113 protein-coding genes, 3 tRNA genes, 1 rRNA gene and 1 pseudogene (2 of these 118 only partly in view) are annotated in these 113,405 nt (G+C 75.0%); 26 read left to right on the plus strand and 92 right to left on the minus strand.

The genetic code is table 11. The features are described from left to right. The 8 genes from FHX36_RS20550 to FHX36_RS20585 all read right to left on the minus strand — a co-directional run. Positions 1-1,251, minus strand: a 16S ribosomal RNA gene (locus FHX36_RS20550) (it extends 270 nt beyond the left edge of the window). A 476-nt stretch (positions 1,252-1,727) separates the two neighbouring features. Next, positions 1,728-2,543 carry a 4-hydroxy-tetrahydrodipicolinate reductase gene (dapB, locus tag FHX36_RS20555; protein WP_220035977.1) on the minus strand — a complete coding sequence of 272 codons (816 nt, stop codon included), beginning with the start codon at positions 2,541-2,543 and terminating at the stop codon, positions 1,728-1,730. Positions 2,544-2,601: 58 nt separating this feature from the next. Further along, positions 2,602-2,970, minus strand: a complete 369-nt coding sequence (locus FHX36_RS20560; RefSeq protein WP_110552752.1) for a VanZ family protein — start codon at positions 2,968-2,970, stop codon at positions 2,602-2,604. A gap of 3 nt (positions 2,971-2,973) precedes the next feature. Further along, positions 2,974-4,350 (minus strand): M16 family metallopeptidase, encoded by a 1,377-nt coding sequence (locus tag FHX36_RS20565; protein WP_181428814.1) that lies wholly within the window; start codon positions 4,348-4,350, stop codon positions 2,974-2,976. Next, positions 4,347-6,608: a polyribonucleotide nucleotidyltransferase gene (locus tag FHX36_RS20570; RefSeq protein WP_110552751.1), complete on the minus strand. Its 2,262-nt coding sequence runs from the start codon at positions 6,606-6,608 to the stop codon at positions 4,347-4,349. Before FHX36_RS20570 ends, FHX36_RS20565 begins: the two co-directional genes overlap by 4 nt. 259 nt (positions 6,609-6,867) lie before the next feature. Beyond that, entirely contained in the window at positions 6,868-7,137 is a 270-nt protein-coding gene (gene rpsO, locus FHX36_RS20575) for a 30S ribosomal protein S15 (protein ID WP_110552750.1), read from the minus strand. A gap of 125 nt (positions 7,138-7,262) precedes the next feature. Beyond that, positions 7,263-8,252: a bifunctional riboflavin kinase/FAD synthetase gene (locus FHX36_RS20580; protein WP_110552749.1), complete on the minus strand. Its 990-nt coding sequence runs from the start codon at positions 8,250-8,252 to the stop codon at positions 7,263-7,265. A 32-nt stretch (positions 8,253-8,284) separates the two neighbouring features. Beyond that, a complete protein-coding gene (locus tag FHX36_RS20585) occupies positions 8,285-9,433 on the minus strand; it encodes a branched-chain amino acid aminotransferase (RefSeq protein ID WP_181428813.1) in 1,149 nt (382 codons plus the stop codon). 185 nt (positions 9,434-9,618) lie between these two features. Between FHX36_RS20585 and FHX36_RS20590 the strand changes: the two genes are divergently transcribed. After that, positions 9,619-10,623 carry an alpha/beta fold hydrolase gene (locus FHX36_RS20590; protein ID WP_110552748.1) on the plus strand — a complete coding sequence of 335 codons (1,005 nt, stop codon included), beginning with the start codon at positions 9,619-9,621 and terminating at the stop codon, positions 10,621-10,623. On the opposite strand, the gene FHX36_RS20595 is transcribed toward FHX36_RS20590, so the two are convergent. Then, the gene (locus FHX36_RS20595) at positions 10,584-10,910 is read right to left on the minus strand and encodes an antibiotic biosynthesis monooxygenase family protein (protein ID WP_110552747.1); all 327 of its coding nucleotides are present in this window, start codon (positions 10,908-10,910) and stop codon (positions 10,584-10,586) included. The genes FHX36_RS20590 and FHX36_RS20595 overlap by 40 nt on opposite strands. A gap of 59 nt (positions 10,911-10,969) precedes the next feature. On the opposite strand from FHX36_RS20595, the gene larB reads away from it, so the two are divergent. Then, on the plus strand, positions 10,970-11,647 hold the full coding sequence (gene larB / locus FHX36_RS20600; RefSeq protein ID WP_110552746.1) for a nickel pincer cofactor biosynthesis protein LarB: 678 nt from the start codon (positions 10,970-10,972) through the stop codon (positions 11,645-11,647). Here larB and larE read toward each other — a convergent pair. From larE to rimP, 12 genes and pseudogenes are all read right to left on the minus strand, one after another. Then, positions 11,638-12,471, minus strand: coding sequence for an ATP-dependent sacrificial sulfur transferase LarE (larE, locus tag FHX36_RS20605; protein ID WP_183514290.1), 834 nt, complete (start codon positions 12,469-12,471; stop codon positions 11,638-11,640). The two genes, larB and larE, sit on opposite strands and share 10 nt — an antisense overlap. Positions 12,472-12,493: 22 nt before the next feature. Beyond that, positions 12,494-13,414, minus strand: coding sequence for a tRNA pseudouridine(55) synthase TruB (truB, locus tag FHX36_RS20610; protein WP_110554409.1), 921 nt, complete (start codon positions 13,412-13,414; stop codon positions 12,494-12,496). After that, positions 13,411-14,712 carry an MATE family efflux transporter gene (locus tag FHX36_RS20615; RefSeq protein ID WP_183514292.1) on the minus strand — a complete coding sequence of 434 codons (1,302 nt, stop codon included), beginning with the start codon at positions 14,710-14,712 and terminating at the stop codon, positions 13,411-13,413. Before FHX36_RS20615 ends, truB begins: the two co-directional genes overlap by 4 nt. Position 14,713: 1 nt before the next feature. Next, entirely contained in the window at positions 14,714-15,703 is a 990-nt protein-coding gene (locus FHX36_RS20620) for a DHH family phosphoesterase (protein ID WP_110553886.1), read from the minus strand. A 4-nt stretch (positions 15,704-15,707) separates the two neighbouring features. Beyond that, positions 15,708-15,959, minus strand: a complete 252-nt coding sequence (locus FHX36_RS20625; RefSeq protein ID WP_110553887.1) for a hypothetical protein — start codon at positions 15,957-15,959, stop codon at positions 15,708-15,710. Next, positions 15,956-16,516, minus strand: a complete 561-nt coding sequence (rbfA, locus tag FHX36_RS20630) for a 30S ribosome-binding factor RbfA (protein ID WP_110553888.1) — start codon at positions 16,514-16,516, stop codon at positions 15,956-15,958. The genes FHX36_RS20625 and rbfA overlap by 4 nt, the downstream gene beginning before the upstream one ends. A gap of 101 nt (positions 16,517-16,617) precedes the next feature. After that, positions 16,618-16,911 carry a DUF503 domain-containing protein gene (locus FHX36_RS20635; protein WP_110553889.1) on the minus strand — a complete coding sequence of 98 codons (294 nt, stop codon included), beginning with the start codon at positions 16,909-16,911 and terminating at the stop codon, positions 16,618-16,620. A gap of 42 nt (positions 16,912-16,953) precedes the next feature. Next, positions 16,954-18,792 (minus strand): translation initiation factor IF-2, encoded by a 1,839-nt coding sequence (gene infB, locus FHX36_RS23205; RefSeq protein ID WP_110553890.1) that lies wholly within the window; start codon positions 18,790-18,792, stop codon positions 16,954-16,956. A gap of 1,035 nt (positions 18,793-19,827) precedes the next feature. Further along, a pseudogene (locus FHX36_RS23675) lies at positions 19,828-19,971 on the minus strand (translation initiation factor IF-2 N-terminal domain-containing protein); the annotation flags it as partial. A gap of 61 nt (positions 19,972-20,032) precedes the next feature. Beyond that, positions 20,033-20,425 carry a YlxR family protein gene (locus tag FHX36_RS20645; protein ID WP_110554178.1) on the minus strand — a complete coding sequence of 131 codons (393 nt, stop codon included), beginning with the start codon at positions 20,423-20,425 and terminating at the stop codon, positions 20,033-20,035. Positions 20,426-20,433: 8 nt separating this feature from the next. Next, a complete protein-coding gene (nusA, locus tag FHX36_RS20650; protein WP_110554179.1) occupies positions 20,434-21,555 on the minus strand; it encodes a transcription termination factor NusA in 1,122 nt (373 codons plus the stop codon). Further along, complete coding sequence (gene rimP / locus FHX36_RS20655; RefSeq protein ID WP_258373049.1) at positions 21,552-22,334, minus strand: ribosome maturation factor RimP; 783 nt, start codon at positions 22,332-22,334, stop codon at positions 21,552-21,554. The genes nusA and rimP overlap by 4 nt, the downstream gene beginning before the upstream one ends. Positions 22,335-22,547: 213 nt before the next feature. On the opposite strand from rimP, the gene FHX36_RS20660 reads away from it, so the two are divergent. Both FHX36_RS20660 and FHX36_RS20665 read left to right on the plus strand, forming a co-directional pair. Further along, positions 22,548-23,066 carry a hypothetical protein gene (locus FHX36_RS20660; protein WP_110554180.1) on the plus strand — a complete coding sequence of 173 codons (519 nt, stop codon included), beginning with the start codon at positions 22,548-22,550 and terminating at the stop codon, positions 23,064-23,066. A 30-nt stretch (positions 23,067-23,096) separates the two neighbouring features. After that, positions 23,097-23,576, plus strand: a complete 480-nt coding sequence (locus FHX36_RS20665; RefSeq protein ID WP_183514296.1) for a DUF4439 domain-containing protein — start codon at positions 23,097-23,099, stop codon at positions 23,574-23,576. A 36-nt stretch (positions 23,577-23,612) separates the two neighbouring features. On the opposite strand, the gene FHX36_RS20670 is transcribed toward FHX36_RS20665, so the two are convergent. The 5 genes from FHX36_RS20670 to dxr form a co-directional block, all read right to left on the minus strand. Beyond that, entirely contained in the window at positions 23,613-25,544 is a 1,932-nt protein-coding gene (locus tag FHX36_RS20670) for a penicillin-binding transpeptidase domain-containing protein (protein ID WP_309147313.1), read from the minus strand. Between the two features lie 70 nt (positions 25,545-25,614). After that, entirely contained in the window at positions 25,615-26,466 is an 852-nt protein-coding gene (locus FHX36_RS20675; RefSeq protein ID WP_110552924.1) for a GNAT family N-acetyltransferase, read from the minus strand. Between the two features lie 27 nt (positions 26,467-26,493). After that, on the minus strand, positions 26,494-27,630 hold the full coding sequence (ispG, locus tag FHX36_RS20680; protein WP_110552925.1) for a flavodoxin-dependent (E)-4-hydroxy-3-methylbut-2-enyl-diphosphate synthase: 1,137 nt from the start codon (positions 27,628-27,630) through the stop codon (positions 26,494-26,496). Positions 27,631-27,665: 35 nt separating this feature from the next. Next, positions 27,666-28,979, minus strand: a complete 1,314-nt coding sequence (locus FHX36_RS20685) for a M50 family metallopeptidase (protein ID WP_110552926.1) — start codon at positions 28,977-28,979, stop codon at positions 27,666-27,668. 1 nt (position 28,980) lies between these two features. Then, a complete protein-coding gene (gene dxr / locus FHX36_RS20690; protein ID WP_110552927.1) occupies positions 28,981-30,177 on the minus strand; it encodes a 1-deoxy-D-xylulose-5-phosphate reductoisomerase in 1,197 nt (398 codons plus the stop codon). A gap of 104 nt (positions 30,178-30,281) precedes the next feature. Here dxr and FHX36_RS23680 point away from each other — a divergent pair, with 104 nt between their 5' ends. The 3 genes from FHX36_RS23680 to FHX36_RS20705 all read left to right on the plus strand — a co-directional run bounded on the left by FHX36_RS23680 (position 30,282) and on the right by FHX36_RS20705 (position 32,762). Next, positions 30,282-30,602 (plus strand): DUF2631 domain-containing protein, encoded by a 321-nt coding sequence (locus tag FHX36_RS23680; protein ID WP_110552928.1) that lies wholly within the window; start codon positions 30,282-30,284, stop codon positions 30,600-30,602. Positions 30,603-30,927: 325 nt separating this feature from the next. Next, positions 30,928-31,797, plus strand: a complete 870-nt coding sequence (locus tag FHX36_RS20700; RefSeq protein ID WP_110552929.1) for a hypothetical protein — start codon at positions 30,928-30,930, stop codon at positions 31,795-31,797. A gap of 77 nt (positions 31,798-31,874) precedes the next feature. Beyond that, positions 31,875-32,762: an LCP family protein gene (locus tag FHX36_RS20705; RefSeq protein WP_343056690.1), complete on the plus strand. Its 888-nt coding sequence runs from the start codon at positions 31,875-31,877 to the stop codon at positions 32,760-32,762. 4 nt (positions 32,763-32,766) lie between these two features. On the opposite strand, the gene FHX36_RS20710 is transcribed toward FHX36_RS20705, so the two are convergent. The 4 genes from FHX36_RS20710 to FHX36_RS20725 all read right to left on the minus strand — a co-directional run bounded on the left by FHX36_RS20710 (position 32,767) and on the right by FHX36_RS20725 (position 37,071). Beyond that, complete coding sequence (locus tag FHX36_RS20710; protein ID WP_110554270.1) at positions 32,767-33,492, minus strand: VIT1/CCC1 transporter family protein; 726 nt, start codon at positions 33,490-33,492, stop codon at positions 32,767-32,769. Then, a complete protein-coding gene (gene rlmN, locus FHX36_RS20715) occupies positions 33,489-34,679 on the minus strand; it encodes a dual-specificity RNA methyltransferase RlmN (RefSeq protein WP_110554271.1) in 1,191 nt (396 codons plus the stop codon). The genes FHX36_RS20710 and rlmN overlap by 4 nt, the downstream gene beginning before the upstream one ends. Before the next feature lie 95 nt (positions 34,680-34,774). Next, entirely contained in the window at positions 34,775-36,229 is a 1,455-nt protein-coding gene (locus FHX36_RS20720) for a hypothetical protein (RefSeq protein WP_183514298.1), read from the minus strand. 161 nt (positions 36,230-36,390) lie between these two features. Beyond that, positions 36,391-37,071 carry a TrmH family RNA methyltransferase gene (locus FHX36_RS20725; protein ID WP_110554429.1) on the minus strand — a complete coding sequence of 227 codons (681 nt, stop codon included), beginning with the start codon at positions 37,069-37,071 and terminating at the stop codon, positions 36,391-36,393. Between the two features lie 45 nt (positions 37,072-37,116). Between FHX36_RS20725 and FHX36_RS20730 the strand changes: the two genes are divergently transcribed. Beyond that, positions 37,117-38,265, plus strand: a complete 1,149-nt coding sequence (locus FHX36_RS20730; RefSeq protein ID WP_183514299.1) for a GNAT family N-acetyltransferase — start codon at positions 37,117-37,119, stop codon at positions 38,263-38,265. Here FHX36_RS20730 and FHX36_RS20735 read toward each other — a convergent pair. From FHX36_RS20735 to rpsB, 5 genes are all read right to left on the minus strand, one after another. Further along, a complete protein-coding gene (locus tag FHX36_RS20735; RefSeq protein WP_183514302.1) occupies positions 38,232-39,401 on the minus strand; it encodes a phosphatidate cytidylyltransferase in 1,170 nt (389 codons plus the stop codon). The genes FHX36_RS20730 and FHX36_RS20735 overlap by 34 nt on opposite strands. A gap of 22 nt (positions 39,402-39,423) precedes the next feature. Continuing rightward, complete coding sequence (gene frr, locus FHX36_RS20740; protein ID WP_110552296.1) at positions 39,424-39,981, minus strand: ribosome recycling factor; 558 nt, start codon at positions 39,979-39,981, stop codon at positions 39,424-39,426. Between the two features lie 107 nt (positions 39,982-40,088). Then, complete coding sequence (gene pyrH / locus FHX36_RS20745; protein ID WP_258372729.1) at positions 40,089-40,877, minus strand: UMP kinase; 789 nt, start codon at positions 40,875-40,877, stop codon at positions 40,089-40,091. Between the two features lie 184 nt (positions 40,878-41,061). Next, positions 41,062-41,877 (minus strand): translation elongation factor Ts, encoded by an 816-nt coding sequence (tsf, locus tag FHX36_RS20750; protein ID WP_110552295.1) that lies wholly within the window; start codon positions 41,875-41,877, stop codon positions 41,062-41,064. A 95-nt stretch (positions 41,878-41,972) separates the two neighbouring features. Beyond that, complete coding sequence (gene rpsB, locus FHX36_RS20755) at positions 41,973-42,932, minus strand: 30S ribosomal protein S2 (protein ID WP_110552294.1); 960 nt, start codon at positions 42,930-42,932, stop codon at positions 41,973-41,975. Between the two features lie 320 nt (positions 42,933-43,252). Between rpsB and FHX36_RS20760 the strand changes: the two genes are divergently transcribed. Both FHX36_RS20760 and FHX36_RS20765 read left to right on the plus strand, forming a co-directional pair. Beyond that, on the plus strand, positions 43,253-43,798 hold the full coding sequence (locus FHX36_RS20760) for a M23 family metallopeptidase (RefSeq protein ID WP_110552293.1): 546 nt from the start codon (positions 43,253-43,255) through the stop codon (positions 43,796-43,798). 53 nt (positions 43,799-43,851) lie between these two features. After that, on the plus strand, positions 43,852-44,328 hold the full coding sequence (locus tag FHX36_RS20765) for a DUF4262 domain-containing protein (RefSeq protein WP_110552292.1): 477 nt from the start codon (positions 43,852-43,854) through the stop codon (positions 44,326-44,328). Positions 44,329-44,371: 43 nt separating this feature from the next. On the opposite strand, the gene whiG is transcribed toward FHX36_RS20765, so the two are convergent. Both whiG and FHX36_RS20775 read right to left on the minus strand, forming a co-directional pair. Further along, a complete protein-coding gene (whiG, locus tag FHX36_RS20770; protein ID WP_110552291.1) occupies positions 44,372-45,166 on the minus strand; it encodes an RNA polymerase sigma factor WhiG in 795 nt (264 codons plus the stop codon). Positions 45,167-45,217: 51 nt separating this feature from the next. Further along, positions 45,218-46,177 (minus strand): tyrosine recombinase XerC, encoded by a 960-nt coding sequence (locus FHX36_RS20775; RefSeq protein WP_110552290.1) that lies wholly within the window; start codon positions 46,175-46,177, stop codon positions 45,218-45,220. Positions 46,178-46,326: 149 nt separating this feature from the next. On the opposite strand from FHX36_RS20775, the gene FHX36_RS20780 reads away from it, so the two are divergent. Then, complete coding sequence (locus tag FHX36_RS20780) at positions 46,327-46,734, plus strand: RidA family protein (RefSeq protein WP_110552289.1); 408 nt, start codon at positions 46,327-46,329, stop codon at positions 46,732-46,734. Between the two features lie 9 nt (positions 46,735-46,743). Here FHX36_RS20780 and dprA read toward each other — a convergent pair whose 3' ends face one another. The 21 genes from dprA to FHX36_RS20885 form a co-directional block, all read right to left on the minus strand. After that, the gene (gene dprA / locus FHX36_RS20785; protein WP_110552288.1) at positions 46,744-47,949 is read right to left on the minus strand and encodes a DNA-processing protein DprA; all 1,206 of its coding nucleotides are present in this window, start codon (positions 47,947-47,949) and stop codon (positions 46,744-46,746) included. Then, positions 47,946-49,466 (minus strand): YifB family Mg chelatase-like AAA ATPase, encoded by a 1,521-nt coding sequence (locus FHX36_RS20790; RefSeq protein WP_183514304.1) that lies wholly within the window; start codon positions 49,464-49,466, stop codon positions 47,946-47,948. The genes dprA and FHX36_RS20790 overlap by 4 nt, the downstream gene beginning before the upstream one ends. Beyond that, entirely contained in the window at positions 49,466-49,846 is a 381-nt protein-coding gene (locus FHX36_RS20795; protein ID WP_110552287.1) for a YraN family protein, read from the minus strand. Before FHX36_RS20795 ends, FHX36_RS20790 begins: the two co-directional genes overlap by 1 nt. 131 nt (positions 49,847-49,977) lie before the next feature. After that, positions 49,978-50,298: a DUF2469 domain-containing protein gene (locus FHX36_RS20800; RefSeq protein WP_110552286.1), complete on the minus strand. Its 321-nt coding sequence runs from the start codon at positions 50,296-50,298 to the stop codon at positions 49,978-49,980. Between the two features lie 28 nt (positions 50,299-50,326). After that, positions 50,327-51,133: a ribonuclease HII gene (locus FHX36_RS20805; protein ID WP_110552285.1), complete on the minus strand. Its 807-nt coding sequence runs from the start codon at positions 51,131-51,133 to the stop codon at positions 50,327-50,329. Between the two features lie 227 nt (positions 51,134-51,360). Further along, a complete protein-coding gene (locus FHX36_RS20810; protein WP_183514306.1) occupies positions 51,361-52,074 on the minus strand; it encodes a LuxR C-terminal-related transcriptional regulator in 714 nt (237 codons plus the stop codon). Positions 52,075-52,208: 134 nt separating this feature from the next. Then, entirely contained in the window at positions 52,209-53,291 is a 1,083-nt protein-coding gene (gene lepB / locus FHX36_RS20815; protein ID WP_183514308.1) for a signal peptidase I, read from the minus strand. A gap of 142 nt (positions 53,292-53,433) precedes the next feature. Next, complete coding sequence (gene rplS, locus FHX36_RS20820; protein WP_110554439.1) at positions 53,434-53,790, minus strand: 50S ribosomal protein L19; 357 nt, start codon at positions 53,788-53,790, stop codon at positions 53,434-53,436. Positions 53,791-53,963: 173 nt separating this feature from the next. After that, positions 53,964-54,473 (minus strand): NUDIX domain-containing protein, encoded by a 510-nt coding sequence (locus tag FHX36_RS20825; RefSeq protein ID WP_183514310.1) that lies wholly within the window; start codon positions 54,471-54,473, stop codon positions 53,964-53,966. Further along, complete coding sequence (gene trmD, locus FHX36_RS20830; RefSeq protein ID WP_183514312.1) at positions 54,470-55,219, minus strand: tRNA (guanosine(37)-N1)-methyltransferase TrmD; 750 nt, start codon at positions 55,217-55,219, stop codon at positions 54,470-54,472. Before trmD ends, FHX36_RS20825 begins: the two co-directional genes overlap by 4 nt. After that, positions 55,216-55,731 carry a ribosome maturation factor RimM gene (gene rimM / locus FHX36_RS20835; RefSeq protein WP_110552908.1) on the minus strand — a complete coding sequence of 172 codons (516 nt, stop codon included), beginning with the start codon at positions 55,729-55,731 and terminating at the stop codon, positions 55,216-55,218. Before rimM ends, trmD begins: the two co-directional genes overlap by 4 nt. A 44-nt stretch (positions 55,732-55,775) precedes the next feature. Next, a complete protein-coding gene (locus tag FHX36_RS20840) occupies positions 55,776-56,012 on the minus strand; it encodes an RNA-binding protein (protein WP_014742367.1) in 237 nt (78 codons plus the stop codon). Positions 56,013-56,015: 3 nt separating this feature from the next. After that, complete coding sequence (gene rpsP, locus FHX36_RS20845; RefSeq protein ID WP_110552907.1) at positions 56,016-56,495, minus strand: 30S ribosomal protein S16; 480 nt, start codon at positions 56,493-56,495, stop codon at positions 56,016-56,018. 196 nt (positions 56,496-56,691) lie between these two features. Next, positions 56,692-57,057, minus strand: coding sequence for a ribonuclease E inhibitor RraB (locus FHX36_RS20850; RefSeq protein ID WP_110552906.1), 366 nt, complete (start codon positions 57,055-57,057; stop codon positions 56,692-56,694). Next, positions 57,050-58,786: a proline--tRNA ligase gene (locus FHX36_RS20855; RefSeq protein WP_221204026.1), complete on the minus strand. Its 1,737-nt coding sequence runs from the start codon at positions 58,784-58,786 to the stop codon at positions 57,050-57,052. The genes FHX36_RS20850 and FHX36_RS20855 overlap by 8 nt, the downstream gene beginning before the upstream one ends. 181 nt (positions 58,787-58,967) lie before the next feature. Next, positions 58,968-60,155, minus strand: coding sequence for an amidohydrolase family protein (locus FHX36_RS20860; protein WP_258372835.1), 1,188 nt, complete (start codon positions 60,153-60,155; stop codon positions 58,968-58,970). Between the two features lie 4 nt (positions 60,156-60,159). Beyond that, positions 60,160-61,725, minus strand: coding sequence for a signal recognition particle protein (ffh, locus tag FHX36_RS20865; RefSeq protein ID WP_110552904.1), 1,566 nt, complete (start codon positions 61,723-61,725; stop codon positions 60,160-60,162). 139 nt (positions 61,726-61,864) lie between these two features. Continuing rightward, positions 61,865-62,056 (minus strand): hypothetical protein, encoded by a 192-nt coding sequence (locus tag FHX36_RS20870; RefSeq protein ID WP_110552903.1) that lies wholly within the window; start codon positions 62,054-62,056, stop codon positions 61,865-61,867. Positions 62,057-62,181: 125 nt separating this feature from the next. Then, on the minus strand, positions 62,182-64,533 hold the full coding sequence (locus FHX36_RS20875) for a [protein-PII] uridylyltransferase (protein ID WP_343056693.1): 2,352 nt from the start codon (positions 64,531-64,533) through the stop codon (positions 62,182-62,184). A gap of 100 nt (positions 64,534-64,633) precedes the next feature. Further along, positions 64,634-64,972 (minus strand): P-II family nitrogen regulator, encoded by a 339-nt coding sequence (locus FHX36_RS20880; protein WP_110552495.1) that lies wholly within the window; start codon positions 64,970-64,972, stop codon positions 64,634-64,636. After that, the gene (locus FHX36_RS20885; protein ID WP_110552494.1) at positions 64,969-66,300 is read right to left on the minus strand and encodes an ammonium transporter; all 1,332 of its coding nucleotides are present in this window, start codon (positions 66,298-66,300) and stop codon (positions 64,969-64,971) included. The genes FHX36_RS20880 and FHX36_RS20885 overlap by 4 nt, the downstream gene beginning before the upstream one ends. 343 nt (positions 66,301-66,643) lie before the next feature. Between FHX36_RS20885 and FHX36_RS20890 the strand changes: the two genes are divergently transcribed. From FHX36_RS20890 to FHX36_RS24080, 5 genes are all read left to right on the plus strand, one after another. Then, positions 66,644-67,366 carry an energy-coupling factor ABC transporter permease gene (locus FHX36_RS20890; protein WP_220035958.1) on the plus strand — a complete coding sequence of 241 codons (723 nt, stop codon included), beginning with the start codon at positions 66,644-66,646 and terminating at the stop codon, positions 67,364-67,366. Beyond that, the gene (locus FHX36_RS22485; protein ID WP_220035957.1) at positions 67,363-67,692 is read left to right on the plus strand and encodes a PDGLE domain-containing protein; all 330 of its coding nucleotides are present in this window, start codon (positions 67,363-67,365) and stop codon (positions 67,690-67,692) included. Before FHX36_RS20890 ends, FHX36_RS22485 begins: the two co-directional genes overlap by 4 nt. A gap of 43 nt (positions 67,693-67,735) precedes the next feature. After that, the gene (gene cbiQ / locus FHX36_RS20895; RefSeq protein WP_110552497.1) at positions 67,736-68,485 is read left to right on the plus strand and encodes a cobalt ECF transporter T component CbiQ; all 750 of its coding nucleotides are present in this window, start codon (positions 67,736-67,738) and stop codon (positions 68,483-68,485) included. Beyond that, positions 68,482-69,231, plus strand: a complete 750-nt coding sequence (locus FHX36_RS20900; RefSeq protein ID WP_110552493.1) for an energy-coupling factor ABC transporter ATP-binding protein — start codon at positions 68,482-68,484, stop codon at positions 69,229-69,231. The genes cbiQ and FHX36_RS20900 overlap by 4 nt, the downstream gene beginning before the upstream one ends. Before the next feature lie 232 nt (positions 69,232-69,463). Beyond that, a complete protein-coding gene (locus FHX36_RS24080; RefSeq protein ID WP_220035955.1) occupies positions 69,464-71,236 on the plus strand; it encodes a SpoIIE family protein phosphatase in 1,773 nt (590 codons plus the stop codon). Between the two features lie 2 nt (positions 71,237-71,238). Here FHX36_RS24080 and ftsY read toward each other — a convergent pair whose 3' ends face one another. Beyond that, positions 71,239-72,441, minus strand: coding sequence for a signal recognition particle-docking protein FtsY (gene ftsY, locus FHX36_RS20910; protein WP_110552491.1), 1,203 nt, complete (start codon positions 72,439-72,441; stop codon positions 71,239-71,241). Positions 72,442-72,513: 72 nt separating this feature from the next. On the opposite strand from ftsY, the gene FHX36_RS20915 reads away from it, so the two are divergent. Beyond that, positions 72,514-74,169 (plus strand): alkaline phosphatase D family protein, encoded by a 1,656-nt coding sequence (locus FHX36_RS20915; protein WP_110552490.1) that lies wholly within the window; start codon positions 72,514-72,516, stop codon positions 74,167-74,169. Continuing rightward, positions 74,166-74,975, plus strand: a complete 810-nt coding sequence (locus FHX36_RS20920; protein ID WP_258372764.1) for an endonuclease/exonuclease/phosphatase family protein — start codon at positions 74,166-74,168, stop codon at positions 74,973-74,975. The genes FHX36_RS20915 and FHX36_RS20920 overlap by 4 nt, the downstream gene beginning before the upstream one ends. Here the strand turns inward: FHX36_RS20920 and smc are convergent. The 12 genes from smc to FHX36_RS20980 form a co-directional block, all read right to left on the minus strand. Further along, on the minus strand, positions 74,941-78,507 hold the full coding sequence (gene smc / locus FHX36_RS20925; protein WP_183514314.1) for a chromosome segregation protein SMC: 3,567 nt from the start codon (positions 78,505-78,507) through the stop codon (positions 74,941-74,943). The two genes, FHX36_RS20920 and smc, sit on opposite strands and share 35 nt — an antisense overlap. A gap of 107 nt (positions 78,508-78,614) precedes the next feature. Then, complete coding sequence (locus tag FHX36_RS20930) at positions 78,615-78,806, minus strand: hypothetical protein (RefSeq protein ID WP_110553348.1); 192 nt, start codon at positions 78,804-78,806, stop codon at positions 78,615-78,617. 147 nt (positions 78,807-78,953) lie between these two features. Next, positions 78,954-79,226: an acylphosphatase gene (locus FHX36_RS20935; protein ID WP_110553356.1), complete on the minus strand. Its 273-nt coding sequence runs from the start codon at positions 79,224-79,226 to the stop codon at positions 78,954-78,956. After that, entirely contained in the window at positions 79,223-80,098 is an 876-nt protein-coding gene (gene mutM, locus FHX36_RS20940; RefSeq protein WP_110553349.1) for a bifunctional DNA-formamidopyrimidine glycosylase/DNA-(apurinic or apyrimidinic site) lyase, read from the minus strand. The genes FHX36_RS20935 and mutM overlap by 4 nt, the downstream gene beginning before the upstream one ends. A gap of 1 nt (position 80,099) precedes the next feature. Further along, on the minus strand, positions 80,100-80,921 hold the full coding sequence (rnc, locus tag FHX36_RS20945) for a ribonuclease III (RefSeq protein WP_246407236.1): 822 nt from the start codon (positions 80,919-80,921) through the stop codon (positions 80,100-80,102). Between the two features lie 17 nt (positions 80,922-80,938). Continuing rightward, positions 80,939-81,118 (minus strand): 50S ribosomal protein L32, encoded by a 180-nt coding sequence (rpmF, locus tag FHX36_RS20950; protein WP_110553350.1) that lies wholly within the window; start codon positions 81,116-81,118, stop codon positions 80,939-80,941. Between the two features lie 2 nt (positions 81,119-81,120). Next, a complete protein-coding gene (locus FHX36_RS20955) occupies positions 81,121-81,804 on the minus strand; it encodes a YceD family protein (RefSeq protein WP_110553351.1) in 684 nt (227 codons plus the stop codon). Positions 81,805-81,930: 126 nt separating this feature from the next. After that, on the minus strand, positions 81,931-82,620 hold the full coding sequence (locus FHX36_RS20960) for a hypothetical protein (RefSeq protein WP_110553352.1): 690 nt from the start codon (positions 82,618-82,620) through the stop codon (positions 81,931-81,933). Further along, positions 82,617-83,114 carry a pantetheine-phosphate adenylyltransferase gene (coaD, locus tag FHX36_RS20965; protein ID WP_110553353.1) on the minus strand — a complete coding sequence of 166 codons (498 nt, stop codon included), beginning with the start codon at positions 83,112-83,114 and terminating at the stop codon, positions 82,617-82,619. Before coaD ends, FHX36_RS20960 begins: the two co-directional genes overlap by 4 nt. Beyond that, positions 83,111-83,665, minus strand: a complete 555-nt coding sequence (gene rsmD, locus FHX36_RS20970) for a 16S rRNA (guanine(966)-N(2))-methyltransferase RsmD (RefSeq protein ID WP_110553354.1) — start codon at positions 83,663-83,665, stop codon at positions 83,111-83,113. The genes coaD and rsmD overlap by 4 nt, the downstream gene beginning before the upstream one ends. Positions 83,666-83,744: 79 nt before the next feature. Further along, on the minus strand, positions 83,745-85,946 hold the full coding sequence (gene recG, locus FHX36_RS20975; protein WP_343056694.1) for an ATP-dependent DNA helicase RecG: 2,202 nt from the start codon (positions 85,944-85,946) through the stop codon (positions 83,745-83,747). A gap of 3 nt (positions 85,947-85,949) precedes the next feature. Continuing rightward, on the minus strand, positions 85,950-87,578 hold the full coding sequence (locus FHX36_RS20980; RefSeq protein ID WP_183514317.1) for a DAK2 domain-containing protein: 1,629 nt from the start codon (positions 87,576-87,578) through the stop codon (positions 85,950-85,952). 221 nt (positions 87,579-87,799) lie between these two features. On the opposite strand from FHX36_RS20980, the gene rpmB reads away from it, so the two are divergent. Further along, entirely contained in the window at positions 87,800-87,982 is a 183-nt protein-coding gene (gene rpmB / locus FHX36_RS20985; protein WP_425487829.1) for a 50S ribosomal protein L28, read from the plus strand. Positions 87,983-88,045: 63 nt separating this feature from the next. Here the strand turns inward: rpmB and FHX36_RS20990 are convergent, their stop codons facing one another. The 3 genes from FHX36_RS20990 to FHX36_RS21000 are packed head-to-tail and all read right to left on the minus strand — an operon-like array spanning position 88,046 to position 90,232. Beyond that, on the minus strand, positions 88,046-88,672 hold the full coding sequence (locus FHX36_RS20990) for a cytidylate kinase-like family protein (protein WP_110552957.1): 627 nt from the start codon (positions 88,670-88,672) through the stop codon (positions 88,046-88,048). Then, entirely contained in the window at positions 88,660-89,214 is a 555-nt protein-coding gene (locus FHX36_RS20995; protein ID WP_110552958.1) for a GNAT family N-acetyltransferase, read from the minus strand. The genes FHX36_RS20990 and FHX36_RS20995 overlap by 13 nt, the downstream gene beginning before the upstream one ends. Beyond that, on the minus strand, positions 89,195-90,232 hold the full coding sequence (locus FHX36_RS21000) for a thiamine-phosphate kinase (protein WP_258372847.1): 1,038 nt from the start codon (positions 90,230-90,232) through the stop codon (positions 89,195-89,197). The genes FHX36_RS20995 and FHX36_RS21000 overlap by 20 nt, the downstream gene beginning before the upstream one ends. Before the next feature lie 122 nt (positions 90,233-90,354). Here FHX36_RS21000 and FHX36_RS21005 point away from each other — a divergent pair, with 122 nt between their 5' ends. Together FHX36_RS21005 and FHX36_RS21010 are read left to right on the plus strand one after the other, a co-directional pair. Then, positions 90,355-90,588 carry an Lrp/AsnC ligand binding domain-containing protein gene (locus FHX36_RS21005; protein ID WP_110552959.1) on the plus strand — a complete coding sequence of 78 codons (234 nt, stop codon included), beginning with the start codon at positions 90,355-90,357 and terminating at the stop codon, positions 90,586-90,588. A 67-nt stretch (positions 90,589-90,655) separates the two neighbouring features. Continuing rightward, positions 90,656-91,192, plus strand: coding sequence for a DUF3515 domain-containing protein (locus FHX36_RS21010; protein WP_258372848.1), 537 nt, complete (start codon positions 90,656-90,658; stop codon positions 91,190-91,192). 4 nt (positions 91,193-91,196) lie between these two features. Here FHX36_RS21010 and FHX36_RS21015 read toward each other — a convergent pair whose 3' ends face one another. The 7 genes from FHX36_RS21015 to FHX36_RS21045 form a co-directional block, all read right to left on the minus strand. Further along, complete coding sequence (locus FHX36_RS21015; protein WP_110552961.1) at positions 91,197-91,847, minus strand: hypothetical protein; 651 nt, start codon at positions 91,845-91,847, stop codon at positions 91,197-91,199. Beyond that, positions 91,844-92,977, minus strand: a complete 1,134-nt coding sequence (locus tag FHX36_RS21020; RefSeq protein ID WP_110552962.1) for a D-alanine--D-alanine ligase family protein — start codon at positions 92,975-92,977, stop codon at positions 91,844-91,846. Before FHX36_RS21020 ends, FHX36_RS21015 begins: the two co-directional genes overlap by 4 nt. Positions 92,978-92,988: 11 nt before the next feature. Further along, complete coding sequence (locus FHX36_RS21025) at positions 92,989-94,149, minus strand: cystathionine gamma-lyase (RefSeq protein WP_110552963.1); 1,161 nt, start codon at positions 94,147-94,149, stop codon at positions 92,989-92,991. A gap of 30 nt (positions 94,150-94,179) precedes the next feature. Continuing rightward, positions 94,180-95,175 (minus strand): NAD(P)H-dependent glycerol-3-phosphate dehydrogenase, encoded by a 996-nt coding sequence (locus FHX36_RS21030; protein WP_110552964.1) that lies wholly within the window; start codon positions 95,173-95,175, stop codon positions 94,180-94,182. Positions 95,176-95,248: 73 nt separating this feature from the next. Then, positions 95,249-96,070, minus strand: a complete 822-nt coding sequence (locus FHX36_RS21035) for a lysophospholipid acyltransferase family protein (RefSeq protein WP_258372849.1) — start codon at positions 96,068-96,070, stop codon at positions 95,249-95,251. Positions 96,071-96,199: 129 nt separating this feature from the next. Then, complete coding sequence (locus FHX36_RS21040; protein ID WP_183514319.1) at positions 96,200-97,720, minus strand: amidohydrolase family protein; 1,521 nt, start codon at positions 97,718-97,720, stop codon at positions 96,200-96,202. Beyond that, positions 97,717-99,126 (minus strand): serine hydrolase domain-containing protein, encoded by a 1,410-nt coding sequence (locus tag FHX36_RS21045; protein WP_110554260.1) that lies wholly within the window; start codon positions 99,124-99,126, stop codon positions 97,717-97,719. The genes FHX36_RS21040 and FHX36_RS21045 overlap by 4 nt, the downstream gene beginning before the upstream one ends. 83 nt (positions 99,127-99,209) lie before the next feature. Between FHX36_RS21045 and cofC the strand changes: the two genes are divergently transcribed. Genes cofC through FHX36_RS21060 form a run of 3 tightly spaced genes read left to right on the plus strand, consistent with a single transcriptional unit; the run spans position 99,210 to position 102,887 of the window. Next, complete coding sequence (gene cofC / locus FHX36_RS21050) at positions 99,210-99,860, plus strand: 2-phospho-L-lactate guanylyltransferase (protein WP_183514321.1); 651 nt, start codon at positions 99,210-99,212, stop codon at positions 99,858-99,860. Positions 99,861-99,874: 14 nt separating this feature from the next. Continuing rightward, positions 99,875-101,935, plus strand: coding sequence for an RNA degradosome polyphosphate kinase (locus tag FHX36_RS21055; RefSeq protein ID WP_110553747.1), 2,061 nt, complete (start codon positions 99,875-99,877; stop codon positions 101,933-101,935). After that, positions 101,919-102,887 (plus strand): NUDIX hydrolase, encoded by a 969-nt coding sequence (locus FHX36_RS21060; protein WP_110553745.1) that lies wholly within the window; start codon positions 101,919-101,921, stop codon positions 102,885-102,887. Before FHX36_RS21055 ends, FHX36_RS21060 begins: the two co-directional genes overlap by 17 nt. Here FHX36_RS21060 and leuD read toward each other — a convergent pair. Both leuD and leuC read right to left on the minus strand, forming a co-directional pair. Continuing rightward, complete coding sequence (leuD, locus tag FHX36_RS21065; protein ID WP_110553748.1) at positions 102,884-103,495, minus strand: 3-isopropylmalate dehydratase small subunit; 612 nt, start codon at positions 103,493-103,495, stop codon at positions 102,884-102,886. The two genes, FHX36_RS21060 and leuD, sit on opposite strands and share 4 nt — an antisense overlap. A 5-nt stretch (positions 103,496-103,500) precedes the next feature. After that, positions 103,501-104,925, minus strand: a complete 1,425-nt coding sequence (gene leuC / locus FHX36_RS21070) for a 3-isopropylmalate dehydratase large subunit (RefSeq protein ID WP_110553744.1) — start codon at positions 104,923-104,925, stop codon at positions 103,501-103,503. 63 nt (positions 104,926-104,988) lie between these two features. On the opposite strand from leuC, the gene FHX36_RS21075 reads away from it, so the two are divergent. Then, on the plus strand, positions 104,989-105,690 hold the full coding sequence (locus FHX36_RS21075; protein ID WP_183514330.1) for an IclR family transcriptional regulator domain-containing protein: 702 nt from the start codon (positions 104,989-104,991) through the stop codon (positions 105,688-105,690). A gap of 55 nt (positions 105,691-105,745) precedes the next feature. On the opposite strand, the gene FHX36_RS21080 is transcribed toward FHX36_RS21075, so the two are convergent. The 8 genes from FHX36_RS21080 to FHX36_RS21115 form a co-directional block, all read right to left on the minus strand. Then, on the minus strand, positions 105,746-106,084 hold the full coding sequence (locus FHX36_RS21080) for a hypothetical protein (RefSeq protein ID WP_181428992.1): 339 nt from the start codon (positions 106,082-106,084) through the stop codon (positions 105,746-105,748). 29 nt (positions 106,085-106,113) lie between these two features. Next, positions 106,114-107,811: a sodium:solute symporter family protein gene (locus tag FHX36_RS21085; RefSeq protein WP_110550320.1), complete on the minus strand. Its 1,698-nt coding sequence runs from the start codon at positions 107,809-107,811 to the stop codon at positions 106,114-106,116. Between the two features lie 224 nt (positions 107,812-108,035). After that, a tRNA-Glu gene (locus FHX36_RS21090) sits at positions 108,036-108,108 on the minus strand. 116 nt (positions 108,109-108,224) lie between these two features. After that, positions 108,225-108,297, minus strand: a tRNA-Glu gene (locus FHX36_RS21095). Between the two features lie 55 nt (positions 108,298-108,352). Beyond that, positions 108,353-108,424: transfer RNA gene (locus tag FHX36_RS21100), tRNA-Gln, on the minus strand. Between the two features lie 86 nt (positions 108,425-108,510). After that, positions 108,511-109,815: a CPBP family intramembrane glutamic endopeptidase gene (locus tag FHX36_RS21105; RefSeq protein WP_146251486.1), complete on the minus strand. Its 1,305-nt coding sequence runs from the start codon at positions 109,813-109,815 to the stop codon at positions 108,511-108,513. Beyond that, on the minus strand, positions 109,812-111,299 hold the full coding sequence (gene gltX, locus FHX36_RS21110) for a glutamate--tRNA ligase (protein WP_110550324.1): 1,488 nt from the start codon (positions 111,297-111,299) through the stop codon (positions 109,812-109,814). The genes FHX36_RS21105 and gltX overlap by 4 nt, the downstream gene beginning before the upstream one ends. Further along, positions 111,296-112,108: a fumarylacetoacetate hydrolase family protein gene (locus FHX36_RS21115; RefSeq protein WP_110550326.1), complete on the minus strand. Its 813-nt coding sequence runs from the start codon at positions 112,106-112,108 to the stop codon at positions 111,296-111,298. Before FHX36_RS21115 ends, gltX begins: the two co-directional genes overlap by 4 nt. A gap of 81 nt (positions 112,109-112,189) precedes the next feature. Between FHX36_RS21115 and FHX36_RS21120 the strand changes: the two genes are divergently transcribed. Then, complete coding sequence (locus FHX36_RS21120) at positions 112,190-112,588, plus strand: VOC family protein (protein WP_110550328.1); 399 nt, start codon at positions 112,190-112,192, stop codon at positions 112,586-112,588. 10 nt (positions 112,589-112,598) lie between these two features. On the opposite strand, the gene cimA is transcribed toward FHX36_RS21120, so the two are convergent. Then, on the minus strand, positions 112,599-113,405 hold the 3' portion of the coding sequence (cimA, locus tag FHX36_RS21125; RefSeq protein ID WP_110550330.1) for a citramalate synthase. 774 nt of this gene lie beyond the right edge of the window; only the last 807 of its 1,581 coding nucleotides appear in the window; its start codon lies off the right edge, out of view; it ends in the stop codon at positions 112,599-112,601.

Here is a 113,405-nt window from a genome sequence, read left to right on the forward strand (position 1 = left end):
CCACCTCGCGGTATCGCAGCCCTTTGTACCGGCCATTGTAGCATGTTTGCAGCCCTAGACATAAGGGGCATGATGATTTGACGTCATCCCCACCTTCCTCCGAGTTGACCCCGGCAGTCTCCTATGAGTCCCCACCATAACGTGCTGGCAACATAGGACGAGGGTTGCGCTCGTTGCGGGACTTAACCCAACATCTCACGACACGAGCTGACGACAACCATGCACCACCTGTGCACGACCCGATAAAGGACCTGCCATCTCTGACAGATTTCCGTGCATGTCAAGCCTAGGTAAGGTTCTTCGCGTTGCATCGAATTAAGCAACATGCTCCGCCGCTTGTGCGGGCCCCCGTCAATTCCTTTGAGTTTTAGCCTTGCGGCCGTACTCCCCAGGCGGGGCGCTTAATGCGTTAGCTGCGGCACGGAGACCGTGGAATGGCCCCCACACCTAGCGCCCAACGTTTACGGCGTGGACTACCAGGGTATCTAATCCTGTTCGCTCCCCACGCTTTCGCTCCTCAGCGTCAGTTACTGCCCAGAGACCCGCCTTCGCCACCGGTGTTCCTCCTGATATCTGCGCATTTCACCGCTACACCAGGAATTCCAGTCTCCCCTGCAGTACTCTAGTTTGCCCGTATCGACTGCAGGCCCGAGGTTGAGCCTCGGGTTTTCACAGCCGACGTGACAGACCGCCTACGAGCTCTTTACGCCCAATAATTCCGGACAACGCTTGCACCCTACGTATTACCGCGGCTGCTGGCACGTAGTTGGCCGGTGCTTCTTCTGTAGGTACCGTCACTTTCGCTTCGTCCCTACTGAAAGAGGTTTACAACCCGAAGGCCGTCATCCCTCACGCGGCGTCGCTGCGTCAGGCTTTCGCCCATTGCGCAATATTCCCCACTGCTGCCTCCCGTAGGAGTCTGGGCCGTGTCTCAGTCCCAGTGTGGCCGGTCACCCTCTCAGGCCGGCTACCCGTCGTCGCCTTGGTGGGCCGTGACCCCACCAACAAGCTGATAGGCCGCGGGCCCATCCTCAGCCGATGAATCTTTCCACCACCAGACCATGCGGTCAGCGGTCACATCCGGTATTAGCACCAATTTCTTGGAGTTATCCCAGAGCTGAGGGCAGGTTGCCCACGTGTTACTCACCCGTTCGCCGCTAGGGCACCCCCCGAAGGAGGGCCTCGCTCGACTTGCATGTGTTAAGCACGCCGCCAGCGTTCGTCCTGAGCCAGGATCAAACTCTCCGTAGATGATTTGATCACAGGCTGAGACCGAGAGTTGGCACTCTCGTTCAATCAACCAAAGGAACCCAACGACATCCGAAGACGCCGAATGGGGATTTGTTACTTGGCACTGACTTTCGGCACGCTGTTGAGTTCTCAAGGAGCGGACGCGCAGAGAACCAGACCCTCTCGGGCCTTCGTCCCTGGCGGCTTGTACTACGTTACGCCGTGCACGGCTCGCTGTCACACCCGGGGGTCTGACCTCGCGGCTCCCCGGCCCTTGCGGGCCCGGTCTCGCTCGGCGCAAAGAAGAAGTTACGCGGCCCTCCGCGGCTCGTCAAACCCGGGGGGTGCCTGCCGCCCTCGATCAAGGGCCTGGAGGCGGCTCGAGGGCGAGAAACCGCAGGTCGCGCACCGCCGCGGCCTTCGGATCTGCGAGCCAGGTCACGTGTCCGGGAAGCGACGAGGCGTCCCGCGAGCCCCACGAGTCACACCCGCACCGCTCAGAGCCCCAGCAGCGACTCGATCCCCACGGTCAACCCCGGCCGGGCCCCGATCTCGCGGACGGCGAGCAGGACCCCGGGCATGAAGGACGCGCGGTCGTAGGAGTCGTGCCGCACCGTCAACGTCTCCCCCGCTGCGCCCATCAGGACCTCCTGGTGGGCGACCAGCCCGGACAGCCGGACGGCGTGCACCGGGATGCCCTCCACGTCGGCCCCTCGGGCTCCGGGCAGCGAGTCCGCCTCCCGGGTGGCGTCGGGGGCCGCGGGCACGCCGGCCGCCCGGCGCGCGGCCGCCACCAGACGCGCGGTGCGGGCGGCCGTCCCCGACGGGGCGTCCACCTTGCCCGGGTGGTGCAGCTCGACGATCTCCACCGAGGGGAAGAACCGGGCCGCCTCCTGGGCGAACCGCATGAGCAGCACGGCGCCGATCCCGAAGTTCGGCGCGATGAGCACGCCGACGTCCGGCTTGGGGCGCAGCCACTCGGCGATGGTCGCCAGCCGCTGCTCGTCGAAGCCCGTCGTCCCCACGACGCAGTGGATGTTCTGGTCGATGCAGAACCGGATGTTCTCCATGACCGAGTCGGGCCGGGTGAAGTCGACGACGACCTGCGCGCCGGCGTCGGCGACGTTGAACAGCCAGTCGCGCTCGTCGACCATCGCGACGAGCTCCATGTCCTCGGCCTCGTCGACGGCCCGGCACACCTCGGTGCCCATCCGACCGCGGGCGCCGAGCACCCCGACCGAGATCAGCGGGGCCTCACCCGGGGTGGCGGGGGTGGGAGCGGCGGGGGCGTCGGTGTCCGGCGGAGTCGTCACCCCGCGATGCTCACCAACCGGAGGGCGCGACGCAAGGCGGCCACCCCGTGAGCGCGGCTCAGCCGCGGAGCCGACCGGCCCGCGCGGCGAGCGACCGCCAGACCAGCAGGCCGACCACCACCCCCGCGGAGTCGGCGACCAGGTCACCGACCGAGGCGTCCCGGTCGACCAGGTCGGTGCCCTGCAGCAGCTCGCTGCCGGCGGCGTAGAGGACGAGCAGGCCGGAGAGCACACCCGCGCGGACCCCCGCCCACCGACCGGTGACCGCCAGGACGGCGAACAGCGCGAAGTGGACCACCTTGTCGATCCCCGCCGGCCCGGACGGCACGTCGGAGGGCGGGGCGAACAGCACCGCCAGCGACACGAGCACGGCGACGGCGAAGGCCCCGCGGGCCAGTGCGCCGTGCTCCCGGAGCGTCGAGCCCACGGCTCAGGCGAGCAGCTTGTCGAGGTCGCGGTCCCGGTAGGGCCCGACCACGGCCAGGCACATCCGGCGGCTGAGCAGGTCGGCGGCGACCGCCCGCACCTGGCCCTCGTCGACGGCGTCCAGCCGCGCCAGCACCTCGCGCACCGGCAGGTACTCCCCGTAGGAGAGCTCGCTCTTGCCCAGCCGGCTCATCCGGGAACCGGTGTCCTCGAGCCCCAGCACCAGACCGCCCTTGAGCTGGCCGCGCCCACGCGCGACCTCCTCGGCGGTCAGGCCGTCGGCCGCGACGGCGGCGAGCTCGTCGCGCACCAGCCGGAGGACCTCGGGCACCCGCTTGGGCGAGCACCCGGCGTAGACCGAGAAGCTGCCGGTGCCGGCGTAGTGGGTCAGCGACGACCCGACGCTGTAGACCAGGCCGCGCTTCTCCCGGACCTCCTGGAACAACCGCGAGCTCATCCCCCCGCCGACCGCGGCGTCCAGCACCGCGGCGGCGTAGCGGCGCTCGTCGAGCCGCCCCATCCCCAGGCTGCCGAGCAGCAGGTGGGTCTGCTCGGTGCGCCGGTGGATCAGCCCGGTGGGCCGGGCCGGCTCGGTGAGGACGACGTCCTCGCCCAGCCGCAGCGGGTCCGGGCGCGCGCTGCCGGACAGCCGGTCGCCGAAGGCCGCCGTCACCAGCTCGAGCACCTGCTGGTGGTCGACCCGGCCGGCGGCCGAGACGACGATGGAGGGAACGGCGTAGCGCTCGCGGTACCAGCCGTCGACGTCGTCCCGGGTGAGGGCCTCGATCGACTCCACCGTGCCGAGCACCGAGCGGCCGAGCGGGGTGTCCCCGAACAGCGTCTCGGCGTAGAGGTCGTGCACCGCGTCGGAGGGCTCGTCGTCGCGCATGGCGATCTCCTCGAGCACCACCGTGCGCTCGGACTCCAGGTCCGGGGCGGTGTTGAGCGCGTCGGTGACCAGGTCACCGAGGAGCGTCACCGCCAGCGGGAGGTCGCTGGCGAGCACGTTCGCGTAGTAGCAGGTGTGCTCCTTGGCGGTGAAGGCGTTCATCTCACCGCCGACGGCGTCCATCGCCGTGGCGATCTCCAGCGCCGTGCGGCTCCGCGTCCCCTTGAACAGCAGGTGCTCGAGGAAGTGCGAGGAGCCGCCGACCGCCGGACTCTCGTCCCGGGAGCCGACGCCGACCCAGATGCCCAGGGTCGCCGAGAGCACCCCGGGCATCGTCTCGGTGAGCACCCGCAGACCGCCGGGCAGCTCGGTGCGCTCGACCCGGCCGCCGAACTCGTCGACGTCGAGCACCTCGGTGGTACCGACCGGGGCCGGGACGGACGCCGCAGCGCCCGCCCCGGCCCCGGTCAGGTGGTCGGCAGCCGTGGTCACGCCTCCGCGGGAGCGTCGGCCTCGGCGGGGGCCGAGTCACCGGCAGCGGCGGCGTCGCCCTCGGCGACCGGCACCAGGCTGATCTTGCCGCGGGCGTCGATGTCGGTGATCTCCACCTGCAGCTTGTCACCGACGTTGGCGACGTCCTCGACCTTGGCGATCCGCTTCCCGCCACCGAGCTTGCTGATGTGCACCAGGCCGTCGCGACCCGGCAGCAGCGAGACGAACGCACCGAAGGCGGTCGTCTTCACCACGGTGCCGAGGAACCGCTCGCCGACCTTGGGCAGCGTCGGGTTGGCGATCGCGTTGATCCGGTCCACGGCGGCCTGCGCCGAGGGGCCGTCGGAGGCGCCGACGTAGATCGTGCCGTCGTCCTCGATGGTGATGTCGGCGCCGGTCTCGTCCTGGATGGCGTTGATCATCTGGCCCTTGGGGCCGATGACCGCGCCGATCTTGTCGACCGGGATGCGCACCGTGGTCACCCGCGGGGCGAACGGGCTCATCTCGTCGGGGCCGTCGATCGCCTCGAGCATGACGTCGAGGATGTGCAGCCGGGCCGCGCGGGCCTGGGTCAGCGCACCGGCGAGGACGTCGGAGGGGATGCCGTCGAGCTTCGTGTCCAGCTGGAGGGCCGTGACGAAGTCCTTGGTGCCGGCGACCTTGAAGTCCATGTCACCGAAGGCGTCCTCGGCACCGAGGATGTCGGTCAGCGCGACGTACTCGGTCTTGCCGTCGACCTCGTCGGAGACCAGGCCCATGGCGATGCCGGCGACCGGCGCCTTCAGCGGCACACCGGCGTTGAGCAGGGCCAGCGTCGAGGCGCAGACCGAGCCCATCGAGGTGGAGCCGTTGGAGCCGAGGGCCTCGGAGACCTGGCGGATCGCGTAGGGGAACTCCTCGCGGTCCGGCAGCACCGGCAGCAGCGCGCGCTCGGCGAGCGCGCCGTGGCCGATCTCGCGGCGCTTGGGCGAGCCCACGCGACCGGTCTCACCCGTGGAGTACGGCGGGAAGTTGTAGTTGTGCATGTAGCGCTTGCGGGTGATCGGGTTCAGCGTGTCCAGCTGCTGCTCCATGCGGAGCATGTTCAGCGTGGTGACGCCCATGATCTGGGTCTCGCCGCGCTCGAACAGCGCCGAGCCGTGCACCCGCGGGAGCACCTCGACCTCGGCCGACAGCGGCCGGATGTCGGTGAGGCCGCGGCCGTCGATGCGGATCTTGTCGCGCAGGATCCGCTGCCGGACGACCTTCTTGGTGACGGCGCGGAAGGCCCCGGAGATCTCCTTCTCGCGGCCCTCGAACTGGCCGGCCAGCGCGGCCTTGACCTCGTCCTTGAGCGCGTCGGTGGCCTCCTCGCGCTCCTGCTTGCCGGCGATGGCCTGGGCCACGGCGAGCTTGTCGGCGGCCTGGGCCTCGACGGCGGCGTAGACGTCGTCCTGGTAGTCCAGGAAGCGGGGGAAGTGCGCCTCGGGCTTGGCGGCCTTGCCGGCCAGCTCGCTCTGCGCCTGGCACAGCGCCTTGATGAAGGGCTTGGCGGCCTCGAGGCCCTGGGCCACGACCTCCTCGGTCGGGGCGGTGGCCCCACCGGCGATCAGCTCGATGGTCTTCTCGGTGGCCTCGGCCTCGACCATCATGATCGCGACGTCGCCGTCGGGCAGGACCCGGCCGGCCACGACCATGTCGAAGACGGCGTCCTCGAGCTCGGCGTGGGTCGGGAAGCCGACCCACTGGCCGTTGATCAGCGCCACCCGGGTGCCGCCGACCGGGCCGGAGAACGGCAGGCCGGAGAGCTGGGTGGAGGCCGACGCGGCGTTGATCGCGAGCACGTCGTAGACGTGGTCGGGGTCCAGGGACAGGACCGTGATGACGACCTGGACCTCGTTGCGCAGGCCCTTGGCGAAGGTCGGGCGCAGCGGGCGGTCGATCAGCCGGCAGGTGAGGATCGCGTCCTCGGACGGGCGGCCCTCGCGGCGGAAGAACGAGCCGGGGATCTTGCCGATCGCGTACATGCGCTCTTCGACGTCGACCGTCAGCGGGAAGAAGTCGAACTGGTCCTTGGGCTGGCGGCCGGCGGTGGTGGCCGACAGCAGCGTGGTGTCGCCCATCGTGGCGACGACCGAGCCGGCGGCCTGCTTGGCGAGGCGGCCGGTCTCGAAGGTGACGGTGCGGGTGCCGAGGGCCCCGTTGTCGATCACCGCGGTGGCGGTGTGGACGCCGTCCTCGGCGTCGAAGTCGGTGGTGTCTGTGGTGGGTGCGGACATCGTGTCCTCTTCCTACGTCGCATACGGCGACGTCCTCTTCGCGGCGCTGGGCCGGCGGTGTCCGGGGCGACCGGTCTTCGATCGAAGCCCTCGGGGTGTGGCGGGTGCCTGCGGGCAGGTCAGCTGCGTCCCGGGGGCCACTACCGAGGACCGGCCCTTCGCGGGTGTCCGTCGGGCAGTGCGCCGGTGGGCCCGTGCGGCGGGTGCCGCACGAGAGAGGGGACCGTCTCCGGCGTGCCGGAGCGGTCCCCTCGTGGTGCTAGCGGCGCAGGCCGAGCCGCTCGATGAGCGAGCGGTACCGGGTGATGTCGGTCTTGGCCAGGTAGTTCAGCAGCCGCCGGCGGCGGCCGACCAGCAGGAGCAGGCCCCGCCGGCTGTGGTGGTCGTGCTTGTGCATCTTGAGGTGCTCGGTCAGGTCGCTGATCCGTCGGGTCAGCATCGCGACCTGCACCTCGGGGGAACCGGTGTCGTTCTCGACCGTCGCGTACTCGGTCATGATCTGCTTCTTCGTCGCGCTCTCGAGCGCCATGGTGCCTCCAGGGCAGGTCACGTGTGGCCCCCGGTCTGTGTCACGGGGGCAGCATGCACACACGTCGGTCGCCCGACGTACGGCTCCAGGTTACACACGGGGTCCACCGGCTCCCCCGGCTGCACCTAGGAGGACGGCTGGGCCAGGCCCAGGACGGCGCGGGTCCGGGTGACGTCGTCGGCCATCGCGACCAGCAGCTCGGGGACCCCGGAGAAGGTGAGCATCGGGCGCAGCCGCTCGACGAACTCCACCCCGACGTGCTCGCCGTAGAGGTCGCCGTCGAAGTCGAGCAGGAACGCCTCGACGGTGCGCCGGGCCCCGGAGAACGTGGGGTTGCTGCCCACCGAGATCGCCGCGGGGTGGCTGCTGCGGGTGCCGCCGCCGCGGGGGTCGCGGAGCACCAGCCGGCCGGCGTAGACGCCGTCGGCCGGGACGGCGGTGTGCGCCGGGCTCTCCACGTTCGCCGTCGGGTAGCCCAGCTCGCGGCCGCGCTGGTCGCCGCGCACCACGACGCCGTCGACCCGGTGTGGGCGGCCCAGCGCGAGCGCCGCCGAGGCCATGTCACCGGCGGCGACGCAGGCCCGGATGTAGGTGGAGGAGATGGTGACCTCGCCGTCGCCGGACAGGTCGGGGGCCGAGCCGACGCTGGTCAGGTCGACGCCCTCCACGCCGAAGCCGAACCGGCGCCCCTCGGTGGTCAGGGTGTCGACGTTGCCGGCGGCCTTGTGCCCGTAGGTGAAGTTCCGGCCCACCACCACCTGCGCGGCGTAGAGGTGCTCGACCAGCACCGTGTGCGCGAACTCCCCCGGCGAGAGCCGGCTGAACTCCGGGGTGAAGGGGAGCACGCACATCGCGTCGACGCCGAGCTCGGCCACCAGCTCGGCCTTGCGGTCGGCGGCGGTGAGGATCGCCGGGTGCGAGCCGGGTCGCACGACCTCCGACGGGTGCGGGTCGAAGGTGAGCAGCAGCGCGGGCCGGCCCAGGGCGCGGGCCCGGGCGACCGCGGTGGAGATCAGGTGCTGGTGCCCGCGGTGGACGCCGTCGTACATGCCGATCGTGACCACCGTGCGGCCGAGGTCCGGCGGGGTCGCCCCCAGTCCACGCCAGCGCAGCACGCCGCCCCTCCCCCGGTGCCCTGGTCGCCGGGTCAGGCGGCGGGCGCGACGCGGTGCAGCCAGCCGTGGCTGTCGGCGACGCGGCCGTGCTGGACGTCGAGCAGGTGCTCCCGCAGCTGCATGGTCAGCGGGCCGGGGACGCCCTCGCCGACGGTGAAGTCGCCGGTGCGGGCCTTCACCGACCCGACGGGGGTGATGACGGCGGCCGTGCCGCAGGCGAAGGTCTCGGTGATCGAGCCGTCGGCCACGCCGGAGCGCCACTCGTCGACGGTGATCTTCCGCTCGGTGACCCGGTGGCCCAGCTCGCGGGCGACGGTGATCAGCGACTCGCGGGTGATGCCGGGCAGCAGCGTGCCGGTGAGCTCGGGGGTGACCAGCTCGGCGTCGGCTCCGGAGCCGAGGACGAAGAACAAGTTCATCCCGCCCATCTCCTCGACGTACCGCTTCTCCGTGGCGTCCAGCCAGACGACCTGGTCGCAGCCGGCGGCGATGGCCTGCTCCTGGGCGAGCAGGCTGGCGGCGTAGTTGCCGGCGCACTTCACGTCGCCGGTGCCGCCCGGGGCGGCCCGGATGTAGTCCTCGGAGAGGTACACCGAGACCGGCTGCACGCCGCGCGGGAAGTAGGCACCGGCGGGGCTGGCGATGACGATGAACAGGTACTCGTGCGCCGGCCGGACGCCGAGGAACGGCTCGACGGCGAGCTGGTAGGGCCGGATGTACAGCGTCTGGTCCGGGCCGGTGGGCACCCAGTCGCGGTCGGCGTCGACCAGGGCGTCGACGGCGGTGAGGAACGCCTCCGCCGGCACCGCGGGCATGGCCAGCCGGGCGGCGCTGCGGGCGAACCGGGCGGCGTTGGACTCGGGCCGGAAGGTGGCCACGCTGCCGTCGGGCTGGGCGTAGGCCTTGAGGCCCTCGAAGATCGACTGCGCGTAGTGCAGCGCCGCGGCGCTGGGGTCCATCTGCAGCGGGGCGTAGGGGGTCAGCCGGGCGTCGACCCAGCCCTCGCCGGTTCGGTAGCGGGCCACGAACATCGAGTCGGTGAAGTACCGGCCGAAGCCCGGGTCCTCCAGCAGCTTCGCGCGCTCGGCGGCGGAGCGGCGCGGCACGTCCTCCACGACCAGCGGCACGCCCTCGGTGAAGAACCGGGAGGAGGTACGGCTGTCGGCGAGCGTGTCGGTCATGGCTCCCACCTGCTGGTGCTCGTGCTGGAGCGGCCCCGGCGGTTGCCCGGCCCGCACCGTCACCCTAGACCGGCGGTGGGACGGGGCGCGGCGGGAGGACCGGGCGCTCACCCGGGCGGATGCGCCCCGGCGACCGGCCGGGCGGCACAGCCGGTCGGCACAGCCCGGCGGCCTAGCCTGCGGGCATGCAGCCCGACGAGAGCGAGCCGGCCGGCCCGGGCACGGAGTGGGCGCCGGTGCGCTGGACCGGGCACGAGGTGCGCACCGAGGTCGTGGTCCTGCACGGGCACCGGGTCTCGGTGCGGATCGGCGGGACGTCGGGGCCGGTGCTCCTGCTGCTGCACGGGCTGCTCGGCTCGGGCGCGAGCTTCGGGCCCGCGCTGGACGAGCTGGCCCGCACCCACCGGGTGCTCGCGCCCGACCTGCTCGGCCACGGGGAGTCCGCCAAGCCCAGCGGCGACTACAGCCTCGGCTCGCTGGCCACCCTGGTCCGGGACCTGCTGGTGGTCCTGGGCGTGGAGTCGGCGACGGTCGTCGGGCACAGCCTGGGCGGCGGGGTGGCGATGCAGCTGGCCTACCAGTTCCCCGCCACCGTCGAGCGCCTCGTGCTCGTCGACTCCGGCGGCCTGGGCCGCACCCTCAGCCCGGCGCTGCGGGCGGTGGCCCTGCCCGGAGCGGAGTGGGTGCTGCCGGCGGTGTTCAACCCCTACGCCGCCCGGGCCGCGGGCCGGTTGCTGCGCCCGCTGCAGCGGATCACCCCGCCGGCGCTGGCCCAGATCGTCGCCGGGTTGGGCACCCTCGCCGACGGCGAGGCGCGGGCGGCGTTCGTGCAGACCGCCCGCTCGGTCATCGACGTCCGGGGGCAGCGGGTCAGCGCCACCGACCGGCTCTACCTGGCCGCCGCGCTGCCGCTGCTGCTGGTCTGGGGCGGCCGGGACCCGGTCATCCCGGTCGCCCACGCCGACGCGCTGCACGAGCAGCTGCCGGGCAGCCGGCTGGTGGTCTTCGAGCGGGCCGGGCACTTCCCCCAGGTCGAGGAGCCCGGCCGGTTCGCCGGCGTCGTCGCCGAGTTCGTGGCGACGACGACGGCGCCGGCCGACCGCGACGCCGCCTGGGCGACCGCGCTGCGGGCCGGGTCGGTGCCCGCGGGTCAGCTGCCCTTGGGCGAGGCGGACTCCACGACCTCGTAGCTCCACAGGTGGTTCTGCGACCGCTCGGCGGCGGGCGCGAGGGTGTCACCGCCGCCCTCGTGGGCCCGGTCGAAGTCCTGACCGGACTGCCAGGCCTGGTAGGCCTCCTCGCTCTCCCAGCGGGTGTACACGAGGTAGGAGTCGGTGCCCTCGACCGGCCGGAGCAGCTCGAACCACTCGAACCCCGGGGTGCTCTCCACCGCCCCGGCGCGACCCTTGAACCGCTCCTCGAAGCGGGCCCACTTGTCCTCCGGCATGGTCACGACGTTGATCTTCACGACGCTCATGCCCGGCATCCTGCCCAACTCGGCGCCGGCCGACACGGCGGGTGGGTGAGACTGGGGCCGTGACCGACCTGCCCCGCACCGCCGACCTGGGCTTCGCCAAGCTCGACGTCGACCGGGCCGCCCGCACCGGCACCCCCGAGGTCGTCTTCGCCGGCGGCAAGACCCCGCCCGAGACCGTGGGGTGCCTGGCCGGGCTGGTCGACGCCGGGGCGCCGCTGGCCTGGGCCACCCGGGTCGACGAGCCGACCGCCGCCGCCGTCCGGCAGCGGTGGCCCGACGCCCACGTCGACCCGGTCGCCCGGGTGGCCTGGGTGGGCACTCCCCCACCGCCGGTCGGCGAGGTGCTGGTGCTCACCGCCGGGACGTCGGACGGCGCGGTGGCCGCCGAGGTGGCCGCGACCCTGGCCGCCAGCGGGGTGGGCTGCCGCCGGGTGGACGACGTCGGCGTCGCCGGGGTGCACCGGGTGCTGGCGGTCGCGCCGGACCTGGCCGCCGCCGACGCGGTCGTCGTCGTGGCCGGGATGGACGGCGCCCTGCCCAGCGTGGTCGCCGGTCTGACCGACCGGCTGGTCGTCGCCGTCCCCACCTCGGTGGGCTACGGGGCCGCCTTCGAGGGGCTCGCCGCGCTGCTGACCATGCTCACCGCCTGCGCGCCGGGCGTGCTGGTGGTCAACATCGACAACGGGTTCGGCGCCGGCGTCGCCGCGGCCCGGATCGTGCGCTCGGCTCAGCGGTAGCGGACCGGGTCGGGCAGCAGCTCGTTCATCGCCCCGGACCGGAAGCCCCGCGGGTCCAGCTCGACCCGCGCGAAGCCGGGGACGGCGGCCAGCAGCTCCGGGCCGACCTGCGGCACGAGCGCGGCGTCGACCTCGACCCGGGCGACGTCGTCGCCGAGGTCGCGCACCCGCAGGTCCCGCGCGGCCAGCCCGGCCCCGGCCAGCGCCGCCCGCAGCGCCGTCTCCGCGGCCTCCACCCGGGCCAGCCCGGCCGTCGACACCGGCACCCCGTAGGCGATCCGGCTGGCCAGGCAGGCAGCGGCGGGCTTGTCGGCCAGCGGCAGCTCCCACCGCCGGGCGGCGGCCCGGACGTCGTCCTTGGTCATCCCGGCGCGGGCCAGCGGCGCCCAGGCGCCCCGCTCGGCGGCGGCCCGGATGCCCGGCCGGAACCCGGCCCGCAGGTCGTCGGCGTTGGTGCCGGTGACGACGTCGGCGATGCCCAGCTCGGCGGCCAGCGGGGTGAGCACGTCGACGAGCTCGGCCTTGCAGAACGCGCACCGGTCGCCGGCGTTGGCCACGTAACCCGCCCGGGAGAGCTCGTCGGTGCGTGGCTGCTCGTGCCGGACGCCGAGCCCGACGGCGAACTCGTGCGCGGCGCGCTGCTCGGCGGCCGGCAGGCTCGGCGAGACCGCGGTGGCCGCGACCACCCGGCCGGCGCCCAGCGCCCGCACCGCGGCGGCCAGCACGACGCCGGAGTCGACCCCACCGGAGAAGGCGACCAGCACGCCGGGCACCGCGCCCAGCTCCGCGTCCAGCAGGGCCAGCCGGTCGTCGAGTGTGCTCACCGGGCCGAGGGTGCCACCCGGCTCAGCGGGGCGGGAAGCCGACCGCGACCCGGGCCACCTGACCGGCGTCCTCGACCAGCGCGACCAGCCGGCCGTCGGGGGCGACCGCGGCGTGCAGGCCGGGTGCGCCGGTGGCCGGCACCCGCTGGCCGTGGCCGAGGGCGACCGCCTCCTCGGCGGTCAGCTCCCGGGCCGGGAAGACCGCGCGGGCCGCGTCGGTGAGGCCCACGACGCCGTCGCCCGCGCCGGCCGAGGCGAGCGCCCCGGCGGCGTCCTCGACCGGGCGCGCCTGCCCGGTGTCGAAGGGCCCCGAGGAGGTGCGGCGCAGCGCGGTGAGGTGCCCGCCGACGCCGAGGGCCGCCCCGACGTCGCGGGCGATCGCCCGGACGTAGGTGCCGGTGCTGCAGGAGACGGTGACGTCGACGTCGACCAGGTCGGGGGTCGGGCGCCCGATGCGGTGGACGTCGATGCGGTGCACGGTGACCGACCGGGCGGCCAGCTCGAACTCCTCCCCGGCGCGCACCCGGTCGTAGGAGCGCCTGCCGTCGACCTTCACCGCGCTCACCGAGGACGGCACCTGCTGGAGCGGGCCGACCTGGGTGGCCAGGGCGGCGCGGACGGCGTCGTCGGTGAGGCCCGCCGCCGACGTGGTCGTGGTGACCTCGCCCTCGCGGTCGTCGGTGACGGTCGACTGGCCGAGCCGGATGGTGGCGTCGTAGGTCTTGTCCGAGCCGGACAGGTACCCGAGCAGCCGGGTGGCCGCACCGACGCCGAGCACCAGCAGGCCGGTGGCCATCGGGTCGAGCGTGCCGGCGTGCCCGACCTTGCGCACCGACAGCACCCGCCGGGCGCGGGCGACGACGTCGTGGGAGGTCATGCCGCCGGGCTTGTCGACGACCAGCAGGGACGGCGGGACGTCGGCGTCGGGCTTCTTGGGGCTCACGTCCTCACCGTCTCACCCAGCCAGGCGCTGCCCCGCACCCGCCGGCCGACGGCCACCAGCCGCAGCACGATGAACAGCGTCAGCCCGGTCCACACCCCGGGCAGGCCCCAGTCCAGCCAGCCGGACAGCAGCGACAGCGGCACGAAGCCCAGCGCGGCGGACGCGAGGGTGACCGTGCGCAGGAACGCCGCGTCGCCGGCGCCCATCAGCACGCCGTCCAGGGCGAAGACCACCCCGGCCAGCGGCTGCATCAGCGCGAGGAACCACCAGACGACGTCGGCCTGGGCGAGCACCGCCGGGTCGTCGGTGAACAGCGGTGGCACGACCGGCCGCAGCACCAGCAGCAGGACGGCGATGACCACCCCGGTGCCCAGCCCCCAGCGGACCACCCGGGCGGCGGTGTGCCGGGCGTCGTCCGGGCGGCGCGCCCCCAGCGCCGAGCCGACCAGCGTCTGCGCGGCGATCGCGTACGCGTCCAGCACCAGGGCGAGGAACAGCCACAGCTGCAGGGCGACCTGGTGGGCACCGAGCTCCGCCGTCCCGGACCGGGCGACCACACCGGCCGCGGCGGCGAAGGCCAGCTGCAGCACCGCCGCCCGCACCAGCAGGTCGCGGCCCAGCACCAGCTGCGCCTTCAGCGCGGGCAGCCGCGGGCGCCAGGAGACCCCCGAGCCGGCCAGCTCGCGGGCCAGCGCCCGGGCGAACAGCGCCGCCGCGACGGCCTGCCCGGCGACGTTGGACAGCGCCGAGCCGACCAGGCCGAGCCCGGCCGGGTGCACCAGCAGCGGGCAGAGCAGCACCCCCAGGCCGTTGCCGGCGAGCACGTAGCCCATCGGCCGGCGCAGCTCCTGCACCCCGCGCAGCCAGCCGTTGCCGGCCAGCGCGACCAGCAGCAGCGGGAGCCCGGGGCTGGCCACCCGCAGCCACTCCTCGGCGGCGTCGGGGACCGGGCCGGCGCCCCCGGCGAGCAGCCGGGTGAGGGGGCCGGCGGCCAGCTGGAAGACCGCGACGAGCCCGACGCCGAGCGCCAGCGCGAGCCAGGTGGCCTGCACGCCCTCGGCGACCGCGCCGGCCCGGTCGCCGGCGCCGGTGCGGCGGGCGGCCCGGGCGGTGGTGCCGTAGGCGAGGAAGTTCAGCAGCGCGGCCACGTAGGCCAGCAGCCCGCCACCGACCGCCAGCCCGGCCAGGCTGGTGCCGTCCAGGTGCCCGACCACGGCGGTGTCGACGAGCAGGTACAGCGGTTCGGCGGCCAGCACCACGAGGGCCGGCGCCGCCAGCGCCGGGATGGACCGGGTCACCTCAGGCGAGCGTGGCCCGCAGCCGGGCGATCGTGGCGTCGAGGTCGAGGTCGGAGCTGTAGCCGGCGGCAGCCCGGTGCCCGCCACCGCCCAGCGACATCGCCACCCGGGTCAGGTCGGTGGCGCCCCGGGAGCGCATCGAGACGACCCAGGTGCCGTCGTCCTGGCCCTTGAGCACGCAGGCGACGTCGGCCTCGGCGGTCGCCCGGACGACGTCGACCAGCGCCTCGAGCTGGTCGGGCGCCAGCCCGTGCTCACGCGCCTCGGCGGCCGTCGACCAGGTCCAGACGAAGCCGGCGCCCACCTCGGGTTCCAGCACCGCCCGCCCGGTGACGGCGGACAGCAGCCCGAGCCAGCCGAACGGCGCGGTGTCGAACAGCCGCTGGCTGATCGCCGAGTGGTCGATGCCGGTGCGCAGCAGCCGGGCGGCCAGCTCGTGGGTGCCGGGGGCGGTGTTGCCGAACCGGAAGGAGCCGGTGTCGGCGGACAGCCCGGCGTACAGGCAGGTGGCCAGCCGCTGGTCGAGCTCGACGCCCAGGCCCTCCAGGAGCCCGGCGACGAGCACCACGGTGGCCGCGGCGTGCGGGTCGACGAGCCGGAGCTCGCCGAAGCCCGGGTTGCTCGCGTGGTGGTCGACGACCAGCGAGCGGCCGGCGGTGTCCAGCAGTGCGGCGAGCGCGCCCAGCCGCCCGGTCGACGCGGCGTCGAGGCTGACGAAGACGTCGACCTCGGCCGGCAGCTCGGAGGGCGGCACGAGCTGGTCGGCGCCGGGCAGCCAGCCCAGCGACGCCGGGAGCGTGAACGGTTCGGGGAACGTGGCGACCACCCGGGCACCGCAGCGGCGGAGGCCCTCGGCGAGGGCGAGCGTGCTGCCCAGGGCATCGGCGTCGGGCTGCACGTGCCCGGAGAGGACGACCGTCGACCCGGCGGCCGCGGCCCCGGCCAGCAGCTCGACCGCGGCGGCCGACTGGCTGGCGACGGTGGCGGTCATCGGGTCACGGGGTCCCGTCGGGCCCGGGGTCGGCCACCGGCGAGGCGTTGGGCTCCTCCTCCACCCGGCCACCGCCGACCGCGTAGCTCGAGCCGTCGTCGGGCTCGTCGGCGGCGATGCTGTCGGTGGTGCCGATGTCGCCGCGCTTGCCGCCGGCGGTGGGGTCGCCCGAGCCGGGCTCCTCGCGGCCACCCAGCGTGGTGCCCGCAGGCTCACCGGCCGGGTCGAAGGGGTCCGGGTCGACGGCCTCGGTCACGACGCGCTCCGCTGGGCGGCGGAGGGCCGGCCGTCCGCGTAGTCGTCGGTGCGCCCGGCCGAGGGGTCGTCGGCGAGGACGTCACCGGCGTCGGCGGCGAGGTCGTCGTCCAGCTCGTCCTCGTCGTCGTCCTCGTCGACCGCGGGCTTGCGGTACGGGTCGGCGTCACCGGCGTACTGGGCGCCCTCGCGGGCGCGGGCCAGCTCGGCGTCGGCGTGCCGGACCCGCTCCAGCGCCTCCTCCAGCTCCCGGGCGGTGTCCGGGACGATGTCGGCGATGAAGGTCAGCGTCGGCACGAACTTGATGCCGGTCTGCTTGCCCACCGTCGAGCGGAGCACGCCCGTGGCGCTGGCCAGCGCGCGGGCGGAGTCCTCGACCTGCGTGGCGTCGCCGTACACGGTGTAGAACACCGTCGCCTCGCGCAGGTCGCTGGTGACCCGCGCGTCGGTGATGGTGACCATCCCGAGCCGGGGGTCCTTGATCTGCATCTCGATCGTGGCGCTGACGATCTGGCGGATGCGCACCGCCAGACGCCGTGCCCGGGCCGGGTCGGCCATCGTTGCTCCTCGGAACGGCCAGGAGGATCCTGGGTGGGTCTGGAAGGCCCCTTCGCAGGGTCCCGGTGCGAGCGAGCGAGCGTCGGGGGGCGAAGGGGTCCTTAATCCGTGTCGCTGAACAGCTGACGATGCGTCGACAGCAGCGTCACCTCTGGCCGTTCGGCCAGCAACCGCTCGCAGGCGTCGAGCACGTCGGTCACCTGGGCGGCCTGACCCGCCACGGTGGCGACCCCGACCTGCGCACGGCGGTGCAGGTCGGGGTCGCCCACCTCGGCGGCGGCCACGGTGAAGCGGCGCCGCAGCTCGGCCACGATGGGCTTGACCACGGCGCGCTTCTCCTTGAGCGAGTGCACGTCGCCCAGCAGCAGGTCGGCGGTCAGCGACCCGGTGAACACCGGACCACCTCCCGCCGTCCCGCTGCCGGCGACGGTCCGCTGTTACGCGCGCGGCTTCTCACGCAGCTCGAAGGTCTGGATCACGTCATCGGTCTTGATGTCGTTGAACGACCCCAGGCCGATGCCGCACTCGTAACCCTCCCGGACCTCGGTCGCGTCGTCCTTGAAGCGACGCAGCGACTCGACGGTCAGGTTGTCCGCGACCACGGCGCCGTCGCGGATGAGGCGGGCCTTGGAGTTGCGGACGATCGTGCCGCTGCGCACCAGCGAACCGGCGACGTTGCCGATCTTCGGGACGCGGAAGACCTCGCGGACCTCCGCGGTGCCCAGCTGCACCTCTTCGTACTCGGGCTTGAGCATGCCCTTGAGCGCGGACTCGATCTCCTCGATGGCCTGGTAGATGACCGTGTAGTACCGGACGTCCACCCCCTCGCGGGCAGCCAGCTCGGTTGCCTGGCCCTCGGCCCGGACGTTGAAGCCCAGGACGATGACGTCGTCGGCCAGCGCCAGGTCGATGTCGCTCTTGGTGATCCCGCCGACGCCGCGGTGGATGACCCGCAGCGAGATGTCGTCGCTCACCTCGATCTTCATCAGCGCCTCTTCGAGCGCCTCGACGGTGCCCGAGTTGTCGCCCTTGATGATCAGGTTGAGCTGACGGGTCTCCTTGAGCGCCGCGTCCAGGTCCTCCAGGCTGATCCGCTTGCGCATGGAGGCGTTCTGCGCGTTGCGGATCCGGGCCTGGCGGCGGTCGGCGATCTGCCGGGCGATCCGGTCCTCCTCGACGACGAGGAAGGTGTCACCGGCGCGCGGCACGGAGGTCAGGCCGACGACCTGGACCGGACGGGCCGGCAGGGCCTCCTTGAGCTTGTTGCCGTGCTCGTCGAGCAGCGACCGGACGCGACCGTAGGCGTCGCCGGCCACGATCGAGTCGCCCTGGCGCAGCGTGCCGCGCTGGACCAGCACCGTGGCGACGGGGCCCCGGCCCTTGTCCAGCTTGCCCTCGATGACGACACCCTGCGGGTCCTGGCCCACGTTGGCGCGCAGGTCCAGCGAGGCGTCGGCGGTCAGCAGGATCGCCGCGAGCAGGTCGTCGAGACCCTGGCGGGTGGTCGCGGAGACGTCGACGAACATCGTGTCGCCGCCGTACTCCTCGGCCACCAGCCCGTACTCGGTGAGCTGCTGGCGGATCTTGGCGGGGTTGGCCCCCTCCTTGTCGATCTTGTTGACCGCGACCACGATCGGCACCTCGGCGGCCTGGGCGTGGTTGAGCGCCTCGACCGTCTGCGGCATGACGCCGTCGTCGGCGGCCACGACCAGGACGACGATGTCGGTGACCTTCGCGCCACGGGCACGCATCGCGGTGAACGACTCGTGACCCGGGGTGTCGATGAAGGTGACCGGGCGCTCGTTGCCCTCGAGCTCGGTGACGATCTGGTAGGCGCCGATGTGCTGGGTGATCCCACCGGCCTCCTTGCCCGCCACGTTGGCGTGCCGGAGCGCGTCCAGGAGCTTGGTCTTCCCGTGGTCGACGTGACCCATGACGGTGACGACCGGCGGACGGATGTCCCAGTCGTCCTCGTCGTCGCTCTCGGCGTCGCCGAAGGTCAGGTCGAAGGTGTCGAGGAGCTCGCGGTCCTCGTCCTCCGGGCTGACGACCTGGATGACCCAGCCGATCTCGGCACCGAGCAGCTGCAGCGTCTCGTCGTTGACCGACTGCGTCGCGGTGATCATCTCGCCCAGGTGGAACAGGGCGGTGACCAGCGCGGCCGGCTCGGCGTTGATGCGCTCGGCCAGGTCGGTCAGCGAGGCGCCACGGGGCAGCCGGACGGTCTGCCCGTTGCCACGGGGCAGGCTGACGCCGCCCATGGACGGGGCCGCCATGGAGTCGAACTCCTGACGCCGCTGCTTCTTGCTCTTGCGCCCGCGGACCGGACCGCGACCACCCGGACGCCCGAAGGCACCCGCGGTGCCCGCACCCGAGCCACCACGGCCACGGCCACGACCGCCGCCGCCACCACCGGGGCGGAAGCCACCGGCCGGAGCACCGCCGCCGCCACCGGGACCACCGGGACCGCCGCCACCGGGACGGAAGCCACCGCCGCCGCCACCGCCGCCGGGACCACCCGGACGGCCACGGCCGCCGGCACCACCGGGACCACCCGGACCGCCACCGGGACGACCGGCCGGCCGCGGCGGCATCATGCCGGGGCTGGGACGCTGCGGCATCATGCCCGGGTTGGGACGGGGCCCACCCGGACCCGCGGCGGGACGGGGCCCACCGGGGCCGGACGCCGGGCGAGGACCGCCGGGACCGGACGCCGGGCGAGGACCGCCGGCGCCGGGAGCCGGACGCGGACCACCGGGGCCGGGACGCGGTCCACCGGGACCGGCCTGCTGACCCGGGGCGCCGCCACCCGGACGCGGACCGGCGGCAGCCGGGCGCGGGGCGCTGCTGAAGGGGTTGTTGCCCGGCCGCGGGGCCGGACGGGGACCCGGGCGCGGGCCCGGGGCAGCCGGACGGGCACCCGCGGGCGCACCGCCCTGACCCGGGGCACCACCGGGGGTACCGGTCGGACGCGGGCCGGGGGCAGCCGGGCGCGGAGCCGGGGCCGCCGGGGGCTGCTGGGTCGGGGCGCTCGCCGCGGGCTGCTGGGGAGCAGGCCGGGGGCCGGGGCGCGGGCCGGCCGGAGCCGGTGCGGCCGGGGCGGGAGCCGGGGCAGGAGCCGAGGCCGCGGGGGCCTGCGGGGTCACCGGAGCGGGAGCCACCGGCGCGGCCGGGGCGGGAGCCGCCGCGGCCGGGGCGGACGCCTGTGGGGCGACCGGACGGGGGGCGGCCGGGGCCGGGCGGGGGCCCGGGCCGGGGCGGGCGCCGGAGGCGCCGTTGCCGGCGCTGGACGCGCCGTCGCCGTAGGCCTCGCGCAGCCGTCGGGCCACGGGGGCCTCCACGGTGGACGAGGCGGACTTCACGAACTCGCCCTGCTCCTTGAGCTTGGCGAGCACTGTCTTGCTGTCGATACCGAGCTCTTTCGCGAGCTCGTGTACGCGGGCCTTGCCTGGCACGGGTCTCCTCTTGGTGAGGCCGGCGGCTGGCCCGCTCGACCCCTAGGTCAGTGGTACATGGTCATCGTGACGACTTCACAGGTGGCTCATCCGAGGACGTCCTGCTCTCGACGTGCGAACCGGCCGGGTGCCGGTCCGTCGGTGTTCCTGCTGTGGTCCGCCCGCCGGGGACCAGCGGGGCACCAGGTCCGTGGACCTGCTGCGCGAGGTGGTCGTCCAGCGGACCGGTCTCCAGCGGCGTGCTGCTGCGCAGCGCGCGCGGGAGGGCCCGACGCCGGGCTGCTGCCTGGAGGCACTCCGCGGTGGGGTGCAGGGACGCACCCCGGCCGGGGAGCCGCCGCCGCGGATCGGGGGTCAGCCCCCCGTCGCGGACGACGACACGCAACAGCTCGGTGACCGGAGCGCGTCGCCGGCATCCCACACAGGTGCGGACCGGCACCGACGCAGCGGCCATCGTCGAGTCTAGCGCGCCGCCGGCCCGGGGTGTTCCGCGCGCCGCACGGGAGGCCGGGAGCCGCCCTGCGGTGCGCGGCCGCCGGGCCGCTCGGTCTGGTGGGGCCGCAACGGGGCGCGGCCCACGCCCGGCGAGACGGGGCTGTCGCCGTCGGTGGGCTGGGCGTCGCTGCGGATGTCGATCCGGCAGCCGGTGAGCCGGGCGGCCAGCCGGGCGTTCTGGCCCTCCTTGCCGATGGCCAGCGACAGCTGGTAGTCGGGCACGACCACCTGCACGGCGCGGGCCGCGGCGTCCACCACCCGGGCGCTGGTGACCCGGGCCGGGGAGAGCGCCGAGGCGACGAACGTGGCGTCGTCGTCCGACCAGTCGACGATGTCGATCTTCTCGCCGTGCAGCTCGCTCATCACGTTGCGCACCCGCTGGCCCATCGGGCCGATGCAGGAGCCCTTGGCGTTGAGCCCGGGCACCGAGGTGCGGACGGCGATCTTGGACCGGTGGCCGGCCTCGCGGGCCACCGAGACGATCTCGACGCTGCCGTCGGCGACCTCGGGGGCCTCCAGCGCGAACAGCTTGCGGACCAGGTTGGGGTGCGTGCGGGACAGGGTGACCTGCGGGCCGCGGAACGAGCGGGTGACCGCGACGACGTAGGCCTTCAGCCGGCTGCCGTGCCGGTAGTCCTCACCGGGCACCTGCTCGGCCGAGGGCAGGGTCGCCTCGATCTTGCCGATGTCGACCAGCACCATGCCCTGGGTGTTGCGGCGGTCGTGCGCCTGCACGATGCCGCTGACGATGTCGCCCTCCTTGCCGGCGTACTCCCCGAAGGTCTGCTCGTTCTCCGCGTCCCGCAGCCGCTGCACGATGACCTGCTTGGCGGTGCTGGCCGCGATCCGGCCGAAGTCGGTGGGGGTGTCGTCCCACTCGTGCACGACCTCGCCGTCGGGTCCCAGCTCCTGGGCCAGGACGGCGACCTCACCGCTCTTGCGGTCCACGTGCACGCGGACGTGCTTCGCGGCCCCCTCCGCGTGCCGGTAGGCGGTGACCAGTGCGGTCTCGATCGCCTGCAGGACCGTGTCCGCCGGGATGCCCTTCTCCCGCTCGACCGCCTTGAGCGCGGTCACGTCGATGTTCACTTCCTGCCTCCTCGTCGCGGCCGGGAGTCCTGCGGCGCGCGGCGCGGGGCCGGTCGCCCGGTCCTCCCGCTCGCGTCGGCCACGTCGGACCCGGCCGGGTGGTGCTCGTCGTGCATGTCCTCGGGGTCGAGCCCACTGCCGAGCTCGTCGATGTCGTCCTCGTCGCTGTCGTCGTCTGTCTCGTCGGTGTCGTCGTCGGTCTCGTCGTCGGTCTCGTCCGGCTCGTGGACCAGCGCCGCGTCGCGGTGCCCGGCCGGGCGGGTGAACTCGACCTGCACGCGGGCCTCGCCCAGCTCGGCCCAGCGCACGGTGCGCTCGCCGACGGCGCGGCGCACCTGGCCCTTCTTGGTGCCGCCCTTCTCCACGCCCAGCACCACGCCGTCGTCCTCCACCCGGAGCACCCGGGCGGTCAGCTGCTCGGCGCTGCCCTGCGGCCCGACCGCGACGCTGACCAGCCGGCCGACGTTGCGGCGCCAGTGCCGCGGGGCGGTCAGCGGCCGGTCGACGCCGGGGCTGGTGACCTCCAGGACGTAGGGCGAGCGGCCGAGCGCCTCGTCCTCGGCGTCGAGCAGCTCGGACAGCGCGCGGCTGAGCTCGGCGACGTCGTCCAGGCTGACCCCGGCGTCGCGGTCGACCACCACCCGCACCACGGAGCGCTGACCGGCCGGGCGGACGACGAGCTCCTCGAGGTCGTACCCGGCGGCGGCCACGACCGGCTCGACCCACCCGGTCAGCCGGGCGGTCACCGGGTCGGCGGCCTGCGCACCTCGCGTGGACACGGCTGCCTCCTGTTGTGGTCGTCGCCAGCACCGGTCCCGGTGCGCACCGGGGGTGGGTCCGGTGGTCGGCCGGTCCGGCCCGAGGCCGCCGGCGTGCTGCGCGTGGGCCTCAGGCTACCGCCCGCCCCGGGAGTCCCACCCGCCCCGCGGACCGCCTCGGGCACCGGTGCGCCCGACGGGCGCGTCGGCGGCGGGCTGCCAGGATGGACGGCGATGTCCGATCCCTCGTCCGCGTCGCTCGCCGAGCTCGCGTCCAGCCGCCCGTTCACCCGGCGGAGCCTGCTGGTGGCCGCCCTCGCCGGCACCGCGCTCACCGCCGTCGGGTGCACGCAGGACGACGGTGGTGACGCCGCCGACGCCGTGACGCCGGCGCAGGTCGACCAGCTCGCGGCGCAGGTGCGGGTGCAGGAGTCGCTGGTCGCCGCCTACGCGACGGCGTTCGCCGCCGCCCCCGAGCTCGCCGCCACCGCGACCACCCTCGCCGACCAGGCCCGCGCGCAGCTGGACCGGCTGCGCGCCGCCGCGCCGGGGAGCGCCGCACCGAGCAGCACGGGCGCCTCGGCCCCGGCTGCCGTGGTCGACGCCGCCGGGGCGCGGGGCTGGTTGCGCAGCCAGGTGTCCGCCGCCGCCGACGCCCATGCCACCGCGTGCCCGGACTTCACCGGTGGCCGCGCCGCGCTGCTGGGCAGCATCGCCGCGGGGCTCCGCGGCCAGGACGGGCAGCTGGCGTGACCGGCCGGGCGCACGGGAGGCGGTACGGGGATGGCTGACGGGCAGGGCAGCGCGGCACCGAGCGGGACCGCCTCCCCCACGGCCGCGGAGGACGCGGCGCTGCAGGACGCGCTGGCCGCCGCGCACGCGGCCGTCTGGGGCTACGGCGTCGTCGGGGCGGCGCTGCCGGTCGCCTCGCGCGGACCGGTGACCCCGGCCGAGCAGGCCCACCGGGACACCCGCGACGAGCTGACCCGCCTGCTCGTCTCCCGGCAGGTCGAGCCGGTGGCCGCCGAGGGCGCCTACGCGCTGCCGTTCCCGGTGCTCTCCCCGGTCGACGCCGCCTCGCTCGCCGTGACCCTCGAGGACGGCGCCGCGCGGGCCTGGACCTGGGTGCTGGACCAGGCCACCGAGCGCAGCACCCGCGAGCTGGGCGTGGCCGTGCTGGCCGCCACCGAGGTCCGCGCGGTGGCCTGGCGGGCCGCCGCCGCCAAGACGCCCGTCACGAACCCCTTCCCCGGTCTTCCCTGACGGAGCACGCCCGGCCCCGGTGAGGCCGGGTCGCCGCTACAGGGCGCCGAGGAAGGCGTCGGCGACGCCGACCGCCGTGCTGCTGGACTGCCCGGCCTCGACCAGGACGGCGAAGGCGATGTCGCCCTGCGGCCCGCCGAGCTGGTAGCCGACGAACCAGCCGTGCGACTCCGGCGGCGTGGCGTCGCCGAACTCGGCGGTGCCGGTCTTGCCGTAGACCTCGCCGCGGTCGGCCAGCGCCGTGGCGGTGCCGCTGAGCACCACCTGCCGCATCAGCGGCCGCAGCTGGTCCAGCACGGTCGCGGGCGGCCCGGCGGGCGCGGTGCCGGCCGGTGCGGCGCCGACGACCTCGACCGGAGCGGCCGGGGTGCCGCTGGCGATGCCGGCGGCGACCAGGGCCATCTGCGCCGGGCTCATCAGCACCTGCCCCTGGCCGATCTGGTCGGCGGCCTTCGTGGTGCCGGTCGCGTCCGCCGGCACCTCGCCGCTGAAGACCCCGACCGGCAGCTGCCAGTCGCTGCCCACGCCGTAGGAGGTGGCGGCCGCGGCGAGCGCGTCGTCGGGCAGGGTCAGCCCCTGCTGGATGAAGGTGGTGTTGCAGGACTGGGCGAAGGCCTCGGTGAACGGCACCGTGCCCAGGTCGAACTGGTCCTGGTTCTCGAACTCCCGGCCCTCGACCGTGATCGTGCCCGGGCAGGGCACCGCGGTCTCCGGGGTCACCGTGCCGGCGGCGAGCAGCGCGGTGGCGGTGATCGCCTTCATGCTCGAGCCGGGCGGGAACTGCCCGGACAGCGCGTTGGCCGGGTTGGCCGCCTCGTTCGAGCTGACCGCGAGCAGCTCGCCGGTGCCCGGTCGCACGACGACGACGTGGGTGGCCAGCGACTGCCCGGCCACCGCGGCGTCCGCGGCGTTCTGCAGCGCCGGCACCAGCGGGGTCTGCACCGGGGTGCCGGGCACCGGGTCGACGGTGTCGATGACCTGGCCGGCGTCCTCGAGGCTCTCGTCGGTGCTCGCCACGCTGACGGTGAACCCGGGGGTGCCCGCCAGCTGCGCCTGGAACGCGCGCTGCAGGCCGGACAGCCCCAGGGTGTCGCCCGCGGCGTAGACCGGCTGCTCGTCCTCGCCGACGGTCTCGTCGATGACCTCCTGGGTGGCGTCGCCCACCCGGCCGAGCAGGGCGAGCCCGAAGCGGGAGCTGGGCGCCAGCAGCCGGGTGCTGGTCGGGAAGACGGCGCCGGGCAGGTCGAACACCTGCGCGCGGATCGCCTCGAAGTCCGGCCGGCGCAGCGTGATGACCGGGACGAACTGCCCGGCCGGGGCGGCCTGGACGTCGGCGGTGATCTCCTCGGCGGAGATGTCGGTGGCCGCGGAGAGGGCGGCGGCGAGCGCCGGGAGGTCGGTGACCTGCGCGGTGTCCACGCCCACGTTGACCACCTCGGTCTCGGTGAACAGCGGGGCACCGGTGGCGTCGGTGACCGGAGCCCGCTCGGCCAGCGAGCGGGCCAGCTCCAGGTGCTGCCCCTCCCCCAGCTCGGGGTGCACGATCGTCGGGGCCGCGACGACCTGCCAGGCCTCCTCGCCCTCGGTGAGCGACAGCGTCGCCGGGTAGCTCCAGTCGGGGGCCGCCGCCAGGTCCCACGTCGCCTGCCAGTCGACGGTGGCCGCGCCGTCGTCGTCGACCTGCACGTCGCCGAGCTCGGCGGTGAGCGTCGCCTCGGGGAGGTCCTCGGCGGTCTGGGTCAGCAGGGCGGTGGTCGCGGGGGCGTCCGTCGTCCGGTCGGCGGCGGCATCGGTCTCGCCGGCCGCCCAGTCGTCGAGGAAGGCCTGGGCGGCGGCGCGGACGTCGTCGGTCGGGTCCGACGAGCACCCGGTCAGCAGGGGCGCGAGCACCAGCACGGCCACCCCGCCCGCCGTCGTCACCCGGCGGGTCGCCCCGCGCCTGCCCCTGGACCCCGTTGCGCTGCGCACCAGGCCACCTTTGCAGAAGTCCGAGCCGGATCCGGAACTGCACGCCGCACGCGCCCCAGCACTCACAGGTTCAGAAGAGGATGGAGGCGTACGTGCCCACCGGGCGGAAGCCGACCCGCTCGTAGGCGGCCCGGGCGGCGCGGTTGTAGTCGTTGACGTAGAGGCTCACCACGGGGGCGATGGCGGTGCGCGCGTACTCGACGACGGCCGCCGTGCCGCGCTGGCCGATGCCCTGGCCGCGGAACTGCGGCGCCACCCACACGCCCTGCACCTGGCAGGCAGCCCGGGAGACGGCGCCGACATCGGCCTTGAACAGCACCTGGCCGTCCTCGATCCAGGCCAGCGACTGCCCGGCGCGCACCAGCTCGGCGACCCGGGCGCGGTAGGCCTGGCCGCCGTCCACGCGCATCGGGCTGACCCCGACCTCCTCGGTGAACATGGCGACCGCGGCGGGCAGCAGCGTCTCCAGCTCGGCCACCTGCACCGGGCGCACCCGCGGCTCGGCCGGCACGGCCGGCGGCCCCTCGATCGCCAGCAGCGGCTGGCGGGCGCGCACCTCGCGGGCCGGGCCCCACGCGGGGGCCAGCAGCTCCCACAGCGGGAGGACCGACCCCGCCGGTCCCACGATGGTCGAGCACCGCCGCCCGGCCCGGCGGGCCCGCTCGGCGAAGGCGGTCGCCGCCTCGCGCTCGGCGCCCGGGCGGGCGAACGGGATCAGGTTCGCACCGGCCAGGCACACCGCGTCCAGCCGGCGGCCGCTGTGCAGCCCCCACAGCGGCGCACCGAGGGAGGCGGTGGCGGTGCCGTGGGTCTCGACCCGCCCGGCGAGCATGCAGGTGCCCACCGGGTCGGTGGCCAGCAGGTCACGGACGGCGGCCTCGTCGTCGGCGTCGAGGACGCGGGCGTGTACCGAACGCAGCACGCGGACCGTCCAGCTCGGGTGCGCAGGTCAGGAGACGGTGACGACGGGCGCGCCCGACGGCGTGCCGTCGGCGACCTGCTCGGCCGCGATCCGCATGGCCTCCTCGATCAGCGTCTCGACGATCATCGACTCCGGGACGGTCTTGACGACCTCGCCCTTGACGAAGATCTGCCCCTTGCCGTTGCCGGAGGCGACGCCGAGGTCGGCCTCCCGGGCCTCGCCGGGGCCGTTGACGACGCAGCCCATGACGGCCACCCGCAGCGGCACCTCCATGCCCTCCAGGCCGGCGGTCACCTCGTTGGCGAGCTTGTAGACGTCGACCTGGGCGCGGCCGCAGGAGGGGCAGCTGACGATCTCCAGGCCGCGCTGGCGCAGGTTCAGCGACTCCAGGATCTGGTTGCCGACCTTCACCTCCTCCGCCGGCGGGGCGGAGAGGGAGACCCGGATGGTGTCGCCGATGCCCTGGGACAGCAGCGCCCCGAAGGCGACGGCGGACTTGATCGTGCCCTGGAAGGCCGGACCGGCCTCGGTGACGCCCAGGTGCAGCGGGTAGTCGCACTGCTGGGCGAGCAGCTCGTAGGCGCGCACCATGATCACCGGGTCGTTGTGCTTCACCGAGATCTTGATGTCGCGGAAGTCGTGCTCCTCGAACAGCGAGCACTCCCACAGCGCCGACTCGACCAGCGCCTCCGGCGTCGCCTTGCCGTACTTGGCCAGCAGCCGGCGGTCCAGCGAGCCGGCGTTGACCCCGATCCGGATCGGCGTGCCGGCGTACTTCGCGGCCCGGGCGATCTCGCCGACCTTGTCGTCGAACTTCTTGATGTTGCCCGGGTTGACCCGCACCGCGGCGCAGCCGGCGTCGATCGCGGCGAAGACGTAGCGCGGCTGGAAGTGGATGTCGGCGATCACCGGGATCTGCGACTTCTTCGCGATGATCGGCAGCGCCTCGGCGTCGTCGGTGTCGGGCACCGCGACCCGGACGATCTGGCAGCCCGAGGCGGTCAGCTCGGCGATCTGCTGCAGCGTCGCGTTGATGTCGGCGGTCTTGGTGGTGCACATCGACTGCACGCTCACCGGCGAGTCGCTGCCCACCCCGACCCCGCCGACGTCGAGCTGCCGGGTCTTGCGGCGGGGGGCGAGGACGGGCGGCGGAGACGCGGGCATACCGAGGGCAACGGTCACAACTGTTCAGTCTCCCACTACTGCAGGGTGATGGGGTTGACGATGTCGGCGATGAAGAGCAGGCCGCTGAGCACGAGGAACAACCCGGCGACGACGTAGGCCACCGGCATCAGCCGGGCGATGTCGAACGGGCCGGGGTCGGGGCGGCCGCGGAGCCGGGCCACGACGGCGCGGGCCTTCTCGTACAGCGCCCCGGCCACGTGCCCGCCGTCCAGCGGGTAGATCGGCAGCAGGTTGAACAGGAACAGCACCATGTTCACGCTGGCCAGCAGGCTCAGGAAGAAGCTGAGCTTCTCCAGCGCGCTGAACTGGGTCAGCGAGAAGTACTCACCGGAGATGCGCCCCACCCCGACCACGCCGATCGGGCCGTTGGGGTCGCGGTCCTCGCCGAGGAACGCGGCGCGGAACAGCTGCGGCACCCGCTCGGGGATCTGCACCAGCTTCTGCACCGACTGGCTCACGACCATCCCGAAGTAGCTCGGCACGTCGCTGATCGACTGGCGGGCGAAGCCGTAGGCGGGGGCGATGCCCACGTAGCCCGCGGTCGTCGTCTCCTCGGCGGTGGCGTCGGTGTAGACGGTGTTCGCGATCGGGGTGACGGTGAGGTCGCGCCGCTCGCCGTCCCGCTCGACGGTCAGCGCCACCGGCTCGTCCGGCGAGCTGCGGATCGCCTCCTGGACGACGCTCCAGCTGTCGTGGGCGGTGGGGTCGACCTCCCGGCCCGCGATGGCCACGATCGTGTCGCCGGGCCGCAGGCCGGCGGCCGCCGCGGGGCTCGCCGGGGCGCCGTCGCAGGCGTCCTCGTCGCCGGCGTCGGCGGAGCCCGCGGGCAGCACGCACGCGGGCACCGAGTCGATCTGGGTGGTGACCACGTTGGTGCCCAGCCCGACCAGGACGACGGTGAAGAAGACGACCGCGAGCACCAGGTTGTGGAAGGGGCCGGCGAACATCACGATCACCCGCTGCCACCAGGGCTTCTTGTAGAAGACCCGGTCGCCGTCGCTGGGCAGGACGTCGTTGAGCGCCTGGCCGCGGACCTCGGCGATGAAGCTGCGCATCCGGGTGGCGCGCTTGCTCTCGCCCTCCTCGGCCGGCGGGATCATGCCGACGATCCGGATGTAGCCGCCCAGCGGCACGCCCTTGATGCCGAACTCGGTCTCCCCGTAGCGCCGGGAGAAGACCGTGGGCCCGAAACCGACGAAGAACTGCGGGACCCGCATCCCGAACTTCCGGGCCCAGTAGAAGTGCCCGAACTCGTGGAAGCCGATGCTGAACAGCAGCCCGACGGCGAAACAAACGATCCCGAGGACCGTCAGGAGGAACCCGCTCAGCTCAGCCTCCGGCGATGGCGACGCGGGCGTGCTCGCGGGCCCACTTCTCGGCGGCCAGCACGTCCTCGACGCAGGTGGGTGCGCCGAGGTCCGGCGCGGCGTCGAGGGTACGCGTGATGACCTGCACGATCGCTGGGAACGACAGGTGTCCGGCGGCGAACGCGGCGACCGCCTCCTCGTTGGCGGCGTTGTACATCGCCGGGACGACGCCGCCCGCCTCCCCGGCGTGGCGGGCCAGCCGCACCGCAGGGAACACCTCGTCGTCCAGCGGCATGAACTCCCAGGTGCTGGCCTGCGTCCAGTCCAGCGACGGCTGGACGTCGGGCAGCCGCTCCGGCCAGGCCAGCGCGAGGGCGATCGGCAACCGCATGTCCGGCGGGCTTGCCTGCGCGATCGTCGCGCCGTCCCGGAAGGTCACCATCGAGTGCACGATCGACTGCGGGTGCACGACCACGTCGATGTCGGCGTAGGGGACGTCGAAGAGCAGGTGCGCCTCGATCAGCTCGAGCCCCTTGTTGACCAGGGTCGCGGAGTTGATGGTCACCACCGGGCCCATGTCCCAGGTCGGGTGCGCCAGCGCCTGCTCCCGGGTCACGCCGCGCAGCTCGGCGGCGCTGCGGCCGCGGAAGGGGCCACCGCTGGCGGTGAGCACCAGCCGGGCCACCTCGCGCCGGTCTCCCCCGCGCAGGCACTGGGCCAGCGCCGAGTGCTCGGAGTCGACGGGCACGAGCTGCCCGGGGGCGGCGGCGGCGCGCACCAGGTCACCACCGGCGACCAGGGACTCCTTGTTCGCCAGCGCCACGGTGCGCCCGGCCCGCAGCGCCGACAGCGTCGGGCCGAGGCCGATCGAGCCGGTGATGCCGTTGAGGACGACGTCGGCCGGCCGCGCGGCGAGCTCCTCGGCGGCGCGCGGGCCGGCCAGGATCTCCGGCAGCGTGTAGTTGCCCTGCGCCCAGCCGCGCTGCTGCGCGGCGGCGTAGAAGGCCAGCTGCAGGTCCTGCGCGGCGGTGGCGCGGGCCACCGCGACGGTGCGCACCCCCAGCGACAGCGCCTGCTCGGCCAGCAGCGCGACGTCACCGCCGCCGGCGGCCAGGCCGGTGACCTGCAGCCGGCCCGGGTTCTGCCGGGCCACCGCGATCGCCTGCCGACCGATCGACCCGGTCGACCCCAGCACGGTGACCTCGCGTGGCTCGCTCACGGCACCCATCCTGTCTGACCCGGCGCCGACGCCGGTGGCCCGGTGAGCGCGACCCGCCCGCCGGCCGGCAGGTGTGCGGCGGGCAGGCCTGTCATCATGGGTCCGTGAGCGACGCGACCGGCCGGGGACAGGGCCACCAGACCAGCGCCCGTGTGATCGAGCAGTCCACCCGCGAGGAGGGCATCGTCCGCGCGGGCGAGACCCCGATCACCCACGAGCGCCCCGAGGACTGGGGCTGGCACGGCGAGGCGGGGAAGACCGGCCGGATCGCCGGCTACGTGATGATCTTCTTCCTGCTGACCCTGCTGGTCGGCAACCACGAGGGCCGGGTCGAGGACCTGTACATCCTCGGCGCCGTGCTCACCATCGCCGTCTCGCTCATCTGGGACTCCCGCCGCCGGAAGAACGCCTGGCGCGCCCGCTGACCCACCGGCCGCCCAGCAGCGGCCCGCGCACCTCGACGAAGGCCGTCTCCCCCACCCGGGAGGCGGCCTTCGTCGTGCACGTCGCTGGTCGGCCGCACCCGTCCTCGACCAGTGATCGGAGCGAGGTGTCGACGATCGGGCAGATCGTCGTCAAGGTCCGCCCGTCGCGACCATGATCGATGTGGACGAACTGAGTGTTGGTTGTGCGGATCTGGTCCGGACCGCCGCGTGTCGCACAGAGATGTGCCAAGCAGGGCTTCTCCGTCCACTAGGAAGTGGGCAACAGGTCCGGGTTGCCGGGCCGAACACCACCACGGAGGACCTGATGAGCGCCCTGTCCCGTACCCGCGTCGCCGTTGCGACCGGACTGACCCTGGGCACGGCCACCGCCGGCCTCCTGCTCGCCCCGGCCGCCCTCGCCGCCCCCGCGGCGCCGTCGGTCTCGCCGTCCAGCACGCTCGCCCCCGGTGCGGCCTACACGATCTCCGGCACGGGCTGCGCCCAGGCCACGGACACGACCGAGGCGCCCTTCGTCTCCCTCACCCCGGACGTCGACGACCCGCAGATGGGCGACGGCACCGACACGAACGCGGACGGCTCCTGGAGCTTCGAACTGACGGCGCCGACCGAGCTGGGCACCTACGCCTACCGGCTGACCTGCGACCAGTACACCAGCGAGTTCCGCTACCCGAGCGTGGTCATCACGGTCACCGCGGACGGCAAGCCGGTCCCGACCGCCACCCCCTCGACCGCAGCGCCGGCGTTCGTGCCCGGCGCGAAGCCCAACACCCCCGGCATCGCCCCGGCCAGCAGCACCGGCGCCACCAACGTCGCCGCCCCGGGCCAGCAGATCACCCGCGTCCTCAAGGGCTTCAAGCCCAACGAGGTCGTCACCCTGGTCCTGCACTCCACCCCGGTCACCCTGGGCACCTACACCGCCGACGCCAACGGCGTCGTGACCGCCACCTTCACCCTGCCCGCCGGCACCGTGCTGGGCACCCACACCCTCGCCTACGACGGCAACCTGGGCAGCCACTACGAGTCCACCATCACCCTCACCGCCGACGGCAAGGCCCTGGCCTACACCGGCGCCAGCGTCACCCTCCCCCTGGTCGGCGGCACCGTGCTCGTCGCCGCCGGCGCCGGCGCGCTGCTCCTCGGCCGCCGCCGCACCACCGGGGCGGTCCAGGCCTGAGCACCACCCCCAGCACCACGACGGACGCCGGCCAGGGAACCCCTGGCCGGCGTCCGGCGCGTTCCCGGGCCCTGCGGGTGTCGCTCGTCCTCGCGGTGCTCGTGGTGCTGCTCGTGGGCGTCGACCTCGCCGTCCTCAGCGGCCGCGTCGACCGGGTGGTGGTGAGCACCAGTGCCGGACCCGGCACGACCTGGGTGCTGGTCGGCGTCGACTCCCGCGCCGACCTCCCGGCCGGCACCACGGCGGCGCAGTTCGGCACCACCACCGACGTCCCCGGCGCGCGGGCGGACGTCGTCCTGGTGGTGCACTCCAACGGCGAGGAGTCCACCGTCCTCTCCGTCCCGCGCGACGTCGTGCTCAGCGACGGCGAGACGTCGGGTCGACTGGCGCTCAGCTGGCTGGACGGCCCGCAGTCGACCGTCGACGCCCTGTGCAACCTGGGCATCCCCACCGACCACCTGGTGAGCGTCGACCTCGCCGGGTTCGCGTCGGTGGTCGACGCGGCCGGCGGGCTGGACGTCGACGTCCCGGCCCCGGTGCGCGACCGCGCCGCGGGGCTCGAGCTGGCCGAGGGCGGCCGCCAGCACGTCGACGGCCGCACCGCCCTGGCGCTGGTGCGCTCCCGGCACCCGGAGCAGCTGATGGACGGCCAGTGGGTGCCGGCGCAGGTCGACCCCGACGGCCGGGCGTCCGCCGCCGGTCAGGTGATGGACGCCCTGGTCGACCAGGTGCAGGGGTCGGTGACGCGTCCGTGGCGGCTGCAGCGGGTGGCCTGGGCGGTGACCGGCGCCCTCACCGTGGACGACGGCACCTCGGCCGCGGAGCTCGCCTCGCTCGCCACGCTGGACGTCGGCCCGGTGTCGGTCCTGCCGGTCGGCGCACCGGTGGACGGCACGCTGCTCCGCTTCCCCTCGCCGGAGACACGGGCGGCGCTCACGGCCGCCGGGATGACCTGCGGCGGCTGACCGGTCAGCCGGTGCCGACGCCGATCGCCGCCCCGATGAGGTAGGTCGCCCCGGCGGCCACCGCGCCGAAGAGCAGCTGCCGCAGCCCGGCCGACCACCACGGCCGCGGGGTGAACCGGGCCGAGATCGCGCCGGCCGCGACCAGCCCGGCACCGCCGCACAGCAGCGCGAGCCAGAGCACCGGCGCGCCCAGCAGGTAGGGCAGCAGCGGCACCAGCGCGCCGACGGCGAAGCACAGGAACGAGGAGACGGCGGCGGTCACCGGGGACGGCTTGTCCTCGGGGTCCAGGCCCAGCTCGTTGAGCGCGTGCACCCGCAGCGCCTGCTCGGGGTCGCGGGACAGCTGCTCGGCGACGGCGTGGGCCAGCTCGGGCTCCAGGCCCCGGTCCTCCCACAGCTGTGCCAGCTCGGCCTGCTCCCCCACGGGGTTGAGCGCCAGCTCGCGGCGCTCCTTGGCGACCTCGAGGTCCAGCTGCTCGTTCTGCGTGCTCACCGACGTGTACTCGCCGAGCGCCATGGAGATCGCGCCGGCGGCGAGCCCGGCGACCCCGGAGAGGACGACGGCGTGCGAGCCAGCCCCTGCGCCGCCGACGCCGGCGACCAGCGCGGTGTTGGTGACCAGGCCGTCCATCGCGCCGAAGACGGCGGCCCGCAGCCACCCGCCCGCGACGTCGGCGTGGGTGTGCGGGTGGGCCTCGGCCTGCTCCAGCTGGTGCCCCGGCCCGGTCATCCCTGGTCCGACTCGGCCCCGAGGGCCACGCCCTCCTCGATGCCCGGCACCGGGACGGCGATGCTCGGGATGCCCTCGACGACGTCCTCGATGCCGTCGGCGGCGGCCAGCTGGCCGCAGGCGCCGTCGATGTCCGAGCCGCGGGTGTCGCGGACGGTCGTCGGCACCCCGGCCGCGCGCAGCCGGGCGACGAACTCACGCTGCGCGGGCAGCGGGCTGGCGTCCCAGGGACTGCCCGGCGTCGGGTTCAGCGGGATGAGGTTGACGTGCGCCAGCCGCTTGGCCAAGAGCTCGCCGAGCAGGTCGGCGCGCAACGGCTGGTCGTTCACGTCGCGGATCAGCGCGTACTCGACCGAGTAGCGGCGGCCGGTGCGGCGGGCGTAGTCGTCGGCGGCCTCGAGCACCTCGCCGACCTTCCAGCGGGTGTTGATCGGCACCAGGGTGTCGCGCAGCTCGTCGTCGGGGGCGTGCAGGCTCACGGCGAGGGTCACGTTGAGACCCTCGTCGGTCAGCCGGCGGATCGCCGGGACGACGCCGACGGTGGACACCGTGACCGAGCGCTGGGCCAGCCCCAGCCCGTGCGGCGCCGGGGTCAGCAGCGCGTCGAGGGTCTTGCGGACCCGGTTGTAGTTCGCCAGCGGCTCGCCCATGCCCATGAAGACGACGTTGGACAGCCGGCCCGGGCCACCGGGGATCTCGCCCGCCGCCATCGCCGCGGCGGCCGCGACCGCCTGGCCGATGATCTCGGCGGCGGACAGGTTGCGGGTCAGCCCGCTCTGGCCGGTGGCGCAGAACGGGCAGGCCATCCCGCAGCCGGCCTGGCTGGAGATGCAGACGGTGGCGCGCTCGGGGTAGCGCATCAGCACGCTCTCCACCAGGGCACCGTCGTGCAGCCGCCAGAGCGTCTTGCGGGTGCGCCCGCCGTCGGCCGACTGGTGCCGCACCGGCGTGAGCAGCCCCGGCAGCAGGGCGCTGGTCAGCTCCTCGCGGACCGCGGCGGGCAGGTCGGTCATCTGCGCCGGGTCGGTGACGCCGGCGTAGAAGTGCCGGGCCAGCTGGTCGGCGCGGAACGCCGGCTGACCGAGCTCGGTGACCGCCGCGCGGGCCTCCTCACGGGTGAGGTCGGCCAGGTGGCGGGGTGGCTTGGTGCGGCGGGGGGCGTCGAAGACCAGGGGCAGGGCAGTCATGGCGTCGTCCATGGTCCCACTCCCTGGGCCCCGCGGGTGGGTCGAGACGGGTGATCTGGCTCCCCAGAGGGTCCCGGCCGGTCGACGCCGGGGGTTCAGCCCCGGCCCGCCGCGACCGACGGCGTGGTCGTGGTGGCCGTGGCGGTCGTCGTCGTGGCGGTGACGGTGGCGGTCGGGGCCGGGGTCACCGTCGGGTCGGGCGTGGGGGTCGGCTCGGGGGCGTCGGTCGGCGTCGGCGGCGTGGTGTCCGGCGGGACGACCGGCACGCAGGGGCCGCCGGCGTCCACCTGGGCCGCGGCACCGGCCGGCGCCGAGCAGTCGGGACCTGGGGGCACCTGGCCACCAGGGTCGCCGAGCGGGGCGTCCTTCTCGTCCCCGCTGCTGGGGTCGACGGCGACCGGGACCTCGACCGGGACCACGACGACCGGCGGGGTCTGCGGCGTCGGCGCCGGTGGCACCGCAGGCGGCGGGACCGTTGCGCTCGGGGCGGGCAGGGTGCGCACCGACCGGGGTGCCTCGGCGGCGGGGGTGCTGGGGACGTCGACCGGCGGCAGCACCGGCGCGGTGGTCGGCGCGGTCGTCGGCGCGGTTGCCGGCGCCGTCGGCTGGACCACCCGCGGAGCGGGGGTCCGCGGAGCCGGGGCGGTGGACGACGGGGTGGCCTCGAGCCGGGACGCCGCCACCTCCGGCCGGTCGGTGCCCGAGGCGCCGGGGAGGGTGAAGCCGGCGATCACCGCGGCGAGCGCCAGCACCGCGAGCGGCAGCAGCACCCGGAGCCGACGGCGACCGGAGGTCGGCGGGGTGCGGACGGCGGGAACCTCGACCGGCTCGTCGGGCTCCTCCGACGTCGCGGCTGCGGACGCTGCGGATGCGGACGGTCCGACTCCGGACGGCGCCGGGTCGGACGGCGTGCTGCCGGACGGTGCGGGGGCGGGGGTCGCCGCGGCACGGGCCGCCAGCTCCTCGCCGGCGCGGATGGCCTCCTCCCAGGCCGCCAGCTGGGCGGCCGCCTGCGCCTCGGCAGCGCGCTCGGCGGCGAGCTGCTCCGCGCGCAGCTCGGCCAGCGCCACCTCGATCCGGGGCGGCAGCGGCCGGCGTGCCGGCGCGGCGGGGTCGCTGTCGGCAATTCCGCCGTCCGCGGCGGCGCTGTCCGCGGCGGCGCTGTCCGCGGCGGTGCTGTCCGCGGCGGTGCTGTCCGCGGCGGTGCTGTCCGCGGCGGTGCTGTCCGCGGCGGTGCTGTCCGCGGCGGTGCTGTCCGCGGGCGCCGAGCGGTCGACGGCGGCGCCGTCGCCGGCGTCCGGCTCGGCCGTGGCCACGGCAGCAACCGGCTCAGCGGGCTCGTTCGTCGGCCCGTCGTCCGCGGGGTCGTCGGCGGGCTCGTCGTGCGCCGTCACCTCGACCGGGGATGCGTCGGCGGCCACCCACGCGGGCAGCCAGGCCTCGTCCCACGGCTCGTCGGCCACCGGCTCCGCGCTCGGTGGCGCGGCGGCCACCGCCTCGTCGACGGGCGTCTCCTGGGGGCCCTCGGGGCCCTGCGGTCCCACCGGCACAGCCCCTCCTCCGGGTCGTCAGCCTCCCGACCACCGGACGTGGTCGGCTGCGGGCACCGCTCCCCCCGGCCGCGATGCTGCCCGGTCGACGACTCCCCACTCGGAAGGCGCTCCGTGATGGCTCGGTGACGCAGAGCACGGACGCTCCGCCTCAGGCATCGTCAGGCCGGGTCTGCCCCCGGTGTCATCGGCAGTCCGGTGTGCTGTCGGACCCATGCGTGCATGGCGATCCCGGCGGCGACCCCCGCGTTGAGCGACCGGGTCGAGCCGAACTGCGCGATCGAGACGGTGAGCGCGGCGCCGGCCCGGGCGGCCGGGGTCAGCCCGGGGCCCTCCTGGCCGAACAGCAACAGCGAGCGGCGGGGCAGCTGCACGGTCTCCAGCGGGACGGCGTCCGGCCCGTTGTCGACGGCGACCACCGCGAGCTCCTGCTCGGCGGCGAACGCCAGCACCCCGGCGACGTCGGGGTGGTGCCGCAGGTGCTGGTAGCGGTCGGTCACCATCGCGCCCCGGCGGTTCCACCGGCGTCGGCCCACCACGTGCACCTCGGCGGCGAGGAAGGCGTTCGCCGTGCGCACCACGGTGCCGATGTTGAGGTCGTGCTCGAAGTTCTCGATCGCGACGTGGAAGGGGTGCCGGCGGGTGTCCAGGTCGGCCACGATCGCCTCGAGCGACCAGTACCGGTAGCGGTCGACGACGTTGCGCCGGTCGCCCTCGGCCAGCAGCTGGGGGTCGTAGCGCGGGTCCTCGGGCCACGGACCGCGCCAGGGCCCGACGCCGACCGAGCCGCCCCACTCGGTGGGGCCGGGTCCGTCGTCCGCCGGGGTCGCTCCGCTCGTCATCGCCGGGGATGCTGCCACGCCCGTCGGACCGGGTAGGCCGGGACGGTGAGCGACCCCGGCGTGCTGCTGCACCTGACGACACCGGCCGAGTGGCGCGCCGCGCTGGACGCCGGCGCGGTCACGCCGCCGTCCCTGGCCGAGGTCGGCTTCGTGCACCTGTCGAGCCCCGAGCAGGTGCACCTGCCGGCCGAGCGGCTGTTCCGGGGCCGCCGGGACGTCGTCCTGCTGGTGGTCGACCCGGCGCGGTTGCAGCACCCGGTGCGGCTGGAACCGGGCGTGCCCGGTGACCCGGCGAGCATGCGGTTCCCGCACCTCTACGGCCCGCTGCCCACCGCGGCGGTGGTCGCCGTGGTGCCGTGGCGGGCCGGGGCGCCGCTGGAGCTGCCGGACCCCGCGGACCCAGCCGCCCGGGCGCGGGCGATGGCGGTCTCCCTGCCCGTGCGCCGCGCTCCCAGCACCTCTGACGTCCCCGGCGCGATCGCGGTGCACGACCCCGCCTTCCCGCACTCGCGCGACGACAACCGGCTGCTGGTCACCGGCGACCTGGACGTCGACGCCATCGAGGCGCTGACCGCCCGGCAGGCAGCGGACGGCGGGTGGCCGGCCCGGACGGCGACACTGCTGCACCCCGGCGCCGGGCCGGTCGCCGCCGCCCTCGCCCGCCGTGGGTGGGACGTCTCCAGCGCCGTGGTGCTGGCCCACCGCGGCCCGTTCCCGGCCGCCGCCGACGGCCCCGCCGAGGTCGTGCCCCAGGCCGCGGTGCACCCGCTGTGGGACCGCTCCTGGCGCCAGGAGCTCACCGGCACCGGACCGCTGCTGGACGAGGTGGTCGGCCAGCTGGTCGGCCGGGAGCACCGCAACGACCGGGTCGTGCAGGTGGTCGACCTGGCCGTCCGCGCCGACGTCGGTGCCGGGCCGGAGGTCGTCGCTGCGCTGCAGCTGCGGGTGGACGGCGCGACCGCGTCGGTGGAGTCGGTGCTCACCGACCCCCGCGCCCGGCGGCGCGGGTACGCCGACGCGCTGCTGGGCGCGGCGCTCGCGCGGGCCGGCGCGGCGGGGTGCGACCTGGTCGTGCTGGAGGCGGCCGAGGAGGACTGGCCGCGGCACTGGTACAGCAGGCGCGGGTTCGCCGAGGTGGGGCAGGTCTGGGACGCCGTCGGTCAGACCGGCGCGACCGCCGAGAGGACCAGGTAGGCGACGGCGGCCGAGGGCAGCAGCGAGTCCATCCGGTCCATCAGGCCACCGTGCCCGGGCAGCAGGTTGCCCATGTCCTTGATGCCCAGGTCGCGCTTGATCAGCGACTCACCCAGGTCACCGAGGGTGGCGGTGAAGGCGATGGCGACGCCGTAGAGCACCCCGCCCCACCACGGGCCGTGGAAGGTGAGCGTCACCAGCAGCGTGCCGATCAGCACGCAGGCCAGCACCGACCCGGCGAAGCCCTCCCAGGACTTCTTCGGGCTGATCGACCGGGCCAGCGGGTGCTTGCCGAAGAGCACGCCGGCGGCGAACCCGCCCACGTCGCTGCAGACCACGGTGGCGATGAACGCCAGCACCCGGGCGACGCCGTCGTCGGGCACCAGGAGCAGCACCGCGAAGCCGGCGAGCAGCGGCACGTACAGCGCGACGAAGACCGCCGCCGAGGCGTCGCGCAGGTAGCCGACCGGGCCGTCGCCGAGCCGCCACAGCAGGACGGCGAAGACGGTCAGCAGGAAGGCGACCACCAGGCCGGAGGGGCCGCGGCTCCAGGCCAGGGCCATCATCGCCACGGCCCCGACGAGCACCGGCGCGCGCGGCGGGCGGTGGCCGCCGCGCTCCAGCGCCCCGGTGAGCTCGACGATGCTGATCAGCACCGCGATGGTGACCACCAGCAGGAAGGCCGGCCGCCAGACCAGCAGGGTGGCCACGACCACCGCGGCCAGGCCCAGGCCGACCCCGATGGCCGAGGCCATGTCGCGGCCGGCGCGGCCGGTGGCCCGCGGCGCACCGGAGGGCGTGTCGATCGGCGGCTCGCCGGTCGCCTCGGCGCCCAGCGCGTCCGGGACCGCGGTCAGCGGGGGCTCGGCGCCGTCGTCCTCGACCGGTTCGGCGTCCGGCCCGGCACCGGCGGCCGCGGGCTCGTCGTCCCAGCGCAGGCCGACCGTCTGCGGCCCGTCGACCGGCGCCGGCCGCTTGGCCGGCCGCGCCCGCGGGGGTGCCGGGCGGGGCGGCGCCGGGCGCTCACCGATCCGGACGACCGGGACGGCGTCGTCGGCGTCGAACAGGCCGGCCCGGCCGCGGGCAGGCTCACGCCCCGAGCCGGAGGGGTCGGGGCGGGGCGGGTCGGAGGTCACGGGACGGCGTCCGCTGGTCGGGTCAGACGTCGAGGAGCTCGGTCTCCTTGTTCTTCATCGCCTCGTCGATGCTGGCGACGTGGGTGGCGGTGAGGTCGTCGAGCTCCTTCTCCGCGCGCCGCACGTCGTCCTCGCCGGCCTCGCCGTCCTTCGCGATGCGGTCGAGCTCCTCCTTCGCGCGGCGGCGGATGTTGCGGATCGCCACCTTCGCGTCCTCGCCCTTCGACCGGGCCTGCTTCACCAGGTCGCGGCGGCGGTCCTCGGTGAGCTGCGGGAAGACCACCCGGATGATCGTGCCGTCGTTGGTGGGGTTCACGCCCAGGTCCGAGTCGCGGATCGCCCGCTCGATGGCCTGCAGCTGGCCCATGTCGTAGGGCTTGATGACCGCCATCCGCGCCTCGGGCACGGAGATCGAGGCCATCTGCGGCACCGGGGTGTAGGCGCCGTAGTAGTCGACCGAGATCTTGTTGAACATCGAGGGGGCGGCGCGGCCGGTGCGCACGGAACCGAGGTCCTCGCGGGCGACCGACAGGGCCTTGTCCATCCGCTCCTCGGCGTCGAGCAGGGTGTCGTCGATCACGGGGTTCTCTCCTCCTGCGGCAGTGCCGCCGTGCTGGCCGGTGGGTGTTCGGGGGTACGTGCGCGGAGACGTCCGGCGACCGTCGTCCGTACCCCGGGCCGGTCGGGTCAGACCGGCTGGCTGATCAGCGTGCCGATCCTCTCACCTGCGACCGCGCGGGCGATGTTGCCGTCCTTCAGCAGGTTGAACACGACGATCGGCATCTTGTTGTCCATGCACAGGCTGATCGCCGTGGCGTCGGCGACCTTGAGCTGCTTGGCCAGGACCTCGGCGTAGTCCAGGTCGTGGTACATCGTGGCCGACGGGTTGGTGCGCGGGTCGTCGCTGTACACGCCGTCGACCCCGTTCTTGGCCATCAGCAGCACCTGGCAGCCGATCTCCAGTGCGCGCTGGGCGGCGACGGTGTCGGTGGAGAAGTAGGGCATGCCGGCGCCGGCCCCGAAGATGACCAGCCGGCCCTTCTCCAGGTGCCGCACGGCCTTGCGCGGGATGTAGGGCTCGGCGACCTGGCCCATGGTGATCGCCGTCTGCACCCGGGTCTCCAGGCCGACCTGCTCGCAGAAGGCCTGCAGCGCGAGGGCGTTCATGACGGTGCCCAGCATGCCCATGTAGTCGGCGTGCCGGCGGTCCATGCCCGCCTCGGCCAGCTCGGCGCCGCGGAAGAAGTTGCCACCGCCGACGACGATGGCCACCTGCGTGCCGCCGTGGACGACCTCGGCCAGCTGCTCGGCGATGCGGTGGACGATGCCGCCGTCGACGCCGACGCTGCCGCCGCCGAACGCCTCACCGGAGAGCTTGAGCAGCACCCGGCGGTAGCCGCTGCCGTCGGTCGGGACGGAGGCGGCGGGTGCGAACAGCAGCCCCTCCGGGTTGGTGGCAGCGGTCGTGTCGCTCACGTGGCGGGTCCCTCGGTTCGGTGTCGTCGTGGTCGATCCTGCCGCATCCGCCGCGCGGGGTCCTCCGCGTCGTCGTCCGGACAGGCCACCGGCCCCGCTCCTCAGGAGGAACGGGGCCGGGTATGGCCACCCTTCAGCGGCCCGCGCCGAGCGTGCGAGGCGTGGGGGGAAGGGTGGTCCTTCGTCAGGCCTGGCCGACCTCGAAGCGGGCGAACCGCTCCACGGTGAGGCCGGAGTCGGCGATGACCTGCTGCACCGTGCGCTTGGGCTCGGTGATGGAGGGCTGCTCCAGCAGGACGAAGTCCTTGTAGTAGGCGTTGACCCGACCCTCGACGATCCGCGCGATCGCCTGCTCGGGCTTGCCCTCCTCCTTCGCCGTCTGCTCGGCGACCCGGCGCTCGGTCTCGACCGCGTCGGCCGGGACCTCCTCGCGGTTCAGGTAGCGCGGGCGCGCGGCGGCGATGTGCATCGCCAGCGAGCGGGCCGCGTCGGCGTCGCCACCGGAGTACTGCACGGCGACACCGATGGCCGGGGGCAGGTCCGTCGCCCGCTTGTGCAGGTAGACGGCGGTGGTGCCCTCGAAGACGGCGAAGCGGGACAGCACCAGCTTCTCGCCGATGCGGGCCGACTCGGCCTCGATCAGCTTCTCGACCGTCTGGCCGTCGGTCTCGGTGGCCAGCAGGGCCTGGACGTCGGCCGGCTTCTCGGCCAGGGCGATGTCCAGCAGGCGCTCGGCGAGGGCGACGAACTCGGCGTTCTTGGCGACGAAGTCGGTCTCGCAGTCGAGCTCGAGCAGCGCGCCGTCACGCGTGACGACGACACCGTTGGTCGTGGAGCGCTCGAGGCGCTTGCCCACGTCCTTGGCGCCCTTGACCCGGAGCAGCTCGATGGCCTTGTCGTAGTCGCCATCGGCCTCGGTCAGGGCCTTCTTGGAGTCCATCATGCCGGCGCCGGTGGCGTCGCGGAGACGCTTCACGTCGGCTGCGGTGAAGGCAGGCATGTCACTTCCTCTGGTCTGGGGGTGCTGGGGTGCGGACGTGCGGCGGCGCCGCCCCCCGACGCCCGGCGGGCGAGGGGGAGCGGCGCCGGAGCGGATCAGCCGTTCTGGGCGCCCTGGGTGCCGGTGGTCTGGTCACCGGTGGCGGGGACACCCTCGACCGGGGCGACCTCGGTCGCGGTGACGGTCGGGGCCTCGGCCGGGGTCTCCGGCAGCTCGGTCGCCGTGGCCGGGGCAGCGGCGTCGGCGGCCGGGGCCGCGGCGTCGGCGCCACCGGTGAGGAGCTCGCGCTCCCAGTCGGCCAGCGGCTCGCCGCCGCCGACCGGCGCCTCGGCGCCGTCCTCGGAACGACCGGCGTTGGCCTGCGCGGCCGAGCGGGCCATCAGGCCCTCGGCGACCGCGTCGGCGATGACGCGGGTCAGCAGCGCGGTGCTGCGGATGGCGTCGTCGTTGCCCGGGATCTTGTAGTCGACCTCGTCGGGGTCGCAGTTGGTGTCGAGGATCGCGACGACCGGGATGCCCAGCTTCCGGGCCTCGCCGACGGCGATGTGCTCCTTCTTGGTGTCCACGATCCAGACGGCGCTGGGCACCTTCTTCATGTCGCGGATGCCGCCGAGGGAGCGCTCGAGCTTGGCCTTCTCGCGGGAGAGGACCAGCTGCTCCTTCTTCGACAGGCTCACCAGGGCGCCGGTCTGCTCGAGGTCCTCGAGCTCCTTGAGGCGCTCCAGCCGCTTGTAGACGGTCTGGAAGTTGGTGAGCATGCCGCCCAGCCAGCGCTGGTTCACGTAGGGCATGCCGACGCGGGTCGCCTGCTCGGCGATGACCTCCTGCGCCTGGCGCTTGGTCCCGATGAACATGATCGAACCGCCGTGGGCGACGGTCTGCTTCACGAACTCGTAGGCCTGGTCGATGTAACCCAGCGTCTGCTGGATGTCGATGATGTAGATGCCGTTGCGCTCGGTGAAGATGAACCGCTTCATCTTCGGGTTCCACCGACGGGTCTGGTGCCCGAAGTGGACCCCGCTGTCGAGCAGGTTCTTCATGCTGACGACTGCCACGCGGCGCCGCCTTCCTTCTCGTGCGCGGGCGGCCGGGGCCGGCACCGCGCTGCTCGGTTGTCGCAGGCGCCCCGGTGGAGCGCCGCCCTGGTGCCCGGCCGCGCCACCGAACCCGCCGGGAGGGCGGGACCGAGGTGGCGACTGCCCCGCTGCAGCAGCGGGAAGAGGACACGCGAAGTCGATCCGCCGGAGGCGGACCGCAGGGCCAGCATACGCGCCCGTCCCGGCTGCTCCGACCGGGTCGTCCCCAGGGCGGGCCACCGTCCACAGCCGCGGTCCGCCCCGACCCCCGAGCGGCCGGGGGCGGCAGGGTCGGCGGGGTGTCCCGCACCCGTCTGCTGGTGGTGTCCGTCGTCCTCACGGCGTGCCTCGCCCCGTCCCTCGGCGTCCCCCGCTCCGCGTCCGCCGCCCCGGCCCGGCCCGCGTCCGCCGCCGCACCGGCGGCCGCGCTGTGGGTGCTGCCGCTCGCCGGCGACCTGCTGGTGACCCGGCCGTTCGACCCACCTCCCGGGCCGTACGGCGCCGGGCACCGCGGCGCCGACCTGGCCGGCTCGGTCGGGCAGCCGGTGCTGGCGGCCAGCGCCGGGGTGGTCGCCTTCGCCGGGCAGGTCGCCGGGCGGCCGGTGGTGAGCGTCGAGCACGCCGACGGCCTGCGCACCACCTACGAGCCGGTGCAGCCGATCGTGGCGGCCGGGCAGGTGGTCGCCCGCGGCTCCCCGCTGGGCGTGCTCCTCGCCGGGCACCCGGGGTGCCCGGCCCAGGCGTGCCTGCACTGGGGCCTGCGCCGGGCGGGCACCTACCTGGACCCGTTGTCGCTGCTCCGACCTCCTCGGGTGCGGTTGCTGCCGTGGGGGGACGTGGGGTGAGCAGCCCGTGCCACCGGCTGCGGTGACGAGCCCGGGGTCGCTACGGTCCGACCATGCGATTCGGACGCAAGCGGCCGATCGACGACGACGCGCGGGCGCTGGCCGACCTGGAGGGCGTCATCGACCGGTTCGGCTGGGGCGTGCTGCACGTGGGTCAGGGGCCGGCCTCGGGCGAGCCCCGGTTCTCCTACACCGTCGGGCTGACGGCCCTCGGCCACCCCGAGGTGATCGCCGTCGGGCTGCCGTTCGAGGCGGCCGAGCAGTTCCTCAACCTGGTCGGGGAGAGCGTCCGGGCCGGCGACCGCTGGGCGCACGGCTCCACGACCGACCGGTTCACCGACGCAGACTCCCCCGTCGTGTTCCTGCGCGTGGAGGACACCAGCCGGCTCACCGCCGTGGCGCAGGTCTACGGCCGGGTCGAGGCCGTGCAGCTGGTCTGGCCGGACTCCACCGGCAAGCTGCCGTGGCAGGAGGGTCACCGCAACCCGCCCGGGGTGCAGCCGCTGCTCGGCCCGCGACCGGCCGACTGACCCGGCCGGTGCGCGGGTGCGGCCGCGACCGGCCGCCGCACCGTCAGGCGATGTCGGCTAGCTTGCCGCGCAGGTGCAGGACCGCCTTGGTGTGCAACTGGCAGATCCGGCTCTCGGTCACCCCGAGCACCCGGCCGATGTCGGCCAGGGTGAGGCCCTCGAAGTAGTAGAGGCTGACGACGACCTTCTCCCGCTCCGGGAGCTGCTCGACGGCGCGGGCCAGCAGCTGGCGGGCCTCGCCGTGCTCGGCCATCGCCTGCGGGTCCAGCGCGCTGGTGTCCTTGAGCGTGTCGACCAGGCGCGGGGCGGAGCCGTCGTCGTCGACCAGCAGCTCGTCGAGGGCCACCACGTTGACCAGGGACAGCTGGCCGAGGAACTTGCGGATCTCCTCGACGTCCATGTCCATCTCGTCGGCGATCTCCTCGTCGGTCGGGCTGCGCTGGAGCTTGGCCTCCAGGGCGGCGACCGTCCGCTCGAACTGCCGGGCCTTCATCCGCACCGACCGCGGGATCCAGTCGGTGGAGCGCAGCTCGTCGATGATCGCGCCGCGGATCCGGGACATCGCGTAGCTCTCGAACTTGATCTCCCGGGACGGCTCGAACCGGGTGATCGCGTCGATCAGGCCGAAGGTGCCGTAGGAGACCAGGTCGGCCTGCTCCACGTGCGCGGGCAGACCGCTGCCGACCCGGCCGGCGACGTACTTGACCAGCGGCGCGTAGTGCAGGATCAGCCGGTCCCGCAGGCCGGTGTCCCGCTCGCGCACGTAGCGGGCCCAGAGGTCGGCGATGAACGCGTCCGGGTCCTCGCTGCTGAGCTGGTGGACCGTCGCCTCAGACACGTGCTCTCCCCCGCTCGACCTTCATCTGCCAGTGCTGCAACGCCGTGCACCTCATGCTCGTGGGTGGGCCTGGGCGTGGACCGCCCGCAGCCGCTCGACCGTCACGTGCGTGTAGACCTGCGTCGTCGCGAGGCTAGCGTGACCCAGCAGCTCCTGGACGCTGCGGAGGTCGGCACCGCCCTCCAGCACGTGCGTGGCCGCCGAGTGGCGCAGCCCGTGCGGGCCCACGTCCGGCACCCCCGGGGCGGCCGCGACGGCGGCGTGCACCACCCGGCGGGCCTCCCGCGGGTCCAGCCGGCCACCCCGGGTGCCGAGCAGCAGCGCCGGCCCGCTGGTCGGCGTCGCCAGCGCCGGGCGACCGCGGGCGAGCCAGTCCTCCACCGCGGCGGCAGCGGGTGCGCCGAACGGCACGCTGCGCTCCTTGCGGCCCTTGCCGAGCACCCGCAGCAGCCGGCGGCCCCGGTCGACGTCGTCGACGTCCAGCCCGACGAGCTCGCCGACCCGGATCCCGCTGGCGTAGAGCAGCTCGACGACCAGCACGTTGCGCAGCCGCAGGGCGGTGTCGGCGGGCTGCTCCTCCTCCGCGGGCGCCTGGGCGGCCCGGTCGAGGACGGCGCGGGCCTGGTCGGCCCCCAGCACGCCGGGCAGGGTGCGGTGGGCGCGCGGGCTGGACAGCCGCAGCCCGACGTCCTCGGCGAGCTGGCCGGAGCGGCGCAGGTGGGCGGTGAAGGACCGCGCGGAGGCAGCCCGGCGGGCGGTCGTGGAGCGGCTGTCGCCCTTCGTGCGGCCCTGGGCGAGCCAGCTGCGCAGGGTGGCGAGGTCCAGCGACGCGACGGTCGTCCCACCCCGCCGGACCAGGTGGTCCAGCAGCGAGACGACGTCACCGACGTAACCGCGGACGGTGTGCGGGGACAGGTCCCGCTGCAGCCGCAGGTGCTCCTCCCAGGCGTCCAGGGACTCGGCGAGCGCAGGCGGCAGCGCAGCGCGCAGCTCAGCGGTCCCGGTGGCCATGGGCGCAGCGTCCGTCGGCGGGCGCGCCTGGTCAACCGGGCGCGCCGCAGGTCGGTTGCGCGCGACCGTCGCCCGTTCGCCGGAACCGTCGTACCGCTGCGGTGTGCTGGGGCTCCCCGCCGGCCGGCGGGCCACTCCAGGAGGCCGCCATGAGCGTCGAGCTGATCAACCCCGCCGGACTGCCGGTGCCCACCGCCTACACGCAGGTGTCCGTCGCCACCGGCAGCCGCACGGTGTACCTGGCCGGTCAGGTCGCCCGGGACGCCGCCGGTGAGCCGGTCGGCCCCGGGGACCTGGCGGCCCAGGTCGAGCAGGCGTTCACCAACGTGGCCACCGCGCTGGGCGCCGTGGGCGGCAGCTTCGCCGACATCGCCAAGCTGACCGTCTACGTCGTCGACTGGGCACCGGAGAAGATGGCCGACCTGATGACCGGCGTGGGCCGGGTGGTGGAGCGGCTGGGCATCGACCCGGTCCGGCCGATCACGCTGCTCGGGGTCGCCGCGCTCGGCGAGCCCGACCTGCTGGTGGAGGTCGAGGCGGTGGCCGTCCTCCCCTGACCGCCCCGGTCACCGGGGCCGCCGTCCCCGCGGCCGGTCGGGCGGCGTCACCCGCCAGCCTGTGCCGGTCCACTCGACCAGGTCGTGCAGCTCCAGCACGGGCAGCACGCGGAGCACGTCGACCACCTCGCAGCCGGCGATGGTGGCCAGCCGCTCGGGCGGCACCCCGGTGCGCACCGGGCAGGCGTCGAGCACCCGGCGGGCGACGTCGGACAACGAGTCGAGCGCCGAACCCGGCCGCGCCGCGGGGTCGGCCAGGTCCGCACCCAGCCGGCCCACCTGCTGGAGCACCTCGGCCGCGGTGGTCACCAGCGTCACCTGGCGCTCGGTGTCCCGCAGCAGCTCGTGGCAGCCGACGCTCATCGCCGAGGTGACCGGCCCGGGCAGGGCCATCACCTGCCGTCCCAGGTCACGGGCCCGTTTGCCGGTCGCCAGCGCACCGGACCGCGCTGCTGCCTCCACCACCACCGTGCCCCGGGTGAGCGCGGCGATCAGCCGGTTGCGCACCAGGAAGCGGTGCCGCAGCGGCGCGCAGCCCGGCGGCCACTCGCTGACCAGCAGCCCCTCCTCGAGCACCCGGTGGAACAGCGCGGAGTGGGAGTGCGGGTAGGCCCGGTCGACGCCGCAGGCGAGCACCGCGACGGTCGGCGCCCCTGCCGCCAGCGCGCCCCGGTGGGCGGCGGCGTCGATGCCGAACGCGCCGCCGGAGACGATCGTCCAGCCCCGCTCCCCCAGCCCGTGCGCCAGCTCGGCCGCCACGTGCTCCCCGTACGCCGTGGAGGCCCGAGAGCCCACCAGCGCCACCGACCGGTCGACCAGCTCGTCCAGCCCGCGGTCACCGCGCACCCAGAGCGCCAGCGGAGGGACGAGGGCCTGCGTGCGGTCGGGCTGGTCGCGCCGCTCCACCGGGATGTCGTGCGCGGCCAGCGTCAGGCAGTGCAGGGTCAGCGCGGGCCACTCGTCGTCCTCCGGCACGACCAGGCGCGCGCCGCAGCGCTCGGCGCGCAGCAGGTCGTCGGCGCTGACGTCCTCGGCGGCGCGCTTGCCGACCAGTGCCTGCACCGCGGGTGGGGCCTCTCCGCGCCGGAGCGCCCGGTGGGCGTCCACCGGGCCGACGCGCTGCACGAACCGCCACACGTCCACCGACCCCGGTTCGACCGCCCGGGACAGCCACGCCCGGGCGAGCCGGACGTCCCACCCGGCCGCCGCGCTCACGCCGCCACCCGCTGCAGCCGCATGCCGAGGGCCTCGGCGACCTGGTCGGGGCCGGGCGTGGTCGCCCCGGCCAGGTCCGCCAGCGTCCAGGCGACCCGGAGCACCCGGTCGAAGCCGCGCACCGACAGCGCGCCGCGTTCCAGGGCTCGCTCGGCCAGCGCCAGCGAGCTGCGCCCCACCGGCCAGCGGTCGCGGAGCAGCCGGCCGGGCACCTGGCTGTTCAGCGACAACCCGGTGCCGGCCATCCGTGCAGCCGCCGTGGCACGAGCCAGCCGGACCCGACGGGCGACCACGGCCGTCGACTCGGGCCGTCCGGTGCCGTCCAGCCACGCGGCCCGGGTGACCGGCGGCAGCGTCACCCGCAGGTCGATCCGGTCCAGCAGCGGACCGGACAGCCGGGACTGGTAGCGCCGGCGCTCGAGCGGGCTGCAGGTGCAGGCGGTGTCGCCCGCGGCACTGGCGCAGGGGCAGGGGTTGGCCGCCAGCACCAGCTGCGCCTGGCACGGGAAGGTCGCCGAGCCGTTGGCCCGGTGGATGGTGACCGAGCCGCGCTCCAGCGGCTGGCGCAACGTGTCGAGCACCGACCGGGGGAACTCCGGTGCCTCGTCCAGGAAGAGGACACCGCGGTGCGCCCGGCACAGCGCGCCCGGGCGGATCTGCCCGGACCCACCGCCGACGAGCGCGGCCATCGTCGCCGAGTGGTGCGGCGCCTCGAAGGTCGGCCGGGTCACCAGCGGTGCTCCGGGCGGCAGGGTGCCGGCGATCGAGGCGATCGCGGTGACCTCCAGCGCCGCCTGCTCGTCCAGCGGGGGCAGCAGGCCCGGCAGCCGCTCGGCGAGCATCGTCTTCCCGGCGCCGGGCGGGCCGGTCAGGAAGACGTGGTGCCCACCTGCGGCGGCCACCTCCACCGCCCGCCGGCCGGCCGCCTGACCCACGACGTCGGCGAGGTCCGGCCCGGGCGGTGGCGGGCTCGCCGCTGCCCGCTCGTGCGGCGTCAGCGGGCCCCTGCCCGCGAGGTGGGCCACGACCTGCCCGAGGCTGCCGGCGGCGAGCACCTCGATGCCCTCGACGAGGCCGGCCTCGTCGGCGTTGTCCCGGGGCACCACGACCTGCCGGTGACCGGCGCGGGCAGCGGCCAGCACGGCGGGCAGCACCCCGCGGACCGCCCGCAGCGAGCCGTCCAGGCCGAGCTCGCCCAGCAGCACCAGGTCGCGCACGCGCCCCGCCGGGAGCACCTTGGCCGCGGCGAGCACGGCCACCGCGAGCGCGAGGTCGAACCCGCTGCCCTGCTTGGGCATCGCGGCCGGCGACAGCCCGATCGTCACCCGGCGCAGCGGGAACTCGTGACCGGTGTTGACCACGGCGGCCCGCACCCGGTCCACCGACTGCCGCACGACGGCGTCGGGCAGCCCGACGAGGGCGACGGTCGGCACCCCGGCCGCCAGGTCGACCTCCACCTCGACCATCGCCCCCTGCACGCCGGCCAGCCCCACCGACCAGGTCCGCGCGAGCGCCATCAGAACGCGTTCCGCAGGTGGGTGACCTCGACCGGGCCGGCGACCGGGACGTGCACGCCGACGACGTCGAAGCGCAGGTCCGGTGCGTGGTGGTCGTGCGCCGCCAGCCAGGAGCGGGCAAGCAGCCGGAGCCGCCGCCGCTTGGCCGCGGTCACCGCCTCGGCGGGGTGCCCGAAGCCGGTGCCGGTGCGGGTCTTCACCTCGCAGAAGACCAGCGCGTCGCCGTCCCGGGCGACCACGTCCAGCTCGCCCTCGCGGCAGCGCCAGTTGCGGTCGAGGACCTGCAGCCCGGCGTCGGTCAGCGCCCGGACGGCGACCCGCTCGCCGTAGGCGCCGAGCGCCGCGCGGTGGTCCGGCGGGGAGTTCTCAGGAGTGGGCACCCGTCGACCGTGACGGCCGGGCACGGCGCCCGGGAAGAGCTCGGGCGTGGCTGTGGACGGCGCCCCCGGCTGTGGACGACGGGGGGCCGGTCGCCCTCAGCGCGGGTCAGGCTGCCGGGGTGCAGACGAGATCAGGGCAGGCGCGGCTGGTCCGGCAGCTCGAGGTCGGGCTTGTCGAGCTCCTCGACGTTGACGTCCTTGAACGTCACCACCCGCACGTTCTTCACGAACCGGGCCGGGCGGTACATGTCCCACACCCAGGCGTCGGAGAGCTTCAGCTCGAAGAACACCTCTCCCCCGGCGTCCCGGACCTGGAGGTCCACGCTGTTGGCCAGGTAGAAGCGCCGCTCCGTCTCCACGACGTAGGAGAACTGGCGGACGATGTCCTTGTACTCGCGATAGAGCTGCAGCTCCATCTCGGTCTCGTACTTCTCGAGGTCCTCGGTGCTCATCGCGCGTGCTCCATCGGTGCCGGGGACATCAGTGCTGGGACATCAGTGCGGGGACATCTGGTGTTCGGTCGTCGGCTGCTGGGACGACGGCTTCCCGACCATCATCGTGCATGCCGGCCCGGGACGGCAGGCCCGCGGCCCGCGCGGCGTGTGCGTCCCGCGCCCGGGCCACGTTGACGAAGCGCATCCGGTGCTCCGGGCAGGGCCCGTGCTCGTCGAGGGCGGCGCTGTGCACGTCGGTGATGTAGCCCTTGTGCTCGGCGAAGCCGTACTGCGGGAAGCGCTCGTGCAGCTCGGTCATCGTCCGGTCCCGGGTCACCTTCGCCAGCACCGAGGCGGCGGCCACGCAGGCTGCCACCCGGTCGCCCTTCCACACCGCCAGCGAGGGCTGGGACAGCCCGCTGACCGGGAAGCCGTCGGTGAGCACGTAGTCCGGCGCGAGCTCCAGCGCGCGGACCGCGCGGCGGAGCGCCTCGATGTTGGTCACGTGCATGCCGCGGGCGTCGAGGTCGCCCACCGGGATGGCCACCACCGACCAGGCCAGCGCGCGGTCGACCACCTCGGCGTAGACCTCCTCGCGGGTGGCCGGGGTGAGCAGCTTGGAGTCCGCCAGGCCCGGGACCCGGCCGCGTCGGCCGGCCGGCAGCACGCACGCCGCGGCCACCAGGGGCCCGGCGCAGGCGCCGCGGCCCGCCTCGTCGGCACCGGCGATCGCGGAGAACCCGCGCCGGCGCAGCGACCGTTCCATCACCCAGAGGGCGTCGGCGGGGTCGTCGTCGGTCGGGCGCGGGCGCCCCGGCGAGCGGGACGCGGCAGGAGCGGGTCGAGCAGCCATCGCCTCCCGACACTACGTCGGGGGGACGACGGCGCGGGAGCCACCACCGGCGGCAGCGAGAGCACCACGAGCCGATCCCCGGGGGAACGGGGACCGGCTCGTGGCGGCCTGCCCGACCGGCGTGCGCCGACCGGACCGGCCTGCCGGGACGGGGTCCGTCCCGGGGTGGGGGCCGGCCCGGGCGCCGTGGGGTCAGGCGCCCGGACCGACGTCTCGCTCCGGCCGGCTCAGATCCCGGTGGAGGTCAGGGAGTGGGCACCGCAGGTGCACCCGGGGCTGCGCACGCCGTTGCGGGCGGAGAGGACCAGGGAGACCGCGTGCGCCCGGTCACGGGCACCCAGCTTGCGCAGGATCGCCTTCACGTGGGACTTCACCGTGTCCTCGGAGATGAACAGGTTCTTCCCGATCTGCCGGTTCGACTGCCCCTGCAGCAGCTCGTCGAGCACGTCGGACTCCCGACGGGTCAACGGCACCTCCGGGGTCAGCTCGCGGGCCACCGGCACCTCACCGGCCTCCCCACGACGGATCTGCGGGTCCACCACCGTCCGACCGGCCCGAGCCGCCAGCACCGCCCAGCCCAGCAACGTCGGCGAGGTGTTCATCAGCAGGTAGCCACGCACACCGGCAGCCAGCGCCTCGTTGACCACAGCCGGGTCCTCCGAGGTCGCCAGCGCCACGATCGCCAGCGTCGGGAACCGCCGCCGCAGGTCCCGGCACGCGTTCAGCGTCGCACCACGACCGGCACCCAGCTCCACGACCACCGCGTCCGGGCGGGCGGTCTCGGCCAGCGTCAGCGCCCGCCGCGGCTCACCGGGAGTGCCCACCGCCTGCAGACCGGCGGTCTCGTTGACCATGCCGATCAGCCCACGGCGCAGCACCGGCGCGTCGGCCAGGATCAGGACGCGGGTGACGCCGCGCGAAGCGGCCAGAGGGGTGGACACAGCTGGTTCTCCATTCACATCCGATGACTTGCTGCTGTCTCCATCGGAAGGGTGAACGGAGTTCTTTAACTTCTTTTTGCAGATCCGCGCCATTCCTCGGCCATTCCGGAGAATGGCTGAGCGCAGTACCGGGCTCAGTCGGAGCCGGTCTCCCGCGCCGGGCGGGTCTGGGCCGGCCGGCGGATGCGCCGCCAGCCGGTGCGCGGTGGGCGCCGCGACGGCCCGGTCAGCCGCGCACGCCTGCTCCGCCGGCGGCGGCGCCAGGCGGTCAGCGGCACCGCCCCGGTCAGCCCGAGGACGTAGGGGGCGGCCACCGCGGCGGCGCCCTGCACGAGCGGCATCGGAGCGGCCGCGCCGGGCATGCCTTGGTCGTCGGTGCCCTGGATGTCCGGGCTGTCCAGCAGGGTGAACCGGTCCAGCGGCCAGACGATGAGCGCGCCCTTGCCGATGACGTCGTCGACGGCGATCGTGCCGCTGTACTGGTCGGTGACGTGCCGCCGGGAGTCCGACGAGGCCGAGCGGTGGTCGCCCATCACCCACAGCCGCCCCTCGGGCACGGTGACCGGGTCGAACTCACGCCCGAGCGAGCCACCGCCCAGCGGGGAGTCCTGGTAGATGTACGGCTCGTCCAGCGGCTCGCCGTCGACCAGCACGCGCCCCTCGGCGTCGCAGCACTCGACGGTCTGACCGGCCGTGGCGATGACCCGCTTGACGTAGTCGTCCTCGCTGGGCGGCGCCACCCCGATCGCCCGGCCGAGGCCCAGCAGCGCGCCGGAGAACCAGTTGCTCGGCTCGCTGACGGTGATCTCCGGGGACCAGGTGTCCGGGCCGCGGAACACCACGATGTCGCCGGGCTCGGGCTCGCCGAACCAGTAGGGCACCTTGTTGACCAGCACCCGGTCGCCGGTGCACCCGGTGCACCCGTGCAGCGTCTGCTCCATCGAGCCCGACGGGATGAAGAACGCCTGGATCAGGAAGGTCTTCACCAGCAGGGCCAGCACGAAGGCGATGACCAGCAGCACCGGCAGCTCGCGAAGCAGCGAGCCCTTCTTCTTGGCCGCGCCGGCCCGGCCGCGACCTCGGCGGCCGCCCGCCGCGGGGACGGCGGCGCTCGCTCCCCCGGCCGGTGGGGCGACCCCGTCGGAGCCGGACTCGTCGGTGGCGGACTGCCCGGTTGCGCGGGGGTCGGCAGGCTCAGTGGGCCCGTGCGTGCTCATCGGGGCCAGCCTACGGTCCGCCCCGGGCCTCGCAGGTCGACCCGCCCGGCGGCCGCCGTCCGGCGGTCGGCGCCGCCCGGCCCCCGACGCACGAACGGGCCGGCTGCGCAGTGCAGCCGGCCCGTTCGGGGAGTGCGGGGTGTCAGCGGACGACAGCCTCGCGCTTCTCCTTGATCTTGGCGGCCTTGCCGCGCAGCTCGCGGAGGTAGTACAGCTTGGCCCGGCGGACGTCACCGCGGGTCAGCACCTCGATCTTCTCCACGACGGGGGTGTGCACCGGGAAGGTGCGCTCCACGCCGACGCCGAAGCTGACCTTGCGGACGGTGAAGGTCTCGCGGATGCCGCCGCCCTGGCGCCGGATGATGACGCCCTGGAAGACCTGGACACGCGAGCGGTTGCCCTCGATGACCCGCACGTGCACCTTGACGGTGTCGCCGGGGCGGAAGTCGGGGATGTCGTCGCGCAGCGACGCAGCGTCGAGGGCGTCCAGGGTGTTCATCGCAGCAGTCCTCAGTCCTAGCGGGAAACTCAGCTCGGGCAAGCTCAGTGGTACGGGCAGCGGTGTCCCGGTGCATCCGTACCGGGTGGCTGCGCTCCGCTGCCCCGGAGGGGCAGGAAGCCACCGTCGACGCGAGCCGACGGCCTGCAGCAGCTCTCTACTGTGCCACATCTTCAGTCGACGATGCGCGGCGGCCCCGTCCACGGACCCGCCAGCACCAGCGGGAGCACCCGCGCCAGCTCCCGGGGGGCGAACGTCGCCGTCCCCGCGGCGATCTCGTCGAGACCCCACCAGCGGTGCGGCTCGTCGTCGGCCAGCTCCTGCGCGGTGCGACCGGCGGTGTCCACCTCGTGCTCGACCCCGCGCAGCACGAAGTAGCTCTCCCGCGCGTCGACGAGCTCGCCACCCCACGGCGTCAGGTGCCGGCGGAACCAGACCGGGCCCTCCAGCTCGGCCGGCGCCACGAGCAGCCCGATCTCCTCGGCGAGCTCGCGGACGGCGGCCGTGCGCAGGTCCTCGCCGTCCTCCACGCCCCCGCCGGGGGTGTACCACCACTCCACCGGGGCCTCGGGCGGCGGCGCGTGCCCGCGCGACCCCAGCAGGAGCACCCGCTGCTCCCGGTCCAGCACGAGCACCCGGCTGGTCGGCCGCACCCGCGCGCCGGTTCCGCGGGGGCCGGTCACGCGGAGGGGTCGGCGTCGAGCGCGGCCCGGTCGGCGGCGTCCAGCGCCCCGTCCGGGAGCGCCGCGAACAGGTCGGGACGGCGGTCGGCGGTGCGGCGCAGCGACTGCGCGCGCCGCCAGCGGGCGATGGCGGCGTGGTCGCCCGACAGCAGCACCGGCGGCACCTCGTGCCCGCGCCAGCTCGCCGGGCGGGTGTAGGAGGGTCCCTCGAGCAGCCCGTCGGCGTGCGAGTCGAACTCCACGGACTCGGCGTTGCCCACCACCCCGGGGATCAGCCGGGTGACCGCCTCGACCATGACCAGGACCGCGGACTCCCCACCGGCGAGCACGTAGTCGCCGATGGAGACCTCCGACACCGGGCCGGCCCCGGCCGCCCAGTCGGCGACCCGCTGGTCGATGCCCTCGTAACGACCGCAGGCGAAGACCAGCCCGGGCTCGGTCGCCCACTGCGCCGCCAGGGCCTGGGTGAACGGCCGGCCCGCCGGGGTGGGCACGACGAGCCGGGTGCCGGGCGGGCGCACGGCCTCCAGCGCCCTCCCCCACGGCTCCGGGCGCATGACCATCCCGGGCCCGCCGCCGTACGGGGAGTCGTCGACCGTCCGGTGCACGTCGTCGGTCCACTGGCGCAGGTCGTGCACGCCGATCTCGACCAGGCCGCGCTGGGCCGCCTTGCCGAGCAGCGACTGGCCCAGCGGGGCGAGGTACTCGGGGAAGATCGTCAGGACGTCGACGCGGAACGGCGTCACAGGTCGAGCAGCCCCTCGGGCGGGTCGACGACCACCCGTCCGCCCGCCAGGTCGACCGTGGGGACGATGGCGCTGACGAAGGGCACCAGCAGGTCGGCGGCGCCCGGGCGGCGGACGACGAGCAGCTCGGTGCCCTCGTGCCGCACCCCGGTCACCTCGCCGAGCGGGGTGCCGTCGGGCAGCACGGCGGCCAGCCCGACCAGCTGGTGGTCGTAGAAGGAGTCCGGGTCGTCGAGCTCGGGGAGCTCCTCGACCGGGACCAGCAGCTGGGTGTTGCGCAGCGCATCGGCGCCCTCGCGGTCGACCACGACCTCGCCGTCCGGGCCGGCCAGGGTGAGCAGCAGCGTGCCGCTGTGCCAGCGCATGCCGGCGACGGTGAGCGGACCGCGCGACGCGGGCTCGGTGAGCAGCGTCGCCCCGGGGGCGAAGCGGAGGTCGGGGTCGTCGGTGCGGACCTCGACGGTCACCTGACCACGAACACCGTGGGGTCGGCCGATGCGGCCGACCACCACGGTGTCGGTGGACTGCGGGGTGGCGCCGGAGGCGCCGGGAGTGCTCAGCGCCCGTCGGTGTCGACGACGTCGACCCGCAGGCCGCGGCCGCCGACACCGGTCATGACCTGGCGCAGCGCCTTGGCGGTGCGACCACCGCGGCCGATGACCTTGCCGAGGTCGTCGGGGTGCACCCGGACCTCGAGGGTCTTGCCGCGCCGGCCGTTGACCAGGTCGACCACGACGTCGTCGGGGTTGTCGACGATGCCCTTGACCAGGTGCTCGAGCGCCTCTTCGAGCACGTCTTACTCGGCGGGCGTCTCGGCGGCCGGAGCCGCCTCGGCGGCAGCCGGCTCGGCGGCGGCCGGAGCGTCGGCAGCCGGGGCGGCCTCCGCCTTGGGAGCGGCCTTCTTCTTCGGCGTGGTCGCCTCGGTGGACGGCTCGCCCATGGAGGCGCGGGCGGCCTCCTCGTAGATGGCCTTCTTGTCCGGCTTGGGGGCCGCGACCTTCATCGGGGCCGGAGCCGGCTCGCCCTTGAACTTCTGCCAGTCACCGGTGACCCGGAGGATGGCGCGGACGGCCTCGGTCGGCTGGGCGCCGACGCCGAGCCAGTAGGCGGCGCGCTCGCCGTCCACCTCGATGTAGGAGGGGTCCTCCTTGGGGTGGTACTTGCCGATGGTCTCGATCGACCGGCCGTCCCGCTTGGTGCGGGCGTCGGCGACGACGATGCGGTAGTACGGCGCGCGCATCTTGCCCAGGCGCATGAGCTTGATCTTGGTGGCCACGGTGTGTGGTGTGCTCCTCGAACGTGTGTGGTTGCTCGCCGGACGGACGCGTGGGGATACGCCGGGGCGGAGCGATGGACACGGGCGGGGATGGAGAGAGGGCCGCCCACCGCCGTGTTCGACGGTCCATGATGCCAGACGCGGCGACGTCGCCTCGACCCGAGCCCGGTCCGCCGGTGACCCGGCACGCCGACGGCTACCCGGTGGGGCCGGGCGCCCCGTCCTCGGGCGGGACGAGGAAGCCGCCCCACCCGTCGTAGCGGCCGCCGTGCCGCCCGACGATCGCCACGACCTCGCGGGTGAACGCCGCCGCGGTGCCGTGGTCGACGGCGGTCATCGCGCTGAACTCGACCCAGACGGTGAGCAGCCGGCGGTGGGTCCCGTCGATCCGGTAGCCGGCGTCCACCAGCTCGGCCGACGCGGCGGCCGCGGCCCGGCGGAACCGGAAACCGGCCAGGTGGTCGATGGGCCGGGGCGCGGCGACCTCGTCACCGTGGGCCAGGTTCGCCTCGACCGTCTCGGCGGTCAGCCGGAGCTGCTCGACGAGGTCCTGGTCAGCCACGGACGGCGGCGACGACCGCGGCGGCCGCGTCGGCCACCGGCACCTCGGTCCGCTCGCCGGTCGCCCGGTCGCGCACCTCGATCACGCCGTCGGCCACGCCGCGGCCCACGGTGACGATCGTCGGCATCCCGAGCAGCTCGGCGTCCTTGAACTTCACGCCCGGGCTGACCTTCGGCCGGTCGTCGAAGAGCACGGTGAGGCCGGCGGCGACGAGCTCAGCGGCGAGGGTCTCCGCGGCCTCGAAGACGGCGGCGTCCTTGCCGGTGGCGACCAGGTGGACGTCGGCCGGTGCGACCGACCGCGGCCAGCGCAGGCCCAGCTCGTCGTGGGTCGACTCGGCGATCGCCGCGACCGCCCGGGAGACGCCGATCCCGTAGGAGCCCATGGTGACGGTGACGAGCTTGCCGTTCTCGTCGAGCACCTTGAGGTCCAGCGCCTCGGCGTACTTGCGGCCCAGCTGGAAGATGTGGCCCATCTCCACGCCGCGCGCGAGCTCCAGCGGGCCCGAGCCGTCGGGGGCCGGGTCGCCGGGCAGCACCTCGGCCGCCTCGATGACGCCGTCCCAGCTGAAGTCGCGGCCGGCGACCAGGTCGAAGACGTGCTTGCCGGCCTCGTTCGCACCGGTGATCCAGCGGCTGCCGGGGACGACGCGGGGGTCGACCAGGTAGCGGATGCCGGACTTGCCCTCGCTGCCGAGCACCTGCGGGCCGATGTAGCCCTTGACCAGGTCGGGGTGGGCGGCGAAGTCGGTGAACGGCTCGACCTCGGCCGGGGCGACCTGGGCCTCCAGCCGCTTGGTGTCGACCTCCCGGTCGCCGGGCAGGCCGATGACCAGCGGCTCGCGGGTGCCGTCGGGGTGCACCAGGGTGACGACGACGTTCTTCAGGGTCTGGGCGGCGGTGTACCCGGCGTCCGGGAACTTCTCGACGGCCACCGCGACCAGGGTCTCGATGGTGGGGGTGTCGGGGGTGTCCTCGACGTGCGCCTCGGGCAGGCCCTCGAAGGGGATGGACTCCGGGACGACGGTGGTGACCGCCTCGACGTTCGCCGCGTACCCGCCGGGCGAGCGGACGAAGGTGTCCTCGCCGATCGAGGTGGGGTGCAGGAACTCCTCGCTCTTGGAGCCGCCCATCGCCCCGGACATCGCCGAGACGATCACGTACTCCAGGCCCATCCGGTCGAAGACCCGGATGTAGGCCTCGCGGTGCGCGGCGTAGGAGCGGTCCAGCCCGGCGTCGTCCACGTCGAAGGAGTAGCTGTCCTTCATGGTGAACTCGCGGCCGCGGAACAGCCCGGCGCGGGGCCGCGCCTCGTCCCGGTACTTGGTCTGGATCTGGTAGAGCGAGACCGGCAGGTCCTTGTAGGAGCCGTAGAGGTCCTTCACCAGGAGGGTGAACATCTCCTCGTGGGTGGGGCCGAGCAGGAAGTCGTTCCCGCGGCGGTCCTGCAGCCGGAACAGGTTGTCGCCGTACTCGGTCCACCGGCCGGTCGCCTCGTAGGGCTCGCGGGGCAGCAGCGCCGGGAAGTGCACCTCCTGCGCGCCCATCGCGTCCATCTCCTCGCGGACGATGCGCTCGACGTTGCGGAACACCCGCCAGCCCAGCGGCAGCCAGGTGAAGCCCCCCGGCGCGGCCCGCCGGATGTAGCCGCCCCGCACGAGCAGGCGGTGGCTGGGGACCTCGGCGTCGGCCGGGTCGTCGCGCAGGGTGCGCAGGAACAGGGAGGACATCCGAAGGAGCACGGCACGAGTCTCCCAGGCGACCGGGGACGGGCGTCCACGGGTTTGCGATCGGCCCGGAAGACCCGCCGCTCAGGCCGGCTCGGGCACGCCGCCGGGGTCGCCGCCCGGGTCATCGGGGGTCGACTCGATCGGTGCGGGCGGCAGCGGCTCCGGGGCGTCCGGGAGCAGCTCACCGGGGTCGTCGGGCACCGGCTCGGTCGGGTCGATCAACGGTTCCGGTTCGGGGAGTGGCTCGACCATGGCAGGAGTCAACCAGCACCGCGCCACCTCGTGAGCCGACGACCACACCCCGGAGCACCGTCCGCTGGGGCGAGAGCAACGTGTCCAGGTCGCTGCGCGGGTCGCTCTCGTAGACGACGAGGTCGGCCGGGGCGCCCTCCTCGATGCCGGGCAGCCCGAGCCAGGCACGCGCCGCCCAGGACGCCGCGGCCAGCGCTGCCTCGGCCGGCAGCCCGGCGGCGTGCAGCGCGCGCACCTCGTCGGCGATCAGCCCGTGGTCGATGCCGCCGCCGGCGTCGGTGCCGGCGAACACCGGCACCCCCGCCTCGTACGCCGCCCGCACGACCGCGCCGGAGTTCGCGTACAGCCGCCGCATCGTGGAGGCGTACGCGGGGAACCGCTTCTCCCCCGCCGCCGCGAACCCCGGGAAGTTCTCCACGTTGACCAACGTCGGGACGACGGCGGTGCCGCGGGCGGCCATCTCCCCGACCAGCTCCTCGGTCAGCCCGGTGCCGTGCTCGATGCAGTCGATGCCGGCGCGCACCAGCCCGGGCAGGGCGTCGGTGCCGAAGGTGTGCGCGGTGACCCGGGCGCCCTCGGCGTGCGCGGCCGCGATCGCCGCGCCGAGCACGTCGTCGGGCCACTCGGGGGCGAGGTCGCCGACGCCGCGGTCGATCCAGTCACCCACCAGCTTCACCCAGCCGTCACCGCGCCGGGCCTGGACGGCGACCTCGGCCACCAGGTCGGGGGGCTCCAGCTCGATCGCCAGCCCCGGGATGTAGCGCCGGGGGGCTGCCAGGTGCCGGCCCGCGCGGATGACCCGTGGCAGGTCGGGGTGCTCGTCGAGGACCCGGGTGTCGACCGGGGAGCCGCAGTCGCGCAGCGCCAGCACGCCGGCGTCCCGCTCGGTCAACGCCTGCGCGCGCAGCGCGGCCAGGTCGGTGAGGTGCTCGCCGCCCCGGCCGATCCCGACGTGGCAGTGCGCGTCGACCAGGCCCGGCAGCACGAATCCGCCGGTGCTGACGGTCTCCGCGCCCGGCACCGCCTCGAAGGTGATCCGCCCGCCGGTGACCCAGAGGTCGCGGTGCTCACCCGCCGGGAGGAGCACCCCCGACAGGTGCAGCGCCGGGGCGGTCACCGGGTCAGCGGCCCTCGTCCTTGAACTGGCTGAAGTCGAGCTTGCTGAGGTCGGGCAGCGCCTGACCCGGGGGCAGACCGGGCATCCCGCCGGGGAGCTGACCGGGGAACCCCGCCCCGCCCATGCCGCCCGGGGCGCCGATCGGCCGCCGGGCCGGGCCGGCCTTCTTGCCGCCCTTGCCCTTCTTCCCCTTGCCGCGGGCGGCCTGCGCCTGCTGCTGGCGGCCGCGGGCCTTCTTCGACATCGGCCCCATGCCCGGCATGCCCATGCTGCCGGCCATCTGCCCCATCATCTTCTGGGCCTGGGTGAACCGCTCCAGCAGCTGGTTGACGTCGGTGACGCTGACGCCCGAGCCGTTGGCGATCCGGACCCGCCGCGAGGCGTTGATGATCTTCGGGGTGAGCCGCTCGGCAGGCGTCATCGACCGGATGATCGCCGCGGTGCGGTCGAGGTCGCGGTCGTCGACCTGCTTGAGCTGCTCCTTCATCTGACCGGCGCCGGGCAGCATGCCGAGCAGGTTGGCGATCGGGCCCATCTTGCGGATCGCCAGCATCTGCTCGAGGAAGTCCTCGAGGGTGAAGCCCTCGCGGCTGGCGAGCTTGCCGGCCATCTTCTCGGCCTGGTCGGTGTCGAAGGCCTGCTCGGCCTGCTCGATCAGGGTGAGGACGTCGCCCATGCCGAGGATGCGCGAGGCCATCCGCTCGGGGTGGAAGACGTCGAAGTCGGCGAGCTTCTCACCGGTCGAGGCGAACATGATCGGCTGACCGGTGACGTGCCGCACCGACAGCGCGGCACCACCGCGGGCGTCGCCGTCGAGCTTGGTGAGGACGACGCCGGTGAAGCCGACGCCCTCCTGGAAGGCGGTCGCCGTGGTGACGGCGTCCTGGCCGATCATCGCGTCGACGACGAACAGCGTCTCGTCGGGGTGCACGGCGTCGCGGATGCCGGCGGCCTGGGCCATCAGCTCGGCGTCGATGCCCAGCCGGCCGGCGGTGTCGACGACGACGACGTCGTGCATGGTGCGGCGGGCGTGCTCGATCGACTCGCGGGCCACCGCGATCGGGTCTCCGACGCCGTTGCCCGGCGCCGGGGCGAAGACGTCGACGCCGGCCTGGCCGGCCACCACCGACAGCTGCTGCACCGCGTTGGGCCGCTGCAGGTCGCAGGCCACCAGCAGCGGGGTGTGCCCCTGCGCCTTGAGCCAGCGGCCGAGCTTGCCGGCCAGGGTGGTCTTGCCGGCACCCTGCAGGCCGGCCAGCATGATCACCGTCGGCGACTGCTTGGCGTAGCGGATCCGCCGGGTCTCCCCGCCGAGGATGCCGACGAGCTCCTCGTTGACGATCTTGATGATCTGCTGCGCCGGGTTCAGCGCCTGGGAGACCTCCGCGCCGACCGCGCGCTCCTTGACCGACGCGATGAACGACCGGACCACCGGCAGGGCGACGTCGGCCTCGAGCAGCGCGATGCGGATCTCCCGCGCCGTGGCGTCGATGTCCTCCTGGGACAGCCGGCCCTTGCCGCGCAGGCCGGTGAAGACCTTGTCCAGGCGGTCGGAGAGGGTCTCGAACACAGCACGTCCTCACAGCAGTCGGGCGTGCAGCCGGCGCCGGCCGGGGCCGGCAGCTCGGCTCGGGCTCCCGGGGCCACCCCGGGGCCGTCACGCCACCTGACCCCAGGGTATCGAGGTCGACGGGTCGAGCGGAGCGGCGTCAGGCCGCGCGGTGCCAGACCTCGCGCTGCGGGACCGGGACGCCGCCGATCACCAGCGCCGTGCCGCAGCCGGTGCAGGCCCACTCGGGGCAGGCGCCGCCGTCCTCGGTGTGGCCGTCGATGCACGTCGGCTGCTCGAAGGTGGTCTCGTCGGCGCAGGTGGGGCAGGGCAGGGTCTGCAGGTCGCTCATGGGGCGTCCCCTCTCGTCTCGGCGCCGGGTCGTCCTCCGGCTCCCGCAACGTATGCCGGGGGTCCGACAGAACCGTGGAACCGGCGCCCCGGCGTGTCGCGCTTGACCCGCCTCCGGCCGGACCGCTAACGGTCGGCGGTGTCGCCGCGGGCGGCGGCCACCAGGGCCCGCTCGGCCCGCTCCCGCTGCGCCGGGTCGATGGGCGTGCCCGCGGGGTCGCTGACGTAGAAGGCGTCGACCGCGTCGGCACCGAGCGTCTCGACCGTCGCCGAGCTCACGTCGAGCCCGGCGTCGGCCAGCGCCGCGGTCAGCCGGTGCAGCAGCCCGGCGCGGTCGCTGGCCCGGACCTCGACCAGCCCGGTCACGCCGGTCGCCTCGGCGTCGAACCAGGAGATCCGCGGCGGGCGACCGGGGGCGCGGTCCTGGCTGTAGTCGTGCTCCCGCTGCCGCAGCCGCTCGGCCAGCGGCAGCGTCCCCTCCAGCGCGGCGCGCACGCCGTCGGCCAGGATCTCCGGCACCGGCGCCCGGCCGAACCGCGGGCGGACGGCGAACACCAGGGTGCCGTGACCGTCGGCGACGCTGACCCGGGCGGCGCGCACGTCGAGCTGGTTGAGCGCCAGCACCCCGGCGCACAGGCTGAACAGACCCGGCCGGTCCGGGGCGCCGATGGTGATCTGCTGCCCGTCGAGCACGTCCTCCACCCCGACCGTGACCGGTTCGGTCCGCCCCGGGATCGCCGGCGCCGTGGTGCTCACCTGCGGGGCGGTGGGCTCCAGCACCGGCTCCGGCAGCGGCGCGCTGCCCAGCCGGGCCGCCACCCGGGCCACCAGCGCGGCGACCAGGTGGGCCTTCCACGGCGACCACGCCGACGTGCTGGTCGCCGCACCGTCGGCCTGCGCCAGCCCGTGCAGCAGCTGCAGCAAGGCCCCGTCGCCGCCGATCGCCTCGACCACCCGGTCGACGGTCAGGGGGTCGTCGAGGTCGCGCCGGGTGGCCACGTCGGGCAGCAGCAGGTGGTGCCGGACCATCGCCACGAGGGTGTCGACGTCGGGCTGGCTGAACCCCATCCGGGCGGCCATCTCCCCGACCACCACCACGCCGACCTCGGTGTGGTCACCGGGCCAGCCCTTGCCGATGTCGTGCAGCAGCGCGCCGACCAGCAGCAGGTCGGGCCGGTCGACGTCGCGGGTTAGCTCCGACGCAGCCGCGGCGGCCTCCACCAGGTGCCGGTCGACGGTGAAGCGGTGCCACGGGTGCCGCTGCGGCAGCGACCGCACCCGGTCCCACTCCGGCAGCATCCGGGACAGCAGCCCCTCCTGGTCGAGCTGCTCGAGCACCGACACCGCGCTGCGCCCGCTGGCCAGCAGCCGCAGGAACGACCAGCGCACCTCCGGCGGCCAGGGCTCGGGCAGCGGCGGGGCGTGCACCGCCAGCACCTTGAGCGTGTACGGCGACAGCAGCAGGTCGGCCCGGGCCGCGGCCGCCGCGCCGCGCAGCACCAGCCCCGGGTCGGCGGCCGGCCGCGCGTCGCGGGCCAGCACCACCTCGTCGCCCTGCCGCACCAGCCCCTCGGCCAGCGGCTCGCGGCGCACCCGCCGGTAGCGGGCCCGGGGACGGCGCACCAGCGAGGCGTCCACCCGCCGCCAGGTCTCGTCGGCGACGAACGCCAGCCGCCGCCCGGCCAGGCTCACCTGGCGCAGCAGCGCGTCGTCGTCGGCGAGCCCCAGCGCCGCGGCCACCGGGCGCTGCTCCTGGCGGACCAGGGCGTCGGTCGCCCGGCCGGAGCTGCGGCGCAGCTCGTCGCGCACGTCGAGCAGGAACGCGTAGGCCTCCCCGGCGTCGGCGGGCGGCGCGTCGGCCAGCTGGGCGGCGGCCAGCGCGCGCAGCACCTGGCCCTCCCGCAACCCGCCGTAGGCCTCCTTGAGGTCGGGCTCGAGCAGGAAGCCCAGCTCGCCGATCTGCCGGCTGCGGCCGCGGCGCAGGTCGCGCAGCTGGGGCAGCAGCCGCCCGGCGTGCTGCCGCCACGAGCCGAGGGTCGCCGTCCGCAGACCCGCGGTCACCTCCGGGTCGCCGGCGACGTGCCGGGCGTCGAGCAGCCCGAGGCCGGCCTTGACGTCGTCCCCGGCGACCGAGACCGCCTCGCCCACGGTGCGCACCGAGTGGTCCAGCCGGAGCCCGGCGTCCCAGATCGGGTACCAGAGCGCGTCGGCCAGCGCGGCGATCTCCGGCCGGCCGTCGTGCACCAGCACCAGGTCCAGGTCGCCGTGCGGCGGGAGCTCGCGGCGGCCCAGGCTGCCCACCGCGACCAGCGCGAGGCCGGTCCCGGCCGGCTCGGCCGGCGGCCCACCCCGGCGGCGGGACGGGCGGGGCGTGCCGGCCAGGGCCTCGGCCAGCAGGCCGGTGAGCCACTCGTCGACCAGCCGGACGCGCTCGGGGCGGGTCGCGGCGGTCAGGGCGTCGAGGTCGAGCACGGGCACCTCTCGGTCGTCCAGCTGCGGTGCAGCTGGGGGGAACGGAGTCGGCCGGGACGGCGGGTCTCCCCACCGCCCCGGCCGACGTCAGCTCACCGGGCGTGCGCTACAGGGCGTCGGCCCCGCGCTCGCCGGTGCGGACCCGGACGACCTCGTCGATCGTCGTGACCCACACCTTGCCGTCACCGATCTGGCCGGTGGAGGCCGACTCGACGACCGCGTCGACGACCCGCGCCGCGTCGAGCTCGCTGACGACCACCTCGATGCGCACCTTGGGGACGAAGTCCACCTGGTACTCCGCACCCCGGTAGACCTCGGTGTGCCCGCGCTGCCGGCCGAAGCCCTGCACCTCGCTGACGGTGAGCCCGGCGATGCCGATCAGCTCGAGGGCGTTCTTGACGTCGTCCAGCTTGAACGGCTTGACGATCGCGGTGACGAGCTTCATGCCCGGCTCCCTTCCGTGTTGCGCGCCTCGGCGCGTGCCTGTCCGCCCAGGGGCGCGGTGCTGCCACCGCCACCCAGGGAGGCGAAGTCGTACCCGGACTCAGCGTGCACCACCGTGTCGATGCCGGTGACCTCGTCCTCCTCGGTGAGCCGGAAGCCGATCGTCTTCTGGATCGCCAGGCCGATGACGTAGGTGAGCACGAACGAGTAGGCGAGCACCGCCAGCGCGCCGACGACCTGCTTCCACAGCTGGTCGAAGCCGCCGCCGTAGAAGAGCCCGTCGACGGCCGCCGGGGCGTCCTCGGTGGCCAGGAAGCCGATCAGGATGGTGCCGACCAGGCCACCGACGAGGTGCACGCCGACGACGTCGAGCGAGTCGTCGTAACCGAACCGGAACTTCAGCCCGACCGCCAGGGCGCACAGCGCACCGGCGACGGCGCCGACGATGATCGCGCCGATCGGCGAGACCGCGGCGCAGGCCGGGGTGATGGCCACCAGGCCGGCGACGACGCCGGAGGCACCGCCCAGCGAGGTGGAGTGCCCGTCGCGGAGCTTCTCCACCAGCAGCCAGGCCAGGGTGGCCGCACCGGTGGCGACCATCGTGTTGACCCAGGCGACGGCGGCGGTGTTGTTGGCGGCCAGCGCGGAGCCGGCGTTGAACCCGAACCAGCCGAACCACAGCAGCCCGGCGCCGATCATCACCAGCGGCAGGTTGTGCGGCCGCATGGCGTCGCGGCCGAAGCCGCGGCGCTTGCCCAGCACCAGGGCCAGCGCCAGGCCGGCCGCACCGGCGTTGATGTGCACCGCGGTGCCGCCGGCGAAGTCGAGGGCGGCCAGGTCGTTGGCGATCCAGCCACCGACGTGCCCGTCGGCGTCGAAGTCGAAGACCCAGTGCGCGACCGGGAAGTAGACGACGGTCGCCCAGATGCCGGCGAAGACCATCCACGAGCCGAACTTGGCCCGGTCGGCGATGGCGCCGGAGATCAGCGCGACGGTGATGATGGCGAAGACGGCCTGGAAGCCGACGAACGCCAGGACCGGCAGGCCGCCCTCCTCGGAGGTGACGTCCTCCATGAGCCCCTTGAGCCCGAAGAACTCGGTCGGGTCGCCGAGCAGGCCGGCGCCGACGTCGTTGCCGAAGGCCACGGAGTAGCCGTAGATCACCCAGAGCACGCTGATCAGCGCCAGCGCGCCGAAGCTCATCATCATCATGTTCAGCACGCTCTTCGCGCGGACCATGCCGCCGTAGAAGAGCGCGAGACCTGGGGTCATCAGCAGCACGAGCGCCGCACTGGTGAGGATCCAGGCGGTGTCGCCGGTGTTGACCACGGCAACCTCCTGAGGGTGTCGTCGGCCATCGGCCGCAAGCGGGGACCCGAGGGGCCTCGGGGGAACGCCGCCGGTCGCCCGGCGTCGCGGTGCAACGGTGACGACCCCGTGTTTCCGACGACGGCGTCGACGTGTTTCGCCACCGTGAACTCGTGTCCGCGTGTCGACCAGTTGTGTTCCGGCGGTGTTGCACGACCCGTGAGCGTGTCCGTCCGGGTGCAGCCGGTCACGTCCCGCGGTGTTCACCGGAGCTTCTTGCGACCCGACTGCAGTTGCGACAAGGATGCAATAAGGTCGCCCGGACGGCGGCTGCGCTCGTCGTCCCCTACTCCTGGAGGCCCACGTGCACGTGCCGGACGGCTACCTCGACGCGGCCACCACGGCCGGCACCGCGGCGGTCGCCGCGGCCGGTGTGGCCCTGGCGCTGCGCGGCGCCCGCCGGGAGCTCGACGAGCGGACGGCGCCGATGGCCGGGCTCACCGCCGCCTTCGTGTTCGCCGTGCAGATGATGAACTTCCCGGTCGGCCTGGGCACCAGCGGCCACCTGATCGGCGGCGCGCTGACCGCGGTGCTCGTCGGCCCGTGGACGGCGGTGCTCTGCATGACCGTCGTGCTGCTGGTGCAGGCCGTCGTGTTCGCCGACGGCGGGCTCACCGCGCTGGGCGCCAACACCACGCTGATGGGCCTGGTCGCGGTCGGCGTGGGCTACGGCGTCTTCCGGCTGCTCCGCGCGGTGCTGCCGGCCACCCGCACCGGGGTGCTCGCCGCCACCGGGGTGGGCGCGTTCCTCTCCGTGCCGACCGCGGCGCTGGCCTTCTCCGCGCTGTTCGCCCTCGGGGGCACCGCCGACGTGCCGGCGGGCACGGTGGCCGCCGCGATGGTCGGCGTGCACCTGCCGATCGGGCTGGGTGAGGCGCTGATCAGCGTGGCCGTGCTCGGCGCCGTCCTGGCCGTCCGCCCGGACCTGGTCCGCGGCGCGCGCGACCTGGTCCGCGGCAGCGCGCTGGCCCCGCGCCCCGAGGCCGCCGGCCGGCCGGCCGCCCCGACCGCGGCGGACGCCCGATGACCCGCACCCGCACCGTCGTGCTGATCGGGGTGGTCGTCGCCCTGCTGATCGCCGGCGTGGGCAGCTTCTACGCCAGCTCCTCGCCCGACGGCCTGGAGGCCACCGCCACCGAGCAGGGCTTCGACGGCACCGCCCGGGACAGCGCCACCGCCGACTCCCCGCTGGCCGACTACGGCACCGCCGGGGTGGACGACGCGCGGCTCTCCGGCGGCCTGGCGGGCGTGGTCGGCGTCCTGCTGGTGCTCGCGCTGGCCGGCGGGCTCACCCTGGTGCTCCGCCGCCGCGCGGCCGCCCCCTCCCCCGACGTCCCCGCCGGGCGCGACTGACGTGGGCGCCGGGCACGGTGCGGGCGGTCCCGGCATCGCGGCGATGTACGTGCCCGGGTCCAGCCCGGTGCACCGCCTCGAGCCGCACACCAAGCTCGTCGCCGTCCTGGCCTTCGCCCTGGTCGTGGTGCTGACGCCGGTGCACGCCGGGTGGGCGCCGCTGGCCTACGCGGCGTTCCTGCTGCTGCTGCTCGCCGTCGCGGCCGTGGCGCGGATCCGCCCGGGTCGGCTGCTGCGCGGTCTGGTCGTCGAGGTGCCGTTCGTCCTGTTCGCCGTCCTGCTGCCGTTCGTCGCCCGCGGCCCGCGCACCGACGTGCTCGGCCTGTCGCTGTCGGAGAGCGGGCTGGCGTCCGGCGGCAGCATCCTCGCCAAGGCGACCCTGTCGGTGCTCGCGGCGACCCTGCTGGCTTCCACCACCGAGCCCCGGTCGCTGCTGCGCGGGCTGGAGCGGCTCCGGCTGCCCAGCGTGCTGGTGCAGATCCTCAGCTTCATGATCCGCTACGCCGACGTCGTCGGCAGCGAGCTGCGCCGGATGCGGGTGGCCCGGGAGTCCCGCGGCTTCCGCGCCGGCCGCACCGGTGCGCTCGCGGTGCTCGGCCCGGCGGCCGGGTCGCTGTTCATCCGCTCCTACGAGCGCGGCGAGCGGGTGCACCTGGCGATGCTGTCGCGCGGCTACACCGGCCGGCTGCCCACCGGCCCGGTCGCGGTGGTCGGCGGCCGGTCCTGGGCGGCCGCGCTCAGCCTGCCCCTGGCGGCGGTCGCCGTCCTGGCGGCGGGTTCACTGCTGGGGTGAGCACTCCCCCGCCGTCGCTGCTGGTCGACGACCTCGCCTTCGCCTACCCCGACGGCCACCAGGCGCTGTTCGGCGTCGACCTGCGGATCGAGCCCGGCGAGCGGGTGGCGCTGCTGGGCCCGAACGGTGCGGGCAAGACGACGCTGGTGCTGCACCTCAACGGCATCCTGCGCGGCGGGCGCGGCCGGGTGGAGGTGGCCGGGCTGCCGGTGGAGGAGCGGAACCTGCAGGAGGTCCGCCGCCGCGTCGGGATCGTCTTCCAGGACCCCGACGACCAGCTGTTCATGCCGACCGTCGGCGAGGACGTCGCCTTCGGCCCGCGCAACCTCGGCCTCCCCGAGCCCGAGGTCGCCCGCCGGGTCACCGACGCGCTCGCCGCCGTCGACATGGCCGGGGCGGCCGACCGGCCGCCGCACCACCTGTCCTTCGGTCAGCGCCGCCGGGTCGCGGTGGCGACCGTGCTGTCGATGCAGCCGGAGGTGCTGGTGCTCGACGAGCCGAGCAGCAACCTGGACCCGGCCGGCCGGCGGGAGCTGGCCGAGGTGCTCGAGGCGCTGCCGATCACCCTGCTGATGGTCACCCACGACCTGCCTTACGCGCTGCAGCTGTGCCCGCGCTCGGTCGTGCTGGACGGCGGGGTGGTGGTCGCCGACGGCCCGACCCGCGAGCTGCTGACCGACACCGCGCTGCTGGGCGCCCACCGGCTGGAGCTGCCCTTCGGCTTCGACCCCCGCACGGTGGGCTGAGGAAGGACCTCCCTGCCCCCCACCACCCGCGAGCTCGCGGCGGGCCCCTGCACGGAGGCCGACCACCACCACCGGCGGCCCGACCGCCGCGTCGGGTTGAATGGGCCTGCCCCGTCCAGACCCCGGGTGGGGCAGCACCTGACGAGCGGAGTCGCACACCGTGGCCGAGCCGGGCTCTGGCGAGCTCACCGGAGCAGGACCCTGGCCGCAGCCCACCCGGGCGCTCCTCCCGGTGCCGGACTTCCGCCGGGTGTTCGACCAGGCGCCGGTGCCGTTCCTGCTGCTCACCCCCGACCTGGTGATCGTGCACGCCAACCGCGCGCGGCTCGAGGCCACGGCCACGACGCTGGAGGAGACGGTCGGGCGGCACCTGTTCGACGTCTTCCCGCTCAACCCCGACGACCCGGGCGCCGACGGCATCACCAACCTCGGCGCCTCGCTGGCCGAGGCACGGGACACCCGGCGGCCGGTCACCATGGCCATCCAGAAGTACGACATCCCGCTGCCCGACGGCACGTACGTCGAACGGTTCTGGAGCCCGCGCAACGTGCCGATCCTCGACGAGGCCGGTGAGGTGGTGCTCCTGCTGCACCGGTCCGACGACATCACCGACTACGTCCGGGACCGCGACGAGGCGCGGCGGGCCGCCGAGCGCGGCCAGCAGCGGGTGGAGCGGGTGGAGGCCGACCTGTTCAGCCGCACCCGCGAGCTGGAACGGCTGAACGCCGAGCTGCGGCGCAGCGGTGAGCGGGAACGGCGCACCGCCTCCGCACTGGCCGGGCTGGCCCGCGCCGTCTCCGCGCTGGCCGCCGCCGAGACCACACCGGAGCTGCTGCACCTGCTGTTCGAGCACGGCCGGGCGGCGCTGGGCGTGGACACCGCGGCAGTGGCCCTGCACGCCCCCGACGGTCCCGGTCTGGTGCTCACCGAGGACCGCGGGAGCCGGCTGCTGTCCGCCCACCTGCCACCGGGCTCCCCCCTGCCGATGGCCGTCGCCGCGACGACCGGCGAGCTCGTCCTGGTCACCGACGCCGACCGGGCCGGAGCCGGCGACCCGCACGTCACCCCGCTGGCGCAGGGCCTCGGGGTGCGCTCCTGGGTCGCCCTGCCGCTGCGCGCCGGTGGTCGGCTGCTCGGGTCCTGGACCGTCTGCTGGCGGACGCCGCGCACCGTCGAGGCCGACGACCTCCGGGTGCTGGAGGCCTACGCGGCGCAGTGCGCCCAGGCCGTGGAGCGGGTCGCCCGGCTGGAGGAGGAGCGCCGCCGGGCGCGCGCCACCCGCAGCCTCGCCGAGAGCCTGCAGCGCTCGCTGCTCACCGAGCCGCCGCAGCCGGATGCCCTGCGGATCGGGGTGCGGTACCGCCCGGCCGCGCAGGAGGCGCAGGTCGGCGGCGACTGGTACGACGCGTTCCTGTCCCCCGATGGCGCCACCACGCTGGTGATCGGTGACGTCGCCGGCCACGACCGCACGGCCGCCGCGGTCATGGCCCAGCTGCGCAACATGCTGCGCGGGATCGCCCACGCCCTCGACGCGCCGCCGGCCGTCGTGCTCGGCGCGCTGGACCGGGCGCTGCAGGGGCTGGGGATCACGACGCTGGTCACCGCGGTGCTCGCCCGGGTGGAGCAGACCCCGGCGCAGGCGGTCGCCGGCGAGCGGACGCTGCGCTGGTCGAACGCCGGCCACCCGCCGCCGGTGCTCGTCTCCGCCGACCGGACCGCCGAGCTGCTGGAGCGGCCGCGGAACCTGCTGCTCGGGGTCGACCCGGCCACCGACCGGCGCGAGCACGCCCTCCCGCTGCACCCCGGCGACACCGTCGTCCTGTACACCGACGGGCTGGTCGAGCGCCGCGACGGCACGCTGGACGACGGCCTGGCACGGCTGCTCGACGCGGCCACGGAGCTGGCCGGGCTCCCGGTCGAGGAGCTGTGCGACGAGCTGCTCGCCCGGATGGAGCCCGAGCCGGCCGACGACGTCGCCCTGCTGGTCCTCCGGGTCGCCGGCTGAGCTCAGGCGTTCCCGACGAGCGCCTCGGCGAAGGCCTCGGGCTCGAACGGCGCCAGGTCGTCGGGGCCCTCGCCCAGCCCGATCAGCTTCACCGGGATGCCCAGCTCGCGCTGCACCGCGACCACGATGCCGCCCTTGGCGGTGCCGTCGAGCTTCGTGAGCACGACGCCGGTGACGTCGACCGCCTCGGTGAACACCCGGGCCTGCACGACGCCGTTCTGCCCGGTCGTCGCGTCCAGCACGAGCAGCACCTCGTCGACCGGGCCGTGCTTCTCCACGACCCGCTTGACCTTGCCCAGCTCGTCCATCAGCCCGGACTTGGTGTGCAGCCGGCCCGCGGTGTCGACGATGACCGCGTCGACCTCACCCTCGATGCCGGTGCGCACCGCCTCGAACGCCACCGACGCCGGGTCGCCGCCCTCGCGCCCCCGGACGGTGAGCACGCCGACCCGCTCGCCCCAGGTCTCCAGCTGGTCGGCGGCCGCGGCGCGGAAGGTGTCCGCGGCGCCGAGCACGACGCTCTTGCCGTCGCCGACCAGCACCCGGGCGATCTTGCCGACGGTCGTCGTCTTGCCGGCGCCGTTCACCCCGACCACCAGGACCACGGCCGGGCGCCCGTCGTGCCGGTCGGTGCGCAGCCGGCGGTCCAGGTCCGGGCCGAGCACGGCGGTCAGCTCCCGGACGACGAGGTCGCGCAGCTGGGTGCCGGAGGCGGTGGCCAGCACCAGGCTCTGGGTGCGCAGCCGCTGGACGATCTGGGTGGTCGCGGCGACGCCGACGTCGGCGGCCAGGAGCGTCTCCTCGACCTCCTCCCAGTCGTCCTCGGTCAGCTTCTCCCGGGCCAGCACGGTGAGCAGGCCGCGGCCCAGCGAGGACTGCGAGCGGGCCAGCCGGGAGCGCAGCCGCACCAGCCGGCCGGCCGAGGGCAGCGGGGTGTCGAAGACCAGCCCCGGCTCGGGCTCGGCCGGCGGCAGCTCGACCGGGGGCGCGGGGGCCTCCTCCAGCGACGCCGGGTCGACGGCGGTCGCCCCGGTGCGCACCGGCGTCTCGGTGTCGGCCGCCGGCGGGCGGGGACGGGTCAGCGTCGTGCCGGCCGCGGCGTCGGAGTCCAGCCGCAGGGTGCGCCGGCCGCGGCCGACGAGCAGGCTGATCCCGGTGACCAGGGCGACGACGAGGATCGCCAGGGCGATGAGCACGAACTCCATGCCGGTCAGTCTCCCAGCCCGCGCACACGCTCGTCCGGGCGGAGGACGACCGGGATGAGGCAGGCTGTCGTCATGCCCGAGACCGCCGGCACCGGCCCCCTCCTGCTGCTCGGCCCGCTGCTGCGGCACGTGGACCCGGTGTCCGCGACCGTCTGGGTGGAGACCGACCGCACCTGCGAGGTGGAGGTGCTGGGCCGCCGCGCCCGCACCTTCTGCGTCAACGGCCACCACTACGCCCTCGTGGTCGTCGAGGGCCTCGAGCCGGGCTCCACCACGCCCTACGAGGTGCACCTGGACGGCCGGCAGGTGTGGCCGCAGGCGCACTCGGCGTTCCCGCCCAGCCGGATCCGCACCGCCGGCCGGCCGGGTCCCTTCCGGCTGGCGTTCGGGTCGTGCCGGTACGCCACGCCCACCACGGTCGACATCCGCGACGGCATCCCGCCGGACGCGCTGGACAGCTACGCCCGGCAGGCCGTCGCCGTCCCCGAGGACCAGTGGCCCGACGCCCTGGTGCTGCTCGGGGACCAGGTCTACGCCGACGAGGTCACCCCGGCGACGAGGGACTGGATGGCCAGCCGGCGCGACCTGTCGGAGCCGCCGGGCGCCCAGGCCGCGGACTTCGAGGAGTACACCCGGCTCTACATGGAGTCCTGGAGCGACCCGCAGGTCCGCTGGCTGCTGTCGAACGTGCCGTCGTCCATGGTCTTCGACGACCACGAGATGATCGACGACTGGAACACCTCCGCCGCCTGGCGCGACGAGACCACCAGCACCGACTGGTGGCACCGCCGGATCGGCGGCGGGCTGGTCAGCTACTGGGTCTACCAGCACCTGGGCAACCTCTCGCCCAACGAGCTGGCGCAGAACGAGACCTGGCAGGCGATCCAGCGCAGCGGGTCCGACGACGCCGGCCCGATGCTCGACGAGATGGCCCGGGCCGCCGACCAGGAGCCGCACACGGTGCGCTGGAGCTTCGTCCGGCACTGGGGCGAGGCGCGGCTGATCATGGTCGACAGCCGGGCCGGCCGGGTGCTGGAGGAGAGCGACCGCAAGATCCTGGACGACGCGGAGTTCGAGTGGGTGGAGGCCGCGGTGCAGAACGCGGTCACCGACGGCGTCGACCACCTGCTCATCGGCACCTCGCTGCCGTGGCTGCTGCCGCACTCGATCCACGACCTCGAGCGGTGGAACGAGACGCTGTCGGTGCGGCACGCCGGCAAGCCGCTGGGCCGGCTGGCGGAGAAGCTCCGGCAGGCCGCCGACCTGGAGCACTGGGCGGCCTTCGGCCAGTCCTTCGAGCGGCTGGGCCGCACGCTGGTCTCGCTGGGCCGGGGCGAGCTGGGCCGCCCGCCGGCGACCGCCCTGGTGCTCTCCGGCGACGTCCACCACGCCTACGTCGCCGAGCTGGTCCAGCCGGGCGGGCTGGACACCCGGGTGCACCAGCTGACCGTCTCGCCGCTGCACAACTCCGCCCCGCACGCGATCGAGATCGGCTTCAAGGTGGGCTGGAGCCGCTGGGCGCGGGCGCTGACCGGTGGGCTGCGCGCGCTGGCCAGGGTGGAGCGCAGCCGGCTGGAGTGGCGCAAGCAGGCCGGGCCCTACTTCGGCAACGAGCTGGGCGAGCTGGTGCTGGAGGGCCGCGACGCGCGGTTCCTGCTCTGGGCGACCAGCCGGGACGACGACGGCACGCCGCGCTTCACCCAGGTGCTGGACACCCGGCTGTCGTGACCGCGGTGGTACCCGTCCGGCTGGTCACCTTCAACGTCCACCACGGCGTGGGGGACGACGGCCGGCACGACCTGCCCCGGCTCGCCCGGCTGCTGGCCGACGCCGACCCCGACGTCATCTGCCTGCAGGAGGTCGACCGGCACTTCGGCGACCGCAGCGACTTCGTCGACCAGGCGCTGCTGCTGTCCCGGGCGCTGGACCGCGAGTTGGTCTTCGGCGCCTCGATCGACGAGGCGCCGCCGGCCGGCCGCACCGAGCGCCGGCAGTACGGCAACGCGCTGCTGTCCCGGCTCCCGGTGCTGACCAGCGAGGTGCACCGGCTGCCCGGGCGCGGTGAGCCCCGCAGCGCGCTGCGCGCGCTGGTCGCCCTCGACGGCACGGCGCTGTGGGTGACCACCACCCACCTGTCCAGCAAGGCCGCCGCCGACCGGGCGACCCAGGCGGCCGCGGTGGCCGCGCTGCACGCCGACCCGGCCGTGCCGGGGGTGCTGGTCGGCGACCTGAACGCCGACGCGGGTGCCCCGGAGCTCGGGGTGCTGCGCGAGCGGTTCGGCGACGCGTGGGAGCTCGCGCCGGACCGCACCGACCAGGCCGGCCGCTTCTCGCTCCGCGCCGGTCAGGGGCTGACCCACCCGGCGCGGCGGCCGCGGGTGCGGATCGACCAGGTGTGGGTCTCCCCCGGCCTGGCGGTCGCCGACGCCCGGGTGCTCGACGGGTCCGCGACCTCCGACCACCACCCGCTGCTGGTCGACCTGCTGGTCGAGGGGCCCGCTAGGCGTCCTGCAGCTCGCGGAGACGCTGGCTGATCACGCCGGTGATGCCGTCGCCGCGCATGCTCACGCCGTAGAGGGCGTCGGCGATCTCCATCGTCCGCTTCTGGTGGGTGATGACGATCAGCTGCGAGGTGCCCCGGAGCTGCTCGATCAGGGTGAGCAGCCGGCCCAGGTTCACGTCGTCCAGCGCCGCCTCGACCTCGTCGAGCACGTAGAACGGCGAGGGCCGGGCCCGGAAGATGGCCACCAGCAGCGCGACGGCGGTCAGCGACCGCTCGCCACCGGACAGCAGCGACAGCCGCTTGACCTTCTTGCCCGGTGGCCGGGCCTCGACCTCGACGCCCGTGGTGAGCAGGTCCTCCGGGTCGGTGAGGAAGATCCGCCCCTCCCCGCCCGGGAAGAGGGTGGCGAAGACCTCGGCGAACTCCCGCTGGGTGTCGGCGAAGGCCTCGGCGAACACCTGGTGGATCCGCGCGTCGACCTCGCGGACGACGGTGAGCAGGTCGCGGCGGGTGTTCTTCAGGTCCTCCAGCTGGGTGGCCAGGAACGTGTGCCGCTCCTCCAGCGCCGCGAACTCCTCCAGCGCCAGCGGGTTGACCTTCCCCAGCGCGGCGAGGTCGCGCTCGGCCCGGGCGGCCCGCTTCTCCTGCAGCGCCCGGTCGTAGGGCACCGGCTCCGGCTCGGGCTCCCCGGCGTCGGCCGCCGCGGCCACCTGCGCCTGGGTCGGCGGCACCAGCGCGGCCGGGCCGTACTCGGCGACCAGCGTGGGCAGGTCGACGCCGTACTCCTCGGCGGCGCGGGCCTCCAGCGCCTCGATCCGCAGCCGCTGCTCGGCCCGGGCGACCTCGTCGCGGTGCACCTCGTCGGTGAGCCGGTCGAGCTCGGCGGTGTGCTCGCGCACGCGGGCGCGGACGACGAGCAGCTCGGCCTCCCGGCCGGTGCGCGCCTCGGCCAGGGCGTCGCGCTCGGCGGCGGCGCGCGCCAGCGAGGCGGCGAGCGCGGTCTGCGCCTCCTCGGCGCCGCGGCGGACGGCGGCGGCCACCCGGGCACCGCGCTCGCGGGCGACCCGGGCAGCGGCGGCCCGCTCGCGGGCTGCGCGCTCCTGCCGGGCCTGCCGGCGCAGCGACTCGGCGCGACCGGTCAGCGACCGGGCCCGCTCCTCGGCGGTGCGCACCGCCAGCCGCGCCTCGGTCTCGGACTGCCGGGCGGTGGCCGCCTCGGCGCGCAGCCGGTCGCGCTCGTCGGTGTCCGGCTCCTCCTCCACCGGCGCGGCCTCGGCGGCGGCCAGCCGTTCCTCCAGCTCGACCAGGCCGGCGACCGCGGTGTCGCGGGCCTGCTCGGCGCGCACCCGGGCGGCGTCCAGCCGCTGCGCCTCGGCCACCGCGGAGCGCGCCGCGGCACCCAGCTCGGCCAGCTCGGCCGCGGCGGCCGAGCGGGCCCGGTCGCCGGCCTGCCGGGCGGTGAGCGCGGTGTCGACGTCCGCGGAGCGCTGGGTGGCGACCTCGCGGGCCGCGGCCAGCTCGTCGGCGAGCCGGGCGGCGGTGGCGGTGGCCCGGTCGAGCTCGGCGGCGGCCTCGTCGACCCGGGCGCGCACCTCCAGCCCCGACGGCGCGTTGACCTGCCCGCCCACCGACCAGTCGGCGCCGAGCAGGTCACCGGCGTCGGTGACCGCGCGCACGCGCGGGTGGGTGCGCACCAGCGCGACCGCGGCCGCGAGGTCGGGGACGACGGCGACGCGTTCGAGCGCCCGGGCCAGCGCCGGGCCCAGCTCCGCCGGGGCGGTCACCAGGTCCAGGGCCCAGCGGGCCCCGTCGGGCAGCTCCGGCCAGCCCTCGCGGGAGACGGCGGGCAGGCCGCCGGTGACCAGCAGGCCGGCCCGGCCGCCGTCGGACTCGCCCAGGTGGGCCAGGACGGCGGCGGCCTCGGCGACCCCGGCCACGACCACGGCGTCGGCCATGCCCCCGAGGGCGGCGGCCAGCGCGACCTCGGCACCGGCGGCGACGGAGAGCCGGTCGGTGACCGGGCCGAGCACACCGGGGAGACCGGCGGAGAGCACGGCGGCGGCGCCGTCGGCCGGGGCGAGCCCCATCGCCAGGGCGTCGCGGCGGGCCTGCCAGCCCGCGCGGTCGCGCTCGGCGGCGCGCTCGGCAGCGGTCAGCTCGGCGACCACCCGGGCGGCGTCGGCGGAGGCGGCCACCGCGGCGGCGTGCGCGGCCGCGAGGTCCTCGTCGCCACCGGCGTCCTCGGTCAGCTCGGCGCGCCGGGCCTCCAGCCGCTCGGCCGCGGCGTCGGCGCGGTCGGCGGCCTCGGTGGCGGCGGCGACCAGCCGCTCGATCTCCGCCTCACCGGCGGCGGCGCGCGACCGGCCGGCGGCGACCTGGCCGGAGAGGCGGGCGAGCTGCTCGCGGCGGTCGGCCAGCGCCCGGGCGGCGGCGACCAGCGCACGCTCGGCCTCGGTGAGCGCGGCCTCGACCTCCGCGCGGACGGCGACGGCGGTGGCCAGCCGGCCGCGCTCGGTCTCCAGCGACTCGGCGAGCTCGCGCTCGGTCGCCTCGACCCGGTTGGCCTCGGCGTCCAGCGCGTCGGGGTCGCGGCCGGACGGACCGGCCGGCGGGGCGGCGGCGAGGTGCCGGTGCCGCTCGGTGGCCAGCTGACCCACGCTGCGGAACCGCTCGGCCAGGGTGGACAGCCGGAACCAGCTCTCCTGCGCCGCGGCCAGCAGCGGGGCGTCGGCCGCCAGCTGCCGCTCGAGCGCGGACTCGGTGCGCGACGCCTCGTTCAGCGCTGCCTCGACCACGGCCCGCCGGGCACGGGCGGCCGTCTCGTCGGCGACGTCGGCCTCCAGCGCGTCGCGCAGCGCGACCAGGTCGTCGGCGAGCAGCCGCAGCCGGGCGTCGCGCAGGTCGGCCTGCACCCCGGCGGCCCGGCGGGCCACCTCGGCCTGCTTGCCCAGCGGCTTGAGCTGGCGGCGCAGCTCGGCGGTGAGGTCGCCCAGCCGATCGAGGTTGGCCTGCATCGCGTCGAGCTTGCGGAGGGCCTTCTCCTTGCGCTTGCGGTGCTTGAGGACGCCGGCGGCCTCCTCGACGAAGGCCCGCCGGTCCTCCGGGCGCCCGGACAGGACGGCGTCGAGCTGGCCCTGCCCGACGATGACGTGCATCTCCCGGCCGATCCCGGAGTCGCTCAGCAGCTCCTGGACGTCGAGCAGCCGGACCTTGTCGCCGTTGATCTCGTACTCGCTCTCACCGGAGCGGTACATCCGGCGGGTGATCGACACCTCGGTGTAGTCGATCGGCAGCGCGCCGTCGGCGTTGTCGATCGTCAGCGTCACCTCGGCCCGGCCGAGGGCGGGGCGGCCGGCGGTGCCGGCGAAGATGACGTCCTCCATCTTGCCGCCGCGCAGGCTCTTCGCGCCCTGCTCGCCGAGCACCCAGGCGATCGCGTCGACGACGTTGGACTTGCCCGAGCCGTTGGGCCCGACGACGGCGGTGATGCCCGGCTCCAGCCGCAGCGTCGTCGGCGACGCGAAGGACTTGAAGCCCTTGAGCGTCAGGCTGGAGAGGTGCACGAGCGCACCCTAACCGCGGCCAGGGACGGAAACCGGCTGCTGGAACGGCCCTGCCGCAGGGCCCCGCCGCGCGCGGAGCGTGTGGTGGGGGGCGGCAGGGAACTTCGTCAGGCCAGGACGGGGTCGGCCGACTCGTGGGCCATGGTGAGCAGCTCCCGGGCGATCGCGGCGTCGCGCTCCTCGCGGAGGGCGGCGAGCTCCTCCTCGAGGCGGCGTACCTTCGCGCGCAGGGCGGCGTTCTCCTCGGCTGCTCGCAGCTCGTGCGGAGCGACGATCGAACCGAACAGGGCCTTGGCCATGACTCAGCGGCCTTTCACTGCAGGAGTGGGTTCCGCGCACCGCCGGGGAGCGGTCTGCGCGGGCTGGTGACATCAGGGTGACACCCGCTGCGACATGGGTCAACGGCGCGGCTGCCAGTCCCCCGTGTCGGGGGGATGTCGTCTTCGTCACCCGACCGTGAAGCCGGGCACCCCCTGCACCACGTCGTCCTGCTGCTGCACCTCGGAGACCGAGCCGGGCGCGTCCGACCCGGACAGCGCGGCCGCCACCGCACGGACGTCGTCGGCCGGCCCCTCCAGGACCACCTCGACCCGCCCGTCGGGGAGGTTGGTCGCCGAGCCGGTCAGGCCGCGGGCGGTCGCCGACTGCCGGACGAACCAGCGGTAGCCGACGCCCTGCACCTGACCGGCCACCAGCGCGACCACCCGGAGCCCGCTCATGACCGCCGGGCCCTGGGCCGCGGCTGGCACTGGGGGCAGGAGTAGCTGGAGCGGTTCATGAACGACTCGCGGCGGATCGGCGTGCCGCAGCGCGGGCACGGCCGGTCCTGCTGGCCGTAGACGGCCAGGTGCCGGGAGAAGTAGCCGCTCTGCCCGTTGACGTCGACGTACAGGGAGTCGAAGGAGGTGCCGCCCTGCTCCAGGCTCTCGCCGAGCACGTCGCGGACGCCCTCGAGCAGGTCGGCGACCTGGGCCCGGGTGAGCTTGTCGGTGGGCCGGGCGCCGTGCAGCCGGGCCCGCCACAGCGACTCGTCGGCGTAGATGTTGCCGACCCCGCCGATCAGCGTCTGGTCGAGCAGCGCGCGCTTGACCTCGGTGCGCCGGCGGCGCAGCGCGGCGCTGAAGGCCTCCAGGTCGAAGCCGGGGTCCAGCGGGTCCATCGCGATGTGCGCGACCCGCGGCGGCACGTCGTCCCCGGGGGCGTCCTCGACGGCGAGCCCGCCGAAGGTGCGCTGGTCGACGAAGCGCAGCTCCCGGCCGCCGTCGGTGAACCGGAACCGGGCGCGCAGGTGCACCTCGTCGGGCTCGTCGGGCTTCTCGACCAGCAGCTGACCGCTCATGCCCAGGTGCGCGACGAGCGCGCGGTCGGCAGGGGCACCGTCGGCCTCGGCCATCGGCAGCCACAGGTACTTGCCGCGCCGGTGGGCGGCGGTGAGGGTGCGGCCGGTGAGCGCGGCCACGAAGTGCTCGGCGCCCTCCAGGTGCCGGCGGACCGCCCGGGGGTGGTGCACCTCGACCTCGGCGATCGTGCGGCCGGCGACCCAGCGCTCCAGCCCGCGCCGGACGACCTCGACCTCGGGCAGCTCGGGCACGTCAGCTCCCGGCGGGGGCGCCGTCGGGCGTCACGGTGAGGGCGCGCCAGGCGGCCTCGGCGGCCTCCTGCTCGGCGGCCTTCTTGGTGCGGCCGGCGCCCTTGCCGCGGACCTCGCCGGCCAGCAGCACGACGGCGGTGAAGGTCTTGGCGTGGTCGGGGCCGTCGTCCTCGACCTGGTAGACCGGGGCGCCCAGGCCCTGGCCGGCCCCCAGCTCCTGGAGGCTGGTCTTCCAGTCCAGGCCGGCGCCGCGGGTGGCCGACTCCGCCAGCAGCGGGTCGAACAGCCGGTGCACGATCGCCGACGCGGCGTCCAGGCCCAGGCCCAGGTGGACGGCGCCGATCAGCGCCTCCAGGGCGTCGGCGAGGATCGAGTCCTTCTCCCGGCCACCGGTGGTCGTCTCGCCGCGGCCGAGCAGCAGGTGCGGGCCGATGCCGCCCTCGCCGAGGGCCCGGGAGACCCGGGCCAGCGAGTTCATGTTGACCACCGAGGCGCGCAGCTTCGCCAGCTGCCCCTCGGGGAGGTCGGGGTGGCTGCGGTACAGCTCGTCGGTCACCACCAGCCCGAGCACCGAGTCGCCGAGGAACTCCAGTCGCTCGTTGGTGGGCAGGCCACCGTGCTCGTAGGCGAAGGAGCGGTGGGTCAGCGCCAGCTCGAGGAGGGCCGCGGGCAGCTCGACGCCGAGGGCGCCGGCGAGCCAGCGGGCCGACTCCGCGGCGTGCTCCTCACCCGCGGGCAGACGACCACCGGCGTCCTCGGTGGCGGACCCCCGGGACGGGGGCTCCGCGCCCGGGGACGCCGGTGCGCTGGTCGGCTGCGCCATCGTGCTCGTGCGCGAGGTCAGACCGCGAGGACCTGACGGCCGTCGTGCTGACCGCAGGTCGGGCAGGCGATGTGCGGGGGCTTGAGCTCGCCGCAGGCCTTGTTCGGGCAGGGCGCCAGCGTGGGGGCCGTCGCCTTCCACTGCGAACGCCGGGAGCGGGTGTTGCTGCGCGACATACGCCGCTTCGGGACCGCCATGATCAGTTCTCCTCGGTGTCGGTGCTCCCGGAGCCCGGCTGGGCCCCGTCGGCGTCGTCGTTCAGGTCGGCGAAGCGCGCGGCCAGCCCGGCGAACCGGGGGTCGATCACCTCGTGCGAGTGGTCTGCGGGCAGGTCGTCGAGCCGCTCGCCGCAGTCGACGCACAGGCCCGCGCAGTCGGGCGTGCAGGTCGGCGAGAGCGGCAGGGTGAGGACGACGGTGTCCCGGACCAGCGGCGCGAGGTCGAGCAGCTCACCGTCGATGCGGCGCACCTCGTCCTCGCCGCTGGTGGCCTCGGTGGTGCTGCCCTCGTAGGCGTAGAGCTCCTGCACGTCGAGGGAGAAGGTGTCCTCGACCGGCTCGAGGCAGCGCGCGCACTGCCCGGTCACCGGGACGTCGATCGTGCCGGAGACCAGCACGCCCTCCATCACCGACTCCAGCCGCAGGTGCAGGTCGACCGGGGCACCCTCGGGCACGCCGATCATCTCGACGCCCCAACCGGGCAGGGCGGCCAGGGTCTTCTCCCACTCGCGCATCGAGCCGGCGCGGCGGCCGAGCTCGCGGAGGTCGACCTTCCACGCCTTGGCGGCGGCCTTCTCGGCAGCCGTGGTCGCGACGGGGTCGCCGACGGGGCGCCGGGCGTCGGTGGACGCGGCGCCGGAGAGGGGCTGGGAGGCAGCAGGCATGTCAGTACTCGTCGTCTCGGTGGTGGGTTCGCCGGCGCGGGGCACCGCGCACGGGAGGGCGCACGGGACGGCAGCAGCCGGACAGAGGTCGAGCTTACCCGATCCCCCGGCGAGGGCGTCCTGCCGTCAGGGGGTGCGCAGGTTCGTGCGCGCCTTCTCGACCGAACGCACCATGTGCGCCAGCGTGTTCCCGAAGTCGGCGAGCCGGGTGTCGACGTAGTCGTCGACCTCCGCGCGCATCCGGGCGACCTCGGCCGCGGTCTGCGCGCCGAGCTCGTCGGCCCGGTCGACGGCGGTGCGGTAGACCTCGGTCTCGGTGAGCAGCCGCTCGTGCTCGGCCTCGCCGGCAGCGACCAGCTCGGCCTGCGCCCGCTGCCCGTCGGCGATCAGCTGCTCCCGGACCTGGCGCGCCTCGGCGAGCAGCCGGTCGGCCTCCGCCTCCGCCTCGGCCAGCAGCTCGTCGGCCTCGGCCTGCGCCTGGGTGAGGATCTCGTCGCGCTGGCGGCGGGCGGTGCCGATGAGCTCCTCGCGCTGGCGGCGCGCGGCCGCAACGACCTGCTCGGTCTCGCTGCGGGTGCGCCCGGTGAGCCGCTCGGCCTCGGCCTGCGCCTGCTGCAGGATCTCGGTGCGCTGCTCGACGATGACGCCGGCCTGCTGCACCTCGTCGGGCAGCGACTCGCGCAGGTCGTCGAGCAGGTCGAGCAGGTGGTCGCGCGGCACCATGCAGGAGCTGGACATCGGCACGCTGCGGGCGTTCTCGATCACCGTGGTCAGCTCGTCCACGGTCTCGTAGAGCCGGTAGACCACCTCGGTCACGGTCGCTCCCCCTTGGACTGGGCCGCGGCCTGGGCCACCAGCCGGTCGTTGACCGCCTTGGGGACGAGCGAGGAGACGTCGCCGCCGAACTTCGCGATCTGCTTCACCAGGCTCGAGGAGAGGTGCCCGACCTGCGGGGCGGTGGGCATGAAGAGCGTCTCGACGCCGGCCAGCTCGCGGTTCATCTGGGCCATCTGCAGCTCGTACTCGAAGTCACCGACGGCGCGCAGGCCCTTGACGATCACCGGGATGCCGCGGTCGCGGCAGTAGTGGACCAGCAGGCCCTCGAAGCTGTCGACGGTGACGTTGGGCAGGTCGACGACCGCCTCGCGCAGCAGCGCCATGCGCTCCTCGACGTCGAACAGCCCCGCCTTGCCGGGGTTGACCAGCACCGCGACGACCAGCTCGTCGTACAGGCCGGCGGCGCGCGAGATGACGTCGACATGGCCGTTGGTGACCGGGTCGAACGAACCGGGACAGACCGCTCGCCTCACGACAAGCGACCGTACCGGAGCACCGCCTCCCCGTAGCGCCGATCACGCAGCCCGACCAGCGGTGTCGGCCACTCCCACGGCTGCTCGCGGCTGGACCGCTCCACCACCACGACCGCCTCCGGGGCCAGCCAGCCCCCGTCCAGCAGCGACCGCAGCACGCCGAGCACCTCGGCCGCCTCGACGGCGTAGGGCGGGTCGGCGAGGACCAGGTCGAAGGACGACGCCGCCCGGCCGGCGACCACGGCGGGCACGCTGCCCTGCACGACCTGCGCGCCGGGCAGCCCCACGGCCGCGATGTTGCTCCGCAGCACGGGCAGCACGCCGCCGCCGTTCTCCACGAACACCGCCTCGGCCGCGCCGCGGCTCAGCGCCTCCAGCCCGAGCGCCCCCGAGCCGGCGTAGAGGTCGAGCACCCGCGCGCCGTCGAGGTCGAGCAGCGAGCCGAGGGAGTTGAACAGCGCCTCGCGAGCCCGGTCGCCGGTGGGCCGCACGCCGGTGCGCGGCACCGCGAGCCGCCGCCCCCCGGCCACGCCGGAGATCAATCTGGTCATCCGGAGGTCCTCTGCGCTGCCGGCCCCGTCCAGAGGCTCGCCCCGAGCCTGCGAGGGGGGAGGAGGACGGGGTCCTTCTTCATGCCTTCTCCAGGTACTCGGCGCGCTCGTCCAGGCTCATCGCGGCGACGGCGGCGGCCAGCTCGGGGTGGTCGGCCAGCCCGCGGCCGTGCTCGACCAGGGCGGTGGCCTCGACCCGCGCCTCGGCGATGAGCGCCTCGTCGTCCAGCAGCGACAGCAGTCGCACGCCGGACCGGCGGCCGGACTGGGCCGCCCCGAGCACGTCGCCCTCGCGGCGGGTCTCCAGGTCCAGCCGGGCCAGCTGGAAGCCGTCGGTGGTCGAGGCGACCGCGGCCAGCCGCTGCCCGGTGGGCGAGGTGCTGGGCGCCTCGGTGACCAGCAGGCAGAGGCCGGCGTGCCTGCCGCGGGCGACCCGCCCGCGCAGCTGGTGGAGCTGGCTGACGCCGAAGCGGTCGGCGTCCATCACGACCATGACGGTGGCGTTCGGGACGTCGACGCCGACCTCGACGACCGTGGTGGCGACCAGCACGTCGACCTCGGCGGCGGCGAAGGCCCGCATCCGGGCCTCCTTCTCCTCGGGGGGCATCCGGCCGTGCAGCACCTCGACCCGCAGCGCCGAGAGCGGACCCGCCCGCAGCGCCTCGGCCACGTCGAGCACGGCCAGCGGTGGGCGGCGGTCGCTGGTGCCCGTCTCCTCCGGCGGGGCGCCGTCCTCGCCGTCGGGTCCGTCGTCGTCCTTGCCGCCGCTGCCCTCCTCGTCGCCGATCCGCGGGCAGACGACGTAGGCCTGCCGCCCGGCGGCGACCTCCTCGCGCACCCGCTCCCAGGCGCGGTCGAGCCAGGACGGCTTGTCCCGGACGGGGACGACGGAGCTGGAGACCCCGCCCCGGCCGGCCGGCAGCTGGCGCAGCGTGGAGGTCTCCAGGTCGCCGTAGACGGTCATCGCGACGGTGCGCGGGATCGGCGTCGCGGTCATCACCAGCACGTGCGGCGGCCGGGTGCCCTTGGCGCGGAGGGCGTCGCGCTGCTCGACGCCGAAGCGGTGCTGCTCGTCGACGACGACCAGGCCGAGGTCGGCGAACTCCACGCCCTCCTGCAGCAGGGCGTGGGTGCCCACCACGATGCCGGCGCTGCCGTCGGCGACCGCGGCGCGGGCCTCCCGGCGGACGGCGGCCTTCTGCGACCCGGTGAGCAGCACCACCCGGGTGCCCGAGGCGTCGCCGTCGAGCTCTCCGGCGCGACCCAGCGGGCCGAGGATCGCGCCCAGGCTGCGGGCGTGCTGCGCGGCGAGCACCTCGGTCGGCGCCAGCAGCGCGGCCTGCCCGCCGGCGTCGACGACCTGCGCCATCGCCCGCAGCGCGACCACCGTCTTGCCCGACCCGACCTCGCCCTGCAGCAGTCGGTTCATCGGCTGCTCGCGGGCCAGCTCGGCGGCCAGCTCCTCGCCCACCTCGCGCTGTCCCTCGGTGAGGGAGAACGGCAGCGCGGCGTCGACGGCGTCCAGCAGGCCGCCGCCGCGCCGGGGACGGGCGATGCCGGGCTCCAGCGCCGCGGCCCGGCGCCGGGCGGCCAGCGTCGCCTGGAGCACCAGCGCCTCGTCCCACTTGAGCCGCTCGTCGGCCTCGTCGACCTGCTCCTGGGACTCCGGCCGGTGCTTCTGCCGCAGCGCGGTGGCCAGCGGGACCAGCCCGTGCCGGTGGCGGACCGCCTCCGGGATCGGGTCGTCGAGCGCCTCCTCGAGCGAGCGCGGGTCGTCCAGCAGCATCTTCACCGACTTCTGGATCACCCAGCTGGAGACGTCCTTGCTGGCCGGGTAGATCGGCACCAGGGCGCGCGCCCAGTCGCCGTCGTCGTCGCCGCTCATCAGGTGGCAGTCGGGGTGGCTGAACTGCTTGCGCCCCTGCCAGTCGCCGACGGTGCCGGCGAACAGCCCCCAGGCGCCGACCTCCAGCCGCGCGTGCCGGGCGTTGAAGAAGACCAGCTGCATGCTGCCGGCGCCGTCGCCCACGGTGACCTCGGTGAGCATCCCGCGGCGCTGGCGCATCGGGCGGGTGCTCACCTTTGTCACCTGGGCGAGCACGGTGACCCGGTCACCGACCTGCAGGTCGTCGAGCCGGGCCATCTCGCCGCGGCGGGCGTAGCGCCGGGGGTAGTGCCGCAGCAGGTCACGCACCGTGCGCAGCTGCAGCTGGTCGGCCATGACCTTCGACGTCTTCGGGCCCAGCACCTTGGCCAGGTCGGTGTCCATCGAGATGCCCACGGGTCACTCCACCCCGACCAGCAGCGGCACCGCCCCGGCGCCGCCCTCGTAGCGGACCACCTCCACCGTGGGGTGCACCGCCGCCAGGTGCGCGCAGACGGTGTCGCCGAGGGCCCGGTCCTCCCCCACCACCAGCGTGGCCATCTCCCCGCCGGCCGACAGCAGCCGGTCGAGCAGGTCGCGGCCGACCGTCGCCAGGTCGGCCCCGATCACCACGACGTCGCCCTCCGCGCTGCCCAGCACGTCGCCGGGGTGGCACCGCCCGGCCGAGGTGAGCGCCTCCTGCTCGGCGACGGTGACCTCGGCCCAGCGGGTGGCCGCGGCGGCCTCGGCGAGGGCGACGACGTCGTCGCCGAAGCGGCGGGCCGGGTCGGTGACGGCGAGCGCGGCCAGCCCCTGCACGGCCGACCGGGTCGGGACGACCACGACGTCGCGGCCCTCCTCGCGAGCCCGGTCGGCGGCGCGGGCGGCGAGCGCGGTGACGTCGGGGTGGTTGGGCAGCACGACGACCTGCTCGGCGCCGGTGCCCAGCACCGCGGCCAGCAGGGCGTCCTCGTCGACGTCGTCGACCGGGGCGGTGAGCACGGTGACGCCCTCCCCGGCGAACAGGTCGGCCAGCCCGGCGGAGCAGGCCAGCGCGACGACGGCCCGCACCCCGGGGGCGGCGGCGGGGCCGCGCACCGGGGCCAGCGGGGTGACCGAGATGCGGTGCGGGCGGCCCGCCTCGATGCCGGCCTCGATCGCCGCGCCGACGTCGGAGACGTGCACGTGCACGTTCCACTCCCGCCCGCCGGGGGTGTCGACGCCGACGACCACCAGGCAGTCGCCGAGCTCGGCGAGCCGGGTCTGCAACCGGGCGACCGCCGGTTCGTCGGAGTCGGCGAGGAGGAACTGCACCTCGCTGCCGGGGCCCGGCGGAGGGGGGCCGGGGACGTGCGCCGGGGTGCCGCGGGGCCGGGCCGGGCGGCCGCCCAGCGGCGGGCGCACCGGCTCGACGCCGGTGACGGTGGCGACCAGGGCGTCGAGCACCAGGCACCAGCCGGCCCCGCCGGCGTCGACCACGCCGGCGTCGCGCAGCGCGGCGAGCTGGCCGGTGGTGGCCTGCAGCGCGGTGAGCGCGCCCTCGGCCGCGGCCTGGACGACGTCGGCCAGCGTGCTGCGCCCGGCGGCGACGGCGGCCGCGGCGGCCTCGGCCCCCGAGCGGGCCACCGTGAGGAAGGTGCCCTCCTCGGGGTCGGCGACCGCGGCGTAGGCGGTGCGGGCCGCGCCGGTCAGCGCCGCGGACAGCACCTCGCCGTCGACCTCGGGCGCGTCGGCGAGGGAGTCGGCGAGACCACGCAGCAGCTGGGCCAGGATCGCGCCGGAGTTGCCGCGGGCGCCCAGCACGGCCCCGCGGGCCAGCACCGCCCACGGCGACTCGGGGCGACGGCCGCCGTCCTCGCGGGCGGCCTGCAGCGCGGCCTGCAGGGCGGCGTGCCCCGCCTCGGCGGTGAGCAGGAGGTTCGTACCCGTGTCGCCGTCGGGGACCGGGAAGACGTTGAGCTCGTCGAGCCGGCCCCGGGACGCGGTCAGCCGGTCGACGACGGCGGAGCTCCACCGGTCGACCGCGGCATCGTCCAGCGCCCTCAGCACGCCCGGGAGGCTACCTGGGCGCGCCGACACGACCGGTCCGCTGCGCAGCGCCCGGGCGCCCCGGCGCGGGGGCGGTCTGACAGGGCTGCCGATCACCGGTTACAGTGGTCGTCAGCGTGTGCGTGGCCGGGCCATGCCCTGGGGTTCTCCCAGGCGTCCGGGGGCACCGCGACCTGACTTCAGCTGGACCAATTCTCTGGGAGTGATCGACCGTGGCTGCCGTGTGCGACGTGTGTGGCAAGGGCCCCGGTTTCGGCATGTCGGTGTCCCACTCGCACCGCCGTACGCCGCGCCGTTGGAACCCGAACATCCAGGCCGTGAAGGCCATCGTCGGTGCCGGCACCCGCCGCCGCATCAACGCCTGCACCTCGTGCATCCGCGCGGGCAAGGTCGTCCGGGGCTGACGCCCCAGCGCTGACGTTCGACGGACCCCGGAGGCCCCACGGCCTCCGGGGTCCTTCGCGTGCTCAGCCGCCGATGCCGCGGGCGCGGGCGGCGGTCACCACCAGCTCCACCACGGTGTCGTGCGGCAGCTCGGTGCTGTCCACCACCAGGTGGTAGTGCCGGGCCTCGGCGGGGTCGCACCGGTAGAAGTGCCGCACGTAGGCCTCCCGGGCCCGGTCGGCGGCGTCCCGCCGTCGCCGGACCTCGTCCTCGCTCCCGCCCGAGTGCGCCACCGCGGCGGCCAGCCGCCGGTCCGGGTGGCCGTCCAGGCGCACGTGCAGCACGTCGGGCCGGTCGCGCAGCACCATCGCCGCCGCCCGGCCGAGCACCACCCCGCCCGGACCGGCCGCGATCTCCCCCAGCACCCGCTCGGTCTGTACCCGGTAGGCCCGCTCGTCGGGCAGCGCCGACGTGGGCAGCACCCCGCCGACCGGGTCGGGCATCGTGCCCAGCGAGCTCACCAGCCGCCACAGGCCGCGGGTGACCGTCTCGTCGTTGGCCTCGGCCTCGGCGACCGGCACCCCCAGCCGCCCGGCGACCTGGGCCGGGATGACCCGGTCGTGGAAGGGCAGCCCGAGCCGCTCGGCCACCGCCGGGGCGATCTCCGCCCCGCCGGCCCCGAAGGGCGCTGACACCGTCACGACGCCCATGCGTCCTCCTCGTCCCCCGCTGCCCGCGCGCTGTCCAGGTCCACGCCGTCCAGGTCTGCGCCGTCCAGGTCCTTGCCCAGGAAGACCGCACCGGGTGCGTCGGCGTAGACCCCGTACCCGGCCACGGGTGTGTACCCCGCCCGGGCGTAGAGCGCCAGCGCCTCGGGCTGGCGGTCCCCGGAGTTGAGCAGCAGGTGCCGGTGCCCGGCCGCGACGGCGGTGCGCTCGAGCTCGGCCAGCAGCAGGGCCGCGATGCCCCGCCGCCGGAAGGCCGGCTCGACGTACATCCGCTTCAGCTCCGCGACCCCGTCGCCCTGCGCCCGCCACCCGCCGCAGCCGGCGGGCACCCCGTCGACCTCGGCGACCAGGAACAGCCCGAGCGGTGCGGAGAACTCGGCCGGGTCGACCACCGCTGCGTCCCGGCCGCCGTAGCGGACGACGTACTCCTGCTGGACCCGCTCGACCAGCTCCTGGGCCACCGGGTCGGCGTAGCCCACGGCGCGGAGCACGACCGGGGAGGGCTCAGCCGCCGAAGTGGACATGCCCGGTGCCCTCCCCCAGCTCCGCCGCCACCGCCGCTGCCGGCACGCCGTCCACCCGCACTCCCGGTCCCCCCTCGTCGCTGTCGTGCACGCTGCCGATCGTGGTCCACCCGGCCGGCAGCTGCGCACCGGGTGGGAAGGTGGCGACCAGCGCGTGGTCCTCGCCACCGGTGAGCACCCAGCCCAGCGGGTCGCCGCCCAGCGCTGCGGCCACCTGGGGCAGCGGGCCGACCACGAACGCCGCCCGCAGCACCTCCCCGTCCAGCTCGATCCGCACGCCGCTGTCCTCGGCGAGGTGGCCGGCGTCGGCGAGCAGCCCGTCGCTGGTGTCGCACATCGAGGTCGCCCCGGCGTCGGCGGCGGCCGGTCCGGCGGCGTACGGCGGCCGGGGCCGGCGGTGGGCGGAGACGGCCGCGGCGGGGGCGGTGAAGCCGCGCCGGAGCACGGCCAGCCCGCACGCCGACCAGCCCAGCCGCCCGGCGACGGCGACGACGTCGCCCGGCCGGGCACCGGAGCGGGTCACCGGCGCCCGGCCGCCCAGGTCGCCCAGCGCGGTCACCGACAGGACGACGGAGGCCGAGTCGGGTGCGCTGGCCGAGGTGTCCCCGCCGACGACCGCGGCGCCGAACGGCGCGCACTCCTCGGCCATGCCGGTGGCGACCCCCTCCAGCCACGCCGCCGGGGTGCTCGAGGGGCAGGCCAGCCCGACCAGCAGCGCGGTCGGCACGGCGCCCATCGCGGCGATGTCGGCCAGGTTGGCGGCGGCCGCCTTGTGCCCGACGTCCTCCGCCGAGGACCAGTCGCGGCGGAAGTGGCGCCCCTCGACCAGCACGTCGGTGCAGGCGACCACCCGGCCGTCGGGGGTGCGCAGCACCGCCGCGTCGTCGCCCGGGCCGACCTCGGCCAGCGCCGCGGTCCCGGAGCGGGCGACCACCCGCGCGATGAGCCCGAACTCGCCGACCACGCCCACGCTGTCGGCGGGGTCGGGTCCGGGCACCAGCGGCCGGGGCCGCGTCACGCGGCCCGCCGTCCGGATCGGTAACGTTGCCGGTCGGCGCGCTGAACCGCGGGCCACCCGCACTCCCTGCCGTCGCCGAGGCGGCAGGTGCCGCACGTGCACTGCCCGAGGAAGGTCAACCCGTGGTCCACGCCTACATCCTGATCCAGACCGAAGTCGGCAAGGCAGCCGCGGTCGCCGCGAGCATCGGCGAGATCGCCGGGGTGACCAAGGCCGAGGACGTCACCGGGCCCTACGACGTCATCGTCCGGGCCGAGGCCAACACCGTCGACGAGCTCGGCCGGCTGGTCGTGGCCCGGGTGCAGTCGGTCGACGGCATCACCCGGACGCTGACCTGCCCCGTCGTCAACCTCTGAGCCGCTGAGCACGACCGGCTCCCCCGACCCGCTGCGCCGGGCGGCGCTGATCAGCCTCGCCGTCCTGGTGCCGCTGGTCGCCGCGCTGCTGGTGCTGGTGAACGTGGTCGGCGACGACCCCGAGCCCGCGGCCGACTCCCCGGTGGCCGACGTCTCCGGGGAGACCCCCGCCCCGCGCGGCGACCTGCCCCCGGTGGACGTCGACACCCCCGACGTCACCCCGGAGGCCGACCTGGCCTGCCCCGCGCTGATGGGCCAGCTGCCGCTGGAGCTGGCCGGCGAGACCTCGCGGATGGTGCGGTCGGACACCCTGTTCGCCTACGCGTGGGGCGACCCGGCGGTGGTGCTGGTCTGCGGGGTCGCCCCGCCGGCCGGCTTCGTCCTGGGCAGCAGCCCGATCGAGATCAACGGCGTCCAGTGGTTCGTCGACACCGCCGACCCGGAGACGGTCGTCTGGACGACGGTCGACCGGCTGGTGCCGGTGCAGATGAGCGTGCCGGCGAGCACCGACAGCGCGCTGGTCACCGCGGCGAGCACGATCATCGCCACCGCGATCCCCTACACCGAGCCGGCGCCGGGTCCGCTGCCCGCACCCACGAACTGAGCCCTCAGCCCGAGGGCAGCAGGCCCAGCTGCCGCACCGTGACGGCGGTGACCTCGGCCCGGGCGTCGGTGGGGTCGGTCGAGACGGCGGCCACCGCGACGGTGAACTCGCCCGCCGCGCACCAGGCGAAGGCCGCCGGCCCGGCGAACCCGTGCTCGGGCGCCGGCTCGTCGCGGGCCATCAGCACGCACCCGTCGGGCAGGTCGCCGGGCTCGCGGTCCAGCTCGCCGCCGTAGTACTCGGTGTCGTTGCGGGCGAGGTCCTCGGCGTAGGTGGCCGCGCCGGTCGCGTCGCCGAACTGGTCGAGGAAGACGCTGGTGAGCGCGTCCCCGGACTTCCAGAACCGCTCCCAGCCGCGCAGGTAGCCGTAGTCGGTGAGCACCGCGCGCTGCTCGGCGGCGTCGGTGCCGTAGCGGGCGACGTCGTCGATCGTCTTCTCCCCCGCCGGCGGGTCCAGCTCGTCGTCGGGCACCCGCGGCAGCCCGGAGGGCACCTCGTCGACCAGCAGCGCCTCGAGGCCGTCGGCCGAGGTGGGGACCGCCGGCGAGGACGCCGCGGGCGGGCCGTCCGGGTCCTCGCCGGACGCGCAGCCGGTGCAGAACGGGCTCAGCAGCACCAGCCCCGCCGCCGCGAGGGGCCCCAGCCGGTCGGTCACCCGCCGTCCAGCACGGCACCGTCCAGGGCGCTGGCGACCAGCCGGTCGACCAACTCGGGGTAGCTGACGCCGGTCGCCGCCCACATCCGCGGGAACATCGAGATCGGCGTGAACCCGGGCATCGTGTTGACCTCGTTGACCACCCAGCGGTCGGCACCGGTGCCCGGGTCGGTGGAGAGGAAGAAGTCGACCCGGGCCAGGCCGCGGCAGTCCATGGCGAGGAACGCCCGGCGGGAGATCTGCTGCACCGCGGCGGTCTGCTCGGCGGTCAGCCCGGCGGGGACGTCGAACTCCACGGCGTCCTCGAGGTACTTGGCGTCGAAGTCGTACCACTCGGTGCCCGGGCGCAGCCGGATCTCGGCCGGGAGGCTGGCGTCGGGCAGCCCGCCGCCGGGCCGGGCGAGGACCCCGCACTCGACCTCCCGGCCGGGGACGGCGGCCTCGACGACGACCTTGCGGTCGACCGCCGCCGCCGTCGCGACGGCCTCGGGGAACTGCGCCCAGTCGGTGACCCGGGTGATCCCGATGCTCGACCCGGCCCGGGAGGGCTTGACGAACACCGGCAGCCCGAGCCGCTCGCGAGCGTCCTCGTCGAGCACGGTGGGGTCGGGGCAGACCGCCCCGCTGGCGTCCCGCAGGACCACGTGGTCGCCCTGGGCGATGCCGGCGGCGGACAGCAGCTTCTTGGTGAACTCCTTGTCCATCGACGCGGCGCTGGCGAACACCCCGGAGCCGACGTAGGGCAGCCCGGACATCTCCAGCAGGCCCTGGATGGTGCCGTCCTCGCCGTAGGCGCCGTGCAGCACCGGGAAGACGACGTCGACCTCGGTGAGCTGCCCGACCGCCTGCCCGGCGTCGAGCACCGCGAGCCCCCGGCCCGCCGGGTCGCCCACCAGGGTGACCGGGGTGCCGTCGGTGACCTCGGGCAGCGTGCCGCCCTCGATGGCCAGCGCGGCGCCGTCGTGCAGCACCCAGCGGCCGTCCCGGGTGATGCCGACCGGCACCACCTCGTAGCGGTCCGGGTCGAGCGCGGCGAGCACGCTCCCGGCCGAGACGCAGGAGATCGCGTGCTCCGCGCTCCGTCCGCCGAAGACGACAGCGACCCTGGTCCTGCGCGTGCTCCCGCTCATCGCGGCTGACCCTAGCCGAGCGTCCCGAGGGCCTGGGTGAGGTCCGCGATCAGGTCGGCGGTGTCCTCGATCCCGCAGGAGAAGCGGACGAACCCCGCGGGGACCGCGTCGCCGCCCCACTGGGCCCGCCGGTCGACGGTGGTGTGGATGCCGCCGAAGCTGGTGGCGGCCACGACGAACCGGCTGGCGCGCACCAGCCGGCGGGCCGCGTCCTCGTCGGCGAGCTCGGCGGAGACCACGCCGTTGGGTCGCAGCATCTGCCGCTGCGCCAGCGCGTAGGAGGGGTCCTGCGGCCGCCACGGCCAGCGCACGCCGGAGACGGCGGGGTGCGCGGCGAACAGCTCGGTGAGCGCGGCGGCGTTGGCGGCCTGCCGGGCCAGCCGCAGGTCCAGGGTGCCCATCGACCGGTGCGCCAGCCACGCCTCGAAGGCGCCGGGGGTGTTGCCGGTGGTCTTCCGCCAGGCCGCGATCCGGGTGTGCAGCTCGCGGCCGCGGTCGGTGCGGGCGGTGCTGACGTGCCCGAGCAGGACGTCGCTGTGCCCGGTGAGCGCCTTGGTGTCCGACCCCGTGGTGATGTCGGCGCCGAGCGCCAGCGGCCGCTGCCCGATCGGGGAGGCGGTGGTGTTGTCGACGGCGAGCACGGCCCCGGCGGCCTGGGTGGCCCGGGCGACGGCGGCGATGTCGCAGACGTCGAGCTGCGGGTTGCTCGGGGTCTCCAGCAGCACCATCCGCGCGCCCTCGAGGTCACCGCGGGCGGCGACGTCCTCGATCTCCAGCGTGGGCACCAGCTCGACGCGCACGTCGAGGCGCTCCAGCTCGTCGCGGGCCAGCACCCGGGTGGCGTAGTAGCCGTCGGAGGGCAGCACCACGCGGTCGCCGGGGCGCACCAGGGCCAGCACCGCCGAGCTGATCGCGGCCATGCCGGTGGCGAAGGACAGGCAGTCGCCGCCGTCCAGCTCGCCCACGGCCCGCTCGAAGACCCGCAGCGTCGGGTTGTCCGGCCGGGCGTAGCCGTCGGCGCCCTGCCAGCCGGGGGCCTCGTCGCCCAGGTGGTACGGCGCGGCGAAGACCGGCGAGGGCCGCAGCGGCGTGCCCGGGACGACCGGCTCGTCGCCGCCGTGCACCAGCCGGGTGCCGTCGCCGAGCCCGGTGGGCAGGTCAGGGGTGCTCACGGGCAGTCCTCTCCGAGGTGCGGCGGCCGCCTACTCCGGCTTCGCCTCGCGGGACATCATCTCGCGTACCATCTGCTCGGCCGACTCGCCCTCGTGGCAGACCCGGACGACGGCCTCGGTGATCGGCACGTCGACGCCGTGCGCGCGGGCCAGGTCCAGCACCGACCGGCAGGTCTTCACGCCCTCGGCGGTCTGCTTGGTGATCTCCAGCACCTCGGCCACGGACATGCCCTGGCCGAGGTGCTCGCCGAAGGTGCGGTTGCGCGACAGCGGCGAGGAGCAGGTGGCGACCAGGTCACCCAGCCCGGCCAGGCCGGCGAAGGTGGTCACGTCGGCGCCCAGCGCCATGCCCAGCCGCGCGGTCTCGGCCAGGCCGCGGGTGATCAGCGAGGCGCGGGTGTTGTCGCCGAAGCCCAGCCCCGCCGCGACGCCGCAGGCCAGCGCGATGACGTTCTTGACGGCCCCGCCCAGCTCGCAGCCGACCAGGTCGGCGTTGGTGTACGGCCGGAAGTAGCGGGTGTGGCAGGCGGCCTGCAGCGCCTCGGCCCGGTCGGTGTCCGAGCAGGCGATGACGGTGGCCGAGGGCTGCTCCTCGGCGATCTCCCGGGCCAGGTTGGGCCCGGACAGCGCGGCGACCCGGTCGGCGCCGGCGCCGGTGACCTCGCAGATCACCTCGCTCATCCGCTTGGTGGTGCCCAGCTCGACGCCCTTCATCAGCGACAGCAGCGAGGCGTCGCCGGGCAGCAGCGGCGCCCAGCCGGCGAGGTTCTCCCGCAGCGTCTGGCTGGGGACGGCGAGCACGACCACGTCGGCGCCGTCCAGGGCCTCGGCCGGGTCGCCGGTCGCCCGCACCGCGTCGGGCAGCCGGACACCGGGCAGGTAGTCGGCGTTCTGCCGGGTCGCGGAGATCGCGGCGACCAGCTCGGGCCGGCGGGCGTGCAGGGTGACGTCGCACCCGGCGTCGGCGAGCACCTTGGCGAAGGTGGTGCCCCAGGAGCCCGCGCCGAGCACCGCAGCGCGCGTCACGCCGCCTCCTCGCCGGAGCTCGTCGGCCTCGTGCCGCGGCGTGCTGTGCTCATCCGTGCCCTCGCGAGCTCGGTCACGCCGCCTCCCCCGGGAGGTCGCCGGCGGTGCGCCGGACCGGCCGGGCGGCGAACTCGGCGGGCGGCTGCTCGCCGCGCAGCTCACCCAGCTGGTCGCGCACCCGGACCATCAGCAGGTCGGTGACCTCGCGCAGCAGCTCGCCGGGCAGCGGCTGGCCGGGCTGCACCCGGGCCCGCTGCGCGGAGAGGTCGACCGGCTCGCCGACCAGGTAGTCCGCGGGGGTGCGCAGCCGCAGGTGCAGCCGCTTGGAGTGGTAGTCGTGCACCCGCTGCGGGCCCCACTGGGCGACGGGCAGCACGACGGCGTCGGTGGTGAGGGCCAGCCGGGCGACCCCGGAGCGCGGCTGCATCGGCCACCAGTCGGGGTCGCGGGTCACCGAGCCCTCGGGGTAGATGACCACGACGTCGCCGCCGTCCAGCGCCGCCTTGGCCGCGTGCACCGAGGAGCTGGCCGCACTCGTGCCGCGGGAGACCGGGATCTGGCCGGCGCCGCGCAGGATCGTGCCGGCCAGCCCGGTGAACACCGACTCCTTGGCCAGGAAGTGCGGCGTCCGGCCGGCGTCCCAGACCAGCCGGGCGCACGCCAGCGGGTCGAGGATCGAGACGTGGTTGGCGACCAGCAGCACCCCGCCGGTGGCCGGGATCCGCTCGGCGTGCCGGTACCGCAGCCGGAACAGCAGCGAGGCGACGGGGTAGACGACCAGCACGCAGAGCCACAGCGCCAGGGGCACCGGACGCCGCGTCACCCGGCGCGGCGGGCGCGGGGCGGGCACCACCCCGGCACCGGGCGGCCCGCTGGGCGGCAGCTCCTGCGACACCTGGCACCTCTTCCGTCTCGCGGGCCCGGCCGGCGCCCGGATGCAGGACGGCGCAGGGTGGCCCGGCTCATGATCGTGCCCCCCACCTCCTCCGGGGGCGCAAGCGCCCCTCGCCGGCCGGGGTGTCGGTCAGCCCAGCGCGGCCGCCCGGTGGGTCCACCGGCCGGCGACGAGCGTGCCCAGCACCTCGGTGGCGCGCAGCCCGTCGGCACCGTCGCGGGCCAGCACGACGGCGGGCGGCTCGGCCAGCACGACGAGGTCGGCCGGGTCGCCGACCCGCACCGAGCGCCGGCCGCCGCTCGCCGCGGCCAGCGCGACCTCGAGGTCCAGGTGCTGCTCGGGGTGCCAGGGCGAGCGGTCGTCCAGCGAGCGGTGGACGGCGCTGGCGATGCCGTCCCACGGGTCCAGCGCCGCGACCGGGGCGTCGGAACCCAGCACCACCTGCGCGCCGGCGTCGACCAGGGCGCGGTACGGGAAGGCCCGCCCGGTGACGCCGGCCCAGTGCTGGTCGGCGATGTCCCGGTCGTCGAGCGCGTGCCGCGGCTGGACGCTGGCCACCACCCCCAGCTCGGCGAACCGGGCCAGGTCCTCCTCGTGCACCTGCTGGGCGTGCTCGACCCGGCCGGTGCAGCCGGTGGCGGCGAAGGCGTCGAGCGCGATCGCCGTCGCCCGGTCGCCGATCGCGTGCACCGCGAGGTCCAGCCCGGCCGCCGCGCCGCGGCGGAGCAGCCGCTCGAGCTCGGGCAGCGGCGTGCGCAGCACCCCGTGGTCGCCGTCGCCCGGGTACGGCGCGCTGCACCAGGCGGTGCGGGTGCCCAGCGAGCCGTCGACGAAGAGCTTCAGCGGCCCCATCCGCAGCCGCTCGGCGGCGACCGGGTCGGCCACCCCGGGCAGCGGGTCGCCGCTGCGCAGCCCCGCGGCGACGGTCACCTCCAGCCGGTCGGCCCACACCGCGGTGCGCACCCGCAGCGCCGGCCCGCCCGGGCGAAGCGCCGCGCGGCGGGCCCAGGCGGCCACCAGGTCGCCGTACTCGAAGTCGACGACGGCGGTGACGCCGCGGGCCGCGGCGGCGTCGGTGGCCGCGAGCACCCAGCCGTCGAGGACCCCCTGCTCGACGGCAGCGGCCCGGGCCATGAGCTCCATCGCCTCCTGCTCGACGACCACCCCGGCCGGGTCGCTGAGCCCGAACCGCCGCACCGCCGCGCTGCTGCACCAGGCCGTGTGCAGGTCGGCGCTGACCAGCACGACCACCACGCCGGGGAGCAGGTCGTCGAGGAGCGCGGCGTCCGGCGGGGTGGCCCACAGCGCGTCCCGGAACCCGTGGCCGACCACCACCGCGCCGGGCTGCGCCCCGCCCGCCCGGACGGCCGCGGCGACGAGCGCGGCGGCCTCGGCGGCCGACCCGGCGCCCGAGACGTCGATCCGGCGCCGGGCGGCGGCCCACTGCTCCAGGTGGACGTGGGCGTCGGTGAGCCCGGGCAGCAGCACGGCGCCGGCCAGGTCGACGACCTCCAGCGGTCGCGGCAGCGCCGGGAGGCCGGGGGCACCGGCGGAGAGGTCGTCGGCGACGGCGTGCACCCGCCCGTCGACCAGCAGGACGTCGCGCACCGTGCGGCCCAGCCGGGCACGCCGCAGCAGCAGCGCGCTCACCGGGCGACCTGCGCGGCGCGGCCGGCGCGGAAGACCTCCAGCGGCCAGGCGGAGATGCCGCCGATCCGCACCCGGGCCACGGTGCCGTCGTCGGCCCACTCGTAGTCCACGGTCTCCCCCGGGCTGCCGAACCCCGGGACGGTCTCCAGCCGCAGGGTGTCCGGGTCGACCACGGTCAGCTCGGCGTGGTCCTCGGTGGGCTCGGCCGCCGCGGGGTGCAGCAGGACCAGCCGGCCGCCGAGCAGGGCCACGTCGGTCACGCCCCAGAGGTTGGCGAACCGGCCGGTGTACCGCTGCAGCTCCGCGGCGGGCGGGCGGTCCGCGTCCTCCGGCGCGGCCAGCGCCAGGTCGAGCAGGGCCACGAGCCCGCGGGCCAGCACGTCGGCCGGCCCGTCGACGGCGTTGGTGAGCACGCTGACCACGAGCCGGCCCTCTGGGTCGATCCAGGTGCGGGTGATGTGCCCCGGGTAGCCGCCGCTGTGCCCGACCAGCCGCCGCTCGCCGACGGTCCGCAGGTCCATCCCGAGCCCGTAGTACCGCGGGTCGCCGCCGTGCGCCCGGATCTCCGACTCCGGCCGGCGCATCAGCCGCTTGCTCGCCTCGGTCAGGAGCGTGGTGTCGCCGGTGAAGTGGGCGGCGCCGAAGGTGGTGAGGTCGCGGGCGGTGGAGAAGAAGCCGGTGGCCGCGGCCATCGCCCGGGTGTCGACGTGCGGGACGGTCAGCCGGGTGTCCTCGCCGTCCAGCAGGCCGGTGTGCCCGGCCGCGTGCTCGACGGCCCGGGCCGGGTCCCAGTCCGGGCCGGTGTCGGCCAGGCCGAGCCGGTCGACGACCGCGGCCTGCACGTGCGCGCCGTAGCCGGTGCCGGTGACCGCCTCGATCGCCAGCCCGAGCAGCGAGTAGCCGATGTTGGAGTACTTGAAGTGCTCGTTGCGCTCCAGCACCACGCCCTCGTCGACGGCGATGCCGGTCAGCCGCTGCTCGTCCGGGAAGGGCTGCAGCAGCTGCCAGTGGTCGTTGTCCCGGCCGTCCCGGACCACCCCGCCCTGGTGGCCCAGCAGCTCGCGGACGGTGACGTCGGCCAGCCCGGTGCCGGCCATCGCCGGCACGAGCGCGGCGATCGGGTCGTCCAGCCGCAGCCGGCCGGCCTCCACCAGCTGCAGGACGGCGGTGGCGGTGAAGGTCTTGGAGTGCGACGCGATCCGGAACAGGTGACCGGTGGTCAGCGGCGCACCGGTGCTCACGTCGGCGGCGCCGAGCGCGGTGTCCAGCACCACCCGGTCACCGACCCGCACCGCGGCCTGCACCCCGGGCACCCGCGACCGCCGGCGCTGGTGCTCCAGCCACGACTCCAGGTAGGGGGCCAGGTCGGCGGCCACCTCGGCCGTGCGTTCGGGGGTGGTGCTCATCGCCGGGTGCTCCTCGGGGCGGGGACGGTGCGGGGAGCAGACCACCACACCGGGCCGGCGACGTCGTGTGGTGGGCTGACCGGGTGCAGCGGTGGTCGGTCGTCGTCCCGGCGAAGCGGCTGGTCGCGGCCAAGACCCGGCTGACCCCGCTGACCGCCGCGCTGGGCGGGGCACCGCCGGCCGGCCACGGAGACCTGGTGCTGGCGCTGCTGGGCGACACCGTCGCCGCGGCGCTGCGCAGTCCGGCCGTGGGGCTGGTGCTGGTGGTCACCGACGAGCCGCGGGCCGCCGCCGTGGTCACCGCGCTGGGCGCGGAGACGGTCGGCGACGAGCCCGACAGCGGGCTGAACGCAGCCCTCGCGCACGGCGCCGAGCAGGCGCGGCTGCGGGCCGCGGGCCCGGTCGCCGCCCTCTCCTCCGATCTCCCGGCGCTGCGCCCCGAGGAGCTCACCGAGGCGCTCACCGCCGCCGCGGCGCTGCCCCGCGCGTTCGTCGCCGACGCCGCCGGCACCGGGACGACGCTGCTCGCCGTCCGCGACGGCGAGCTGGAGCCGCGCTTCGGCGCCGGGTCGGCCGCCGCGCACGCCGCCGGCGGGGCGGTGCCGCTCGACGGTGGCTGGCCCGGGCTGCGCCAGGACGTCGACACGCCCGCTGACCTGCACGCCGCCTGCTGGATCGGCGTGGGCGACCGAACCTCCGGATTCCTGGAGGCCACCTCCTGGACACCTCCGTGAGGCAGGATCGACCCGTGCCCGCCGCCTCTTCCCCGCTGCCCGCCGACCGGTTCCTCAACCGGGAGCTCTCCTGGCTGGACTTCAACACCCGCGTGCTGGAGCTGGCCGAGGACGACGCCCTCCCGCTGCTGGAGCGGGTCAAGTTCCTCTCCATCTTCGCCAGCAACCTCGACGAGTTCTTCATGGTGCGGATCGCCGGCCTCAAGCGCCGGCAGAGCACCGGCCTGACCGTCCGCTCCCCCGACGGCCTGACCATCCGCGAGCAGCTGGCCCGGGTGACCGAGCGCACCCAGGACCTGGTCCACCGGCACGCCAGCGTGTTCGAGAAGGACGTCGTCCCGCGCCTGGAGGAGCAGGGCATCCGGATCGTGCACTGGGACGACCTCGGCGACGCCGACGCGATGCGGCTGCGCGAGTACTTCCGCGACCAGGTGTTCCCGGTGCTCACCCCGCTGGCCGTCGACCCGGCCCACCCGTTCCCCTACATCAGCGGGCTGTCGCTCAACCTCGCCGTCTCGGTGCGCGACCCGGAGACCGGTGCGCCGCGCTTCGCCCGGCTCAAGGTGCCCAACAACGTGCCGCGGTTCATCCCGGTCGGCCCGGTCACCGAGCAGGCGGTGTTCCTCCCCCTCGAGGACCTCATCGCCGCGCACCTGTCCTCGCTGTTCCCCGGCCTCGACGTGATCGACCACCACCTGTTCCGGGTCACCCGCAACGCCGACCTGGAGGTGGAGGAGGACCGCGACGAGGACCTGCTGCAGGCCCTCGAGCGGGAGCTGGCCCGCCGCCGGTTCGGCCCGGCGGTGCGGCTCGAGGTCACCGAGACGATGGACCCGCAGATCCTCGACGTCCTGGTGCACGAGCTGGAGATCAGCCCGGCCGACGTCGTCTCGGTGCCCGGCCTGCTCGACCTGGGCTCGCTGATGGCGCTCTACGACCTGGACCGCCCCGAGCTCAAGGACGAGCCCTTCGTGCCGGCCACCCACCCGCGGCTGAGCGAGGGCGAGACGCCCAAGAGCGTCTTCGCCACGCTGCGCGAGGGCGACGTGCTGGTGCACCACCCCTACGACTCCTTCGCCACCAGCGTGCAGCGCTTCATCGAGCAGGCCGCGGCCGACCCGAACGTGCTGGCGATCAAGCAGACGCTGTACCGCACCTCCGGCGACTCCCCGATCGTCTCGGCGCTGATCGAGGCCGCCCAGGCCGGCAAGCAGGTGGTCGTCCTGGTGGAGATCAAGGCCCGCTTCGACGAGGAGGCCAACATCAGCTGGGCCCGCTCGCTGGAGCGCGCCGGCTGCCACGTCGTCTACGGCCTGGTCGGGCTGAAGACGCACTGCAAGACCGCGCTGGTGGTGCGGATGGAGAACGGCGTGATCCGCCGCTACTGCCACATCGGCACCGGCAACTACAACCCCAAGACCGCCCGGATCTACGAGGACGTCGGCATCCTCACCGCCGACCCGCGGGTCGGCGCCGACCTCACCGACCTGTTCAACACCCTCACCGGCTACTCGCGGCAGACCACCTACCGCTCGCTGATGGTGGCCCCGCACGGCATCCGCACCGGGCTGGTGGAGAAGATCCGGCGGGAGGCGCGGCACGCCGCCGAGGGCAAGCCGTCCGGCATCCTGATCAAGGTCAACTCGCTGGTCGACGAGCAGATCATCGACGCGCTCTACGAGGCCTCCCGGGCCGGCGTCCCGGTCGAGCTGCTGATCCGCGGCATCTGCACGCTGCGCCCCGGCGTGCCCGGGCTCAGCGAGACCATCCACGCCCGCTCGATCGTCGGCCGCTTCCTCGAGCACTCCCGGGTGATGAACTTCGCCAACGCCGGCTCCCCCGAGTGGTGGCTGGGCAGCTCCGACCTGATGCACCGCAACCTGGACCGCCGGGTCGAGGTGCTGCTGCGGGTCAACGACCCGGCCGCGCAGCGGCAGCTGCAGCGGGTGTTCGACGCCGCGATGGCCCCCGACGTGCGCAGCTGGCAGCTGGCCGGCGACGGCACCTGGACCCGCACCGGCGAGCGCAACTCGCAGGCCGAGCTGCTCGCCATGCGCGGTGAGAACGCTGGCTGAGGAGCCGGCGCTCATCCCGGCCGCCGGCGGCGTCCTCTGGCGCACCGGCCCCGGCGGCGTGCTGGAGACGGCCGTCGTGCACCGGCCGAAGTACGACGACTGGTCGCTGCCCAAGGGCAAGCTCGACGCCGGCGAGCACCCGCTGGTCGCCGCCGTCCGCGAGGTCCGCGAGGAGACCGGGCTGCAGGTGGCCGTGGGCCGGCGCAGCGTGCAGACCCGCTACGCCCACCGCAGTGGCCCCAAGCGGGTCGACTACTGGGTGATGCAGGCCGTCGGCGGCGACTTCGTGCCCAACGACGAGGTCGACGTGCTCCGCTGGCTGCCGGTGCCCGCGGCGACGGCGCTGGTCAGCCACGACCACGACCGCGCGGTGCTGGCCGACCTGGCCCGCACCGACGTCCCGCTGATGCCGCGGGTGCTGCTGGTGCGGCACGCCTCGGCCGGGCAGCGGGGCAGCTTCGACGGCCCGGACGAGCAGCGGCCGCTGGACCGGCGGGGCCGCGCGCAGTCCGCCGTCCTCACCGAGGTGCTGCCGGCCTTCGCCCCGGCGCGGCTGCTCAGCGCGCCCCCGGTGCGCTGCCTGGAGACCCTCGCCCCGCTGGCCGACGCGCTCGGCCTGCCGGTCGGCGAGGTTCCCGAGCTCGGCGAGGCCGGCTTCGACGCCGACCCCCAGGCGGGCCTGGCCACCGTCCAGCGGCTGCTGGCCGGTGACGCCGGCCCCGGCCTCACGGTCGTCTGCAGCCAGGGCGGGGCGATCCCGTCGGTGCTGCTGGCCCTCGGGGTGCGCTGGCACGGCACCGCCGGGGCGCTGTGGCCGCCGGCGGCGAAGGGCAGCGTCTGGGCGGTCGGCGGCAGCGCCGGCGCGCTGTCGGCCGACTACTACCGCGACTTCTCCGCCGACCCGGCGGCGCCGGCCGGTTCCCCGGCCCGCACCGCCGCCGGCCGCCGCTAGCTCGGCTGGGGCAGCGCGGGCAGCGCCCTGGGCTTCCAGGCCGGGCGCTGGGCCTCGAAGGCGGTGATGTCGTCGAGGTGCCGCTCGGTGAGCCCGACGTCGTCCAGGCCCTCGAGCAGCCGCCACCGGGTGTAGGGGTCGATCTGGAACGGGACGCTCGTCGTGCCGTAGGTGACCTGCTCGGCCTGCAGGTCGACGGTCACCGGCAGCGCCGGGTCGGCCTCTACGGCCGCCCACAGCGCCTCGACGTCGGCCTCGGGCAGGACGACGGTGAGCAGGCCGGCCTTGGTCGAGTTGTTGCGGAAGATGTCGGCGAACCGGGGGCTGATGACCACCCGGAAGCCGCCGTCCAGCAGCGCCCAGTTGGCGTGCTCGCGCGAGGAGCCGGTGCCGAAGTCCGGGCCGGCGACCAGGATCGAGGCGCCGGCGTACTGCGGCTGGTTGAGCACGAAGTCGGGCTCGTTCGTCCGCCAGGCCACGAACAGCCCGTCCTCGAAGCCGGTGCGGGTGATCCGCTTGAGGTACTCGGCCGGGATGATCTGGTCGGTGTCGACGTTGCTGCGCCGCAGCGGGGCGGCGGTGCCGGTGTGCGTGGTGAAGGCGTCCATCGTCGTCACACTCCTGCCGGGATCGGGGCGTCGGCCAGGTCGGCCGGGGCGGTGAGCTTGCCGGTCAGCGCGGTCGCCGCGGCGACGGCCGGGGAGACCAGGTGGGTGCGCCCGCCCTTGCCCTGGCGGCCCTGGAAGTTGCGGTTGCTGGTGGAGGCCGAGCGCTCCCCCGGCTTGAGCTGGTCGGGGTTCATGCCCAGGCACATCGAGCAGCCGGCGCCGCGCCACTCGGCCCCGGCGTCGAGGAACACCCGGTCCAGGCCCTCGGCCTCGGCCTGCTGCTTCACCGCGACCGACCCCGGGACGACGAGCATCCGGGTGCTCGCGTCGACGTGCTTGCCCTTCAGCAGCGCGGCGGCGACCCGCAGGTCCTCGATCCGGCCGTTGGTGCAGGAGCCGAGGAAGACGGTGTCGACCTCGATCTCGCGCAGCGGGGTGCCGGCGGTCAGGCCCATGTAGGCCAGCGCGGACTCCGCGGCGTGCCGCTCGTTCTCGTCGGCGATCTGCGCCGGGTCGGGCACGCTGCCACCGATCGGCAGGCCCTGGCCCGGGTTGGTACCCCAGGTGACGTAGGGGGTCAGCGACGCCGCGTCGATGCGCACCTCGCGGTCGAAGACGGCGTCCGGGTCGGTGCGCAGCGTCGACCACTCGGCGACGGCGGCGTCCCAGTCGGCGCCCTGCGGGGCGTGCGGGCGGCCCTGCAGGAAGTCGAAGGTGGTCTGGTCGGGGGCGATGAGCCCGGCGCGGGCACCGGCCTCGATCGACATGTTGCAGATGGTCATCCGGGCCTCCATCGACAGCCCCTCGATGGCGCTGCCGCGGTACTCGATGACGTGGCCCTGGCCGCCGCCGGTGCCGATCTGGGCGATGACGGCGAGGATGACGTCCTTGGCCGAGACGCCCGGGGGCAGCTCGCCGTCGACGGTGACCGCCATCTGCTTGGCCGGGTACTGCGGCAGCGTCTGGGTGGCCAGCACGTGCTCGACCTCGCTGGTGCCGATCCCGAAGGCCAGCGCACCGAACGCACCGTGGGTGGAGGTGTGGCTGTCGCCGCAGACGATGGTCATGCCGGGCTGGGTGAGCCCCAGCTGCGGGCCGATGACGTGCACGATGCCCTGGTCGCGGTCGCCCATCGGGGCCAGCCGGATGCCGAACTCGGCGGCGTTGCGGCGCAGCGCGTCGACCTGCGCCCGGCTGACCGGGTCGGCGATCGGGCTGAGGATGTCCAGCGTCGGGACGTTGTGGTCCTCGGTGGCCATCGTCAGGTCGGGCCGGCGCACCGTGCGCCCGGCGGCCCGCAGCCCGTCGAAGGCCTGCGGGCTGGTCACCTCGTGGACGAGGTGGAGGTCGATGTAGAGGAGGTCGGGTTCCCCGGCCGTCCGCCGGACGACGTGCTGCTCGTACACCTTCTGCGCCAGGGTCTGGCCCACGGGATCTCCTCGTTGCTCCGCACGCTCTGTACATCTCATACAGTGAGATGAGAGTATTGCTACGTGGGACAGCCTAACCCTGTTGCGGTTCTGGACAAAGCGGTGGCGATCCTCCGCGCGGTGGCCGACGAACCGGCCAGCCTCGCCGAGCTGGTCGTGCGCACCGAACTGCCCCGCGCCACCGCGCACCGGCTGGCCACGGCGCTGGAGGCGCACCGCCTGCTGCGCCGCACGTCGGCCGGCACCTGGGCCCCCGGGCCGGCGCTGGCCGAGCTGGGCCGCGGTGGCGCCGACCTGTCCGAGCTGGCCGGCCGGCACCTCACCGCGCTGCGCGACGCCACCGGGGAGAGCGCGCAGTTCTACGTGCGCGACGGCGGCAGCCGGGTCTGCATCGCCGCCGCCGAGCGCTCCTCCGGGCTGCGCGACACCGTCCCGGTGGGCGCCCGGCTGCCGCTGACCGCCGGGTCGGCGGCGCACGCGCTGCTGGCCTTCGCGCCCGCCGAGGAGGTGACGCAGCTGCTGCCGTCGGCCAGCTTCACCGCCCGCACGCTGCTCGACGTCCGCCGCCGGGGCTGGGCGCACAGCGTCGCCGAGCGCGAGGCCGGGGTCGCGTCGCTGTCCGCCCCGGTGCGCGACGGCGCCGGCGGGGTGCTCGGCGCGGTCTCCATCTCCGGCCCGGTCGAGCGGCTGGGCCGCCGGCCCAGCCCCGAGGTGGTCAGCGCGGTGCTCGAGGCCGCGGTCGCCATCTCCCGCGCCGCCCGTTGACGACGGCGGCCCCGCACCCGGGAGGGTGCGGGGCCGCCGTCGGGCAGGTCCTCGGTCAGTGCGGGGTGGCGTCCGAGCCGTCGCTCGTGCCCTCGCCCTTCTCCTTCTCCAGGGCCACCGGGTCGACGACGACCGGGCGCAGCTTGAGCCAGATCGCGAAGAACAGGGCCACGGCGATCATCACGATCCCCGACCACAGGTTCGCGTTCCAGTCGCCGGTCTTGGCCTTGTCCTCGGCGCTGTTGGCGAACAGCCCCATCAGGGTCAGCACGATCCCGTACAGGCCGATCAGCCCCGCGATCACGGTGCGGACGTCGTAGGCGCCCGCGGTGTGCTTCCGGGCCTCCGCCGGCGCCTGCCCCGCGTCGTCGTGGGCATTCGATGCAGTGCTCATGTCCAGCTCCTCTCAGCAGCCGGCGGACGTCAGCGGAAGATGACGTTGAGGACGATGACCATGACCAGCGAGATGCCGGCCAGCTTGGTGGGCGACTGGTACCAGGGCAGCCGGTGCGCCTCGGGGTCGGTGCGCTGCTCCTTGGGCGTCTCCGAGTAGACCAGCCCGGCGAGCTCGTGCACCGGCTTGGGCGCGGTCACCTTGCTGACCACCACGCTCACCAGGATGTCGACGACGAACGCGGCACCGGCGGCGACGAAGCTCGCACCCTGGCCGCTGAGCCCGATGACCCCGAGGGACGCCGAGCCGAAGGAGTCCTCGCTCAGGAAGGCGACGGCGACGGCGGCCAGGGTGCCGGACACCAGGCCGGTCCAGCCGGCCGTCGGGGTCATCTTCTTCCAGAACATGCCCAGGATGAACGTGGCGAACAGCGGGGCGTTGAAGAAGCCGAACAGCGTCTGCAGGTAGTCCATCAGGTTGCTGTAGCCCGAGGCGATGATCGCGGTGAAGATGGCGAGCACCGTCGCGCCGACCGTGGCCAGCCGGCCCACCAGGAGGTAGTAGCCGTCGGGCCGGTCCTTCTTCACGTACTGCTGCCACAGGTCGTAGCTGAAGACGGTGTTGAAGGCGGAGATGTTCGCCGCCATGCCGGCCATGAACGCGGCCAGCAGCCCGGCGATGGCCACCCCGAGCAGCCCGTTCGGCAGCACCTCCTCCATCAGCATCAGGATGGAGTTGTTGTAGTCGACCTCGCCCCCGGTGGCCTTGGCCTCGCTGATCTCCGGGATGAGGACCGCGGCGATCATGCCCGGGACGATGACGATGAACGGGATGAACATCTTCGGGAACGACCCGATGATCGGGGTGCTCCGCGCCGCGGACATCGACTTGGTCGCCATCGCGCGCTGGACCTCGACGAAGTTCGTCGTCCAGTAGCCGAAGGAGAGCACGAACCCGAGGCCGAAGACGATGCCGATGACCGACAGCACCGGGTTGTCGATCGCGGACAGGCCCGTACCGGGCCACGACCGCAGCTGCTCGTCGCCTCCGGTCGACTCGCGCACCCGGTCGACCAGGCCGCCGACGCCGCCGACGCGGTGCAGACCGATCAGCGTGAGCGGCAGCAGGGCGGCGACGATGACGAAGAACTGCAGGACCTCGTTGTAGATGGCCGCCGACAGGCCGCCCAGCGTGATGTAGCTGAGCACGATCGCCGCGGCCACGAGCAGCCCCAGCCACAGCGGCCAGCCCAGCAGCGCGTTCACGACCGTGGCCAGCAGGTAGAGGTTGATGCCGGCGATCAGCAGCTGGGCCAGCGCGAAGCTCAGCGCGTTCACCAGGTGGGCCCCGGTGCCGAAGCGGCGGCGCATGAACTCCGGCACGCTGCGCACCTTGGAGCCGTAGTAGAAGGGCATCATCACGATGCCCAGGAACAGCATCGCCGGGACGGCGCCGATCCAGAAGTAGTGGAACGTGGCCATGCCGAACTGGGCGCCGTTGGCCGACATGCCGATGATCTCGACCGCACCGAGGTTGGCCGAGATGAAGGCGAGGCCGGTGACCCAGGCCGGCAGCGAGCGGCCGGACAGGAAGAAGTCGAGGCTGTCGCTGACCCGGCGGCGGGCCGCCAGGCCGATCAGCAGGACGACGGCGAAGTAGGCGATGACGAGCCCGTAGTCGACGGCGTTGGCGTCGAGGCGCAGGGTGTCGTCCGCGGCGAGGACCACCGGGTTTCCCTCCAGGTTCCAGAGATCGGGCCACCTGTCGGTTCCGAGCGGGTGGCCCCTGCCTGCAGTCAGGGCGGGGCACGGTGGTGCGGCGCGATGATCAGCTACGGGAAGCTAACACCGCGCTGGCCGGGCCACATTTCGGTGGTCACCGCAACGGGTGACGTGCGGTGACCGAGAACACGAGAGCCCCCGACCCGGTGGGTCGGGGGCTCTGCCACGGGTAGCCCCGAAGGGATTCGAACCCTCGCTACCGCCGTGAGAGGGCGGCGTCCTGGGCCGCTAGACGACGGGGCCGTGCACCTGCGCCACGATTCTGGCACGAGCCGGCGGACGCCGTGCGGAGGGGTCGGCGGCGGGCCCGGAGACGACGAGAGCCCCCGACCCGGGTGGGTCGGGGGCTCTGCCAGGTGTAGCCCCGAAGGGATTCGAACCCTCGCTACCGCCGTGAGAGGGCGGCGTCCTGGGCCGCTAGACGACGGGGCCAGGTACTGCTGGTGGTGCGGTCGTGCGGTGGTGCTGAGGAGGTGGTGCTTCCTCGCTGGGGTACCAGGACTCGAACCTAGACTAACGGAACCAGAAACCGTCGGGCTGCCAATTACCCCATACCCCAAGGGTCTTCCAGCACCTTGCGGCGCCGGGAGAGAACTCTACCCGATGCTCTGCGAGGGGTCGCGCGGGGGTCCGTCCCCCCGCGCGTCACCCCCAGGGACCGCGCGGCGGAGGGGCCCAGCCGGGCGGTCCGCCGGGCGCCGGGGGCAGGCCCCCGGGGGAGCCAGGTGGAGCCCCGAACGGCTGCTGGGTCCCGAACGGCGGCGCCCCGAACGGCGGCGTCGTCCCGGGGTACGCGGGTGCGAGCCGCCCGCGCAGGTCCAGCGCCGGGCTGAGCAGCTCCGGCCGCACCGCGGCCCGGGCCCGGTGCACCCAGACGACGAAGGCGACCATGCCGAGCATGCCCAGCAGGCTGGTGCCCCAGCCCACGGCCCCGACCGGCTCGGCGGCGGCTGCCCGGTCACCGAGCGAGCCGGCGAGCAGGAAGATCACCACGTTGTTCACCGCGTGCAGCGCGATCGAGGCCTCCAGCCCGCCGGTCAGCCAGGCCACCGCCGACAGCGCCAGGCCGATCACGAAGCGGTAGAGGAAGGTCTGGAAGTCGCCCGGCCCGTGCGCCAGCGAGAACAGCGTGGCGGTGACGAGCGCCGCGACCAGCGCCCCCGCGCGCGGGCGGCCGATCCAGCCGGCGATGCTCTGGGTGAGGTAGCCGCGGAAGACGTACTCCTCGGCCGCGGACTGCAGCGGCGTGGTGGTGAGCACCACCAGCAGCATCCAGGGGAACGAGGACGCCGGTCCGGTGACGTCGGCGCCGGTGGCGGCCACCGCGATCAGCAGGCCCAGCGCGACCGCCACGCCCAGCGTCGCCAGCGCCCGCCAGGTCCAGGGCAGGAACAGCCGCCAGCGCAACCGGCCGAACACCGAGGACGACCAGCCGATCCGCAGCCCGTGCGGCACCGCCCAGCACAGCCACACCACCGGGATGGCCACGATCAGCGAGATGTTGCTGATCAGCAGGAAGGCGACGTCGGTGAGGTCGACCTGGGCGAGGTCGGGCACCACCCCGGTGACCAGGAAGCCCAGCCCGAGCACCAGCGTGCTGACCCCGTAGACGACGCCGAAGAGCACCACGCCGAGCACCGGGCGCCACCAGGCCCAGTCCCGGGTCCGCATCAGCAGCTCGAAGGGCTGGGGGGTGTCGTGCGGGGGCGCGCCGGGCGGGGTGACCGGGCGGGGCGGCCGGCCCGGCGGCGGCCCCGGGTACGGCCGGCCGGGCACCGGCCCGTGGAGCTGGCCGGGGCCCGGCCCGTGGGGCTGCCCGTACTGCGGCGGAGCAGCGACACCGAACGGCACCCGGGGCGGCGAGCCGTAGCGGCCGGTCGGCGGTGGGCCGCCGTACGGCTGCTCGGGTGGGACGCCGTACGGGGCACCGCCCCAGCCCCCGGCGGTCATCCCGTCGCTGCCCCGCGGGCCGCGGCGAGCCGGCGGAGCGTGCGCTCGCGGCCGAGCAGCTCCATCGACTCGTACAGCGGCGGGGAGACCGTGCGGCCGCTGACCGCGACCCGCACCGGCCCGAACGCCTGGCGCGGCTTGCGCCCGAGCCCCTCCACGAGGGCCTCCTTGAGCGCGGTCTCGATCGCCGGTGTCGACCACTCCGGCAGCGCCTGCAGGGCCGACGTCGCCGCGTCCAGCACCTCGCCGGCCCCGGCGCCCAGCTGCTTGTCCGCGGCCGCCGGCTCGATCTCGACGTCCTCGGTGAACAGGAAGCCGAGCAGCCCGACGGCGTCGGACAGCACGATCATCCGCTCCTGCGCCAGCGGGGCGATCGCCTCGAGCGTGGCCGCCTGCTCGGCGGTCGGCGGGTCGGTCACCAGCCCGGCCGCGGCCAGGTACGGCACGACCCGGGTGGTGAAGTCCTCGACCGGCAGCGCCCGCAGGTGGGTGGCGTTGATCGCCTCGGCCTTCTTCAGGTCGAAGCGGGCCGGGTTGGCGCTGACGCTGTCGACGTCGAAGGCGGCGGCCATCTCCTCGGGTGAGAAGACGTCCCGGTCCTCGGCGATCGACCAGCCCAGCAGCGCGAGGTAGTTGACCAGCCCCTCCGGCAGGAAGCCGCGGTCCCGGTAGACGTCGAAGTTCGACTGCGGGTCGCGCTTGGACAGCTTCTTGTTGCCCTCCCCCATCACCAGGGGCAGGTGGCCGAACCGCGGTGTGCCGGCGGCCACCCCGATGTCGGTCAGCGCCGCGTACAGCGCCAGCTGCCGGGGGGTGGAGGGCAGCAGGTCCTCGCCGCGCAGCACGTCGGTGATGCCCATCAGGGCGTCGTCGACGGGGTTCACCAGGGTGTACAGCGGCGTCCCGTTGCCGCGGACGAGCACGAAGTCCGGCACCGCCCCGGCGGCGAACCGGACCTCCCCGCGCACGTGGTCGACCCAGGTCAGGTCGGAGTCGGGCATCCGGAGCCGGACCACCGGCTCCCGGCCCTCGGCCAGGAACGCGGCCCGCTGCGCGTCGGTCGTGGTCCGGTCGGCGTTGTCGTAGCCGAGCTTGGGGTCCTGGCCGGCGGCCAGCCGGCGGGCGGTGACCTCCTCCGGCGTGGAGAACGACTCGTAGGCGTGCCCGGAGCCCAGCAGCCGCGCCACGACGTCGCGGTAGACCTCGCTGCGCTCGGACTGCCGGTACGGGCCGTGCGGGCCGCCGACCTCCGGTCCCTCGTCCCAGTTCAGGCCCAGCCAGCGCAGGCAGTCGAGCAGGTGCCGCTCGGACTCCAGGGTGTTGCGGGCCGGGTCGGTGTCCTCGATCCGGACGACGAACTGGCCGCCGGTGTGCCGGGCGTAGGCCCAGTTGTAGAGCGCCGCCCGCATGACGCCGACGTGCACGGTGCCGGTCGGCGACGGGCAGAAGCGGGTGCGGACGGTGCCCGGCTCCGGAGCGCTCATCGGGCGGCGCCCGCGGTGGAGGTCGGGTCGGCGCCGGCCACGGAGCTGGTCAGCGTGCCGAGGCCCTCGATCGTGCACTCGACGCGCTGGCCGGGGGCGATCGGGCCCACGCCGGAGGGGGTGCCGGTGAGCACCACGTCGCCGGGCAGCAGGGTCATCACCTGCGAGATGTGGGAGATCAGGGTGGGCAGGCCGAACAGCAGCTGGCTGGTCCGGCCGGACTGGCGGAGCTCGCCGTCCACGCTGCAGGTGATCTCCAGGTCGGCCGGGTCCTTGCCCAGCCCGGCCAGGTCGGTCTCGATCCACGGGCCCAGCGGGCAGAAGGAGTCGAAGCCCTTGGCGCGGGTCCACTGCCCGTCGCTGCGCTGCATGTCCCGCTCGGTGACGTCGTTGCCGATGGTGTAGCCGAAGACGCTGGCCAGCGCCTGCTCCGGGCTGACCTGCCGGGCGCCGCGCGCGCCGATGACCACGGCCAGCTCGACCTCGTGGTGCACGTTGGTGCTGCCGGCCGGGATGCGGATGGCGTCGCCCGGGCCGATCACCGAGGTGGAGGGCTTGAGGAAGATCAGCGGCTCCTTCGGCGCCTCCCCGGTGTTCATCTCCTGCACGTGGTCGGCGTAGTTCTTGCCGACGCAGACCACCTTGCTGGGGAGGATCGGCGAGAGCAGCCGGACGTCGGCGGCGGCGAACCGCTGGCCGGTGAAGGAGATCTGACCGAAGGGGTGGCCGTCGATCTGGGCGACCTGGCCGTCCCCGTCGAGGACCCCGAAGGACATGCCGGCTGGGTGGGCGAAGCGGACGATGCGCACGTCGCCAGGCTAGACGGGCCGGACCGGTGCACGGGTCGGACGGGGTGTCGGGGCTGCGCGGGGTCGCTACCGTCGCAGCCCATGGCCAGCCGGATCACCGAACTCGTCCTGGACTGCCGCGACGCCGTCGCGCTCGCCGCCTGGTGGGCGGAGGTGCTCGGCTACGAGGTGCTGGGCACCGAGGACGACGGCGCGGTGGAGATCGGTCCGCCCGGGCAGGAGCCGAAGGGCGTCGTCCCCACGATCGTCTTCGCGCCGGTCGCCGAGCCCACCCCCGGCAAGCTGCGGCTGCACCTGGACCTCAACGCCACCGACCGGTCGCAGGCTCAGGAGCTGGAGCGGCTGCTCGGCCTGGGCGCCACCCCGGTCGACGTGGGGCAGGGCCCGCTCAGCGGCACGATGACCTGGCACGTGCTCGCCGACCCGGAGGGCAACGAGTTCTGCCTGCTGGCCAGCACCGTGGCGCCGCTGCCGGGCTGACCCCGGCGGGTCAGCGGTGCCGCACCGCGTAGGTCATCGCGTCGACCAGCGCGTGCCAGGAGGCCTCGACGATGTTGTCGTGCACCCCGACCGTGGTCCACTCCCCCGCTCCGTCGGTGCTGTCGACGAGCACCCGGGTGGTGGCGCTGGTGCCGCCCTTCCAGCCCAGGATGCGCACCTTGTAGTCGGCCAGCGAGACGCCGGCCAGCTGCGGGTACCGGCCGACGAGCGCCTGGCGCAGGGCGTTGTCCAGCGCGTTGACCGGGCCGTTGCCCTCGCCGGTGCTGATGATCCGCTCGCCGTCGACGTGCACCTTGACGGTGGCCTCGCTGACCACGACGCCGTTGCCCCAGTGCTCCACCGAGGTGCGGTAGCTCTCCAGCTCGAACAGCGGCTGGGGGGCGCCGGGCAGCTCGGCGCGCAGCAGCAGCTCGAACGAGGCGTCGGCCGCCTCGAACGACCAGCCGTCGGCCTCGAGCACCTTCACCTGGTCGACCACCCGGCCGATGGCGTCGGCCTGGCCGGCCAGGTCCACCCCCAGCTCCCGGCCCTTGAGCTCGATCGAGGCGCGGCCGGCCATCTCGGTGACCAGGATGCGCATGTCGTTGCCGACGACCTCCGGGTCGAGGTGGTTGTACAGCTGCGGGCGCACCTTGATGGCGCTGGCGTGCAGCCCGGCCTTGTGCGCGAAGGCCGACGCCCCGACGAAGGGCTGGTGGTCGTCGGGGGCGATGTTGGCCAGCTCGGCGATGGCGTGGCTGACCCGCTTGAGCTCGGGGAGGCACTCCGCGGGCACCACCGGCAGCCCCATCTTGGT

It is taken from the genome of Modestobacter versicolor (assembly GCF_014195485.1).
Lineage (GTDB): Bacteria > Actinomycetota > Actinomycetes > Mycobacteriales > Geodermatophilaceae > Modestobacter > Modestobacter versicolor.

Coding starts and splice junctions, on each gene's coding strand:
- FHX36_RS20570 (WP_110552751.1), bottom strand. CDS start 6,608: ATGTCCGCACCCACCACAGACACCACCGACTTCGACGCCGAGGACGGC.
- rpsO (WP_110552750.1), bottom strand. CDS start 7,137: ATGGCGCTCGAGAGCGCGACGAAGAAGCAGATCATGACCGAGTACGCG.
- FHX36_RS20585 (WP_181428813.1), bottom strand. CDS start 9,433: ATGACCGACACGCTCGCCGACAGCCGTACCTCCTCCCGGTTCTTCACC.
- FHX36_RS20590 (WP_110552748.1), top strand. CDS start 9,619: ATGCAGCCCGACGAGAGCGAGCCGGCCGGCCCGGGCACGGAGTGGGCG.
- FHX36_RS20595 (WP_110552747.1), bottom strand. CDS start 10,910: ATGAGCGTCGTGAAGATCAACGTCGTGACCATGCCGGAGGACAAGTGG.
- FHX36_RS20620 (WP_110553886.1), bottom strand. CDS start 15,703: ATGACCGCCACCGTCGCCAGCCAGTCGGCCGCCGCGGTCGAGCTGCTG.
- rbfA (WP_110553888.1), bottom strand. CDS start 16,516: ATGGCCGACCCGGCCCGGGCACGGCGTCTGGCGGTGCGCATCCGCCAG.
- infB (WP_110553890.1), bottom strand. CDS start 18,792: ATGGCGGCCCCGTCCATGGGCGGCGTCAGCCTGCCCCGTGGCAACGGG.
- FHX36_RS20645 (WP_110554178.1), bottom strand. CDS start 20,425: ATGGCCGCTGCGTCGGTGCCGGTCCGCACCTGTGTGGGATGCCGGCGA.
- FHX36_RS20660 (WP_110554180.1), top strand. CDS start 22,548: ATGTCCGATCCCTCGTCCGCGTCGCTCGCCGAGCTCGCGTCCAGCCGC.
- FHX36_RS20665 (WP_183514296.1), top strand. CDS start 23,097: ATGGCTGACGGGCAGGGCAGCGCGGCACCGAGCGGGACCGCCTCCCCC.
- ispG (WP_110552925.1), bottom strand. CDS start 27,630: ATGCCCGCGTCTCCGCCGCCCGTCCTCGCCCCCCGCCGCAAGACCCGG.
- FHX36_RS20700 (WP_110552929.1), top strand. CDS start 30,928: ATGAGCGCCCTGTCCCGTACCCGCGTCGCCGTTGCGACCGGACTGACC.
- FHX36_RS20710 (WP_110554270.1), bottom strand. CDS start 33,492: ATGACCGGGCCGGGGCACCAGCTGGAGCAGGCCGAGGCCCACCCGCAC.
- rlmN (WP_110554271.1), bottom strand. CDS start 34,679: ATGACTGCCCTGCCCCTGGTCTTCGACGCCCCCCGCCGCACCAAGCCA.
- FHX36_RS20725 (WP_110554429.1), bottom strand. CDS start 37,071: ATGACGAGCGGAGCGACCCCGGCGGACGACGGACCCGGCCCCACCGAG.
- tsf (WP_110552295.1), bottom strand. CDS start 41,877: ATGCCTGCCTTCACCGCAGCCGACGTGAAGCGTCTCCGCGACGCCACC.
- FHX36_RS20765 (WP_110552292.1), top strand. CDS start 43,852: ATGCGATTCGGACGCAAGCGGCCGATCGACGACGACGCGCGGGCGCTG.
- FHX36_RS20775 (WP_110552290.1), bottom strand. CDS start 46,177: ATGGCCACCGGGACCGCTGAGCTGCGCGCTGCGCTGCCGCCTGCGCTC.
- FHX36_RS20780 (WP_110552289.1), top strand. CDS start 46,327: ATGAGCGTCGAGCTGATCAACCCCGCCGGACTGCCGGTGCCCACCGCC.
- FHX36_RS20790 (WP_183514304.1), bottom strand. CDS start 49,466: ATGGCGCTCGCGCGGACCTGGTCGGTGGGGCTGGCCGGCGTGCAGGGG.
- FHX36_RS20800 (WP_110552286.1), bottom strand. CDS start 50,298: ATGAGCACCGAGGACCTCGAGAAGTACGAGACCGAGATGGAGCTGCAG.
- FHX36_RS20805 (WP_110552285.1), bottom strand. CDS start 51,133: ATGGCTGCTCGACCCGCTCCTGCCGCGTCCCGCTCGCCGGGGCGCCCG.
- lepB (WP_183514308.1), bottom strand. CDS start 53,291: ATGAGCACGCACGGGCCCACTGAGCCTGCCGACCCCCGCGCAACCGGG.
- rplS (WP_110554439.1), bottom strand. CDS start 53,790: ATGAACACCCTGGACGCCCTCGACGCTGCGTCGCTGCGCGACGACATC.
- FHX36_RS20855 (WP_221204026.1), bottom strand. CDS start 58,786: ATGTCCTCCCTGTTCCTGCGCACCCTGCGCGACGACCCGGCCGACGCC.
- FHX36_RS20870 (WP_110552903.1), bottom strand. CDS start 62,056: ATGAGCGACCTGCAGACCCTGCCCTGCCCCACCTGCGCCGACGAGACC.
- FHX36_RS20880 (WP_110552495.1), bottom strand. CDS start 64,972: ATGAAGCTCGTCACCGCGATCGTCAAGCCGTTCAAGCTGGACGACGTC.
- FHX36_RS22485 (WP_220035957.1), top strand. CDS start 67,363: ATGACCCGCACCCGCACCGTCGTGCTGATCGGGGTGGTCGTCGCCCTG.
- cbiQ (WP_110552497.1), top strand. CDS start 67,736: ATGTACGTGCCCGGGTCCAGCCCGGTGCACCGCCTCGAGCCGCACACC.
- ftsY (WP_110552491.1), bottom strand. CDS start 72,441: ATGGAGTTCGTGCTCATCGCCCTGGCGATCCTCGTCGTCGCCCTGGTC.
- FHX36_RS20915 (WP_110552490.1), top strand. CDS start 72,514: ATGCCCGAGACCGCCGGCACCGGCCCCCTCCTGCTGCTCGGCCCGCTG.
- FHX36_RS20930 (WP_110553348.1), bottom strand. CDS start 78,806: ATGGCCAAGGCCCTGTTCGGTTCGATCGTCGCTCCGCACGAGCTGCGA.
- FHX36_RS20935 (WP_110553356.1), bottom strand. CDS start 79,226: ATGAGCGGGCTCCGGGTGGTCGCGCTGGTGGCCGGTCAGGTGCAGGGC.
- rnc (WP_246407236.1), bottom strand. CDS start 80,921: ATGGCGCAGCCGACCAGCGCACCGGCGTCCCCGGGCGCGGAGCCCCCG.
- rpmF (WP_110553350.1), bottom strand. CDS start 81,118: ATGGCGGTCCCGAAGCGGCGTATGTCGCGCAGCAACACCCGCTCCCGG.
- FHX36_RS20955 (WP_110553351.1), bottom strand. CDS start 81,804: ATGCCTGCTGCCTCCCAGCCCCTCTCCGGCGCCGCGTCCACCGACGCC.
- rsmD (WP_110553354.1), bottom strand. CDS start 83,665: ATGACCAGATTGATCTCCGGCGTGGCCGGGGGGCGGCGGCTCGCGGTG.
- FHX36_RS20990 (WP_110552957.1), bottom strand. CDS start 88,672: ATGGGCGTCGTGACGGTGTCAGCGCCCTTCGGGGCCGGCGGGGCGGAG.
- FHX36_RS20995 (WP_110552958.1), bottom strand. CDS start 89,214: ATGTCCACTTCGGCGGCTGAGCCCTCCCCGGTCGTGCTCCGCGCCGTG.
- FHX36_RS21020 (WP_110552962.1), bottom strand. CDS start 92,977: ATGAGCGGGAGCACGCGCAGGACCAGGGTCGCTGTCGTCTTCGGCGGA.
- FHX36_RS21045 (WP_110554260.1), bottom strand. CDS start 99,126: ATGAGCACCACCCCCGAACGCACGGCCGAGGTGGCCGCCGACCTGGCC.
- leuD (WP_110553748.1), bottom strand. CDS start 103,495: ATGGACGCCTTCACCACGCACACCGGCACCGCCGCCCCGCTGCGGCGC.
- FHX36_RS21080 (WP_181428992.1), bottom strand. CDS start 106,084: ATGAGCACTGCATCGAATGCCCACGACGACGCGGGGCAGGCGCCGGCG.
- FHX36_RS21105 (WP_146251486.1), bottom strand. CDS start 109,815: ATGACCGCCGGGGGCTGGGGCGGTGCCCCGTACGGCGTCCCACCCGAG.
- gltX (WP_110550324.1), bottom strand. CDS start 111,299: ATGAGCGCTCCGGAGCCGGGCACCGTCCGCACCCGCTTCTGCCCGTCG.
- FHX36_RS21120 (WP_110550328.1), top strand. CDS start 112,190: ATGGCCAGCCGGATCACCGAACTCGTCCTGGACTGCCGCGACGCCGTC.